Below are 113,804 nucleotides of genomic sequence, written 5' to 3' on the forward strand. Positions count from 1 at the left end.
GGACACCTCGCTGATGTCGTACGGACCGGCGAGGGCATCCGGTGCGTGGTCGAAGTTCCCGTAGATGCGCTCGTCGGTCGGGGCGTCGTCGAAATCGAGGCGGGCGAAGTCGGGGCGCACGAACTCGTCGGTGTCGTACTCGTCGGAGTCGGCGTCCAGGTCGTAGTCCGCCTCGTCGTAGGCCACCTCGTCGTATTCGACGTAGTCGGCGTCGTCGTCACGCGCGCGCTTCTTCTTACCGAACAGACCCATCACGCCTCCTTGCCGGCCAGGCTGGCATGCCCGCCGCTCGACCCGTACCCGCCGGTGCCGCGGGCGGTGTCGTCGAGATCGTCGACCTCGGCGAAATCGACCAACTCGACCCGCTGCACCAGCAACTGCGCGATGCGGTCACCGCGACGCAACTCGATGGCGGTGCGCGGGTCGTGGTTGATCAGGCACACCTTGATCTCACCGCGGTAGCCCGCGTCGACCGTGCCCGGCGTGTTGACCACCGACAGGCCGGCCTTCGCGGCCAAGCCGGACCGGGGGTGGATCAAGCCGACCGTGCCCATCGGCAGCGCGATCGCGATCCCGGTGCCGACCAGCACCCGCTCGCCCGGTTCGATGATCACATCCTCGGTGGTACAGAGGTCGACGCCCGCGTCACCCGGATGGGCACGCGTCGGCACAGGGAGGCCGGGATCGAGCCGCCGCAGCGGAATCGGTGCAAGTGCGTTCACATCGGTCGAGACTACGCGCTCGACCCCGGACCTTCTCGTCGCGACCCTGGCGCGGTGACCTAGTGTTGAGGGGTGCCCGACCAGCCCCATTCCTCGACGACCGATACCGCAGACACCGACCATCGCGCGCCGAGCGCGCAGGGTCCGTCGCCCTACTCCGAACGGCTCTGGGTGCCGCTGTGGTGGTGGCCGGTCGGCTTCGCGATCGCGGGACTACTGGCGGCCGAGATCCACATGGGCGCGCCGGGGTTGCGGGCCTGGCTGCCGTATGTGTTGCTGGCGCCGGTCCCGGTCTGGATTCTGTTGTGGATGAGCAGGCATCGCCTGGATGTCACGGTGGCCGACGACGGTACGGCGGAACTGCGCGTCGACCGCGCCCACCTGCCGGTGAGCTTCGTCGCGCGCGCCGCGGCCGTCGCGCCGACGGCCAAGAGTGCGGCGCTGGGCCGACAACTCGACCCCGCCGCCTATGTGCAGCACCGGGCCTGGATCCGCCCGATGGCATTGCTGGTTCTGGACGACCCGGACGACCCGACGCCGTACTGGTTGGTCAGTACGCGTAGGCCGGACCGGGTCTTGGCCGCGCTCGGACTCCCGAGCGCGGGCTGACCCTTCCTCGCTGATCCCTTCCCGGATCAGTTCGCGCAGTCCCCGCTGCTACAGGGCGCTGCGCACTGCCCTGCTTCTAGAGCGCGCAGTCCATGCAGATGAGCTGTCCACCCTTTTCGGTGGCCAGTCGGCTGCGATGATGCACGAGGAAACAGCTCGAGCAGGTGAACTCGTCCGCCTGCTTCGGGACCACCCGAACGCTGAGTACCTCGTCGGACAGGTCCGCGCCGGGAAGCTCGAACGATTCCGCTGTATCGGATTCGTCGATGTCCACGACGGCGGACTGCGCCTCGTTGCGGCGGGCCTTCAGCTCCTCGAGCGAATCCTCCGACACCTCGTCGGATTCGGTGCGCCGCGGTGCGTCATAGTCGGTTGCCATGTCGTCTTCCCCTCAGTCCTTACTCCGTATATCCCGGATCAGTCGATTGCCGTAACCCCGCAGGGGTCCGGCGTTCGTACCGCCCCGCCGGTGGTGCACCTCACACGTGCACCGGTCGTCTATCAGGTTCGATCGTCTGGCGATCAACTCCGACAGCGTTCGGTAAACGCAGGACATGCCCTTGTTGTTCCCGCGACCGACCACCGTTTCACCGGTAAATATTCGATCTGGGCGGCCAGACAATAGCGGACGAACGGGAGAAAGTCGCAATCAAACCCGCGCCGTGCCGAAACCGACGGCGAATCGTCACCTGCTGGGAAACTCGCCGAGACCTCCCCGACTCGCGCACGGCCGCGAGACTCGTAGAGTGAGCGCGTGGTTTCACTGATCACCGAAGGCAGCGCGACTGATCGCGACGGCAAACCCTTTCCGCGGCGGCGGCCCGAGCTCTGGCTCGCGCTCGTCCTCGTGCTGGCTCTGGTGAGCCTGTTCGTCTGGATCACGGCGTTCCGAACCCGTGACGACAGCAACGAACCGATGGCGTGCAACGCGCCGAGCACGCCGACGGCCACCAACGCGGCGCAACCCGCGGCGCTGGGCACCCGGGTGGGTCCGACGCGGCTCGAAGAGGTCGACCCGGCGGCCCTGTCGGAGTCCAAGGTGCGGGTGTTCAACGCCAACGGCAAGAGCGGACAGGCGGGCAACATCGCCTCGGCACTGGCCGACCTCGGCTTCGCCGGCGCGCCGGGGACACAGGTCGGTAACGATCCGGTCTATGTCAGCGGCGACCTCACCTGCACCGGGCAGATCCGCTTCGGCGTGAACGGCCGGCCGGCCGCCGCCTCGGTCCAGCTGGTCGCGCCGTGCGCCGAGCTGATCGAGGATCCGCGCACCGACGACACCGTCGACCTGGTCCTCGGGCAAGCGTTCGGCGAATCCCTTCGCCCCGGCGCCGACGCCGAGGCGGTGCTCCGGTCGCTGAAGAACCTGGCCCCCGGCGCCAGCTCGTCCTCGATCGACCCGGAACTCCTCGACGCCGCGCGCGAAGTGAAGTGCTGAGCTATCGGCGGCCGGCGCCGCGGGTTTTCGGCCTGTTCCCTTGATCTTCCCTCCCGGCGGGCACTCCTTCGTCGCACCCTCTGGTCAGTCCAGATCAAGGCGGCCGAAACCTGGAATCTCAGTCCGGCAAGGCTGTCGGCGCGCCGACGCGGTCGAGTAGGTCGTTGAGGTCCTTGGCGATGCCGGGGGCCGCGACGACCGTCAGTTCGCCCGCGGCGCCGCCGACGGTGACCGGCGGGACGTGGACGACCGCGCCCGCTTCGGCGGCGATGAGGGCGCCCGCGGCCCAGTCCCACGCGTTGAGGCCGTGCTCGTAGTACGCCTCCAGCCTGCCCGCGGCGACGTGGCACAGATCCATGGCGGCGGCGCCGAGGCGGCGGATGTCGCGGATCCGCGGAAGGATCTCGGTGAGCAGCTCGGCCTGCCGGGCCCGGCGCGCGCTGCCGTAGGCGAAACCGGTGGCTACCAGGGCCACCGAGAGCGCGTCCTCGCTGCTGCAGCGCAGTGGCACGCGGGTGCCGTCCGGGCGCACAGCGTGGGAACCAGCGCCCAGTGCGGCGCTGTAGGTGGTCGCGGCGGCCACGTCGACCACGGCGCCCGCCACCGGCTTGCCATCGATCACCGCGCCCACCGACACGGCGTAGCCGGGCAGCCCGTAGAGGAAATTCACCGTGCCGTCGATCGGGTCGACGACCCAGGTGACGGTGCCAGGGGTGGTGGCGCCGACATCGCCGCCACCCTCCTCGCCCAGGATGGCGTCGGCGGGCCTGCGCTCGGCGAGCAGCCCACGGATCAACTGTTCGGATTCGGTGTCGACGATGGTGACCGGATCGGTGACGTGCCCCTTGGTGGCCACGGCACCCTCGAGCGGTCCGTCGGCGGCGAACACCTCGGGCCTGCGGGCACGAACATGCGCGGCGGCCGCCTCGGCGAGCTCGACGGCCAGGCGCCGCAATTGCTCGTAATCGGCGGATGTGATGGGGGCGGTTGCGTTCTCGGGCTCGGTGTATTCGGGCACGTACCCATCGCATCACATGTCGTGGCGCCTCGCTCGAGGGGTGACTACCGCTACTCTGCTCCGTGGTGTCTGTCAGACACATCGACCGCGTCAGCAAGGGGTTGAACCATGTCCACTCGGGGGCACGCATTCGGGATCGATATCGGCGGTAGCGGAGTGAAGGGCGCCGAGGTCGATCTGGCCACCGGTCTGCTCACCCACGACCGCATCAAGATCGCGACGCCGCAGCCGTCAACGCCCGCCGCCGTCGCCGCGGCGGTGACCGAACTGGTGACACAGGCAGGCTGGGAGGGTCCGGTCGGCATCACGATGCCGTGCGTGGTGCTCGACGGTCACGCCAGAACCGCGGCCAACATCGACCAGGCCTGGATCGGCACCGACGCCCGCGCGTTGTTCGCGAAGGCGCTCGGCGGGCGGTCGGTCACGGTGCTCAACGACGCCGACGCCGCGGGCCTTGCCGAGGACTCCTACGGCACCGCGCGCGACCTCAACGGGCTGACGCTGCTGCTCACCTTCGGCACCGGCATCGGCTCCGCGCTGCTCTACAACGGCGTGCTGGTACCCAACTCCGAGCTCGGCCATCTCAAGATCGACGGCGTCGACGCCGAGGATCTGGCCGCGGCCTCGGTCAAGGACAACGAGGACCTCACCTACCCGGATTGGGCACAGCGGGTGAGTCGCGTGTTGCGTCACATGGAGGATCTGTTCTGGCCGCAGGTGATCGTGGCGGGTGGCGGGATCAGCCGTGATCACGAACAGTGGATTCCCTTGCTCACCAACCGAACTCCCGTGATTCCGGCCGTATTGAAGAACACCGCGGGTATCGTCGGCGCGGCGATGGCCATCGATGCGGGCATCGCGCCGTAGCCCCGCGCGGCGGGTGACGCAACGCCTGGGTGGCATCGTGCCATGAGTACCCTGGTTGGATCGTTACAATGGAACACGTCCGGCGGTGAGCCGGTGAAACCTTCCGGCCGCGGCCGGTCGCGAGAAGGTCGGTGAACGAGCGCCGACTTCCCCCGGCCGACGCATCGCCGGTGCAACCCGACCGACCGCTCCGCCGGAAAACCACTCTGGCGTGACGCCGCACGAGACCGTCACGAAAGGGCGTACGTGGTAGCCACGAATACCCGTCAGACCGCCGACTCGGCCTCCGACGCCGATGCCGACGACGCCGCGAATCCGGCCAAGAAGGCGCCGGCTAAAAAGGCCGCCGCCAAAAAGGCCCCGGCGAAGAAGGCCGTAGCCAAGAAGGCGCCGGCGAAGAAGGCTGCCGCCAAGAAGGCTCCGGCCAAGAAGACCGCCGCGAAGAAGGCGACCTCGGGCGAGGGCGGTGAAGAGCAGCTCGACGACGAGTCGGTCGAGGTCGACGATCTCGGTGATCTCGAAGTCGCCGAGGACGAACTCGTCGGCGAGGAAGTCGTCGTCGAAGACGTCGCCGAGGAGACCGCCGAGGTCGCCGAGACCGCGGAGCCGTCCGAGAAGGACAAGGCATCCGGCGATTTCGTCTGGGACGAGGAGGAGTCCGAAGCGCTGCGCCAAGCACGCAAGGACGCCGAACTCACCGCCTCCGCCGACTCGGTGCGCGCCTACCTCAAGCAGATCGGCAAGGTCGCGCTGCTCAACGCGGAGGAGGAGGTCGAACTCGCCAAGCGGATCGAGGCCGGCCTGTTCGCCGCGGAGAAGATGCGCGAGTTCGCCGAGGCGGGCGAGAAGCTCTCGGTCACCACGCGCCGCGATTTCAACTGGATCGTGCGCGACGGCAACCGGGCCAAGAACCACCTGCTCGAGGCCAACCTGCGACTGGTCGTCTCGCTGGCCAAGCGCTACACCGGCCGCGGCATGGCGTTCCTGGACCTCATCCAGGAAGGCAACCTGGGTCTGATCCGCGCGGTCGAGAAGTTCGACTACACCAAGGGTTACAAGTTCTCGACCTACGCCACGTGGTGGATCCGTCAGGCCATCACCCGCGCCATGGCCGACCAGGCCCGCACCATCCGTATCCCGGTGCACATGGTCGAAGTGATCAACAAGCTCGGCCGCATCCAGCGCGAGCTGCTCCAGGACCTGGGCCGCGAGCCCACGCCGGAGGAGCTCGCCAAGGAAATGGACATCACGCCGGAGAAGGTGCTGGAGATCCAGCAGTACGCGCGTGAGCCCATCTCCCTGGACCAGACCATCGGCGACGAGGGCGACAGCCAGCTCGGTGACTTCATCGAGGATTCCGAGGCGGTCGTCGCGGTCGACGCGGTGAGCTTCACCCTGCTGCAGGATCAGCTGCAGTCGGTGCTGGAGACGCTGTCCGAGCGTGAGGCGGGCGTGGTGCGGTTGCGCTTCGGCCTCACCGACGGTCAGCCGCGCACCCTCGACGAGATCGGCCAGGTCTACGGCGTCACGCGTGAGCGCATCCGCCAGATCGAGTCGAAGACGATGAGCAAGCTGCGCCACCCGAGCCGTTCGCAGGTTCTGCGCGACTACCTCGACTAGCGGTTACTCGACAACGAGGCCCGTACCACCCGATTCGGTGGTACGGGCCTCGTTGTCGTTTCGGCAACTACATTCCCAGCGGTCTGCTTTATCCATCAGTACGCCGGGGTAATCGTTTCGTGATCAACCCCACACTGTCGAATTGCACTGCGGAGGACCCGGATTGGCGATCTTCACCGTATTGTCACATCCAGTTTTTCGTTCTACCGCCTCAAGTCTGCGGTATCGGCATTGAGGGTTCTGCACGCGTGCTCGACATCTATCACTTCAGCTACGGCTGGATCACCCCTGTTCTCGCGTATTTCATGTCTGTCACCGGATGTCTGCTCGGGCTGCAGTGCGCGGCGCGCGGCCGTAACGCCACCGAGGGACGCGTCGGCTGGCTCATCGGTGCCGCGGTCGCGATCGGCGGAACCGGTATCTGGGTCATGCATTTCATCGCCATGCTCGGCTTCACCATCCGCGGCGCCGATATTCGCTACGACATCCCGTTGACGCTGTTCAGCGCGATCACGGCGATGGTGGTGGTCGGGATCGGGCTGTTCATGGTGAACAAGCCGCAGCCGACCCTGCGCTCGCTGCTCTCCGGTGGCGTGATCACCGGCCTCGGTGTCGGGACCATGCACTACACCGGCATGTACGCGATGCGCTCCAGCGCGATCGTGCGATACGACCCGGCGATCGTGACACTGTCGATGGTGATCGCGGTGGTGGCGTCGGTCGTGGCGCTGTGGTTCACGTTGCGCGTCAAGGGTTTTCTCGCCACCGTGGGCGCGGCGCTGATCATGGGCGTGGCCGTGTGCGGCATGCACTACACCGGGATGGCGGCGATGCACGCGCACAGCGGACATCAGATCGCGCCCGCGTCCGGTGCCGATGCGATGGAACTGCTGGCACCGCTGATCGGGGTGAGCAGCATCGTCACCATGCTCGTGTTGATCAGCGTGAGCCTGACCGAGATCGAGAACGAGGAGGCGCTGCCGCGCATGTGGCTGACCTCGCGGCATCGTCCGCGACCGCGACCGGCCGAGCCCCTACCGCCGGTCGCGCCGCCCGTGCAGCACGAGTACCGCACGGAGGAACTGAGTTACGACGGTGCGGGCGCCTGGCCGCGCCGGGTCGTGGACTGATCAGGTCGTCGCGACACCCGAACGGCGCCTGACGAATTCGACGACCGGCTCGACGACCCGCGCCGCGATCGGCCCGAGGATCGCCATCAGCAGGACATAGGCCGACGCGAGCGCGGCGAGTTTCGCGTCGGCTTTGCCGTAGGCGACCGCCAAACTGGCGATGACGATGGAGAATTCGCCGCGCGCCACCAGCGCCGCGCCCGCTCGCGCGCGACCCATCCGCCGGATGCCCTGGCGACTCGCCGCCCACCAGCCGACCGCGACCTTCGTGCCGGTGGTCACCACCGCCAGCGCGACCGCCCACCCGAACACCGGGGGGATCGCGGTCGGGTCGATCGACAGGCCGAACGCGACGAAGAAGATCGCGGCGAACAGATCACGCAGCGGTTCCAGGAGTTTCGCGGCTTCGTGCGCGGTGGAGCCCGAGATGGCGATACCGAGCAGGAACGCGCCGACCGCGGCCGAGACGTTGAGCGCCGAGGCCGCGCCTGCCACCAGCAGGGCGGCGCCGAGCAGTTGCAACAGGAACACTTCACGATCGGCACTGTCGAGCACCGCCGTGACGACCCGCCCGAAACGCAGCGCGACCACGAGCACCACCGTGACCGTCGCCAGCGCGATGGCCAGCGAGATCAGCCCGCTCAGCAGACTCAACCCCGCCAGCATCATGGTCAGGATCGGTAGGTACACCGCCATCGCGAGGTCTTCGAACACCAGGATCGACAGCACCACCGGGGTCTCGCGGTTACCGAGGCGGCCCAGATCGTCGAGCACCTTGGCCACGATCCCGGACGACGAGATGTAGGTGACCCCGCCCAGCACCACGGCGCCGAGCACGCCCCAGCCCAGGATCAGCGCGACCGCGACACCGGGGAGCGCGTTGGCCACCAGGTCGAGCACCCCGGCCCCCCAGGAGCGACGCAGCCCGGTCATCAGCTCGGGGGCGGTGTACTCGAGCCCGAGCAGCAACAGCAGCAGCACGACGCCGATCTCGCTCGCCATGTGCCCGAACTCGGTGGCGACGTCGAGCTCGATGAACCCGCCGCGCCCGAAGGCCAGTCCGCCCAGCAGGTACAGCGGAATCGGCGACATCCCGAACCGGCCTGCCACTCGCCCGCAGATCCCCAGTGCGAACAAGATCACGCCGAGCTCGAGCAGCGCCAAGGCCTGCGAGGTCACGGCGTCTCAGCCGTGCACGAGAATCTTCGCGGCCGCGTCGAGGCCGTCCGGGGTGCCGACGACCACGAGCAGATCGCCCTCGGTGAAGGTGAAGTCCGGGCCGGGTGAGGGGTGCAGCTGACCGGCGCGCATCACCGCGACGATCGAGGTCTTGGTGCGGGTGCGCATACCGGTCTCGCCGAGGGTGCGTCCCGCATAGGGTGATTCGTCGACGATGCCGAGCTGGCGGGTGGTGATACCCGGCAGGTCTCGGTGGTCGTCGTTGAGTTTGGCGACCAGTTGCGGCGCGCCGAGCAGGTTCGCCAGCACCGACGCCTCGTCGGTGGACAGCGGCACCTGGGCGGCGATCGCGTCGGGGTCGTCGGGTTTGGACACGATCAGGTCGATGTCGCCGTCGCGGTGGGCGACCACTCCGACGCGCCGGCCCGACCTGACTTCGAAATCCTTACGCACTCCGATGCCCGGTAGCGCTGTGACGTCGACGTTCACCTCATCAACAGTAGCCGCGCGCGGAGCCGATTGTGGTCTACGCCACTCCCTCCCGGCGCGGTGTGGTGAACACGCCGTCAGGACCGGGCAGGTACGGCTGCGCGGCCAGCACCGCGGCGACCGGCAGCGGGGCGTAGAGGTGCGGGAACAGCATCGACGACGGATCGCTCGGCACGCCCGGCTCCCACTTCACCGCACCGGTGAACGCCGTCGGGCCCAGCCACAGCACGACCAGGTCGACGCGCCCGGCGAAGAGCCGGTTGGCGGGCAGGTGGACCTGCTCCGGGGTGGACAGGTGCACGAAGCCGGCGTCGGCCAGCGACGGCGGCCTGCGTTCGCCCGCGCGGCGCGCGTCTTCCCATTCTTGGGAAGAACACAGGTGAACAAGCGTGTGAGTGTCGGATGTCACGGGTAATCTCCGGGTAGACAACAGGTTCGGACGGTCAAGACCCTGTCACAACTCGATGATGTTCGGCCCGGTTCGGTGGTTGCGCCCCGTGCGTAACGAGCAACACCGCAGCGAGCGACGTATCGGTGAGTATCAGGATCGAGTGGGAGGTGGCATCAGCGCTTCGCGGGTGATCGGTAGGTGCTCGAGAATGCCGGCCGGCGGGTGTTCGCTTTCAGCGAAACCGCAGGTCTGTTATCGAAAACACAAAGATTCACTTCCGGGAACAAAGCCTGAACCCCGAACGTCTGACAGAGTAGTCGTACCACTGCTGGGAAGTAGCGGATGCGAGCCTCGTGGAGTGACCACGGGGCCCACACCTAGGCGAACGGCCACGCAGTGCCGGGAGCCGGGACGGAGGAGTCATGCCAGGAACCCTGACCAGCACCCCACTGACCGCAGTTGATCGTTGCGATCGTTGCGGGGCGGCTGCCCGAGTGCGTGCAGTTCTTCCCGCGGGTGGCGAGTTGCTCTTCTGCCAGCACCACGCGAATGAACACATGGACCGTTTGCGCGAACTCGAAGCCGTCATAGACACCGACGCAGCGCCCGCGATCTGACTACTCCTCGCGTCCGAAACAACCACATCTGACAACAGAAAATCCCGGCAGCGGGCGACCTGGACAAGGTCGCCCGCTGTTGTCGTATCCGGGTCGCGCCCTCAGGCGTCGGCGAGGAGACCGTCGACGAGGGTGGCCACGCCGTAGTCGAAGGCGCCGTCCGGGTCAGCGGGGGCCTGGTAGTGCTCGCCGACCACGGTGCCGACCCGGCCGGCCAGGGGGAATTCGCCGGCGGGCATCACCTGGGCGAGCAACGGACCGTTCACCGCCCACCAGTCCGCGTCGCTCAGTTGAGCGGCGGCGCCCGCGGCGGCGACGGCGAGGCGGGCGTTGCCGGTCGCGAAGTCGGTGAGCACGGCGATCGCGCGATCCATGGCCAGATCGCTCAGGCCGACGCCCTCGATGGCGGTCAGTTGACGTTCGTAGCGGCGCATCCTGGCCGGACCGAGGACCTGGCGCCACGGGGAGACTTCGAGCAGCCAGGGATGTTCGATCAGTTCGGTCCTGATCTGGGTGGCGATGGCGATCATGCGTTCCCGGACGGGCAGGTCGGCCGGAATCGGGATGTCCGCGGCGACGGCGTCGACCATGAGCACGATCAGTGCGTCCTTGCTGGGGACATAGGTGTAGAGGCTCATCGCGCGCAGGCCGAGTTCCGTGGCGACCGCGCGGATCGTCAGCTTGTCGATGCCGTCCCGGTCGGCGAGGGTGATGCCCGCCGCGACCACGTCGTCGACGGTGAGGCCCGGTTTCGGGCCGCGCGTGCCCGGTTTGGCCGGGAGCGAGTGGCGCCACAGCAGTTCGAGGATCTGGGTGGCGTGCGCGGTCTTGTCGTCGGTCGGCACGGGTACCCCTGCCTTCTTTCTGGCACTCGGGAACAAACTCGGTACAGTGTACGTTATTCGTTTGCCCGCCGCCTCGATCGTCAGGAGAACGTTCTGCTCGCCATTCAGGCCACCTACCTGCCCGACCGTCACCTGTTCGCGCTGTGGACGTGGACCGGGCACGACGCCGGCCCCGCGCCGACGGGAATCGGCGATCCGGAACAGCTCGCCCTCGCGCTGCCCGTCGGCGAGCGTGGCGCGATCGAGCCCGTCGAGATAGCGACCGCCGTGGTGACAGCCGCCGAACTCGCGGACCTCACGATCGACGATCTCGCTCCGTCAGGCCTCGCCTGGCGGGCCCTGCTGGCCGCTCAGCCGACGCCCGGCGATATCGGCGCGCGTCAGCGGTCGAGCCGCCGGAGCGGGCAGGTCGAATCGCCCGGCGCGGCGACTGGACCACTGCCTGTCGCCGCGCATGCCGTGCCGGATGCGGTCGGGACCGCGATCGTGTCGGCCGAGCGGGCGGCGCGGGTGTTGCGCGAGACGCGGGCGCTCGATGGGGAGCTCGCGGGGGTTGTCGACGCCACCCTGCGGCCCTATCAGGTGCGTGGGGTGGGGTGGTTGCGCGAGACCGTTGCCGCGTACGGCGGGGCGGTGCTGGCCGACGAGATGGGTCTCGGGAAGACCGTGCAGACGATCGGGTTCCTGCAGGGGCGCGCGGACGGGCCACAGCTGGTGGTGTGTCCGACCTCGCTGGTGGGCAACTGGGTGCACGAGATCGAACGGTTCGCGCCGGGGTTGAAAGCGGTGTCGTGGCGTGGCGGCGCGGTGTCCGCGGGGGCCGGGACTGTGGTCGTCACCGGGTACCCGACGTTGCGGCTGCACGGGGCGGCGCTGACCGGTGAGCAGTGGGCGACCGTGGTGTTCGACGAGGCGCAGGCGCTGAAGAATCCGCGCACCCAGGTGTCGAAGGCGGCGCGCGCGTTGACCACCGACGCGAAGGTCGCGCTGACCGGAACGCCGGTGGAGAACCACCTCGACGAACTGTTCGCACTGCTCAATCTCACCGTGCCGCGACTGTTCGCGCATCGCACGCAGTTCCGGCGCCGGTTCGTCCGGCCGATCGAAGAGGGTTCGGCCACGGCGGCGGCCCGGCTGCGCGACGCGGTGGAGCCGGTTGTCCTGGGGCGCAAGAAACTTCAGGTGGCGGCGTCGCTGCCCGCGAAGATCCACAGTGATCTGCTGTGCGATCTGACCGCCGAGCAGGAGCGGGTGTACGACACGGTGCTCGCCGAGGCCCTCGACGAGGGCTTCGGTTCCGGCCTGCAACGACAGGGACGCGTGCTGGCCGCGCTGACCCACCTCAAGCAGGTGTGCAATCACCCCGGACTGGTCTCGGGTGACCTCGACGACATCGCGGGCCGCTCCGGCAAACTCGACCTCTGCACCGACATCGTGGCCACCAACCTCGACACCGGTGATCCCACGCTGATCTTCACCCAGTACCGCAAGACCGGCGACCTGCTGGCGCGGCACCTGACCGAACAGTTCGGGATCGAGGCGCCGTTCTTCCACGGCGGGCTCGACGCCACCCAGCGCGGCGACCTCGTCACCCGGTTCCAGGCGCCAGACGGCCCGCCGGTGCTGATCCTGAGCCTGCGCGCCGCGGGCACCGGCCTCACCCTCACCCGCGCGGCCGATGTGATCCACTTCGATCGCTGGTGGAATCCGGCCGTGGAGGCGCAGGCATCGGATCGGGCGCACCGGATCGGGCAGACCCGCACTGTCACCGTCACCACCTTGACCAGCGCCACCACGGTGGAGGAACACATCGCGGCGATGCACACCCGAAAGTCCGCCCTGACTGATCTGTCCGATGCCGCGGGCATCGCCGAACTGGCCCGCCTCGACGACGACGCCCTCGTCGACATCCTGCGCCGGAAGCGAGGGAACTGATGCCCGACAACGAATTCGGTTACACCCCATGGGGCATGGACTGGGTGCGCCTGGCCGAACCGCTGCGCCAGACCCGCCCGGAACCCCTGCTGCCCCGAGCCCGCAGCATCGCCCGCAACGACGGTGCGCGCCTCGAGATCGAGGGCCGAACTGTGCGCGCGCACCTGCATCGCGGCGGCCAGGCCTCGATCGCGCACGTCGAGGTGGCACCGCTGTCCCGGGCGGCGGTGACCGCGATCGGTCAGACGATCACCGACCCGACCGTGTTCACCGACGAGATGCACCGGGCACTGCTCGACGCCGGGCACTCCCCCGCGCCGACCCTGGTGAGCACCGATTGCTCCTGCTCGGCGCGGACCGCGCGCTGCGTGCACGTGTTCGCGACGCTGTACACGATCGCGCGCAGGGTCGACGAGAACCCGCGCGTCGCACTGGAATTGCAGGGGTACTTCGACACGACCGCCGAATCCGATGCGCCCGCGCCGGAGCAACGCTGGACTCCCCTGCACACCCTCGACCCGGCCGACTTCTTCGACGCCGTCCACTAGTCGACCGGCCGACGAGATGTGCTGCGCAAGGGACATCCGCGAGACCTGCCGTGCCGAAGCCGGCAGGTGCACAGAGATCGTGATGCGCCCGCCGCTCAGGCGTTGGTACCGCCGTCGACGGTGAGGATCGCGCCGGTGATCGACCGGCCCGACGGGCCCGCGAGGAAGGCGACCAGATCGGCCACATCGGCGGCGGCACCGAAACGGCCCAGCGCGTTGAACTCTCGTTGGGTCGGGGCGTGCCCGCTGTCGGCGGGGTTCATGTCGGTGTCGGTCGGGCCGGGCTGGACGAGGTTGACGGTGATGCCGCGCGGACCCAGTTCGCGCGCAAGGGCTTTGGTGAAACCATTGAGAGCCGACTTGCTCAGGTTGTACAGCGACAGTCCGCCGAAGAGCGCGCGTTCGGACAGGTTGGAGCCGATGGAGATGATCCGGCCACCGTCACCGAGATACGGCAGGGCGGCCTGGCCAGCGACGAAGGCGGCGCGGGCGTGGATGTTCAGCGCGCGGTCGATCTCGTCGAGGGTGAACTCCTCGTAGGGCTTGGCCGGGAAGATGCCCGCATTGTTCACGAGCACATCGAGACCGCCCAGTTCCCGCGCGGTCCGTTCCACGGCGGCGACGACCTGCGCGGCGTCGGCGCTGTCGGCCATGATCGGCAGCGCCCGCCTGCCCAGCGCCTCGATCTCGGACGCGACCGCCTTGGCGGCGACCTCGTCGCGCTGATAGGTGAACGCCACATCGGTGCCCGCGGCGGCCAGCGCGCGGGCGATGGCCGCGCCGATCCCGCGGCTCGCGCCGGTCACCATGGCCACGGTGTTGCTGCTCGTCATCAGGCTCGCTCCAATTTTGTAGTGGTCGATACATAAATAGACGAGCGCATGCGCGGCACTCCGTCAAGAGTTTCTTAACGATCGGTACAGAATTGGTCGGCGGCTGCCGCGACCATCGGCACACGCGGTATATTTACCGATCGGCACAGAAAGGTTTCCCGATGGCAGAACGCGGCCGCCCACGCGGTTTCGACCGTGACATCGCCCTGCGCCGCGCGATGGAAGTGTTCTGGGAACTCGGCTACGACAGCGCCTCGATGAGCGATCTCACCACCGCCATGGGCATCAACTCCCCCAGCCTCTACGCCGCGTTCGGCGACAAGGAGGCCCTGTTCCGCGCCGCCGTCGAGCTCTACGGCCGCAGCGAGGGTTCACACACGGCCAGGGCGCTACGCGAGCAACCCACCGCCTACGCCGCGGTCGAGGCCATGCTGCGCGACAATATCGCCACCTACACCGATCCCGGCGTGCCGAACGGCTGCATGGTGGTGCTCGCGGGCGCGACCTACGCCACCCGCACCGCGTCGGTCCGCGAATTCCTGGCCGAAGCCCGCCGCCGCACCACCGCCGACATCCGCGACCGCCTCGACCGTGGCGTCGTCGAGGGCGACCTCGCGCCCGGCACCGAAACAGCGTCGCTCGCAATGCTGTACAGCACTGTGCTGTACGGGCTGTCGATCCAGGCCAGAGACGGCGTCAGCCCCGACGAGCTGAGTGCCGCCGTCGACAGTGCCATGCAGACACTCGCCGCCGCGACACGCTAGGCGACGCAGCTTCGGTCGGATCTCTCAGAGTCGGCGCAGGGCGGCGATACGTTCGCCCAACTGGTCGACACTCGCCAAGGCCGTTGGCGGACCACCACACTCGCGGCGCAGCTCGCCGTGGATCACGCCGTGCGGCTTGCCGGTGCGGTGGTGGTGCATCGCGACGAGGCTGTTGAGTTCGCGGCGCAGCTCGCCCAGCTTGTCGGAGGTGGCGACGCGCTCGGCGACGGGCGCGACCTGCGGGGCGGACTCCTGGGCGGCGCTGCGGTCGGCGAGCTGGCGGGTCTGCCGGTCGCGCAGCAGCGCGCGCATCTGGTCGGCGTCGAGCAGACCGGGGATGCCCAGGTAGTCGGCTTCCTCGTCGCTGCCCGCGATGGTGGCGGTGCCGAAGGAGGAGCCGTCGTAGATCACCTGGTCGAGTTCGGCGTCGGCGGCCAGTGCCACGAAGGATTTCTCGTCCTCGCCGGGCTCGTCCTTGGCCTTGTTCGCGTCCATCAGGAGCTCGTCGTCGAGGCCGTCCTTCTCGCGATGCGGCTTGCCGATGACGTGATCGCGCTGCAATTCGAGCTGGGCGGCCAGATCCAGCAGCACCGGCACCGACGGCAGGAACACGCTCGCGGTCTCGCCCGGTTTGCGGGCACGCACGAAACGGCCGATGGCCTGCGCGAAGTACAACGGGGTCGACGCGCTGGTGGCGTAGACGCCCACGGCGAGGCGCGGCACGTCGACACCTTCGGACACCATGCGCACCGCCACCATCCACGGCTGGGTGCCCTTGCCGAACTCACCGATCCGCTGCGAGGACTGGGGGTCGTCGGACAGCACCACCGTTGGCCGCTCACCACAGATGTGTTCGAGCAGTTCGGCGTAGTCGCGGGCCCGTTCCTGGTCGGTGGCGATCACCAGCCCGCCCGCGTCGGGCATGCCGGAGGCGCGCAGCTGACGCAGCCGCATGTCCGCCGCGCGCAACACCGCCGAGATCCAGTCGCCCGCCGGGTCGAGAGCCGTGCGCCAGGCCCGTGCGGTGTGCTCGGCGCTGAGCGGCTCGCCGAGGCGGGCGGTGTGTTCCTCGCCCGCGCTGTCGCGCCAGTGCGCGTCACCGGAGTAGGCCAGGAACACCACCGGACGCACGACGCCGTCGGCGAGGGCGTCGGCGTAGCCGTAGGAGTGGTCGGCGCGCGAGCGCGGGAATCCACCTTCGTCGGGCTCGTAGGTGACGAACGGGATCTTCGAATCGTCACTGCGGAACGGGGTTCCGGTCAGCGCGAGCCGGCGCGTCGCGTCGCCGAACGCCTCCTCGGTGGCCTCGCCCCAGGTCTTGGCGTCACCCGCGTGGTGGATCTCGTCGAGAATCACCAGCGTGCGCCGGTTCTCGGTACGCACCCGGTGCCGAGTGGGGTGGGCGGCAACCTGCGCATAGGTCACCACGACGCCGTGATAATCGCCGGAGGTCGCGCCGGTGGAATTGGAGAAGCGCGAGTCGAGCTGGATGCCGGTGCGCGCGGCCGCGGCGGACCACTGGTGCTTGAGGTGTTCGGTCGGGGCGACGACGGTTATCTGGTCCACCGTCCGATCGGCCAGCAACTCCGCGGCAACCCGCAGCGCGAAGGTGGTCTTACCGGCGCCGGGCGTCGCGACCGCGAGGAAGTCGCGCGGCTTGGTGGCCAGGTACTTCGTCAACGCGCGACGCTGCCAGGCGCGCAAGGAACCCGACGGGGCACCTCCCGCGGCAGTCTCGCCCGGTGTCCCCGCTTGCTTCGCCGTAGCGGCGCCACCCGACCCAGTCACGCAGACGACCCTAGCCGCCCGATGCGGCGTGTCGCCAAACCGACGCGGGGTGGGCGACAGGCATCACAGCCGCACCCGTGGTCACCGGCCATTTACCTGTTACCCGCCGACACGATGCCCAGCCCGCACCACGCCGACCACCGTCGTGGGGGATGCTTGACCACGAGATGAGCAACGACCAGGTCCCGGCTGCCGACGCGACGCACCAACCGCAGGCGCTCGCGCCCGGCGACGCGCCCGCCTGCCCCACCAGCGGTGCGCACGCCGCCCCGCAACGTCACAGCGATCGACCGTGGTGGGCCCGGTGGCTGTCGACGGCATGGCGACTGGTGGCCCGGGTCGCGGTGAAGTGCTGGGACAACTCGATCTTCGACAAGTCCGCGGCCGCGGCGTTCTGGCAGACCCTGTCGCTGGCACCGCTGCTGCTCGGCCTGCTCGGCAGCCTCGGCTATGTGGGCGGGTTGTTCGGGCCCGACACCCTGCAGATCGTCGAGAGCAAGATCATCGCGTTCAGCCGCGAGTTCTTCAGCCCGTCGGTGGTCTCCGATCTGATCGAACCGACGGTCGACGACGTGCTCGGCAAGGGTCGCGGCGCGGTGGTGTCGGTGGGCTTCGTGCTGTCGCTGTGGGCCGGATCCTCGGCGATGGCCACCTTCGTCGACGCCATCGTGGCGGCGCACGGGCAGCAGGATGCCCGGCATCCGATCTGGCAGCGGATCTTCGCGCTGTTGCTGTACGTGCAGTTCCTGGTGGCCGCGGTGCTGATCCTGCCGGTGATCGCGCTGGGACCGACCCGGATCGGGCGGGTACTGCCCGACGCGTGGCGCGAGCCCGGCTTGCGGCTGATCGATGGGTTCTACTACCCGATCGTCGGTGTGCTGCTGATCGTCGGGCTGACCACGCTCTACAAGCTGGCCCTGCACAAATCGCTGCCGTGGCATCGGCTCTTCGGCGGCGCGCTGGTGGCCGGGGTGTTCTTCCTGGCGGCCAGCGACCTGCTGCGCCGGTATCTGTCCTGGATCTCCGAGACCGGGGTGAGTTACGGCGCGCTGGCCACCCCTATCGCGTTCCTGCTGTTCACGTACTTTCTCGGCTTCGCGGTGATCCTCGGTGCGGAGTTCAACGCCGCCGTGCAGGAGTTCTGGCCCGCCCGAGCCACCCGGATCGAGCAGGTCAAAGATTGGATCACCAGCCAGGTGCGCGGTGACGACGACGAGCACGACGACATCGCCGGGGCCTCACCCGAGACACCGGCGTCACCTACCGAGCGATCGGCTCAGTCGCCGTCTTTGCGCAAGCCCTCGTAGACCTTCTTGCAGTCCGGGCACACGGGCGAGCCGGGCTTGGCCGAACGCGTCACCGGGAAGACCTCGCCGCACAGGGCGACGACCATCGTGCCCATCACGGCACTCTCGGCGATCCGGTCCTTCTTCACGTAATGGAAGAATTTGGGGGTGTCGTCGCTGGTCGTCTCGTCGGTCGTGGTTTCCGGGCGTACCAGAGTGTCTGTACTCACGCCTTCCATGATGCCGCATCCCCCGCCCGGTCCGCTGACCAGCCGCGTGTGCGCTCGACGACGCCGGGTGGAAGACTTGCGGTATGCAGTCCTACGGCGATGCCTCCAGCGCCGACGAACCGAAGCCGGACCCGGACGTGACCATGCCCGCCGAGCCCACGCCCTCGCGTGGGTTCTTCCGGCCCGCCGCCGCCGAACACGCGGTGCTGATCACCGAGGCCGCGCCCTCGCTCGACGACCAGCATCGCGCCAGGGTGCGCCGCTACACGTTCATCATGGCCTTCCGGATCCCCTGCCTGATCCTGGCCGCGATCGCCTACAGCGCGTTCGAGAACCCGCTGCTCTCGATCCTGATCATCGCCGCCTCGGTGCCGCTGCCGTGGATCGCGGTGCTGATCGCCAACGACCGGCCGCCGCGCACCAAGGACGAACCCAGCCGCTGGGACGGCCGCGCGAACCAGATCGCGCTGGAATCCGGGCAGCACAAGACGCTCGAGTAGGCAGTCGGCGCCGCGGGTGCTGTCGCACCCTTCACGCGGTCCGGATCAAGGCGGCCGAGAACCGGCGGGATTCGTTCACACGGTGACTTTCGGTCTGCGGACCAGCATCGACATGACGGCGGCGATGCCGCAGAGGGCACCTGCCAGATACCAGGCGAGGTCGTAGGAACCCTGCAGGTCGCGGATGAAGCCGGCGCCGGTGGCGGCGATGGCGGCGCCGACCTGGTGGGCGGCGAAGACCCAGCCGAACGCGATCGGGCCGTCGGCGCCGAAGAGTTCGCGGCACAGCAACACGGTCGGCGGGACGGTCGCGATCCAGTCCAGGCCGTAGAACACGATGAACACCCACATGCTCGGCTCGGTGTGCGGGCCGAGCAGCGAGGGCAGGATCAGTAGCGAGAGCCCACGCAGCGAGTAGTAGCCGAGCAGCAGGTAGCGCGGATCGACGCGGTCGGAGAGCCAGCCGGAGGCGATGGTGCCCGCCACATCGAAGATCCCCACCAGCGCGAGGAGTCCGGCCGCGGTGGTCGGCGGCATGCCGTGGTCGTGCGCCGCGGTGACGAAATGGGTGCCGACCAAGCCGTTCGTCGAAGCACCACAGATCGCGAAACCGCCCGCCAGTAGCCAGAATCCGGGTCGGCGCGCGGCGGAGGCCAGCACCTTCAACGCCCGGTTGGCACCGCCCGCGATCGGGACTCGCGCGCCCGCGTCCGAACCGGCGGGCGCCCCGTAGGCGCGCACACCGACATCGCTGGGGTAGTCGCGCACGAACAGCCAGACCAGCGGCACCACCGACAGCGCCACCGCCGCCACGATCAAGGACGGCAGCCGCCAGCCGTGCTCGGTGGCCAGCATCGACACCAGCGGCAGGAACACCAGCTGGCCGGTGGCGCCCGCCGCGGTGAGCACTCCGGTGACCAGGCCACGACTCTGGACGAACCAGCGACCGGTGATGGTCGCGACGAACGGCATGGACATCGACCCGACGCCGACACCCACCAGCAGTCCCCACGTGGCCACCAGCTGCCACGCCTGGGTCATGAACACCGTCAGCCCGCTGCCCGCGGCGATCAGCACCAGCGCCGAACACACCACCTTGCGGATGCCGAATCGGTCCATCAGCGCAGCGGCGAACGGCGAGATCAGGCCGTAGAGCAGCATATTCAGCGAGATGGCGGTGGAGATCGTGGCGTGTGACCAACCGAATTCGGTGTGCAGCGGATCAATCAGGACGCTGGGGACCGAGCGGAAGGCGGCCGCGCCGAGCAGGGCCACGAAGCCGACACCCGCCACGATCCACGCGGGATGAAGCCGACGACGGTCGTCGGTGACCGATGCCGGTGCGGGAGTGAGGTTGTCGGCCGGGTCGTCGCCGGTGGGCGGCAGAGACGCACGTAAATCGGTCACTCGGCTAGCGTGCCGGATCGATGCCGGACGAACGAGTGGCCGGTGTGACATGTTTCGTCAACATCCTGCCAGCGATCGCCTTCAGGAGCACCGCGTCCTGTGCGGTGAGGCCGACTACGGGGTCGGACCGACGCGTGTCACCGACCATCGAAAGCGCTGCGCACGAAGCACCGTGACGGCGGAGCCCCACGTACCGCGCCGACAAGGCTGTCGACAGCGGCACCCGGGCCGCCTACCGTTCGGACAGGACCACCCGCGCTGTCCTGCAGGGCGGGCGTATCCGGCTGACAGCTCGCCGGTGCCCCATATCGGAAGGGAGACAGCATGATTCGCTGGACCTGGGCCTTTCTCGACCGTCCCGTCGATACATTCGCCGCCTGCGCGCGGTTCTGGGCGACGGTCACCGACTCCACCGTGTCGGCGCCGCGCGGCGACAACGATGAGTTCGTCACGCTGCTGCCCGCGAGCGGTCCCGCGTGGATCAAGATGCAAGCGGTCTGCGATGACGGTGGCATCCATCTCGACCTGGACGTCGACGACATCCCCGCGGCGGTAGCGACCGCGACCGGACTCGGCGCCCGCGTCGTCGCCGAGCCTGCTGCGTACACGATTATGGAATCGCCTGCGGGACAGACGTTCTGCTTCACTCCCGCGGCCGAGCAGGCGCGCCCGCACCCGGCACCGGTCACGGTCACCACCGCGCCCGACGGCACGGTCACCCGCCTCGACCAGATCTGCCTCGACCTCGCCCCCGCCGACATCGATGCCGACACCGCCTTCTGGCAAGCGCTCACCGAGTGGACACCCGGGCCGAGCAGCCGTCCGGAATACGCCCGCCTGCGTGGCCCCGATCAGCCACTGCACTTCCTGCTCCAACGCCTCGACGACCCCCGCCCCGCAGGCGCCCACGCCGACTTCGCCGCCTCGAACATCGCCGCCGCTGCCGCCTGGCACGAATCCCTCGGCGCCACCCGGGTCACCGACGCCGAACACTGGATCGTCCTGCGCGACCCCGGAAACGCCCTGTACTGCGTGACAGCGAGAGACCCCTACACCGGCTGAGCCACCGCTGCCCGGGCAGCGATCCACGGCGCTGCGCTCGGCGACACGCAGCGCAGCTGGTCGATCTCCGCACTCGCGGTCCTGGCAGAGTGAGCGGGTGCCTACGAACCCGACGATGACCGACTCCCTGCTCACCGCGCTGTGCCCGGACTTGCGCACCGCGCTGATCCGGGTCGGGTACGACGCCGACACGCTGGTGGAGGCGTTGGGGCCGGATGTGCATGCGGCACTGAGCCGTTCGGAGCCGGTGCCGGTGCGCCGGGCCGCGCGAGCGGCAGGTGAGCTCGGCACGCTGGTGCGGTTGTTGCTACTGGGCGACGTGTTGCCGGAGCGTGCGGTCGCGGCCGCGCTGGCGCCGGTGCGCATCGACGCGGCGGTGGCGGCTGGGCTGCTCACGCGCGAGGGTGACGAGGTCAGGGCGGCGCTGGATCTGCGACCGCTCGATGCCGGCGCGGGTACGCGGTGGATCCTGTCCGATCTCGACGATTCGATGCGGCGGCGCACGCTCACCGCCGACCACGTCCTCGGCGTCGGGCACGCGTCACTGTCCTTGCTGCGCGCGACGCCGACAGAACCTGTCGGCACCGTGCTGGATCTGGGCACCGGCTGCGGCGTGCAAGCCGTACACGCGGCCGGTTACGCGGGCCGGGTCACCGCGACCGACGTCAACGCACGGGCCCTGTGGCTCGCGCGGGCCACGGCCGCGCTCAACGAACTCGACATCGAGCTCGTCGAGGGGTCCTGGTTCGAGCCGGTGGCCGGGCGGCGTTTCGATCAGGTCGTGGCCAATCCGCCGTTCGTGGTTGGCCCGGGTCGCATCGAACACACCTACCGCGACTCCGGGCTCGCCCTTGACGGCGCCAGCGAACTGGTCATCGGGCAGGCGCCCGAGCTGCTTGCCCCCGGCGGCACCGCGGCCATGCTCGCCGCCTGGGTGCACGTGGACGGCGAGGACTGGCGCCACCGTGTGTCGAGCTGGTTGCCCGCGCACGGCGTCGACGCGTGGATCGTGCAGCGCGATGTCGCCGATCCCGCCCTCTATGTCGGCACCTGGCTGCGCGACGCGGGCCTCGACCCCCGTGATCCGGCCGCCCAGGAGCAGGCGGCGCGGTGGCTCGACGCTTTCGAGGCCGCCGACGTCGAGGGCGTGGGTTTCGGGTTCGTCTATCTGCGGGCGATCGACGGCCCCACCGAACTCCTCGCCGAGGACCTCACCCACGGTTTCGACGACCCCCTCGGCACGGAAGTGGCCGGCTACTTCGCGCGATCGGCGTGGCTGCGCGCGGTGGCCACCGACGAAAACCTCGCGTGGACATCCCGTTTCGCGCCGAGCCCGGCGACCGCACTGGAACGGGTGTTCCTGCCCGGCGAGTTCGGCTGGACCGAGCAGGTGGCCCGGCTGCATCGCGGCGACGGACCGCGCTGGCAGCACGAAGTCGATGAGACGACGGTCGCCCTGGTCGCGGGAATGCGGCCCGACGGGCTGCCGTTGTACGAACTGATCGAACTACTCGCGCTCGCCGACGGAGCCGAGCAGGTCACGCCGGAATTCGCCGCACAGGCACTCGGTGTGGTCGCCGGACTCGTCCGCCACGGACTCGTGCGGCCCGTCTGAGGCTCCCGTCGGTAGGGGTGAGTTCCGACCACGGCCCTCTTCTCAGGAACTTCTCAGCCGTTGGGGTGGGAACCAGCAGCTCAGAGCGGTTTATCGACCGCGGGATCGGGAACTTTCTCTAAGTCGGGTCCGTTGATCGGAGTAAGACACCACCGACAGGAGGCAAGTCATGACAAGCCCCGCCACCACTCGCTTGCGCCCCAGCGAGGCCGATATCGACGCCCAGAGCCCCGCAGCCGATCTGGTACGCGTGTACCTCAACGGAATCGGACGCACGGCACTGCTCACGGCGGCCGACGAGGTCGAATTGGCCAAGCGCATCGAGGCGGGCCTGTACGCCCAGAACCTGCTCGATACCGGTAAGCGGTTATCGCCGGCTCGCAAGCGTGATCTGCTGATCCTGGTCCGCGAGGGCAATGCCGCCCGCTCGCACCTGCTCGAGGCCAACCTGCGCCTGGTCGTCTCCCTGGCCAAGCGCTACACCGGCCGTGGCATGCCACTGCTCGACCTCATCCAGGAGGGCAACCTCGGACTCATCCGCGCGATGGAGAAGTTCGACTACGCCAAGGGCTTCAAGTTCTCCACGTACGCCACCTGGTGGATCCGGCAGGCCATCACCCGCGGCATGGCCGATCAGAGCCGCACCATCCGGCTGCCCGTGCACCTGGTCGAACAGGTGAACAAGCTCGCCAGGATCAAGCGTGAACTGCACCAGCAGCTGGGCCGTGAGGCCACCGACGCCGAACTCGCCAACGAATCGGGCATCCCGGAGGGCAAGATCGCCGATCTGCTCGACCACAGCCGCGACCCGGTGAGCCTGGACATGCCCGTCGGCAACGACGAGGAGGCCCCGCTCGGCGACTTCATCGAGGACTCCGAGGCCACCTCCGCCGAGAGCGCCGTGATCGCGGGCCTGCTGCACCACGACGTGCGCAGCGTCCTCGCCACCCTCGACGAGCGCGAGCAGCAGGTCATCCGCCTGCGCTTCGGCCTCGACGACGGCCAGCCGCGCACCCTCGACCAGATCGGCAAGCTGTTCGGCCTGTCCCGTGAGCGGGTCCGCCAGATCGAGCGCGAGGTCATGTCCAAGCTGCGCAAGGGCGACCGCGCCGACCGGCTGCGCGCCTACGCCAGCTGATCCTCCGAACTCGACGGCCCCGCGGGGTCGTCTGCCCAAACGCCGACCGGCGACCGCGCATCCCTCCCCCTCCGGGTCGCGAGCCGGTCGGCGTTGTTCGTTCCACCGGCCGCACGCACCATCTCGCAGTCACCTCGATCGGCCGATCACCGGTCGTGCAGGTCGGCACGTCAGTGCCCGGCACAAGCCGAGGCCACGCCGCTGGGCGGGTCGGTCGGTACCGCTTCAGGCCAAGCGGCGCGGGCCTGTGTCGAAGCGGCTGGGTTCGGGGCCGATGCGGGCTCGTGCGTAGATGATCTCGGCCGATGCCGGGGCGGCGAGGACGGGGTCGCAGGACAGTTCGCGCATCTGGGGGATGTCGTCGAACAGTGCCGAAATGCGTTGGGCCAGTTCGGCCAAGGCAGCTTTGTCGACACCTGTCCGGCCTGGTCCTTCCGACAGCAGGGGTGCCGCGCGCGGTGCGTCGATGAGCGCGGTCGCCTCCTCCTCGGTCAGCGGGAGTGCACGGTAGGCGCGGTCGCCGAGCAGGTCGATGATCATGCCGGACAGGCCGAATTGGATAACCGATCCGAACGAGGGGTCGTCGGTGACCCGCAGGACGCAACCGACACCCTTGGTCGCCATTTTCTGCACGTGCAACAGCGGATCTCCGCAGATCTCCACCAGATCCGTGTAGGCCTGGCGGACGGCGTCCGGTCCCCACAGATCCAGGCGAACGCCGATCAGATCCGGTCTGCGCCGCCACAGCTCCCCTGTGGCCTTGGCCGCGACCGGATATCCGAGCTCCGCGGCGGCGGCAACAGCCTGCTCGGCGTCGCGCACCGCCCGGAACTCCACCACGTCGATGCCGTAGCACCCCAGCAGCCGCGCCGCCTCCTCGTCGGTGAGCCACCGCCCGCCCGATTCCGCCAGCCAGCCCGCCACCAATTCCTCGGCGGCCGCGGTGTCGATCCCCTGCGGGCGAACCACCGGGGAGATCGGCCGGTCACGCCAGCGCGCGTATCGATCGACCCTGGCCAGCGCACGCGCGGCCCGCTCCGGGTCCGGGTAGGACGGGATGGATCCACGCGCCGGCGCCCCCGCGGTGGTCCGCACCGCCAGCTGGCGCGGAATCCCCGATTCCGCGACAAACGTGGTGAGCACCGGCTTGCCCGGCGCCGCCGCGGCGGCCGCCCGCAGCGCGTCCCCGAAACCCTCCATCGGTACCGGAACAGGCGGGGCGACCACCACGATCACCGCGTCGACCTCGTCGCTGCGCAGCGCGGCGAGCACCGCTTCCCTGAAGTCGGCCGGCGTCGCCTCCGGTCCGAGGTCGACCGGCCCGTCCACGACCGGGCTGTCCACACCCGGCTCGATGGGCCCAGCGGTGTCCAGATCCCGCTCGACGGGCTCGGCAGCGTCCGCACCACGGTCTGCCCGCCGGGCACTACGCACGCCCCACGAGGTCCGGCCGACGCGATCTGGTCCCCACCCCACCCCACCCCGTCCGGCCCGCCGGCCAACACGATCTGCACGACCGGAATCCCGCTCGGTCGGCTGGGCGCTGTCCGCGCCCCACCCGTCCGGCCCGTCACTCTGCGCATCCGTCGGCCGGGCACCTTGCGCTCCGTGCTCGGTCGGGCGGGCACCGGGACCCCGGTCGACGGCGGTGACGGGCCGATGCACTCTGAGCCCTTCGCTGCGGGCGGCGTCGATGGCCAGCCAGTTCAGCGCGGCACTGTTGCCGACCACCGCGACCCTTGGCCCCTTCGGCAGCGGCTGACAGGCCAGCAGGGCAGCGCAATCGAACAGTTCGGAGATGGAGTCGACCTGGATGATTCCGGCCTGACCGAAGAGATCACGGACCACAGTGCGGTCCATGTCGGCACCTGCCGCGAGACGGCCACTGCTCACCGCGACGATCGGTTTGCCGCGGGCGACGCGGCGTGCCAGCCGGGAGAACTTGCGCGGGTTACCGAAGCTCTCCAGATACAGCAGGATCACTTCGGTGTCGGCAGCGGTGTCCCAGTACTGGAGCAGGTCGTTGCCGGACACATCGGCTCGGTTGCCCGCCGAGACGAACGTCGACAGGCCCAGGTTGCGGGCCGCGGCCTCGCCGAGAATCGCCGCGCCGAGGGGACCGGACTGGCAGAAGAAGCCGATCCTTCCGCGCTGGGGAAGCACGGGGGCCAGGGTCGCGTTGAGGCCGACAGCCGGGTCGGTGTTGGCGATGCCGAGCGCGCTGGGGCCGACCACCCGCATACCGTGCCCGCGTGCCGCGGCGACCAGGTCGTGTTCGGCGGCCAACCCGGCTGCCCCGGTCTCGCCGAAGCCCGCGGTCAGCACGACCAGACCCTTGACGCCTTTGGCCATGCAATCGTCGAGAACGGCCCCGATCGCGGCGGGCGGCACCGCCACCACCGCCAGGTCCACCTCGTCGGGAATCTCGCGCACCGTGGCGTACGCGCGCACGCCACGCACCGAACGCCGGTGCAGATTCACCGGGAACACCGGCCCGCTGAAACCGCCGGCGAGCAGGTTCGCCAGCACGGCACCGCCGACGCGCGTCTGTTCCGGCGACGCACCGATCACCGCGACCGAACTGGGCGCGAGCAGGTTGCCGACGCTGCGCGCCTCTGAGGCCGCCTCGCGCGCGTCCCGCACGGTGCGCAACGCCTCGGTGGGGTCGATGGCGAATTCGAGGTGCACTTCGGAACCGTCGCGGCTGCGCTGCAGTTGATAACCCGCCTCACGGAAGACCGTGATCATGGCCTCGTTCTCGGCCAGCACCTCGGCGACGAACGCGACCACCTCGTTCTCGGCGGCGGCCCCGGCCAGGTGCTCGAGCAGCACCGAGCCGAGCCCGCGCCCCTGATGCTCGTCGGCGACCACGAAGGCCACCTCGGCCGCGCGTGGGCCCTGCCGGGCGAGCAGTTCGTAGCGGGCCACGCCGATGATGGCGGGGCCGAGCACCGCCACGAGTCCGACCCGATCGCGGTAGTCGACGTGGGTGGTGCGGTACATGTCCTTCGGCGAGATCTGCGGGTACGGACCGAAATAGCGCAGATACCGGGTGCGGTCGGACAGGCCGGTGTGAAAGGCAGCGAGTGCGTCGGCATCGGCGGGCATGATCGGGCGCACCCGGACGACACCACCGTCGGCGGCGAGTACATCGCCGTACCAATGCTGGGGTGGCGCAGGCGGATTCGCCGGTGTGTCGGCGGTATCGGGCAGCAGTGGCTCAGTCACGGGGGTCCTCCGGGTCGAGTCCGAGCAGGCCGAAACTCGCCCGCCGGGTGGCCGTGATGGCGGTGTCGACCGCGCGCTGCGCGCGGATCTGGCCCGCGACGCCGATCTCCGGTGTGCCGCCTGGTCCGTCCCAGGCGCGGTAGTCGGTGTCGCCGCCGTCGCCCATCGTGGTCGGTGGTTGTACGCGCGGCGCGGACGCACGCACCTGTTCGATCCAGTCGGCGGGCACCGGCGTTTCGGGGGCCAGGGGCCGGTCGAGTGCCGCGGCGAGCAGATGAGTCCAGGCTCGCGGTACCACCCGCACCACGCCGTATCCCCCGCCGCCGACGGCCAGCCACCGTCCCTCGGCGTACTCGTCGGCCAGGTCGCGCATCGCCAGGAAGGCCGCCCGCTGGCCGTCGACGGTGAGTTCCAGGTCGGCCAGTGGATCTTCGCGGTGGGTGTCGACACCGCATTGGCTGATGATGATCTGCGGCCGGAACGCGGCCACCGCACCGGGCACCACCGCGTGAAACCCTCTCAGCCACTGCGCATCCCGCGTGCCCGGCAGCAGCGGCAGGTTGATCGAGGTGCCTTCGGCCGCCCCGACGCCGGTCTCCTCCGGCCAGCCGGTATTGGGCCACAACGTCGCCGGATGCTGATGCATCGATACGGTGAGCACACGGGGATCGGCGTAGAACGCGCGCTGCACGCCGTCGCCGTGATGGACGTCGACATCGAGATAGGCGATGCGGTCGAAGCCGTGGTCGAGCAGCCAGGAGATGGCGATCGCGGCATCGTTGTAGACGCAGAACCCCGCCGCCGAATCCGGCATGGCGTGGTGCATTCCACCGCCGATGCTCACCGCCCGCCGGGTCCGGCCCGCCGCGATCTCCCGTGCGGCGGCGAGGGTGCCGCCGACGATCACCGACGCCGCCTCGTGCATGCGCGGAAACACCGGATTGTCGGCGGTTCCGAGCCCGTAGACGGCGTCCTCGGCCGTCGGCGGCCCCTGCCCTGCCCGGCGCACCGCCTCGATGTAGGAGCTGCTGTGGACCCGCATCAGGTCGGCCTCGGTCGCCGCATCGGGTGCCAGCGGCTCGACACCATCGAGAACACCTAAGCTTTCGGCCAGTGACATGGTGTACCGCAGGCGCGCCGGCTTCATCGGATGCTCCGGACTCCAGGTGTAGCCGAGGAATCGCTCGGTCCACACGACGGTCCCTGCGGGTTCGCTGCGCGGCGACGTGACCATGCTCGCCACGCTAGCCGGAAGCAGCAGCCCCCGTGTGGCGTTGACATGCAGTAGAAATAGGGCCGCTGGTCCGACGGGCGGACCGGCGTTCGCGCGTGGGTAGAATTCGTGCAGACGAAGGGGTATCAGGTGAAGGATCTGGTCGACACCACGGAGATGTATCTCCGTACCATCTACGACCTCGAGGAAGAGGGCGTGGTGCCCTTGCGGGCGCGGATCGCCGAACGCCTCGAGCAGAGTGGTCCGACGGTGAGCCAGACGGTCGCGCGGATGGAGCGCGACGGCCTGTTGCTCGTCGCCGGCGACCGCCATCTCGAGCTCACCGACAAAGGCAGGTCCATGGCCGTGTCGGTGATGCGCAAGCACCGGCTCGCCGAGCGGTTGCTGGTCGACATCATCGGTTTGGACTGGGAGAACGTGCACGCCGAGGCGTGTCGCTGGGAGCACGTGATGAGCGAGGAGGTGGAACGACGCCTGATCGAGGTGCTCAACCACCCGACCACCTCGCCCTACGGCAACCCCATTCCCGGTCTGGACGAACTCGGCCTCGCCGACGCGCCCGCCGCCGAGGAGAAGCTGATCCGGCTCTCCGATCTGCCCAACGGCGCGCTGCACGCGGTGGTCGTGCGCAGACTGGCCGAGCACATCCAGACCGACCCGGAGGTCATCGGTCGGTTGCGTGAGGCGGGCGTGGTGCCCGATGCCCGCGTTACCGTGGAGACCAAGCCGGGTGCGGTGCTGATCACGGTGCCGGGCCACAGCGGTTTCGAACTGTCCGAAGAGATGGCGCATGCCGTCCAGGTGAGGCTGGTCTGATACGTGAAACTTCTTGTCACCGGCGGCGCCGGCTACGTGGGCGGCGTCTGCGCCGCAGTGCTGCTCGAAGAGGGCCACGAGGTGGTCGTCGTCGACGACCTCTCGACCGGTAACGCCGACGGCGTCCCCGCCGGCGCCCGATTCGTCGACGGCGACATCGCCGTGGCGGCGCCCGACCTGCTGCGCGCCGAATCCTTCGACGGCGTCCTGCATTTCGCGGCGCAGTCGCTGGTCGGTGAGTCGGTGGAGCAACCGGAGAAGTACTGGCACGGCAATGTGGTGAAGACGCTGACGCTGCTCGAGGCGATCCGCGAGACCGGCACGCCGCGCCTGGTGTTCTCCTCCACCGCCGCGGTGTACGGCGAGCCCGAGCAGGTCCCGATCACCGAGGCCTCGCCCACTCGCCCCACCAACCCCTACGGTGCGAGCAAGCTGGCCATCGATCACGCCATCACCTCCTACGCGGCGGCGCACGACCTGGCCGCGACCAGCCTGCGCTATTTCAATGTGGCGGGCGCGTATGCCGGGCTCGGCGAGAACCGGGTCGTGGAAACGCATCTGATTCCCCTCGTGTTGCAGGTGGCGCTGGGTCACCGCAAGGCCATTTCGGTGTACGGCACCGACTGGCCGACGGCGGACGGTACGTGTGTGCGTGACTACATCCACATCCGCGATCTGGCGCAGGCACACCTGCTCGCGCTGTCGTCGTCGCAGCCGGGCACGCACCGGATCTGCAACCTCGGTTCGGGCACGGGTTTCTCGGTGCGCGAAGTGATCTCGGCGTGTGAGCGGGTCACCGGTCTGCCGATCGAGACGATCGACGCGCCGCGCCGCGCGGGCGATCCGGCTGTGCTGATCGCCTCCAGTGATCGCGCGGTCGCCGAACTGGGCTGGCGCCCCGAGCACAACGACCTCGACGAGATCGTCTCCGACGCCTGGGATTTCCTGCGTTCGCTCGGCACGAAAGCCCACAGCACCCGCTGAATCACACCAGCACCCGCTGAATCAATCAACGGCGGCCGCCGCACGTCGACAGCGGCCGCCGGATCGCCTGTCTCACAGGGCGATCGGGCCGATATCGACCCCGAGGTCGGCTGCGATCCGGTGACCGCAGTGTGCGAGTTTACGTAGCCGTTCAGGCCGCAAACCGGTCTGCAGCGAGGTCTCCAGCAGCACCGCCATCGAATGCTCGGCGTCGGCCTCCACCGCGGCGGCGATCGCCACGCCGGCGAACGGCCCGTCACCGCGCAGGTAGGCGCTGAAGCCGAGCAGGGCCGCGGCCTCGGCGCGATCGCGCCCCGGCGTCGCCCTGGCCAGCTGGGCCCACAGCAACTCGGCTGCTTCGGCGTGGTCGCCCAGCGCCAGCCCGTACATGGCGTCGCGGATCGGCCGGTCGCGCAGGGTCGCGGCCAACCGCGCGAGTTCGCGTTCGGCACGCGGGGCACCGGAGGCCGTGTCGGCGATCTGCCACAGCACCCATTCCAGTGCCCGTCGCTGGTAGGCCGACACGGTGCCGGCGCGCGTCGCCGCCGTGAGCCCACCCCGGTATCGCGCGTCCGCCTCCGCGAGCTGGGCACGCACCCGCGCGCTCAGCAGGTCATCGGGAATCATCAGCGCGGTCATCTCGTGGCGGGAACCGCGGATCTGTTTGCCGTCCAGGACATGTGAGACCGCGACGATCGAGGACGAAGGATCGGCGACAAGGCCGGTCCCGAACGTGCCGAACACGCTGCGATAGCGCTCGCCTGCCGCGATCGCGGGCACCGACCAGGCACCGCGAACATCGATGCCGTCATCGGCCAGCACCGCGACCAGATCCGCCGCACGCAAGACTTCCTCACCCTCGAACTCGGCGCGGTCCTCGACGAAGACGGCGAGTACCCCGGTGGCCTCTTCGCGCAGGCAGATCGAGCCGAGGCAGGCGATGAACTGGTCGAGAAGCCGCATGTCGGTGGTCACATCGAGGTCGAAACGCACTACCGCCTCGATCGCCTCGGCGGCCCCGCCCGCCACCTCGTGCAGCACGGCGACGACGAGGGATCGTTCCGGGACGAAGCCGAGCATCGCGGGCAGGGCCGCGATCAGTTCGCCGGGTTCGTCGACCCGCAGCGGTGGGCGCGGCAGCCCGCCTGGGTAGCGGGGCGTGGATTCGGCGCAGCCGAGCGCGCGGGGAAACGGTCCGGTGCGCTTGGCCCGGCGGGTGGAGTTCGTCGAAGGCGTCATGGCTCCACCGTGCCCGTTGCCTACCGCACCACCGGTGCGGCGACCTGGACTTTCATCCGCCCTGTGAGTAGCGCCGAAGCTGTGGAGTAATCCCGGTCCCGGCGATGCGCCGCGAACGAATCTGTCACCGCCTCGTGGTAGAGGCTTCAGCTACCGCGCACGGAGGCAACGGTTGTCGCGAACATTTCGTCGACGGCGGCCGTATCCGGTTGCCCCACACCGAAAGTCATCGATGTCACGGTGATCCGTACGTCGCCGATCTGCCCGATCGAGGTCTGCATAGTCTGGGTCAGCCCGGCCCCGCCGACATCGGGAACCACGGTGCGCCGCAACGCTATCGCGTCGTCGGCCCCTGGCGGCACGACTTGGTCGAGCACGGTGGTGACGGTCGAGCCCGCCCCTGCCCGGGAAACGTGGATCTGCCCGCATCTGCTGAGCTGCTCGCGCAAGCGAGAAATCAGCTCGGCACTGCGCGACAATTCGACCGTCAGCGTCGCACGGCTCACCTCGTCGGACCCGACGGCCACCGCCGCAGGCTCCCCACCTGGCTCGATTTCGGTCGGTGTGCACTCCGCCGGGCGCACAGTGGCGCCTGCCCCCACGCCGTCGAGATCACCCGCGGCGGCCGATGCGGCCTGCGCGGGCAGCACCACCGCCGGGTACCGCGCCGGAAACCGCGCCGGCGACGGCAGCAGGTCGGCCAGCGCACCGTCGACCTGTCGTACCGACACCGCGCTCTCGGCGACCGGCGTCCCGCTGACGCTGTCCCCACACCCCGTCAGCACGAACGACACCGCCGCCAACCCCAGCCACCAACGGCGCAGGCCAGGATCACCCGCGCGGATCGGTGTCGCCTGCGCCACGTTCACCCTGTCCACTGTGCCCCACCTCGTCGTTCGGCCCGCTGACGCCACGCCGGGTGGGAGCGCGCGCGACGCGTAGACCGCCGCCAGCAGCCCGGTCGCGACACCCAACGGGAATGCAGGCGACGTGCATGATGTTGTCTACCAGGACGAGCCGTCCCCGGCCGTGTGTGATGGCACTGCTCGCGTGGGGGACAATGGAGATCCGCTTCCCCACCCCCGCGAGCGATGGTGGACCGCGCAGGAAGGAGAAACGCGATGGATGACCAGTCGCATATGTACGAACTGGAGTTCCCGGCCCCGCAGTTGTCCGCGGACGACGGCGCGGGCCCCGTGCTGGTGCACGGCCTCGAAGGGTTCACCGATGCCGGGCACGCCGTGCGCTTGGCGACCACTCACCTGCGCGAGAGCCTCGAATCGGAGCTGGTGGCGTCCTTCGACGTCGACGAACTGCTCGATTACCGTTCCCGGCGCCCGCTGATGACGTTCAACACCGATCATTTCGCCGATTACGCCGAACCGGAACTGAACCTGTGGGCGCTGCGCGACACCGCGGGCACCCCGTTCCTGCTGCTCTCGGGCCTTGAACCGGATCTGCGCTGGGAGAAGTTCACCACCGCGGTGCGGCTGCTGGCCGAACAGCTCGGCGTGCGCCGCACGATCGGCCTTTCGGCGATCCCGATGGCGATTCCGCACACCCGTCCGCTCGGTGTCACCGCGCACTCCTCGGATCGTTCGCTGATCGGCGAGCACCAGCGCTGGCCGGGCGAGTTGCAGGTGCCGGGCAGCGCGTCGTCGCTGCTCGAGTACCGGATGGCACAGCACGGCCACGAATCGCTCGGGTTCTCGGTGCATGTGCCGCACTACCTAGCCCAGACCGATTACCCCGAGGCCGCGCAGACGCTGCTGGAGAATTTCGCCGACAACGCGGGCCTCGACCTGCCGCTCTCGGCGCTGGGTGAGGCGGCCGCGCGCGTGCGTGAGCAGGTCGCCGAGCACATCGCGGGCAACGAGGAGGTGGAGACGGTCGTCACGGCGCTGGAACGCCAGTACGACAGCTTCGTCACCGCTCAGGAGCAGCAGTCCAGCCTGTTGGCCGCCGACGGCGAACTGCCCAGTGGCGAGGAGCTCGGCGCCGAGTTCGAGCGCTTCCTGGCCGAGCAAGGTGGTTACGACGACACCTCCGGCAGCGGTAAGGACTGACCCGCCGCACCCACTAGGGTGGTCGGAGTGGATCTGACCGACCTGCTGGAAATTCCCGGAACCGACGCCGACGCACTCTACGAGTCGTTCGCGGCGTGGGCCGCCGAGCAGGGCACCACCCTGTATCCAGCGCAGGACGAGGCGCTGATGGAGTTGGCGTCGGGTTCGAACGTCATTCTGGCGACCCCGACCGGCTCCGGAAAGTCTCTGGTGGCGGTCGGCGCGCACCTGTTCGCCATGGCCAACGGACAGCGCAGCTACTACACCGCGCCGATCAAGGCCTTGGTCAGCGAGAAGTTCTTCGCGCTGTGTGAGGTGTTCGGCGCGGAGAACGTCGGCATGGTGACCGGTGACGCGGCGGTCAACGCCGACGCCCCGATCATCTGCGCCACCGCCGAGATCCTGGCGAACCTGGCCCTACGCGAGGGCGCGGCGGCCGAGGTCGGCCAGATCGTGATGGACGAGTTCCACTTCTACGCCGACCCGGACCGCGGCTGGGCGTGGCAGGTGCCGATCATCGAGCTCCCCCGCGCCCAGTTCCTGCTGATGTCGGCGACGCTGGGCGAGGTGGACTTCTTCGCCACCGATCTCGAGGCACGCACCGGCCGTTCGACCACGGTGGTCGCGGGCACCGAACGTCCTGTCCCCCTGACGTTCTCGTACGTGCGTACCCCCATCACCGAAACCCTCGAAGAGCTGGTGACCACCCACCAGGCGCCGGTCTACGTCGTGCACTTCACCCAGGCCGCCGCGCTCGAACGCGCGCAGGCGCTGACGAGCGTGAACTTCGCCTCCCGCGCCGAGAAGGACGCGATCGCCGCCGCCATCGGCGATTTCCGGTTCGCCTCTGGCTTCGGCAAGACCCTGTCACGCCTGATCCGCCACGGCATCGGCGTGCACCACGCGGGCATGCTGCCCAAATATCGCCGCCTGGTGGAGAAGCTCGCCCAGGACGGCCTGCTGAAAGTGGTGTGCGGCACCGACACCCTCGGCGTCGGCATCAACGTCCCGATTCGCACCGTGCTGCTCACCGGCCTCACCAAATACGACGGCGTGCGCACCCGCAGGCTCAAAGCCCGTGAGTTCCACCAGATCGCCGGGCGCGCGGGCCGCGCGGGCTACGACACCATGGGTACCGTGGTGGTGCAGGCGCCCGAACACGAGGTGGAGAACACCCGCCTCGTCGCCAAGGCGGGCGACGACCCGAAGAAGCAGCGAAAAGTGGTGCGCCGCAAGCCGCCCGAGGGTTTCGTCTCATGGAGCGAGGAGACCTTCGACCGTCTCATCGCCGCCCCGCCGGAGCCGATGGTGTCGCGCTTCGCGGTGACCAACTCGATGCTGCTCAACGTGATCGCCCGCCCCGGCAACTGCTTCTACGCCATGCGCCACCTGCTCGAGGACAATCACGAGCCGCGTCCCGCGCAACGCAAACACATCCTGCGCGCCCTGCGGCTCTACCGTTCGCTGCGCGACGCCGGTGTGGTGCAACAACTTTCCGAACCCGATGCGAAGGGCCGGATGGCACGGCTCACCGTCGACCTGCAACGCGATTTCGCGCTCGATCAGCCGCTGTCGCCGTTCGCGCTGGCCGCGTTCGACCTTCTCGATCGCGAAAGCCCTACCTACACAATCGATGTCGTCTCGCTGATCGAGGCCACCCTCGAGGACCCGCGCCAGCTGCTGATGGCCCAGCAGCACAAGGCCCGTGGCGTCGCCGTCAACGAAATGAAGGCCGACGGTATCGAGTACGAGGAGCGCATGGAACTCCTCGAGGAAGTCACCTGGCCCAAGCCCCTGGCCGAGCTGATCGATCCGATGTTCGAGACCTATCGTGCCGGTCACCCCTGGGTGTCGGAATTCGCGCCGTCACCGAAGTCGGTGGTGCGCGACATGGTCGAGCGCGCGATGACCTTCGCCGAACTGATCTCGCACTACGAACTGACCCGCTCCGAAGGCGTGGTGTTGCGCTACCTCGCCGACGCCTACCGCGCCCTGCGCCGCACCGTGCCCGACGCCGCCCGCACCGAAGACCTCGACGACCTCACCGAATGGCTCGGCGAACTGATCCGTCAGGTCGACTCGAGCCTCCTGGACGAATGGGAACAGCTCACCAACCCCGGCGCCGAGAACGACGCCCAGCAGATCGCGTTCGGCGCCGAAACGGTGCGCCCGATCACCGCCAACGAACGCGCCTTCCGGATCATGGTGCGCAACGCCATGTTCCGCCGGGTGGAGCTGGCGTCGCGCCGCCGCTGGTACGAACTGGACCAGCTCGGCACCGGCCCCGACTGGGCCGAGGACTTCGCGCCCTATTTCGACGAGTACGCCACGATCGGCACCGGTCCCGACGCGCGCGGCCCACAGCTGTTCCAGATCGAGCAGCGGCCCGGTTTCTGGCACGTGCGCCAGGTGATCGACGACCCGGCGGGCGATCACGGCTGGGCACTCACGGCGATCGTGGACCTCGAGGAATCCGACGCCGCGGGCGAGGTCGTGTTCGACGAGGTCACAGTCACCGCAGGCTGAGTAATACCAGTTGCCTATGACGAATATGACGAATGTTTGACGGATTCGTTGTTGGGTAGGCGCCGCTGATAGTCTCTCCCGGCCGCCGACCGAAAGTTCACCGTGCCCGAATCTCCGTACCTTGTCATCGACCCCGAGCGGGTACGTGCCAACTACCGAACCCTCGACGCCGCCGTCGCTGTCGGCACCAGGATCCGGTACGCGGTCAAGGCAGCGCCGGTGGCGGAACTGATCACCCTGCTCGACGACGAAGGCGCCGAATTCGACGTCGCCAGCATCGGCGAGATCGACCAGTGCCTCGAGCTGGGCGTCGCCCCCGAGCGCCTCTGCTACGGCAACCCGATCAAGAAGAGCGCCCACATCGCGCGCGCCTTCGCCCTCGGCGTGCGCCGCTACGCCTTCGACACCGAAGACGACCTCGACCGCATCGCCTCCCACGCCCCCGGCGCCGAGGTGGAATGCCGGTTCCTGTCGAGCGCCCCCGAGTCACGCACCCCGTTCGGCACCAAGTTCGGCTGCGCGCCCGCCGAGGCCCTTCGCCTGCTGGTGCGCGCCCGCGATCTGGGCCTGACGGTCGGCGGCCCGTACTTTCACGTCGGCTCCCAGCAGCTCGACCCCGCCGCCTGGCGGATCGGCATCGAGCAGGCCGGTGAGATCGTGAAAGCATTGGCGGACAAGGGCATTCATGTCGGCGCCGTGAACGTGGGCGGCGGGCTGCCGATCTCCTACGCCGACGCCGCCCCCGAGCTCGCCGCGATCGCGGCGGCCATCGGAGCTGCCGCCGCCGAGTTCCTGCCCGCGGCCACCGGCCTGATCGTGGAACCCGGCCGTGCGCTGGTGGGTAACGCGGGCACCATCCACGCCGAGGTCGTCGGCGTGCGTTTCGCGCCGGATGGCCGGCGCTGGGTGTATCTCGACATCGGCCGATACAACGGTATGGCCGAGACCGAGAACGAGTACATCGCTTACCGTTTCGTCACCGATCGCGACGGCGATCCGGTCGACGAGGCAGTTGTCGCGGGTCCGACCTGCGACGGCGACGATGTACTGTATCAACGCACGAAGGTCCTTCTGCCGACCACGTTGCGAGCCGGTGACCGGATTCAGATCCTGCACACCGGCGCCTATACCGCGAGTTATTCGTCGGTGTCCTTCAATGGTTTTCCGCCCTTGACCGTTCATGTCTCGGGCGCTGAGCGAGAGTGAGTTTGCCATGACGGCGGAATTCACCGGCTGGCACGTGCTGGCCGAGTTCGGTGGCGTCGACACAGATCTGTGTGACGATCTCGAACGACTCGAATCGGCGTTGCGTGAGTCTCTGCTCGCGGCGGGCGTCACCATCTGCGAAGTCGTCCATAAAAAGTTCGATCCGCAGGGGGTGACCGTCCTCGCGCTGTTGGCGGAGTCTCACGCCTCGATTCACACCTATCCGGAGTCCGGCGACATCTTCGTCGACGTCTTCACCTGCGGCAGCATCGGTGCGGGCGCGACGAAAGCAGTCGACTTGCTCCGAGACAAGTTGTCCCCCACCACAGTTCGGATGCAGACGGTCCAGCGTGGCCACGGCGCCGAGAAGATCTACGAACCGGTGGGCGACGGCCTGACCCGGATCTGGGATCTGCACGAGGTGATCGTCGATACGAACACCCCGTTCCAGCACATGGTGATCGCGCGGACTGACCAGGGCATCTCCCTGTTCTCCGACGACGACCGCCAGTCCACCGAGTTCTCCCAGATCACCTACCACGAGGCCATGATGGTCCCCGCGTTCGTGCTGGCGGAGAAGCTCGATCGGGTGCTGATCATCGGTTCCGGTGAGGGTGTGGCCTCGCAGATGTCGGTGGCGGCCGGGGCGACCCTGGTCGACCATGTCGACATCGATCAGCGCGAAGTGGAGCTGTGCGCCGAGCACCTGCCCTACGGCTACACCACCGCCGAGCTCACCGCCGCGGTGGCGCACGAGGGCCCGATCCACGTGCACTACGCCGACGGCTGGGACTTCCTGGCCAAGGCCCAGGAAGCGGGTACCCGCTACGACGTGATCGTCATCGATCTGCCCGACGAGCGCGTCGAAGACGCCCAGCACAATCGCCTCTACGAGTCGGAGTTCCTGTCCCGGTGTAAGGCGCTGCTGGCACCCGGCGGCGTGCTGACGGCCCAGGCCGGTTGCGCGACGATGTGGCGCAACGAAACGCTGAAGCGCTCGTGGGGCCGTTTCCAGGAGCAGTTCGCCACCGTGGTCCCCTACGGCAGCGATGAGCACGAGTGGACCTTCCTGTTCGGCCTGAACGAGAAGATCGACGACCCGGTCCGCGGCATGCGCGACCGTCTCGCCCTGCTCCCCTACCGCGCCGAGACCATCGACGCGCGGGCCTTGGAGCGCGGCGCGATCGAGCCGTACGCGCTGCGCGGCCAGTAGTAAACCGCGCCGCCAGCGGGCCGGGACGCGTGATGCGCCCCGGCCCGCTGTCATCTCCGTCGGCGAAACCGGCACGGGCAGGCACTGTTGCTTGGCACCATGCGAGGACCGAGTTTCGACAGAATCGAGTCCGCCCATGAAGCCGACACCGTTGTCCGCACCCGGTCTGATGCCGGTGCGCCGCCCGTCCGACCACCGCCCCCGCCTCGACGCGCTGTCCGCGGCGGGAACCACCGAATTCCGCGGGCTGTTCGCCGGAGCGCCCGACGTGACGGCGGCCGACTTCGCGCGGCTCGACGGTGACGTGACGATGCGTTCGTTCCCCGGTTCGGGCGAGCGACTACTCGGAACGGCGATGGCTCGGCCGTCGTACTTCTGGGTGGCCAAATCGTTTCGTCACGTGGACGAGATGGCGATCGGCCACAATGTCTTCCGCCTGCTGGGCGGCATGCGTGCGTTGAATTTCGTCGCCACGGTGGGTGATTCGGTGATCGACGGACGACCGGCAGTGCTGTTCGACTACGACGATCCTCGGGTGGGCTCCCGCAGACCCGCCCGGCGGATCTACGACGAACTGCGCGAGATCGAACCGGATCTGTGGCTGGGACCGAGCTACTTCTCGACGCGGAGCAAGCGAATCCCGATGGGCTGGTTCGCACTCGACGCCTCGGTGCCGTTCGACGGACTCGCCTGAGTTCGGTGAGCCGGGCGGTTGTCCCGGCTCACCGATCACTTCAGTCCTGCGTCGCGTGCTTGGCCCGGAACTCGGCGACGTTCAGCCCGCCCACACCCCAATCCGTCAGCGGCACTTCATCGATCACCACGAAGGTGAGGTTGGGGTCCTTCCCGAGCACATCGAAGAGCAGATCGGTGACGCCCTTGATGAGCTGCGCCTTCTGCTCGGTGGTGACCCCTTCATCGGTGACTTTGATGTTCACGTACGGCATGGCGTGTCCTTTCGATGGGTGCAGCTCTTCCAGGATGACCGCAGGACGAGCCGCTGCGCACCCGAATACGTTGTGCAGGAACCTTTTTCACTGACTCAGGCGGCCCGGCCGGAGCGGAAGCCGCCGTCGACGGGCAGGATGTGGCCGGTGACGAACTCGGCGTCGGTGAGATAGAGCACGGCCGCGGTGGTGTCGGCGACCTCACCGATCCGGTTCAGCAGTGCCAGTGCGCCCGAGGCGGTTTCGTCGCCGGCACCGAAGAGCGGGGTGCGGATGATGCCGGGCGCCACGGCGTTCACCCGGATGTTCGCGGGCGCGAGTTCGGCCGCGAGGCTGGTGGTGAGCGCGTGCACGCCACCCTTGCTGATGAGCGCGGCCGAGGCGGGCAAGCCGGTGATGGCATGGTCGATGAGGACCGTGCCGATATTGACGACACTGCCGCCGCCCCCTTGGGCGAGCAACTGCCGGACGACGGCCTGGGTGGTGAAGTAGGTGCCCTTGAGGTTGCCGCCGAGGTAGCGATCGAGTTCGGCCTCGGTGACCTCGACGAACGGCGTGGCTCCGAAGACACCCGCGCTGTTGACCAGGGCATCGACCCGATCGAACCGATCGAGTGCGGTCCGCACGTACGCGGAACCCGTGGCGGGCGAGCCGATGTCACCGATCACGGTTGCCACCTGGTCGGGTGCGGCGAGTTCGGCGGCGACCTCGGCGAGCTTGTCCGCGTCGCGCCCGCCGAGAACTACGTTGTCGCCACGGGCGACGAGAGCACGAGCGACATCACGCCCGATGCCGCTGGAACCACCGGTCACCACGACTGTCTTCGATGTGGACATGAACTGATCCTTTCGAGCAATATACGACCGGTCGTCTATGAATGGCGACCGAAGAACGGCAGGCCCGAAGGCCGACGATGATGGTCACGGCACCAGATGGGCGCCGACGGGAGTTACGGCCGGAAGTAGTCGTCGAGCAGGCGCCGCAAACACTTGTCGAGCGGTGCGATGGTGCGGTCGATCTTCATCCTGATGACCGCACCCTCCCAGGATTCGAGAAGAAGGTCCGCCAGGTCAACGGCGTCGATGTCGGCGCGCACGGTGCCCTGCGCCTGCGCCTCGCGCAGAGCACCGGCGATACCGTCGCGCCAGACCGCCCACGCGCTCGACAGCGACTGCCGCAGTAGCTCACTGCCTTCCAGCTCCCCGCCGAGGTTGGCGATCAGGCAGCCACCGGTGTACTCGGCGGCGACGAAATCTTCGGTCAGGGTCGCGAAGAAGGCCCGGATGCCACTGAGCGGGTCCGATGCCGCGGCGAAGGCGGCGGTGAGATTGCGCCGCACGCACTGCGAGTGATGCTCGATCACCGCCTGCGCGAAGCTCTCCTTGCTGTCGAAGTAGTTGTAGAACGAGCCTTTCGGCACCCCGACCTTGTCGAGCACCTGCTTGATGCCGGTGCCGTGATAGCCGTTGGACAGCAGGCCGACCGCGCCCTCCTCGATGAGAAGCGCCCTCGTGTCGTCACTGCGCCGTGGTCGTGCCATACGAAGGACTATACGACCGGTCGTCTATGAATGGCAAGGTGAATGTCCGCGACCTCAGTCGTCATCGACACCGCGTGCGGCCAGCGCTTCACCCATCGCGTCGGCGGTCCGCAGCGCCCGCACCAGCACGGGCGTGACCAGTGCGGTCGCCGACCACGACACCCCCCTGGCGCGCCGCGCCTCGCCGACATCGTGGACGATCTGCGCCAGCAACGGAACGCATCGAATGGCCAGCGCGAGAAGCAGACTCACCCGCTCCGGGTTCACTCCCACGCGACGCAGCGGGCCCAGCGCGCGAGTCAAGGCGTCCAACATGGCCGTTACCCGCGTGGTCACCGTGACCAGCGCGGCGAGCGCCACCGATACGAGCAGTACCCCGCACACCACCAGGGCCCGCCCCGGCGAGGTGGTGAGCAGCTGAAACGCCCCGATGATCGCCGTCATCCACAGCACCGGGCGCACCTGGGCGAAGGCCACCCGCCAGGAGATGCGCGCGAGCGCGAACAAGCCCGCCACCAGCGCCACCGCGATCAGCACACCGAGCGGACCGCGCACGAACACCGTCATCACGAGGATCGCGACCAGCAACAGCGCCAGTTTCACCCCCGCGGGCATCCGGTGCGGCAGCGAGTCGCCGGGGCAGTACAGACCGATCATTCGATCAGTTGCCGATATGCGTCGATCGCCGCCACCGGCGGACCGTCGAACACGACGGAACCGTTGTCCAGCACCACGACTCGATCGAATCCGTCGAGCAGCCCGAGCTGATGGGTCACCACGATCACCTGCTGATCGAGGGAGTTCAAGGCCTGCGATACCCGCCGCGCGTTGCGCAGATCGAGCAGCGTGGTCGGTTCGTCGGCGACGATCACCTCGGGCTCGCGAATCAGCGCGGAACCGATGGCCAGTAGCTGTTTCTGCCCGCCGGAGAGCAGGTGCGCCGGATGGTCGGTGTGCGCGGCGAGGCCGAATCGGTCGAGCATCCGCCGCACGCGGACCGCGATGTCGTCCTTGCTCAGGCCGCTGCGGCGCAGGGAGAACGCGAGGTCCTCGGCGACCGTCGGCATCACGATCTGGGTGTCGGGGTCGGTGAATACGAAGCCCACCTTGCGCCGCACCTGCGCACCCTTGCGGGCGACGTCGAGTCCGTCGACGGTGACGGTGCCGGTGGATGGCTTCAGCAGTCCGTTGAGCATCCGGGCCAGCGTCGATTTGCCGGACCCGTTGGCACCGATGAATCCGACCCGGCGTTCGGTGATCCGCAGGTCGATATCGCGCAGCACGGTGCGCTCACCGAAACGGTGCCCGACCGCGCTGACGACGATCTCGCTCACGCGGACCGGGGACCGATCAGCCCGGGATACGCGCGATGTACACCCTTCGCGACGACCGTGGCGATCACGACCTTGGCCAGGTCGCCGGGTATGAACGCGAAATTGGTCGACAAGGCCGCCCACGGGCCGAGATCGGTGCGCACCAGCAGTCCCGCGGTGCCGAACAGGTAGATGATCACGATGCCGCCGAGGGCGTTGATCAGCAGACCGAACACGAGCGGATACTTCGGCAGGATCATGGCGGTCAGCAGCCCGATGACCAGCGTCGCCGGAATCCAGCCGATCAGGTACCCGGCCGTCGGCGAAGCCAGCGCGGTGAGCCCGGTGCGACCACCGGACAGCAGTGGCAGCCCGATCATGGTCAGCGCGATGAACACCGCCACCGCGGCCGTGCCCTTGCGGGCGCCGAGGATGGCGCCGGTGAGGATCACTCCGAGGGTCTGCAGCGTGATCGGCACCCCGCTGAACCCGACGGTGATCGCACCGGGCAGGCCGAGGGCGGCGATCAGGGCCGCGAACACCGCGATCTGGGCCATGTCCCGTGCGGCGAACCCGGTCACCGGCTTCGCATTCTTCTCGACTTCAGGCACGGCAAGCATCCTTCACGGCAGAATTGAACAACGTTCAAAGTAACAGGTGATCAGGCAGGCGCCGCAACCGGACGACACAGTGGAGGATGTCGCCCCCGCGCTGGATCGACTACGCTCTACAGGTTGGAACAACTCGGATGGCACGCGCCGTACGACACCATCGTGCGCGCGATCGGTGCCCGAGGAAGGCCAGTCATGTCGATTGCGCTACAACGCTTTTCGAACTTGATCGCCGATATACACACCGCAGGCATCGAGCCGGACCGCTGGGATGGGGTGGTTCGCCAGCTCACCGATACCTTCGACGCGATGCACGGTTTTCTCGTGATCGCCGATCCGGCACGCGGCGACGTCGAGGTCAACTCCGCGGGCGCGATCACCGCCACCGAGGTGCACAGCCAGCTGGCCGCGGTCGCCGCCCGCATGCGCTGGCTACCGGTCGGTGCCTGCGCGACCGGCGAAGAACTGTTCGAGTACGGAAACGGTGGCAGCGGCAGGGCCGTGCGAGCGAACGGCCTGGCCAACAGCTTCATCGCCCGGCTCACCGGCGATCTGCCGTCGTCATGGCTGTCGCTGACCATGGCCGACCACCGTGCGGTCACCGACCAGCCGGGCGGCCCGGTTCTGCTGCGCGTGCTCGTCCCGCATCTGCGCAGCGCATTGCATACTCGCGCGAAGCTGGTCACGATGGCACGCGAACGCGCCTTCGCGCTCGCGGCCCTGGCGAAGGCTCATCACGGTGTCATGATCGTCACCGCCGATACGGCCCTGGTGTTCGCCAACGCGGCGGCCGAGCGCATCGCGCGGGAATGCGACGGGCTGACGGTGGATTCGTTCGGACATGTGCGGGCCGGCTCGGCACGCCTGCAGGACCAGCTGCGGCAGCTGATCGACGAGGCCGCCGGGTCGGCGTCCGGCGGCGGGAACGTGGCGGTGGCCCGGCCGTCGGGCAAGCGGTCGCTGATCCTGCGGATCTCCCCGCTGGATACCCACTCCGGCAACGGGCAGTGGCCGGGGGCCGCGCTCGTGGTGATCACCGATCCGGATCACGAACCGACACCGGATCCGGGCGTGCTGCACGAGCTGTACGGGTTGACCGAGGCGGAGGTATCGGTGGCACTCGGTGTGCTGCGCGGCGACGGACTCCCCGCCGTCGCCGCGCAACTCTCCGTTTCGGTATTCACCGCCCGGACACATTTGCAGCACATTTTCGCCAAGACGAAAACACACCGGCAGGCCGAATTGGTCCGGTTGTTATCGACCACCGCGATTTCGGCGCAGTGACTTTTGTCCGTTTAAATCGGGTGGAATCCCACCCCCACGCCGCCGCGGGCATTCACATCATCGAGAATTCGGGTGAAATTGGCGCCCACTTGCGGGCCGAGGCACGGCACCGCGATATAGCCGTTGACAATGGCGACAAGGGTATTTCCGACCACCACGGGCGCACCGGAATCACCGACGATCACGCAGATCTGCGTCAGCGTCCAGCTGGCGCCGCCGAAGACATCGCCATAGACCAGACCGCAGGTCTGTCCGGTGGTTCGTCCCTCCTTGCACGCCACGGCCGGGAACTGCGCGGGCAGTCCGACACCGGTGATCGCCGTGGCACCGACCTGGTTCACGGGATTCACCAGGCCCGCGTCGAAGGTGATGACCGCGTAGTCGTAGTCAGGATTGGTGAACGCGACGGTGCCGACGGGTCCGGCACCGGGATCGGCCTCCGCGGAGACTCCCGCGCCTTCGGCCGCACAGTGTGCCGCGGTGAAACCGACCAGCTGACCTGCGCCGTCGTAACCGATGGTGGTGAGTGTGCAGGTCGAGCCCTCGTCGAAGACGATGCCCGATCCACCACCGAGGGTCACCGGCGCTTGGGCCTGCGCGGATCCGAGAGTCGCCCACATCAGCAGCAGCGTGGCAGCGACAATGGTCCATCGACCCGAAACGGTCGAGACACTCCCGTACCGGAGTACGGGAGTGTCTCGGTCGATCCTCTTGTTCAGCATGTATCTCCTCAGACCACGCACAGTGGGTAGAGAATGGGCAGGGTTACGAGCAACGGAACACACGTCACCAGCGCGCCGGGAATCGTGATGAACGGCGACAAGACGACGGGCTCGACCTGAACAGGCACCGGTGCGACGGGGACGGGGGCCGGCGCGGGTGCTGCGCCGGCTACGCCGGCACCTAGGGCGATCAGCGGCGCACAAGCGAGCACCGCGACGGTTGAACGAATCTTGTACATGACGCATTCCTTCGACTGTCGAGACTTCGAGTTGTGTCGGTCCCGAATCGGGATCGTCACCGCTATCAAGAACAGCACCGGCGGTCGGGAATTACGTCGTTCGAACGAATGAAATCAGAAAGGACGCTTGGACCGGATGACCGCTGCCAGGTATTCGTAATCCGCGGCCCGCGCGGATGACCCTCGATATGCGAGCCCGATCGTGCGACCCGGCGCGGGGTCGGCGAAGCGGGCGGTGTCCAGACTCGCGCGCGCGGTTTCGGCCGCCACGGCCATCTCCGGGATCAGCGTGACGCCGAGCCCGCCCGCCACGCATTGCACCACCGTGGTCAGCGAAGCGGCGCGGGTGTCGCCGACCGTGCCGGGCTGTACGTCTGCCGAGCGGCACAGATCGAGGGTCTGATCGCGCAGGCAGTGGCCCTCGTCGAGCAACAGCAGCGGCAGGTCGGCCAGCGCGGGCGCGGCGAGGTCGGTGCGGCCGGCGAGCTCGTGTCCGCGCGGGGTGACCAGGACGAATTCCTCACTGTAGAGCGGGATCTCGACCAGACCGCTCGCCTCGGTCGGCAGCGCGAGCACCGCCACATCGAGCACGCCGGTGCGCAGCCCGTCGAGCAGCCGCGCGGTCTGGTCCTCGACCACCTGGGGCAGCACCCCGGGCAGTTTGCGGCGTAACTCGGGCAGCAGCTCGGGCAGGACATAGGGCGCCACGGTCGGAATGATGCCCACGCGCAACGTGCCACCGAGCGTGTCGCCGGTCGCCGAGGCGACGAATCGATCGGCCGCTTCCAACGTCGCCATGGCCTGGGGCAGCAGCCGCATCCCGGCCGCGGTGACGAGCACCCGGCGGGTGCTGCGCTCGATCAACTGGAGCCCGAGACCGTTTTCCAGTGATGCCAGTGCCTGCGATAACGTGGGTTGACTCACAGTCAAACGCGCTGCGGCGGTGCCGAAATGCCGGTATTCGGCGACGGCGACGAACGCACGCAGCTGCGACAGGGTTGGCTGATAAGTCTGATCACTCACACCTATCAGTATACGGGCAGCAATCGGCTTTACCTTTCAGTACGCTGACATCAACCACACCACGAATGAGGAGACGAAGCATGGCTCTGCTGACCATCGGCGACCAGTTCCCGGCATACAACCTCAAGGCCGTCATCGGAGGCGATCTCTCCAAGGTCGACGCGCAGCAGCCCGACGATTACTTCACCCAGATCACCAGCGACGACCACGCGGGCAAGTGGCGCATCGTGTTCTTCTGGCCCAAGGACTTCACCTTCGTGTGCCCCACCGAGATCGCCGCGTTCGGCAAGCTGAACGACGAGTTCGCCGACCGCGACACCCAGGTCCTCGGCGCCTCGGTGGACAACGAGTTCGTGCACTTCCAGTGGCGCGCCCAGCACGAGGATCTCAAGACCCTGCCCTTCCCGATGCTGTCGGACCTCAAGCGTGAACTGGCCACCGCCACCGGCGTTCTCAACGCCGACGGGGTCGCCGATCGCGCCACCTTCATCGTCGATCCGAACAACGAGGTGCAGTTCGTCTCGGTGACCGCCGGTTCGGTCGGCCGCAATGTCGACGAGGTGCTGCGCGTGCTCGACGCCCTGCAGTCCGACGAGCTGTGCGCCTGCAACTGGAAGAAGGGCGACCCGACCATCGACGCGGGCGAACTCCTTTCGGCCAGAGTCTGATTCACCCCTTCCCCACCGAAACATCCCAGAGGAGCCCCACTGTCATGAGCATCGAGAACCTGAAGAACTCTCTTCCCGAGTACGCCAAGGACCTCAAGCTCAATCTGTCCTCGCTGGCACGCACCACGGTGCTCAACGAGCAGCAACTGTGGGGCACCCTGCTGGCGTCGGCCGCCGCCACCCGTTCGGCGACCACCTTGCGCGAGATCGCCGAAGAGGCCGCCGACGTGCTCTCGGCCGAGGCGTACGACGCCGCGCTGGGTGCCGCGTCGATCATGGGCATGAACAATGTGTTCTACCGCGGTAAGGCGTTCCTCGAGGGTCGCTACGACGATCTGCGCGCCGGTCTGCGGATGAACATCATCGGCAACCCCGGCGTCGACAAGGCCGACTTCGAGCTGTGGTCGTTCGCGGTGTCGTCGATCAACGGCTGCGCGCACTGCCTCGAGGCGCACGAGAAGACGCTGCGCGAGGCCGGTGTGTCGCGCGAGGTGATCTTCGAGTCGCTGCGGGCGGCGGCGATCGTGGCCGGTGTCGGCCAGGCGGTGGCCTCGACCGAGGCGCTGGCAACGGCCGCGGTCTGATTCGGCTGCATTTTCAGGCACTGCTTTTTTCCAGGCACTGCGCGGCCCCGATCCGGATTCCGGGTCGGGGCCGCTGCCGTCGGTAGTGGACACGGTCGCCGGTCTCGCGGTGCGGTCGGCGCAGATGAACGGCCCGGTAGGCTCGCGATCATGAATGCACACGATGTGCCCGATGCCCCGGACATCCAGGTCGAGGTCGTCCGAGTGTTCACCGATCCGGCCGGAAATCTCGGCAACGCGCTGGGTATCGCCCGCGCGGGGGATGTCGTCGCCCTCGACAAGCAGGAGCTGGCGGCCCGGCTGGGGTTCAGCGAGACCACGGTGGTGTCCGACCCTGTCGACGGCGTCGCCGACGTCCGCATCTACACACCCGCCATCGAGTTGCCCTTCGCCGGGCATCCCACCGTCGGCACCGCGTGGTGGCTGGATGTGCAGCGCACGCCGGTGCACACCTTGCGCGTGCAGGCGGGGCCGGTGGCCGTCACCCAGACCGACGGGCTGACCTGGATCACCGCGCGTGCCGAGTGGGCGCCGAAATTCGACTTCCAGCAGGTGAATTCGGCCGAGGACCTGGCGGCGTTGTCGCCCGTCGACTTCACCGAGGGCCAGCACTACTTCTGGGCCTGGACCGACGAGGCACGCGGGGCGGTGCGGTCCAGGATGTTCGCCCCCGCGATGGGCATCGCCGAGGACGAGGCAACGGGGGCGGCCGCGGTCGCGCTGACCGGGCAATTGCGGCGCGGACTGATCATCACGCAGGGGCAGGGCTCCCAGCTTTACACCGAATGGGACTCCGACGGGTGGGTTCGCCTTGGTGGCCGGGTCGCCGAAGACCACGTGGTGGTGCTCTGACGAGCACGGGGGACGCCTAAGCCTCCGGTGGACCGCCGAAGCGGCGCAGCCAGGGCGGTCTGGTCGTCCAGTGGCCGCGCCGCTGCGGTGCGCTGGTGCCCAGATCGGCGAGGATGCGGGTTTCGAGGTTGCGGGGCGGGGTGTGCTGGTCGTCGGCGGCCAGCTGGGCGAGCACTTCGTGGACGCCGCGCACGCGGGCGGCGAACTGCGACAGGCTGTTCGGGGTGGTGGCGGTGAGTTTGCTCTCGATGTGGTGGTGTTCGATCTCGGCGACCGCGTCGAGCGCGTAGGCGTCGGCCAGGGACAGCACCGAACCGGGTGGGCACCACGACTGCCTGGCCGTCCACCGGTCGATCCGCTGGTCGGCGAGTCTTTCGATGCTCTCGGCCAGCAGTCTCGTGACCATCGGTACGCGCAGGCCGAGCTCGCGGCCGATGGCACGGTAGGTGCGACCGCCGTAGTAGGCGAGGACGAAGATTTCGCAGCGGCTGTCGAGTGGGTCGTCGAAGCCGAGTCTGGCGGCGGCCGCCAGCCACGGCATGTCGTCGCCGCGTCGGTCCACGCGCAGTCGCTGGACCGCAAGGCGATGGATCTGGGCCAGTAACCAGGTCTGGTCGTGGGTGAACGCCGAGGTGCCGTTGGCGTTGCCGGTGGGCGCTCGGTCCATCCCGAGATGTTCGGTATCGATGCCGAGGTGCGCGCCTGATCGCTGTGGATCGAGGTGGCCCGAGCCCGGTTGCGCCGTACCGAGAAGGTCCGGACCGGCATGGCCTGTGCCAGGGTCGGCATGGGCTCCGTGGTCCGCGGTACGACCGGGGTAGCCGCGGCCTTCGTCATCGGTGCCCTCGTCGCCAGACTTCGGATAGCCGGCGCCGAGGTGATCCGGTGCCGCGGCCCGAGAGCCCGCGTCCGCGCGGTCGGGCAGGCGGGAACCGTCGTGGGTGTAGACGACGCCGCGACCGAACGTCACGTCCATCGAACCGTAGGTGTGGGGGGTCAGATCGGATCGCTGTTCGGTCGCGACGAACGCCGAACGGCCCCATGGTGTCCCGAGATCCGGCCCGGGACGCGTCGGCGCGGTGTCGGCGCCGGATTCCGTGGAGCTGGACTCGGATTCGTTGTCCGCGCCGTCATCGTCGACGATCCATTGGGCCGCCCTCGCACGCCGATAGCCCTCGCGGACAACATCTTCGGCGGCACCGCGACGGTGCAGCACCCGCAGGGCCAATCCGAACGCGGCGGCGCCGGTGGCGCGATAGAGCGCACGCATCTCCTCGCGATCGTCGGCGCCGGCCACGATCGCGGGTGTCCGCGGACCGCCGCCGCGCGACCCCGGCGGCGGTTGGGGACCGCGCTGCCCACTCATCGTCGAATTCCTGCCCGCACTAAGGCAATTCGCAGCGCGGGCGGTTGTGGATCGGTATTCACCGGCCGATCGCGGCGATCAGCATGAACGCGGTGCCGATATCCATCACCACATGGGGCACCAGCGCCGAGGTCAGCGGGTGCGCGCCGGCCGGATGAACGAAGCGGTGCCAGCGCGATCGGTGACCGACGGTACCGAGCGCGAGCAGCGCGTCCAGCCCGAACAGCACCGCCAGCGCGACGGCGGGCCAGCTCGCGCCCGCTGCCGTGTGCATCGCCCCGTGCCCGGCCATCGCGTAGAGCATCGCCGCGGCGGCGACGGTGTGATAACCCAGTGCCAGCACGCCGTCGGGGGCCGATCCGGCGCGCCATTGCGCGGTGCGTTCGGCGAGCAGGATCGCGAAAGCGACCGTCAGGGCGGTGAGCAGCCCGCGCATCGCGTGCGGGTCGGTGGCGGCGGGGAACACCAGCATGGCCAGCATCACCAGGCACATGAGCAGGTGCGCGCTGTCCGACGCGGTGTCCACCCGGTGCGCCGGTGGCGGTCGCCTGGTCAACCGGGTCGCCACGATCAGCGACGCCAGGACGAACGCGGCGACCACCGGCCACCGCACGTACGCATACTGCTCCACGAAATCGGCCACACCCCACCACTTTCGAGTCGACACCCGCACCACCATGCTCGCACCACAGCGGTGCCCTCGGGCCGTTTTCCGCGGTCAGGGGATCGCATCGCGCCGCCGCACGGCGGCCGCGGCAACCGGAGTCCGCCGCCGCACCCCGTGCGCTGAGCACGGCGAGATCACTTCATCAGAGGCCGACCCGAGTCGATAGACGTGAGCATCGACCGCCAAACTGGACACATGACAGACAACCCGACTGCTGAGGTCGACCAGCTCCGCGTCGTGGCCGATGATCTCGCCGGCGCGGACATCAGAGCCCTGCTGGCCGCTCACCACGCGGAAATGGCGGACACCACTCCCGCCTGCAGCATGCACGCCCTCGACCTCACCGCCCTGCGCGATCCCGCGGTCACCGTGTGGAGCGCGTGGGCCGGTGCCGACCTCGTCGGGTGCGGCGCATTGAAGGAACTCGACGCCGAACACGCCGAGATCAAGTCCATGCGCACCGCTGACGGCTACACCGGCCGTGGTGTAGCCGCCGCAGTGCTCGCCCACCTGGTCGCGGTAGCCGGAGAACGCGGGTACCGGCGGCTGAGCCTGGAAACCGGCGCCGAAGACTTCTTCGCTCCCGCGCGCCGCCTCTACCTGCGCCACGGGTTCGTCGAATGCGGCCCGTTCGGCACCTACTCCACCGACCCGCTGAGCCGATACTTCACCCTGCCGCTGGATCCGTCCTGATCCCGCTGATGTCGACACAGCGTGGTCGGCTCCGACGTTTCCGGTGAGGATGGGTCATCGGGACGCATCCGCGAGCGCGAAGGAGCCACGATGAAGTACGTGATCTTGATCCACTCCAACCCCCAGCCGTGGGGCCACCCGACCGGCGACTACCTGCCCGAATTCCAGGCGCTGCCCGCGGCAGAACGCGACCGGATCACCGCGGATTTCGAGGCGTTGCTCGGCGAGATGAGCGCGCGGGGCGAACTGGTGGGCGGCGAGGCGCTCGGTGCGCCGCAATCCTCGCGACTGTATCGCTGGGACGACGGCAAGCCGCTGGTCACCGACGGTCCCTACTCCGAAGCCAAGGAGCATCTGGCCGGGTTCTTCCTGATCGATGTCGAGGATCACGCGCGGGCCGAGGAGATCGCCGCGCAGTTCGCCGGCCCGGGCGAGACCGTCGAACTGCGCCCGGCCATGAGCTGAGCCGATGGACGCGAGCGCGGTCGAACACGTGTGGCGACAGGAGGCGCCGCACATTCTGGCCGCGCTGCTGCGCAGGCACGGCGACCTAGGCAGTGTCTCGAAGTCGTGAGGGCGGCCCGCAGGCCCGCTCTCACGAGTGCCTGAGCCACTGGTTGATCACCGCGATATGGATCGTGGCCTGGTAGCGGACAGCGAGTTTGTCGAACCTGGTAGCCACCGCACGATGCTGTTTGAGCTGATTGATACCCCGCTCGACAGCGTTGCGGTCACGGTAGAGCACCGCATCGAACGCCGGGGGCCGACCACCGGCTCTGCCACGACGGCGACGGTGCGCAACCTGATCGGCAGGGACCGGGATCGTTGCCCTGATCCCGTGACGGCGCAACCATTCCCGGTTACCTCGACTGGAATAGGCCTTGTCGGCCAACACCCGCTCAGGGCGGACTCGTGCCCGCCCGCCACCGAGTTTCGGCACCTCGATGCCATCGAGCACTGCGGTGAACTGCGGACTGTCACCGGCTTGACCTGCGGTGACCAGTACCGACAGCACACGGCAGCCCTGGTCACACGCCAGATGCAGTTTGCTGGTCCACCCGCCCCGCGAACGCCCCAGCCCGTGATCGGCCGGCTCGGATTCCCCTGGACCGGCCGGTGGTTCGGATTGCCCGCCGCTGTCGCGGCGGGCGCCAGCAGCATGCGGGTGAGCCCGCGCGATCGTGGAATCCACACTGATCTGCCAGTCGATCACTCCAGCTGCGTCGGCCTGGACCTGCAGCGATCGCATGATCGCGGCCCATGACCCGGCCCGCTGCCACCGGCGGAACAGTCCATACACCGCTTGCCAGGACCCGTATTCGGCCGGAACGTCTCGCCACGGCGACCCGACACGACACCGCCACCGGATCCCGTCGATGAGCTGGCGTTTCGTCCATTTCGGCGGGCGTCCCGCCTTCTTACCGCGGGGCAGCAACGGCTCCAGCCTCGCCCACTGGGCATCGGTCAGGTCCGCTCGCCCCGCCACCGCTAGGCTGGCCACGAGGTCTCCGGTGCTATTCAGATTTGCTTGGTCGCTAATCCGAATACCGGAGGCCTCACCTATATGCCAACGCGGGCAACAGCTTCGGTCGAACATGCTGATGGGGTGGCGCCGCTGCGCGGTGCCACCCCATCACTCATTTCGAGACAGAACCTAGGTGACTGCGAGGACGCCGCCCAGGAAGCGGCCGCCGCGGCGACCACCCAGTGGCCCCGCGAGGGTGTGCCGGCCAACCCGCGCGGCTGGCTCATCAGGGTCGCGTCGCGACGACTGATCGAGCCGTCCTCGACGTGTGCCACCTGCTGTTCGCCGAGGGACACACCCGCTCGGCCGGTGGCACGCTCGTCGACCCGACGATGGCCGCCGAAGCCATCCGCCTGACCCGCCAGCTCCACGCGGCGATCCCCGACCACGACGAAGTCACCGGCGCGCTGGCCCTGATGCTGCTCACCCACGCCCGGTCAGCGACCAGGATGCGCGACGGCGAGCTGGTGCCGTTGTCCGAGCAGGACCGGACACAGTGGGATCCATCGATGATCGCGGAGGGTGTCGCGCTCCTGGAGCGGATACTGCCACGCGGTCACGTCGGCCGATTCCAGCTCCAGGCGGCGATCGCGGCGGTCCACGCGGAGGCTCCGACCTGGGCGAGCACCGACTGGCGCCAGATCACCGTCCTGTACGCCATGCTCGACCGCGTCGCCCCCAGCCCGATCGTCACGCTCAACCGCGCGGTCGCCGTCGGTACGGCCTTCGGCCCGAAAGAAGGCCTGGCACTGGTGGATTCCCTACTCGACGACCCGGTGATGGCCCGCCACCACCGCACCCACGCGGTCCGCGCCCACCTGCTCGAACTGATCGGCGACCACCCCGCTGCCCTCGACAGCTACCGCCGCGCGGCACAACTCACCGCCGGCATCCCCGAACAGCGCTACCTCAACACCCGCATCATTCGGCTCACCGGCATCACCGCCGACGACGCGCGGGATGTCGGCTCAGCGCAGGCGTAAGACCGTTGCCGGTGATGCGATTGCCCGCGCCGATCACCACCGAACCGGTGGGCAGAGCGGGCCGGCCCGCACGACGCCGGGCCCGCCGGCGAGTTTCGCCGACGGGCCCGGTGTCGATCCGAATCAGCCGAGGGCGCGGGCGAATCCCGCGGCCAGGTCGGCGACCTGGGCGTCGGTCATGACGAACGACGGGGAGATCTGCATGGCGCCCGCACCGGCGGCACGACCCGAGATTCCGTGTTCGCGCAGGGTTTTCACCAGGGCAGGGCCCTCGGACGGATCGGCGAGCTGCACGGCCGCCACCGCGCCGAGACCGCTGCGCACCTCGGCGACGCGAGGATGATCGGCCAGCGGGGCCAGGGCGGTGTGCAGGGTGGACTCGAGGCGGGCGGCCTCCTCGAGGAGGCCCTCGCGTTCGACGATGGCGAGATTGGCCAGGGCCGCGGCGGCCGCACCGGCGTGGCCGCCGTAGGTGTAGCCGTGGCGGAACCAGGTGCCGCCTGCGTAGAAGGGCTCGGCCAGGTGGGGAGCGATGAAGACAGCACCCATGGGGAGATAGCCGGAGGTGAGGCCCTTGGCGGTGGTCATCAGGTCGGGTCGCAGGTCGAAGCGGGTGGAGGCGAACCAGGAGCCGCCGATGCGGCCGAAACCGGTGACGACCTCGTCGGCGACGAACAGGATGTCGTGGTCACGACAGATCTGGCGGACCTCGGCCAGGTAGCCCTCGGGCGGCAGGTACACCCCGCCCGCGCCGATGATCGGTTCGCAGAAGAACGCGGCGATCCGCTCGGCGCCGACCTCTTCGATCAGGGCGAGCAGGGACTTCGCGTCGTCCCACTCGACGGTGCGGGTGTCGTCCACCAGCACGCCGTAGCCCTCCTTGTTCGGCGTCAGACCGCCGAGCGCGGTGCTCGCGTAGTGCATGCCGTGGTAGGCCAGCCGGCGCCCGACCAGGATCTTCTTGTCGGTGCGGCCCTGCTCGTGCCAGTAGCGGCGGGCCAGCTTGGCCGCGGTCTCCACCGAGTCGGACCCGCCGGAGGTGAAGAAGATCTTGCTGCCGGGAACGGGAGCGATCGACGACAGTTTCTCGGCGAGTTCCTGGGTGGGCGCTTCGGTGAGGTCGCCGAAGTTGGAGTAGTGCGCGATGGTGCGCAACTGGTCGGCGACGGCGTCGGCGATCTCGCCGCGACCGTGCCCGACATTGGCGAACCACAGCCCGGCGGTGGCATCGAGGTACCGCTTACCCGCGCTGTCGAAGACGTAAGCGCCCTCGCCGCGAGCGACAACGAACGCGCCGTCACGATTGACGGCACCCATATCGGCGAATCCATGCCAGAGCGCATTCATAGGTCCACATCTACCCCACCCGGCCGGCGCGCGCGCACCGGGCCCACCGCTGTCTCAGTCCGCGGACTTACGTTCGCGCCACCGGGCAGGCAGGTCCCCCAGCGATGCCATGGCTACCGCGAGCACGACGAACACCACCAGCAACACCACCAGCCCGATCGTCAGCGACACATAGCCCTGGCTCCGAGGGTCGATGAACGGGTACGGGTACCAGTCGACGATCGGGCCACGGATCAGGCTGTAGACGCCATAGGCGACCGGGAAGATCAACCACAGGCCGACCAGTTCGGGAGTGGCCCGCAGGCGTTTCGCCATCGGGACGAACAGCCAGTCCAGTAGCAGGACCAGCGGGACGATGCGGTGCAGGACGTCGTTGATCCATTTGTCGGTGAGCATCACGTCGACATCGGCCAGCAGGATGGCGTAGACGACCATCGTGATCAGCATGTACAGGGTGACGGCACCGCGGAAGGTCTGCCAGCGTTGGCTTTGTGGGGCCAGGGTGCCGCCGACGAGCAGCACGATCACCGACAGCACGTTGGATTCGATGGTGAAGTAGCTCAGGTAGTTGGTGAGTGAGAAGGTCGCCGAGTCGATATTGCGGATCGGAATCCACAGCAGGGCGAGCATGCCGAGCAGCCCGAACCCGATCCGGTACGCCCTGATCCACCACGCCGTATTCACCGATGCGCTCATGCTGTCTCCTCCGGAACTGCGGGGCGCCCACGTGGATACGAGAGCTGCCGCGCCCTGGCGCTGATGCTGTTTCCTCAGTGGGTGCTCGGATCTACCTCGTGACGCGAGCCGCCTCCCCGCCGCGCATCGACCCGCTCATGCCCGCTTCATTCGGCATGCTCAGACGCCGTGCGTCGCTACATCCGTACCTGACCGCTCATGCCGGGATCTTCGCACGATCGGCCGAGCTCGAGCGGGAGTTCGGTGGTCGCGTCGCGATCGGACGTCGGACTCGCGGAAAAATCCGGTGGCGGGCTTCGCTAGGCTGGTAAGCGCAATGACCAGGACAGCTAGCACCGGAACCCGCGCGCTGCGCACCCGCCTGGCGGAGGTCTCGCTGCGCGATGAACACCGGATCCGGCGCAAGCTCGACCGTGCGCGCCCCGACGACCTGCCCGCCATCGAGGCCGAGGTCGCCACCGCCGAGACCCGCGTGGCCAATCGCCGCGCGGCGCTTCCGCAGATCACCTACCCCGAGCAACTTCCCGTTTCCGCGCGCCGCGACGACATCGCCGCCGCCATCGCCGCGAACCAGGTCGTGATCGTGGCCGGCGAGACCGGGTCGGGCAAGACCACCCAGATCCCGAAGATCTGCCTCGAACTCGGTCGGGGAATCCGCGGCACCATCGGGCATACCCAGCCGCGCAGGCTCGCCGCGCGCACTGTGGCCGAACGCATCGCCGAGGAACTGCGCACCGAACTCGGTGACGTGGTCGGCTATACCGTCCGCTTCACCGATCAGGCGTCGGATCGCACGCTGGTCAAACTCATGACCGACGGCATCCTGCTCGCCGAGATCCAGCGCGACCGGATGCTGCGCCGCTACGACACGATCATCATCGACGAGGCCCACGAACGCAGCCTCAATATCGACTTCCTGCTCGGGTATCTGAAACAGTTGCTGCCGCGGCGGCCCGATCTCAAGGTGATCATCACCTCGGCGACGATCGATCCCGAACTGTTCGCCCGCCACTTCGCCGATGCGCAGGGCACGCCCGCGCCGATCGTCGAAGTGTCGGGTCGGTCGTATCCGGTGGAATTGCGGTATCGCCCGCTGTCGCTGGAACTGCCCGCCGATGACGACGACGAGGACACCCGCGTCGTCGACCGCGATCCCACCGATGCCATCGCCGACGGGGTCGTCGAACTGTTCGCCGAGGGCGACGGTGACGTGCTGGTGTTCCTGTCGGGCGAACGCGAGATCCGCGACACCGCCGACGCCCTGCGCGACCTGAAACTCCCCCGCACCGAGATCGTGCCGCTGTACGCGCGATTGTCGGCCGCCGACCAGCACAAGGTGTTCGCCCCGCATACCGGTCGCCGGGTGGTGCTGGCCACCAATGTCGCCGAGACCTCACTGACCGTGCCGGGCATCCGCTACGTCATCGACCCCGGTACGGCCCGTATCTCGCGCTATTCGATGCGCACCAAGGTGCAGCGGCTGCCGATCGAAGAGGTCTCGCAGGCCTCGGCGCGCCAGCGCTCGGGTCGCTGTGGTCGCGTCGCCGACGGCATCTGTATCCGGCTGTACTCCGAGGACGATTTCGAGGCGCGGCCCGCGTTCACCGAGCCGGAGATCCTGCGCACCAACCTCGCCGCGGTCATCCTGCAGATGACGGCGCTCGGCCTGGGCGATATCGAGAGCTTCCCGTTCGTGGAGGCCCCGGATCGCCGGGCCATTCGCGACGGCATCGCCCTGCTGGAGGAACTCGGGGCGCTGGCGCACGGGAGTTCGAAAACCATTGATGGCGAAGCCGATTCGGGCGGGCACCTCACGCTCACGCCGATCGGACGGGAGATGGCGCAGCTGCCGGTGGATCCGCGAATGGCGCGGATGCTCGTCGAAGCCCAGCGCAACGGTTGTCTCGACGAGGTGCTGATCATCGTCGCGGCGCTGTCGATTCAGGATGTCCGCGAACGTCCCGTCGAGCATCAGCAGGCTGCCGACACCCAGCACGCGCGTTTCGTTGTCGAGGGCTCGGACTTCCTGGCCTATCTGCGACTGTGGGATTACCTCACCGAGCAGCGGAAGTCGCTCTCGTCCAACCAGTTCCGGCGGATGTGTCGCGACGAGTTCCTGCATTACCTGCGGATCAGGGAGTGGCAGGACCTGCACGGTCAGTTGCGCACCATCGCCCGCGGCATGGGCTGGAACGATGCGGGCGGCAACCGCGGGAACTCCGACACCACAACGACTGGCGAGTCAGCCGACGATCGGCGCACCGCACCCGCCGAAGGCGGCGGCAATCGTGGACGCCGTGGTCGCGGCCGCGGGAATTCCCCACGGGCGGTGGCGGACTCGACCGCCGGTTCCGGAACGAACGCCACCCCCGACCGTGCGGACATCCAGGGGGACGGCACGCGCCAGGCGGGTGGACGATCTCGGCGGGGCGGCGACGGTGCCCCGCGTGCGGCCTCCGCGAAAGCCGTTGGTGGTTCCGATGACGACGCGATGCCGTGGCCGAGTGCGCAGATCCACCAGTCACTGCTGGCGGGCATGCTCTCGCATATCGGTGTGCGCGAGGCGGAGTCGCGGGAGTTCCTCGGGGCGCGCAACGCGAAGTTCATGATCTTCCCCGGGTCGTCGCTGGCCAAGAAGGCGCCGCGCTGGGTGATGGCAGCCGAGCTGGTGGAGACCTCGCGGCTGTGGGGCCGGATCGCGGCGAAGGTGGAGCCGGAGTGGGCCGAACGGCTCGCTGGCGATCTGGTGAAACGCACCTACTCCGAACCGCATTGGTCGGCTAAGCGCGGTTCGGCGCGGGCCTACGAGCGCGCGACGCTGTACGGCGTGCCGTTGGTGACCGGGCGACCCGTCGACTTCGGGCGCATCGACCCGGAACTGTCGCGCGAGCTGTTCCTCCGCCACGCCCTGGTGCAGGGCGAATGGCAGACGCGGCACGGGTTCTTCGCCCGCAATCGCGCGCTGATCGACGATGTGGCCGACCTCGAACATCGGGCGCGTAGGCGCGACATCCTCGTCGACGACGAAGTGCTGTTCGAGTTCTACGACCAGCGCATCCCCGCCGACATCGTGTCGGTGCGCCATTTCGACAGCTGGTGGCGCAAGACCGAACGCGAAGACCCCGCGCTACTGGACTTCTCGACCGACACCGTGGTCAATGCCGGTGTCGCCACGCTCGACCCGACCGACTTCCCCGATGCCTGGCGCCAAGGCGAACTCAGCTTCCCGCTGACCTACCAATTCGAACCGGGCCAAGACGACGACGGCGTGACCGCGCGAATCCCGGTGGAGCAGCTCGCGCACGTGCGCGCGGTCGGCTTCGACTGGCTGGTGCCCGGCATGCGCGAAGAACTCGCTGCCGCGTTCATCAAGACTCTCCCGAAAACGTTGCGGCGCGCGGTGGTTCCCGCGCCCGACTTCGCCGCCGCGGCGTTGCGCGCGCTGACACCGCGCGCCGAACCGCTGCGCACCGGGCTGTCACGGGAACTGTCCCGACTGGGTTCGGTCACCATCGCCGCCGACGACCTCTCCCCCGCCGCACTGCCCGATCATCTGCGGATGACCTTCGCCGCAGTCGATCAGGCCGGCAAGGTGCTCGCCAAGAACAAGAGCCTCCAGCAGCTCAAAGCACAACTGGCCGACCAGGTTTCGGCGTCGGTAGCGCGTGCGACCGCAGGTGCGGAACGCGCACCCGCGACAGTGTGGACTACGGAATCGCTTGGCTCGGTCGCGCCGACCGTGAGCCGCGAAGTCGCGGGTCAGACGGTGACCGGATACCCGGCGCTCGTCCCCGAGGGCGAGGGTGTGGCGGTGCGCGTGCTCAGCTCACCCAGCGAGCAGGCCGCCGCGATGCGCGCGGGTGTGCGTACGCTGCTGCTCGCCGCGATTCCCACCTCGACGCGCGCGGTCACCGCCGGGCTGCCTGCCCGCGATCGGCTGGCGCTGAGCCAGAATCCCGACGGTTCCCTGGACAAGCTGGTCGAGGACTGCCGCGTCGCCGCCGCCGACGAACTGATCGCCAAGGCGGGCGGCCCGGTTCGCTCGCCCGCGGAGTTCGACAAGCTGGTGGCGGCCGTGCGCCCACAACTGTCCACGGCGGTCGTCGCGCTGATCCGCACCGTCGTGCCGGTACTGGCCGCCGCCCAGCAGGCGCGTGCCGCGCTCGCCGACACCCTCGAAACCGATATCGCCGACGACGTGCGTCAGCAACTCGACGACCTGCTGTTCCCCGGTTTCGTCGCCGAGTGGGGCCGGGTGCGGCTGCGCGAACTCCCGCGCTACCTCCTCGCCGCGGCCCAGCGGCTGGAATCACTGCCGGGTTCGGCGGTGCGCGACCGGCAGGCGATGGTCGAGGTGGACCGGATGCTCGCCGCGTACGACAAGCTTGTCCGCGCGCTGCCCCCGGCCCGCAAGAACGCGCGCGAGGTGACCGAGATCTGGTGGATGATCGAGGAACTGCGCGTCAGCCTGTTCGCCCAGAAGCTGGGCACGCCCTATCCGGTGTCAGCCAAGCGCATCGAGAAGGCGATCAGCTCGATCCGCCGCTGAATCCGCTGCGGGCGTGGGGGTTTCGCCGCTCGAACATGTCGGCCGAGGGATCGCGCGGCGGGCCGAGAAGCGTCCGAATACGCGGCGGCGGGCCGATGTCGCGCCGGAGCTCAGTCGGTCGCGGCGACAGCCGCAGCCGCGCGGGCCGCGCGCATCTCGGTGATCTCACGTTCGAAATCAGCTGCGCTGGTGAAGGATCGGTAGACCGAGGCGAAGCGCAGATAGGCCACTTCGTCGAGGTCGCGCAGCGGGCCGAGGATGGCGAGGCCGACCTCATGGCTCGGTACCTCGGGAGAACCCTTGGCACGCACCGCGTCTTCGACCTGCTGGGCGAGCAGGTTCAGGGCGTCGTCGTCGACTTCACGGCCCTGGCAGGCCCGGCGGACACCGACAATCACCTTCTCGCGACTGAACGGCTCGGTCACGCCACTGCGCTTGACCACCGACAAGATCGCGGTCTCGACCGTGGTGAACCGGCGCCCACAGCTCGGGCAGGAACGACGGCGACGGATCGCGGTGCCCTCCTCGGCTTCCCGCGAGTCGACGACGCGCGAGTCGGGGTGTCGGCAGTACGGGCAATGCATCCGAGGGTTCCTTCGTCGATGCGCATTTCTATTCCATGGCTCTTGACAGGATACCGCTCAGGATGGCACAACCTGCCACTGCGTGGTCAGGTCCGTGATGATGTCAGGTAAGCGGGCAAGCATCCGGCCACGGTCGAGCTTGGCGGCGAACGGCTCGCGATACACCGCCGATGCACGGGCCGTGGCGGTGGCGAGCTCGAGATGACGCGGCAGCAGGTCGGCGGCGATGTAGTCCCAGCGGGTGTCGCGGTCGGCCCAGTTGAACGCGGGCAGCGGCATCCGCAACCCCAGCGGGCTCCCGGCGGCGATCGGCGACCACACCGTGACCGGGGCATACACACCGGGCGCGCGCGTGCCGGGGACGGCGGGCTTGCCCGCGACCGTCGTCACGTAGGTGAGCACCCTGCCCATCCCGTCGCGGCCACTCGCCGTCACATCCCACTGGTCGGCGATGATCTCGTTCTGTTCCCGATCGGCCATGGCGGTCAGCGCGTCGGCGCGACCCGCTTCGGTGCCGCCGTCGATCCCCCGCCACGCCGCCAGCATGCCGTCGCCGATCAGGCCTGCCGCGTGCAGTTCGTCGATGCCTGCCATTCCGTGCGCGAGATAGGCCTCGTGCATCGGAACCAGGTCGATGAAGATGTGCTTCTGCATGATCATCAGTCGCGTCTGGTACCAGACCAGATCGGCGGCGGTCAGGCGTGGACCGAGGGTGGCCAGGCCGGTGATATCGGACGGGACGCCGGTGAGCAGTTCCGGCGGGGTGGCGCGAAGCAGGTCGGCGACGGTATTGCCGAGCTGGTGGATGCCACCGAGGGAGACAACGGAGCCGACATCGCCGACGTCGAAGAAGCCCGCGGCGAAGGAGGCACCGGCGATGCCCGCCATGCCTGCCCAGTAGAGATCGGCGCGGGCGGCGGCGAGCCGGAAATAGTTCACGTACACCAGGCTGAAGGTGGCGGAGTTGGCCGCGACGCCACGCTCGGGCGCCCAGGTCTCGAGGTCGATCGCGGCGTTCCCGGTGGCGACGACGAGCCAATACTGGTGCAGCAGCGTCGCATACCGCGCCGGGTCGATGCCGTCGGCCCGCGCCTGGGTGAGTGCGTCGCGCAGGGGTGGCTCGGCCAGCGGCAGCATCGGGTGCAAGCCGCCACCGTATTCGCCGTCACCGTTGAGCGAAGGCAGATCGAGGTATTCGGTGTAAGTCGGAACCGCGTGCGCGGCGGGCGCCAGCAAGGCACTGAGCACCACACTGAGCAGTAGAGCGAACGAGCAGCGCCGCACCGAGACCTCGCATCCGGGTTCGACCAGGGCCCCCGCCCCGATTCAGGATGGTCGCCACCGTAGCAACGTGTTCTAGTTCAGGGGTGTGATTCGTCGATACCGACGATCTTGCACGCTGCCGAATCCTCCCCGAAGACCTATCCGCGCAGCTGTTTTCGACTCATCGACCCGACGTGAACCGCGCGTCGGACGGCACCCCCGCCTGCTCCGAAATCCCGGGCACCGTCGAGTCGACGTGGTCGACGAAACTTCCCGCGCGCACGTGCGCCAGCCCGAGGAAGGCGACGACGATCAGCGCGGTCACCAGCGCCGTCACGGCCAGCGCGGCGAACCCGGCCTTGGCCTGTTCGACTCGGCGCAGCGGATGCGCACCCTCGGCACGGCCGGTGCGCACGGGACCGCGCGCGTAGAGCGAGAGTTCGCTGCGCGGCGCGCGGTGCTGTGGGCTGCGATCCGCCGACGGGCGGGCGATCTCGCGGGTGCGACGCGCCGGTTCGCTGCGCGGCACGGTGGCGAAGGCGAGATCGAGTTCGGCGTCGGTGAGTTCGATGCGGCGCGGTGCCCACACGAGATCGGTGGACGGGTTGTTCACGGGCGCACTCAACACGCCGGATCGGACGGTACTGCGGGTGACATCCGCGGGCGGCGTGGCGACCGGACGTGGCGGGGCAGAGTGCGCGGCCGACGACGTGTCGACCGTCCGTGATTCGTCGCTCGCGGGAGGGGATGCAGTCGGCCGGACCAAGGCGAAAGGTCGTGGGGCGCGGGCGGTCCGGCGCCGGCGGAGCGGCGGCTCCGTGGCCGCGGTGGGGTCGAAGGAACGCAGGGCGCTGGTTGCTGTGCTCATCGGAAGAACCTCCGGGGGTGGTGTGCTCCGCTGCTGAGAGAAAGTACTGGTGAGGCGGCGATGCCTCCCGCTGTTCGAACACCTGTGCGACGAACTGATGTTCGATTTCTACCAGATCCCGGCGCCGCTGTCAGCACGAAACGCCCGACATGCTCGAACAGATGTTTGATAGTTCGGCGTGGCACGACTAGCCTCGAGAGAGCGAATTCGACAACTCAGAAGGGCGGGACACGGTGACCCACACAGACGACACGGGTGACGAAAGCGGCACCGGCACCGTCACATCGGGATCCGGAACGGATCTCACCGTGCGTCAGCGCACGGTCCTCGATGTCATCCGGTCCTCGGTGACCGAACGGGGCTATCCGCCCAGCATCCGTGAGATCGGCGACGCGGTCGGTCTCACCTCCACCTCCTCGGTGGCTCACCAACTGCGCGCCCTCGAACGCAAGGGCTATCTACGCCGCGATCCGAATCGGCCGCGCGCGGTGAATGTCCGCGGGCTCGACGAGGCGGTCCGCTCGGTCACCACGCTGCCCCAGCAGACCGATGAGGTCGACCCGAGCCGCCCGACACCGACGTTCGTCCCGGTCCTCGGCCGGATCGCCGCCGGTGGGCCGATTCTGGCCGAGCAGGCCGTGGAAGACGTGTTCCCACTGCCGCGCGAGCTCGTCGGCGAGGGTTCACTGTTCCTGCTCAAGGTGGTCGGCCAGTCGATGGTCGACGCGGCCATCTGCGACGGCGACTTCGTCGTGGTCCGTCAGCAGAACGTCGCCGAGGGTGGCGACATCGTCGCCGCGATGATCGACGGCGAGGCCACCGTGAAGACCTTCAAGCGCAGCGGCAAGGACGTGTGGCTGATGCCGCACAACCCGCACTTCGAGCCGATCCCTGGCAACGACGCGCAAATCCTGGGCAAGGTCGTCACCGTCATCCGCAAGGTCTAGCGGCGCGCGGTCGCGGTCATCTCCCAGATCAGCAGCTCGGCGGCGGTCACCGCGATCATGCGGTGACCGCCCGTCGCTGTCAGGCGCACGGCATCGCCCTGCTCCAGGGTGCCCAAGCCCTCGTAGTCGACGGTGCCACGGGCGAGGAAAACGTGACCGTAGGGCGCGTCGGGGACGGTGATCGCCTGACCCGGATCCAGTCGCGCGACGTGAAATGCCGCGTCGCGGTTGCCGATGCCGATCGCCGCCTCGCCCCGATGGCGCGGCATGCCCGATGCCACCGGTACCAGCGTGTTGCGGGCGAGTTCACCCTCGATGTCGAGTTCCTGGTAGCTCGGGGCGAGGCCCGTGATGTCCGGCGGGATCCACATCTGCACGACGTGCAGGCGCTGCTTCTCCCGGTACCCGGCGCCGTTGCGCTCCGAATGCAGGATCCCCGTACCGGCGCTCATCCGCTGCGCGAGGCCTGGATGGATCAGACCCGCGTTGCCGGTCGAATCCTGGTGCACCACAGTGCCTTCCAGAACCCAGGTGAGGATCTCGGTGTCGCGGTGCTGATGGGTGTCGAAACCCTCGCCGGGGTCGACGATGTCCTCGTTGTGCACGAGCAGCAGTCCGTGCGCGTAGTCCTCGAGCACGAAGTTGCCGGTGGCGGGGAACGACTGTCGTGAATCGAGCCATTCGTTGCGCCAGCGCCTGCGGTCGGTGCCGCGAACAACCTGCAGCTGCTCCGTCACGGTCATCGTCACCCTCTCATTATCCGGACCCTAGTCCGTATAACTGGGTAACGAGATCGGCGCCGCGGGCATTCCGTGCGTGCCCCGGCGCCGATCAGCCGATCAGCGGGTTCCGGTCACCAGGGCAGCACGGTGCGCAGGCGGCCGACCAGGGTGCGCCCGGTATCGCGTTCGCGTTCGTTGAACAGGAACTGCAGTTCTTCCTCGAGACCCTTGCGCACCACATCGCGCAGATCGGCGGACGCACCGTCGATGTCGTCGGCGTCCATCCACGGCGCGGGGTCGATCGGCGCGCCCGCCGAGAAGTAGAAGCGTTCCGGGCGGGGCAACGGGGTCGGACCGACGCCCTTGACCAGCGGCGGACTGAGCTCGGGATTGATCCCGAGCAGTCGGCACGTCCAGCGCAGCGGGGACATCACCGGGTGCTGACCGTCGAAGACGATGTCGTAGGCATCGTCGATGCCGATCATCGCCAGCGGCACGATCGGCACGCCCGCCTGGATCGCCATCCGCGCGAAACCGGTGCGGCCGTCCCACTTGAGCTCGTACTTCTCGCCCTTGCGGCGGATCGCCTCACGGCCACCACCGGGGAACACCACCACCGCTTCCCCGCGCTCGAGCAACGCCAGGCAGTTCGATCGCGTCCCACGCACCGCACCGAAGTGATGCAGGAAATCCCGCACGCCGGGCACCATCAGCACATGCTCGGCCAGGCCGCGCACCAGCCTGCCGCGCTCGCGCAGGATCGCCGGCATGATCAACGGTGCGTCGATCCCGCCGAGCAGATTGTGGTTGGCCACGATCAGCACCGGCCCTTCGGCCGGAATGTTGTCCAGGCCGTAGAACTTCGGGCTGGTCCACATCCGCACCGGCGCGAACAGCGCCTCGAACGCGCGGATATCCCATTCACTCGGCGCCGGGTTCAACGGCGCGCCATCCGAAAGAACAGGGGCGCCCTCCGCGCCCTTGTTCTTCCTCACAATTTCCGTACCTTGATGGTCGTTCGACATAACACCCTCCTGCTGTCGATATTCGACCATAGCGTTCGAAAATCCCTGTGTCGCATCGACATTTGTCCGCAACCGGCGGGCAAATCAGCGAAAAAGATCAGCTGACCGCCGGCTCGGCCGGACCGGAGTGGGCGTACTCGGACAGTGCCGCCGCCAAGGCGTGCGGCACGCGCGCGCGAACCCGGGTGCCACCCTCCTCGTGGTCGGCGGTGACGATCCGGCCGTCGGCGTGGATCCGGGCCAGCAGGTCGCCGCGGCTGTAGGGCAGCAGCACGCTGATGTCGACATCGAGTCCGCCGAGCACCTCGGAGAGCCGCTCGCGCAACTCCTCCACGCCGGCACCGGTCTGCGCGGAGACGAAGGCCGCGTTCGGCAGCATGCCGCGCAACCGGGTGAGCTCGTTCGGGTCGGCGGCGTCGATCTTGTTGACCACCAGCAGTTCCGGCGGCGCCTGCGTGCCCTGCTCCTTGATCACATCGGTGATCACCTCGCGCACCGCCCTGATCTGTTCGAGCGGCAGCGGGTCGGCGCCGTCGACGACGTGCAGCAGCAGGTCGGCGCCGGTGACCTCTTCGAGGGTGGAGCGGAAGGCCTCGACCAGCTGGGTCGGCAGGTGCCGGACGAAGCCGACGGTGTCGGTGAACACCATCTCGCGGCCGTCGTCGAGCGCGGCCCGCCGGGTGGTCGGGTCGAGGGTGGCGAACAGCGCGTCCTGCACGAGCAGGCCCGCGCCGGTGAGCGAGTTCATCAGGCTGGACTTGCCCGCGTTGGTGTAGCCGACGATCGCGATCGACGGCACGCCGCTCTCGCTGCGGCGGGCGCGCATGGTGTCGCGCGCGGTCTTCATCTCACGGATCTCGCGGCGGAGTTTGGCCATCCGCTCGCGGATCCGACGGCGGTCGGTTTCGATCTTGGTCTCACCGGGACCACGGGTGCCGACGCCACCGCTGGCGCCACCCGCCCGGCCACCGGCCTGACGTGACATCGACTCACCCCAACCGCGCAGGCGGGGCAGCATGTACTCCATCTGCGCCAGCGCGACCTGGGCCTTGCCCTCGCGGGAGGTGGCGTGCTGGGCGAAGATATCGAGGATCAGCGCGGTGCGGTCGATGACCTTCACCTTCACGACCTTCTCCAGCGCGGTGAGCTGCGCGGGGGTGAGTTCACCGTCGCAGATCACGGTGTCGGCGCCGGTATCGAGGACGACCGTGCGCAGCTCTTCGGCCTTGCCGGAACCGATATAGGTGGCCGGGTCTGGCTTGTCGCGGCGCTGGATCAGCGCTTCGAGGACCTCCGAGCCCGCGGTTTCGGCGAGCGCGGCCAGTTCGACCATGCTCGCGTCGGCCTGGGTGGAACTGCCGGTGGTCCAGACACCGACCAGCACCACGCGCTCGAGGCGCAGCTGGCGGTATTCGACCTCGGTGATGTCGGTGAGCTCGGTGGACAACCCGGCGACGCGGCGCAGCGAGGAGCGCTCGTCGAGCTGCATCTCACCCCTGGTCGGTTCGGCCGCCCAACCAGGCTGTTTCATGCGGGCCGCGTGGCGGGCCAGCGCATCGTCGACGTCACCGCGCTCGGCGGCGACGTCGGGATCGGCCGCACTGGTGTGCTCGGCCGATGTGGATTCTGTGGGCTCTACTGGTTTCGTCATACGTTCTCCATGCTGCCACGTCCGGGTGACAGCGTGCACGCGGTTATCGGTGCTACTGGGCGTCCCACCACTGCCGCGTCAGAATTCCCGAGGCCAGGAGCACCGACGGACCGCGCAACCAGGCGCGTCCGCCGGCGAAGGTCACCCGTACCTGCCCGCCGGGCACCCGCACCGTCACCTCGCCGGATTCGGTGCTGACCGCCACGCCCGCCGCGGTCAACGCGGCGGCCGCCGCGGCGACGGTTCCGGTTCCGCAGGAACGGGTTTCGCCGACACCACGTTCGTACACGCGCATGTCGACGGCGTTGTCGGCGTCGAGTGCGGTGAGGATCTCGACGTTCACACCGTGCGGGAAGAGGTCGGGGTCGAAACCGGGCGACACGCTCAGGTCCAGCTTGGCGAGCGCGTCGACGGTCAGGCCCTCGTCGACGCAGGCCAGGTGCGGATTGCCGACATCGATGCCGACTCCGGCCAGCGCCCAGCCGGCCAGCGTGGCGGTGGAGGGGCCGAGTTCGCGCACGACTCCCATGTCCACGGTGACTTCGCCCTCGGTGGGGCCTGCCGAGTGCACGACCACCGGACGGGCGCCCGCACGACTGCCGACGACGTACTCGGTGCGGGTTTCCAGGCCCGTGGAGTTGAGGTAGTGGGCGAAGACCCTGGTCCCGTTGCCGCACATCTCCGCGATCGAACCGTCGGCATTGCGGTAGTCCATGAACCAGTCGTCCGCACCGACACCTGCCGGTAGCGCGTCCAGCACACCGGTGCCGAGCAGCGCACCGGCCTTCGCCACGCGCAGCACACCGTCGGCGCCGAGCCCTCGCTGCCGGTCACACAGCGCGGCGACGCGGTCGGCGGTCAGATCGAGGCGCACCTCGAGGTCGGGCAGCACCACGAAGTCGTTCTGGGTGCCGTGGCCCTTGCTGAATTCGATGTCGGACACGTCCGCCATTCTCCTCTGCGCCGCGATCGGGTGTACTACCGGGCGAACGTGCGACGCTGCCTGGCGATCTCGTAGAGGCTGATCGCGCCCGCCGACGGTGCGCCGAGCGAACTCGCGGTGCCGCCCATCGGGATGGTGACCAGGTCGTCGCAGGCGTCGGCCCAGGCCGAGCTCATCCCGGTGGTCTCGTTGCCGACGACCAGGATCGTGGCCTCGGTGAAGTCGTGGTCGTAGATGGTGCCCGGCGCGTGTTCGTCGGTGCCGACGACGCGGGTGGGGATGCCGCGAGCCACCTGGCGGTCCCGGAATTCGAGCACCTGGCCGGGGCCCGCCGCGCGCAGGACCGGCAGGGCGAACAGGGATCCGGTCGAGGCGCGCACGGCCTGCGGGTCGAACTGGTCGGCGCCGTGGCCGGTGACGATCACCCCGGACGCGCCGAAGGCGTCGGCCGAGCGGATCAGGGTGCCGAGATTGCCGGGTGAGTTCGGACGGTCGAACACGACGACGATCGGCGCGTCCTCCCCTGGTTCGCCGGGCTCGTAGTCGGCCAGGTCGGGCTGCTGCGATACCGCGACCGCCACGATCTCCGGCGCGCTCGCCGTCTTCTCGCCCAGCTCGGCCATGAGCTCGGGGACCAGGCCGACCTGCGGCACGTCGGCGGTGTCGAGGACCTCGCGCGCCCAACTCGACAGTTCTGGGCCGCCGAGCCGGTAGAGCAGCGTTTCCAGGGGCCAGTCGTTGGCCAGCGCCTGGGTGATCGGGCGCACGCCCTGCACGAGGAACCGGCCGTCACGGGACCGTTTGCTCCGGTTGTTGAGGTACGCCTCCCACACCTGTACCGAGGCGTTGCGGGTACTCACTCGTCGCGTCACTGCGCTGTTCGTCCTGTCTGTTCGGTGTTCGCTGCGCGGAGCTTGCCCAGCGCGGTCGCGGCGAGCTCGGGATCGGCGCCGTCGACCCAGGACACCCTGGGGTCGCGGCGGAACCACGACCGCTGTCTTCGCACGTATCGGCGGGTGCCGATCAGGGTGCGTTCGCGGGCGTGGTCGAGGTCGTACTCGCCGTCGAGGTAGGCCAGCACCTGGGCGTAGCCGATGGCGCGGCGGGCGGTCTGGCCCTCACGCAGGCCGACGTCGCGGAGGCCGCGGACCTCGTCGACCAGACCGGTGTCGAACATCAGGGCGGTGCGCGTTTCGATGCGGGCGTCCAGGGCGGCGGTCTCGCGGTCGACGCCGAGGATCGCGGTGTTCCAGCGTGGGGTGCCGATGGTCGGAGCCGAGGCGGCGAACGGGCGGCCGGTCAGTTCGACCACCTCGAGCGCGCGCACCATGCGTCGGCCGTCGGTGGCCAGGATGGTGGCTGCGGCGACCGGGTCGGCCTGCCGCAGGGCGGCGTGCAGCGCCACCACACCACCCTCGGCGAGCACTGCTTCCCAGCGAGCGCGCACCGCGGGGTCGGTGGCGGGAAAATCCCACTCGTCGAGCAGGGCCTGCACGTACATCATCGAGCCGCCCACGATGACCGGGGTTTTCCCGCGCGCCATGATGTCGTCGACGAGGGCGCAGGCCGAGCTCTGGTAGGCGGCGACGCTCGCGGTCTCGGTGACATCCAGGACGTCGAGAAGATGGTGCGCGATGCCCCGGCGCTGGTCGGGCGGCAGTTTCGCGGTGCCGACATCCATCCCGCGATAGAGCTGCATCGCGTCGATATTGACGATCTCGCCGTCGAGTTCCTGTGCCAGGTCGAGTGCGAGGTCGGACTTGCCGGTGGCGGTGGGACCGACGACCGCGATCGGTCTAGTCGACACTGGTCACCTTCCTGTCCCTGGTTGCCACACGCTCACGTCGTAGCCGACGCCGAAAGGTGCGTCTTGGTACAGCGTACGTACCTGCGGATCGACCGGATCAGCAGCGAACAGACCGCCGAGCACCTGGTAGGCGGCCCGCCCGTCGACGAGCAGCGCGGCGCACAGGTCCGGCTCCAGCGCGGCCAACCCGGCCCGCGAACCCGAGCGCAAGGCGGCGTCGAGATCGTGCTGAACCATGGGGGCCCGTTCGTCGAGATAGCCCGGCGCCTTGACCGTAAGGGTTGCGGCACCGTCCGCCACGACAAGCACCCCGTACGGCTCCCGCTCGCTGTCGAGCTCGGCGCGCAATGCCCGTCCTGCCTCGGAGCAAGCGGCGGCCGTGGCGTCGGCGGCGAACAGCCGTGCCCGCACCGAGATCCCCGGCGCGACCTGCTCCCGCAACCATCCGGCGATCAGCACCGGGAGGGGAAGCTGGGCGTCTGCTGGACCGGGCTCCGCACCTGCCGGACCGAGCCCGACGACGACATCGGCACCGAACCCACGAAACGTCCCCCTGGTCGCGCAACCGTAGATCCGGTCATGGCTGCCGACCCCGACGACGATCCATCGATCGGCGGTCGCGGCGAGGGTGGCCGCGGCGGCGAGGGCGGCGGTACGCAGCACCACGATCGGATCGTCGGGATCGCTGCCGGACACCGGGACTCGCCCACACAGTTCGGGCACCAGCATCGGCGGCGACGGGACCAGGGCCGCAATCGAGAACACGCGGTAACCGTAGCCGCAGCGCGCACGCGAGCCCGCATCCGGCGCGGCACAGGCGTGCGGCGGTCTGCGAGTGTCCGGCGTCGGGATGCTCGCCGAGATTGCTAGTGTTTTCAGGTGCGACTACCCACGTCGTCCGGGACGAAATCCCAGGAAATCCGCTTTTCGATCCTCCGGATCGATAGTTTCCGCGGCTCGAACCGGGTTCAATGGGATGTGCTAGGGCGTAACCAGGCAGCCGTGACGCGCGGCAGGGACGGAGAGCAATGACCGACAGCAACGGAACCGCGAAGCCCACCCCAGGTCCGGCCCCGCGACCCTCCGGTACCCCCAAGCCCGGCGGGAATGCTCCGCGTCCGCCGAAACCGCATGCCGTGAAACCGGCGCCGGGCCCCGACCAGCCGCATCCGCACGCCGTGATCGTGCCGAGCGCCACCGACCCGGGCAAGTGGGGTCGCGTCGACGAGGACGGCACGGCCTGGGTGCGAACCTCCGAGGGCGAACGGATCGTCGGCTCCTGGCAGGCGGGCGACGCCGCCGAGGGCCTCGAACACTTCGGCCGCCGCTTCGACGATCTCGCGACCGAGGTCGCCCTGCTCGAGGCCAGGCTGGCCGCGGGCGCCGATGCCCGCAAGACCAAGGCCGCCGCGCTGGCACTGGCCGAGACGCTGCCGACCGCGGCTGTGATCGGCGATCTGGACGGCCTCGCGGCCCGGCTGCAGGCGATCACCGAACACTCCGAGGAAGCCGCCGCGCACGCCAAGGAGGAGAAGGACCGCGCCCGCCACGAGCACACCGAGCGCAAGGAAGCCCTCGCCGCCGAGGCCGAGCAGATCGCCGCCGAGTCCACCCAGTGGAAGGCCGCGGGCGACCGGCTGCGCGAGATCCTCGACGAGTGGAAGTCGATCCGCGGTGTCGATCGCAAGGTCGACGACGCGCTGTGGAAGCGCTACTCCAAGGCCCGCGAGGCGTTCAACCGCCGTCGCGGCGCCCACTTCGCCGACCTCGACCGCGAGCGCGCCACCGCCAAGACGCGCAAGGAAGAGCTGTGCGTGCGCGCCGAGGAACTGGCCGACTCGACGGACTGGACCGGCACGGCCGCGGTGTTCCGCGACCTGCTCTCGGAGTGGAAGGCCGCGGGCCGCGCACCGCGCGAGGCCGACGAGTCGCTGTGGCGACGGTTCAAGAGCGCCCAGGACGTGTTCTTCGCCGCGCGCAACGCCGCCGTCTCCGAGCGCGACGCCGAGTTCGACCACAACGCCACCGCCAAGCTGGAACTCCTCGCTGCCTACGAGCACATCGACCCGGCCAACGGCGTCGACGCCGCCCGCAACGCGCTGCGCGAGCTGCAGGACAAGTGGGACGCCATCGGCAAGGTCCCGCGCGAACGCATGCAGGAACTGGAAGCCAAGCTGCGCGCCATCGAGAAGCGGGTCCGCGACGCCGCCGATCAGCAGTGGCGCCGCTCCGACCCCGAGGCTGTCGCGCGGGCCGCGCAGTTCCGCGAGCGGGTCGCCCAGTTCGAGGAGCAGGCCGCCAAGGCCACCGCGGCGGGCAAGAAGCGCGACGCGGAGAAGGCACTCGAGCAGGCCAAGCAGTGGCGCGAATGGGCCGAGGCGGCAGAAGGCGCCGTCAGCAATTTGTGAGTGAGAAGCGAACGAAACCCCCGACCGCTACGGTCGGGGGTTTCGTTGTCTCCCAAGACTATTCGCCGGTGAGGCGCTTGCGGTCGCGGTCTTCGGCTTCGCGGGCCGCAGTGCGACGCTGCTCTTCGGCGGCGAGTTGCACGGCGGTCCGGCTCCAGACGACGCGGACCCAGTGGAAGGTGAGGACCATGATCGCGAGGGTGCCGAGGATCAGGCCGATCCCGGGGCCTGCGCCCTGGTAGTTGCCGAGGCCGGGGGTCTGGCGGTGCCAGATCGAGAGGACGCCGAACACCGAGCCGACGGCCGAGCCCGCGCAGGCGATCCAGGCCAGCACCCAGCGACGGGTGGTCAGCGCCAGCAGCGAGAAGCCGACACCGAAGACGATGACCAGCCACACGAAGATGCGCGAGGGCAGGCCGATGTGTTCGACGCCCGCGGCGTCGGTGTTGAGCAGGATGTCGAAGCCGCGCGCGGTGCCCGCGGTCGGCAGGACCAGCGAGATCAGCAGTGCGAAGACCGCACCCGCTACCACCAGCGCCCGCGCGCCGGGGTCGATCTCACCGGCGATGCGGCGTTCGACGGCGTCGAGTTCACCGCGGAATTGTTCGAAGTCCTGGTCGTTGCGCGCCGGGTTCACCGCGTGTCCGCTCCTGTCCACAGGCTGATCGTTGGCGGGTCCCACTGTGCCATCACCGGAATCGTCGTTCGCATCCGACCCACTACGACCAGTAGTAGAGCCGCTCACGACGAGCAGCCCGTCGAACAGCCGCTCTCGACCGTCTCGACCACCGGTGCGCCGATCCGGGGCAGCCCGAGTCCCACCCCGATCGGCGCGGTCTTGGGCGTGATGCCACGTTCGTGTGCGTCACCGGCGGCGGTGCGCCGATGCGACTTCACCGCGCTGTCGGCGATCAGGTGGTGCGGGGCCGCCTCGGTGATGTCGACGGTGACGACATCACCAGGACGGATACCGGTCACGTCACCGGGACGGAAATGCACCAGCCGACCGTCGCGCGCGCGTCCGCTCATCCGCGCGGTCACCGCGTTCTTCTTGCCCGCGCCCTCGGCGACGAGCAGTTCCACCTCGGTACCGATGAGTGCCTTGTTGTTCTCCCAGGAGATCTGGTCCTGCAGCGCGATCAGCCGCTCGAAACGTTCCTGCACGACCGCCTTCGGCAGCTGATCGGGCAGCTCGGCGGCCGGGGTGCCGGGACGCTTGGAGTACTGGAAGGTGTACGCGCTGGTGAAGCGGGCGCGGCGAACCACGTCGAGGGTCTCGAGGAAATCATCCTCGGTCTCGCCGGGGAAGCCCACGATGATGTCGGTGGTGATCGACGCGTGCGGCATCGCGGCGCGCACCTTGTCGATGATGCCGAGGAAACGCTCCTTGCGGTAGGAGCGGCGCATCGCCTTGAGCACCCGATCCGAACCCGATTGCAGCGGCATGTGCAGCTGCGGGCAGACGTTCGGGGTGGCCGCCATCGCCTCGATGACGTCGTCGGTGAACTCCGCGGGATGCGGTGAGGTGAACCGGACGCGTTCGAGGCCCTCGATCTGTCCGGTCGCGCGCAGCAGCTGCGCGAAGGCGCCCCGGTCGCGCGGCTGCTCGGGGTCGACGAAGTTCACGCCGTAGGAGTTCACGTTCTGACCGAGCAGCGTCACTTCCAGGACTCCCTGGTCGACCAGTGCCTGCACCTCGGCGAGCACATCGCCGGGGCGGCGGTCCACTTCCTTGCCGCGCAGCGAGGGCACGATGCAGAACGTGCAGGTGTTGTTGCAGCCCACCGAGATCGACACCCAGCCCGCGTACGCCGACTCGCGCTTGGCGGGCAGGGTCGAGGGGAACGCCTCGAGTGATTCGAGGATCTCCACCTGGGCTTCGTCGTTGTGGCGGGCCCGCTCGAGCAGCACCGGCAGCGAGCCGATGTTGTGGGTGCCGAACACGACGTCGACCCAGGGCGCCTTGCGTACGACGGTCTCGCGGTCCTTCTGCGCCAGACAGCCGCCGACGGCGATCTGCATGCCCGGGCGACCCTGCTTGACCGGGACCAGCTGACCGAGCGTGCCGTAGAGCTTGTTGTCCGCGTTCTCGCGCACCGCGCAGGTGTTGAACACCATCAGATCGGGCGTCTCCCCGGTGGCGGCCTTGGTATAGCCCGCGTCCTCGAGCAGCCCGGACAGGCGTTCGGAGTCGTGCACGTTCATCTGGCAGCCGAATGTGCGAACCTCATAGCTGCGTTGCGTCACGGAGCTGCGCTGCGTCGCGCCCTCAGTCGCGTCCTGAACTGTCGAATCCACCCGTCCAGGGTACGGGCAGCCCTGACTGTGACGCGCGTCACGGTTGCGTTCGCGTGATAATACGCAAAGGTAACGGGCAGCCGCCGGGTTACCAGCAGGTGTCGTTTCGGCGTGCCGTCACGGCATGTCTTCGAAAGCCGGGCAATTCTCCAGATTGGACATAAGGTTTCTCACCATGACCGACGACGCCGCACCCGCGACCGGGACCGCCGACGCCGCAGCCGCTGTCGCTGCTCCGCCGATGATCTCGATGCGCAGCGTGGAAAAACACTTCGGTGATCTCCATGTCCTGCGCGATATCCACCTCGAAGTGCCCCGTGGGCAGGTCGTGATCGTCCTGGGCCCGTCGGGTTCGGGGAAATCGACCTTGTGCCGCACCATCAATCGCCTCGAACCGATCGACTCCGGTGACATCGCCATCGACGGCATCGCACTGCCCGCCGAGGGCAAGGCGCTGGCCGCGCTTCGCGCCGATGTCGGCATGGTATTCCAGTCGTTCAATCTGTTCGCGCACAAGACCATCCTCGAGAACGTCATGCTGGCGCCGACGAAGGTGCGCGGAAAGAAGAAGGACGAGGCGCGCAAGCACGCCATGTCCCTGCTCGAGCGGGTCGGCATCGCCAACCAGGCCGACAAGTACCCGGCTCAGCTCTCGGGTGGTCAGCAGCAGCGAGTGGCCATCGCGCGCTCGCTGGCGATGGACCCCAAGGTGATGCTGTTCGACGAGCCGACCTCGGCCCTGGACCCCGAGATGGTCAACGAGGTGCTCGACGTGATGGTGGCACTGGCCAAGGAAGGCATGACCATGCTCGTGGTCACCCACGAGATGGGCTTCGCGCGCCGGGCGGGCGACCGCGTGCTGTTCATGGCCGACGGCGAGATCGTCGAAGACTCCGCGCCCGAAACATTCTTCACCGCACCGAAATCCGACCGCGCCCGGGACTTCCTCGGCAAGATTCTCAGTCACTGACTCGCAGCACCATTTGTCACAAGGAGAAGGAAACCCATGAGGATCAATCGTGCGATGCGCGTCGGAATCGGCGCAGCGGCACTGGCATTGGCAGTCACCGTCACCGCGGGTTGTGGTGGCGGTAGCGACAAGTCGGCTCTGGAGAACGCCAAGGACGGCAAGCTGACCGTCGGCATCAAGTTCGACCAGCCTGGTCTCGGCCTGCGCAATACCGACGGCACCTACAGCGGCCTCGATGTCGACGTCGCCAAGTACGTCGCCGACAAGCTCGGGGTGAAGCCGGAGAACGTCACCTTCAAGGAAGCGCCGTCGGCGCAGCGCGAGACGCTGATCGAGAACGGCCAGGTCGACCTCGTCGTGGCCACCTACTCGATCAACGACAAGCGCAAGGAGAAGGTCGATTTCGCCGGCCCGTACTACATCGCGGGCCAGGATCTGCTGGTGCCCGCCGCCAACACCGACATCACCGGCCCCGATTCGCTGGCGGGCAAGAAGGTCTGCTCGGTGAAGGGCTCCACCCCGGCCCAGAACATCGAGAAGAACTACCCGCAGGCGCAGCTGCAGACCTACGACACCTACTCGCTGTGCATCGAGGCGATGCGCAGTGGCGCGATCGACGCGGTCACCACCGACAACGTGATCCTCGCCGGCTACGCGGCGCAGTCGCCGGGCACCTTCAAGCTGGTGAACAAGACCTTCACCACCGAGAAGTACGGCGTCGGCCTGAAGAAGGGCGATACCGAGCTTCGGGGCAAGGTCAACGACGCCATCCAGGCGATGATCGATGACGGTTCGTGGAAGGCCGCGCAGGAGAAGAACTTCGCGGGAACCGGTTTCGCGGTTCCCGCGCCGCCGACCGTCGACCGCTACTGATCGACCACCGCGTCGGTGACCTGGTCTTCCTGGTCACCGACGCGGTGTTGCCCTGCTGGCCTTCACACCGATCGGAGGACGCGCGTCCGTGTTCGACCTGATCTCGACGTATCAATCCCGAATCTTCGATGCGTTCTGGGTAACAATCAAACTCACCTTCTTCTCGGCGATCGGTTCGCTCATCATCGGTACCGTCGTCGCCGGCATGCGCGTGTCGCCGATCCCGGTCGCGCGATGGGTCGGCGCGGCGTATGTGTCCGTATTCCGCAACACCCCGCTCACGCTGATCCTGGTGTTCACCTCGATCGGTCTCTATACCACCCTGGGGTGGACACTGGGCAGCGGTGACATCAAGGTCATCAACTACCGGTGGGCCATCATCGGCCTCAGCATCTACACCGCGGCCTTCGTGTGCGAATCGCTGCGCTCGGGCATCAACACTGTCGCGCTCGGCCAGTCCGAAGCAGGGCGATCACTGGGCTTCGGGTTCGCACAGAACCTCCGGTTGATCGTGCTGCCCCAGGCGTTTCGCGCCGTGATCGCGCCCCTGGGCAGTGTGCTGATCGCGCTGACCAAGAACTCCACCGTCGCCTCGGTCATCGGCGTGGTCGAAGCGGCGTACCTGATGAACGACATGATCGAGAGCGAGGCCGCGCTGCTCACCATCGGGGCGATCTTCGCGCTCGGCTTCGTCATCCTCACCCTGCCCACCGGCCTGTTCTTCGGCTGGCTGGCCAAGCGTTACGAGGTGGCACGATGAGCAGCGCTTCGGTTCTCTTCGACGCTCCCGGGCCCCGCGCGCGGCTGCGTCACAACCTGTACTCGGTCCTTGTCGTGGTCGCGCTGGTCGGCGGTGGCTGGTGGCTCTACGACGCGTTCGCCGAGAAAGACCAGTTCACGGCGGCCAAGTGGGAACCGTTCCTCGAGTCCGAGGTCTGGGAAACCTATATCCTGCCCGGCTTGGAAGGCACGCTCACCGCTGCCGTCATCTCGATCATCGGCTCGGTGATCTTCGGCATGATCTTCGGGATCCTGCGCCTGTCCGATCACGCGTGGGTGCGCGGTGTCGCGGGCACGATCGTGGAGCTCGCCCGGGCGATCCCCGTGCTGATCTTGATGATCTTCCTGTTCGCGATCTTCGCCGACTACGACCTGTTCCCGTCCGATCAGCTCGCGCTGGCCGCGGTAGTCATCGCGCTGATCATCTACAACTCCGCGGTCATCGCCGAGATCGTGCGAGCAGGCATCAAGTCGCTGCCCAAAGGCCAGACCGAAGCCGCCGTCGCACTCGGTCTGCGCAAGAACCAGCTGATGCGGCTGATCCTGCTGCCGCAAGCCGTGACCGCGATGCTGCCTGCGCTGGTGTCGCAGATGGTCGTTGTCCTCAAGGACACCGCGCTGGGCTACCAGATCACCTTTGTGGAGCTGGTGCGGTCCGGTGCGCAGATCGGCGCATCGTTCTCGAACCCGATCCCCGCGCTGATCGTCGTCGCGGTGATCATGATCTCGCTCAACATGGCGCTGAGTTTCCTGGCCACCACCCTCGAAAAGCGGCTGCGGTCGCGGAAGAAGAGCGGTGGCGCGGTGCTGGCCGCCGATTCGATCCTCACCGACGCCGCGCCGGGCGTCGACATCACCAAGAAGTAGGCGCGCACACGACGAGCGGGGCCCGGTCCGATCGGATCGGGCCCCGCTCGTTGTCTCCCTAGTCGCCGATGAGGCCGAATTCGCGCAGCAGCGGCCCGATCTCGGTGTCGTCCAGCTTCTTCAGCAGGCGATCACGGACGAATTCCGGGCCGGGCAGGCTCACCTCCTCGCCGTCGCGCAATCGGCTCGTCGCCGCCAGGAGCGCCCGGATGTCGTAGGTCGAGCCGAAGACCTCCGGCACTCCCCGCTCGACACCGAGCAGCGTGTAGGCCGCCTCCATGCCGGTGCGCACCGAGTACTCGGTGGTGAAGATACAGTCGCGGGTGGTCTCCGCGAACTGGCCGATGAAGGCGAAGTTCACCGCGCCCGCGGGCACCACGTCCGGCCGGTCGCCGGCCTGACGTGGCATGAAGAACGCGGTCACGTACGGCATCATCACCGGCACGCACGTCGCCGCGTCGGCAGCCATCTCCGGGATCTCGGCCTCGGGCACCCCGAGGTGGTACAGCCATTCCTGGGTGATCTCCGCGCCGGTGCAGTCCTGCATCGACTTCTTCACGAAATCGCCGGGACGGTCGACGAACAGCGCGTACACCCACACCACGATCTGGTCGGCGGGCTGCTGCTTGAAGTGCGGCTGCCGGTTCACCGTCCAGCTCATCAGCCAGGACGAGTCCTTCGCCGTCACGATGCCGCCGGTGACCACTTTGCCGCTGAACGGGTCACGCTTACAGATCTTCTGGATGTAGCGGGGAATCCGCTCGTCGAGAGTGGTGACCGTGGCCGACTCCCACTTGGTCTGCTGAATGTGACCACCGAAGACCTCGGGATGACCGAACGCGGGGTCCTTGGCGGCGATCCGCCGCCACAGATCCCAGGCCGGCGCCGGGCCCTCGTCGAGCACGGCCGGGGTGTGCTGGTCGCCCTCGTTCGAGTTCTCGGTGAGCGAACCGATGGTGACGAACAGCAGATCGCCGGCGGTCAGGTCGACCCCGCCGTCGACGCCCTCGGACACCCAGTGCAGCCGGGTGGCCTGCTTGCGCGGCCCGCTGATGTCGAAGTCGACATCGGTGACCTCGGTGTCGAACCGGAACCGCACGCCCTGGTCGAGCAACCACCGATACAGCGGCAGCACCAGCGACTCGTACTGGTTGTACTTGGTGAACTTCAACGCGGAGAAGTCGGGCAGGCCACCGATGTGATGGATGAAACGGTGCAGGTACAGCTTCATCTCGAGCGCACTGTGCCACTGTTCGAACGCGAACATGGTGCGCCAGTACAGCCAGAAGTTGCTCGCCAGGAAATCCGGGCCGAACACCTCGTCGATGCGCTTGTTCTCCATGTGCTCGCGGGTGGCGAGGAACACCTTCACGATGTCTTTCTGCGCGCGATCGGTGAGGGTGAACAGGCCGTCGGTATGCGCGTCCTGACCGCGTTTCACCGTCGCCCGCTGCAAGGAGAAGTTCGGGTCGTCCTTGTTGAGCCAGTAGAACTCGTCGAGCACACTGGCACCCTCGATCTCCATCGACGGCACCGAACGGTAGAGATCCCACAGACATTCGAAGTGGTTCTCCATCTCGCGCCCGCCGCGGATGACGAAACCCTTCTTCGGTTCCTTGATCCCGTCGAGCGCGCCGCCCGGCAGCTTCAGCCGCTCCAGGACGGTGATCTTGTCCCCGGACATCTGCCCGTCCCTGATGAGGAACGCCGCACCCGAGAGGGAGGCAAGCCCGGCCCCCACGAACCAGGCCGATTTGCCTTCTACCCCTTCGGGTTTGCGTGGACGGGCGAACGCTTCGTAATTGCCACTGCTGTAGTACATCCGACTCCTCTGTCCGATCCAGCAAGGTCGAGCGGGACTAAGCGGTGTAGCGGTAGAACCCCTCTCCCGTGGCGGCGCCGAGCTTGCCCTTGTCGATGTAGTTCTCCTTCAGCCAGGCCGCGAGCTTCTTGTGGTCGTCGCTGCCGTTGACCAGGATGTTGTACGGGGTGGTCAGGCCGACGATGTCCAGGATCTGGAATGGGCCCATGGGCGCGCCGGTCGCGATGCGCCAGGTCTCGTCGACGGCGGCCGGTTCGGCGTATCCGCCCGCCGCGAGCTCGATTCCGGAGTTCAGGAACGGCACCAGCAGCGAGTTGAGGACGTAGCCCGCCTTCTCCTTGTGCAATTCGATCGGCACCATGCCGATCGCCTTCGCGAACTCGACCACCGCACCGAATACCGCCGGATCGGTCTGCTCGGTGCCCATCACCTCGGCGGTGTTGAACTTCCACACGTGGTTGGCGAAGTGCAGTGCCAGGAAACGATCGGGGCGCCCGGTGTAGTCGACGATGTCGCTGGGCAGCAGCGTCGAGGAGTTCGTCGCGAACACAGTGCGTTCGGGCGCGAGCGCACCGAGCTTGCCGTACAGGTCGCGCTTGATCGCGAGCACCTCCGGCACCGCCTCGATGACGAGATCCGCCTCGGCCGCCGCGGTGGCCAGGTCGGCGGTCAAGGTGATGCCCGCCGCGGTCGCCGCGGTGTTGCTCGCGTCGGCGCCTGCCACGTCCTGCTGGTACACGGTGGCGAGTCCGTCGAATCGGGTGCGCGCGGCGGTGAGCGCCGCGTCATCGATGTCGTAGGCGGTGACGTCGAACCCGTGGAACGCGGTCTGGAAGGCGATCTGGGATCCGAGCACCCCCGTTCCGAGGAGGGTCACCTTGCGGAATTCGATGGTCATGGGTCGGCCTCCCAGTCTGGACGCGGCCCCCACCGCTGCGCGTCGCGGTTTCCGGTTGTCTCTACCGCCGTCCATCATGGCCCGAGAAGCTGAGGCAGTGGTGTGAGCGACCCGCGCGTTCCGGACATCTCAGACAAGTCGCCGGTAACAGTTCGGCAAACCGCCGCGGTGGATCAGCCGGTGGTGACGAGGCCCTCCGCGACCATCCAGTCACGGGCGACGTCGGCGGGTTCGCGGCCGTCGATGTCGACCTGCCGGTTGAGTTCGGTGATCACCTCGTTGGTGAGGCGGGCCGAGATCGGGGCCATCACCTCCGTGACCTTCGGGTTGGCGTCGGCGAAGGCGCGGTGCATGACCAGGGAGGCGTTGTACTTCGGGAAGAACGCTTTGTCGTCTTCGAGGAGTACCAGTTCGAGGGCGGGGATGCGGCCGTCGGTGGCGGCGACCGAGCCGAAGCGGCACTGTTTCGCGTCGGCGGTGGCCTGGTAGACCAGGGCGTCCTGGACGATCTGGCGCTGCGCCTTGCCGAGGTCGATGCCGTAGGCGCCTGCCAGGCCGGGGTAGCCGTCCGGGCGCACGTTGAATTCCGTGCCGACGCAGGTGGCAGCCGCGCCGGGATCTTTCGCGAGGAGTTCCGCGTAGTCCGACAGCGTGCGTACCCCGGTCTCCTCGGCGGTGCCCTTGCTCGTGACGAGAGCGTAGGTGTTGTTCATCGGCGCCATCGCCGCCCAGACCATGTCGTGTTCGGCGAGGTCGGCGTCGCGGACCGCCTCGAACTGGGCGGCCTCGGTCGGGATCGGCTTCTCCTTGCCGAGGTAGTTGATCCAGCCGGTGCCGGTGTAGTCGTAGGCGATATCGATCTGGCCGTTCAGTTGCGCGTCCCGCAGGCTGTTGGAGCCCTGGATATTGGTCAGGTCACGCACCTGCGCACCCGCGGCGGTGAGTGCGAATTCGATCATGTAGCCGAGGATGTTGGCCTCGGTGAAGTCCTTGGAGCCCACTGTCACCGCGACGCCGTCGAGCTCGGGCACCGGTTGGATACTGCCCGGCCCCACGGGAAGTGGCACCGAACCACCCGACTGCAGACCGCAGCTCGCGAGTACCAGCACGCTCAGAACGGGGGCGAGCCCGCGCAGCAGTCCGATGCACCTCACCGCAACCCCCTCGGGCCGAGGAACTGTTCGGCCAGTGCGCCCAGCCAGTCGACGAACAGTGCCAGCGCCACCGCGAGGACCGCGCCGAGCGTCAGGGTCACGGTGTCGCGCAGTTTGTAGCCGGTGTCGATGAGAATGCCGAGTCCACCCGCGCTCACCATGAACGACAGGGTCGCCGTGCCGACGGCCAGCACCAGGGAGGTTCGCAAGCCCGCCAGAATGTAGGGCACGGCGAGCGGGAACTCGATGCGGCGCAGGACGAGTCCGGCCGACATGCCCTGTCCCCGGCCCGCGTCGATCAGGTCGGGGTCGACCTGCTGGTAGCCCAGGATGGTGTTGCGCAGCACCGGCAGCAGCGCGGTGACCGCGATCGGTGCGACACCCACCCAGAACCCGGTGGTGCGAGTGACCAGATAGCACAGCACGATCAGGCCGATCGCGGGCGCCGACGCCCCGATATTGGCGATGCCGACGAAAAGCGGTGCGAGACGGCGGAATCGGTGCCGGGTGAGCAAGGTGCCGAGCGGCACCGCCACCGCGACGACGATGAGCACCACGGCTGCCGTGATCAGGATGTGCTGCCAGGTCACCTGGGCGACATTGCTCACGCTGATACTGGCCTGCTGCGTGACGGTGAGATCGCGCCGGAACGCCCAGACGAGCACCCCGACGGTGAGGATCAGCACGATCACCGGCTGGGCCAGCAGGCGGAGGTATTCGGCACGCCGCTGGGCCGCGGGGGCAGCGGTGACTGCGGGGACGTCGACGATCGAACGCGAGGTAACCGAAACAGTATTCGTCACTGTGGAGCCCTCCGCCCCTGCTGAAGCCCTGCTGCCGAGGCAGGATCTCGAACTGCTCCGCCGCGGGGCATCGCGAGTTCGGGCGTGCTCGCGCCGCGATGCCGCTCGGTCATCATGCCGACGCCGATTCGGTTGCGGCGAGGTGGTTCACGAGGGTGTCGACGGTCACTGTTCCGGCGTAGGTGCCGGTGTTGTCGACGACGACCGCGGAGGCGGTGCGTTCGGTGAGCAGCGCGGCCAGTGCGTCTTGGAGGGTGGCGTCGGCGGGAAGGGTGGTGCCGATCGGGGTGCCGAGGTCACGCAGTGAATCCGCGTGGGCGAGTTCGTCTGTCGTCACTCGCCGGAGTGGGCGTCGTCGCGGGTCGAGCACGATGCCCCAGGTGCGATCCGCGTCGCGCAGGGCGGTGGTGAAGGCGGTGGGGGTGCTGTCGTCGGTGACGGTGACGCCGTGGTCCAGGTCGAGGTCGGCGAGGACGGCGAGGCCGAGGCGGTCGATGGTGGCGGTGGCGCCGACGAACCCGGCGACCGTCTCGTCGGCGGGGGCGGCCAGGATCGCGGCGGGGGTGTCGTACTGCAGGATGCGCGAGCGGTCCCCGAGGACGGCGATGCGGTCGCCCAGCTTCACGGCCTCACCGAAATCGTGGGTGACGAAGACGATGGTCTTGCCGAGTTCAGCTTGCAGGCGGAGCAATTCGTCCTGCAGGAGGGCACGGGTGATCGGGTCGACCGCGCCGAAGGGTTCGTCCATGAGCAGGACCGGCGGGTCGGCCGCCAGCGCCCTGGCCACACCGATGCGCTGCTGCTGTCCGCCGGAGAGTTGGCGCGGGTAGCGGTTGCGGTAGGTGTCGGGGTCGAGGCCGACGAGGGTGAGCATCTCGTCGGTGCGCTCGGCGGTGCGGCGGCGGTCCCAGCCGAGCAGGCCGGGCACCGTGGCGATGTTCTTGGCGACGGTCATGTGTGGGAACAGGCCGGCCTGCTGGATCGAATAGCCGATGCCGCGGCGCAATTCGTCGGCGTCGATCGCACTCGCGTCGCGGCCGCCGATGGTGACGGTGCCCGAGGTGGGTTCGATCAGCCGGTTGATCATCCGCATGGTGGTGGTCTTGCCGCAGCCGGACGGGCCGACCAGCACCACGATCTCCCCGGCCGGGATGGTCATGGAGACCTCGTCGACCGCGGGTTCGGGCTGTTCGGGATAGCGTTTGGTGACCCGGTCGAGGACGATCTCGACCCCGGAGACCGCGGCAGCGCCTGGCGCCTCGGTGGTTGCGATGTCAGTCACGAATTCCCCTCGGAATAGTGAGCCGTCCGAGCAGAACAAGGACGCCGTCGAGTGCGAGTGCGAGCACGACGATGAGGACGGTGCCGGTGAGCGCCTGCGGCACCGCGTTCGGGCTGCCGAGGCGGGAGAGCCCGGAGAAGATCACGTTGCCGAGGCCGGGGCCCTTCGCATAGGCCGCCAGCGCCAGGATGCCCATGATCATCTGGGTACTGACCCGCATGCCGGTGAGAATGGACGGCCAGGCAAGGGGCAGCTCGATCTTGGTCAGCAGCCGCAACCGGTTCATCCCGACACCGCGCGCGGCGTCGGTCACCGCCGGATCCACCGACGACAACCCGAGCACCGTATTCCGCAGAATCGGCAGCAGCGCGTACAGCACCAGGGCCACGATCGTCGGCCCGACACCGAGCCCGAGGAACGGAATCAGCAATCCGAGCAACGCGAACGAGGGCACCGTCAGAATCGCCCCCGCTGTCGCGGTCGCGGCCGCGGACCCGAGCGGACTCCGGTACACCAGCACCCCGAGCGCCACCGCGATCAGCGTTGCCAGCACCAACGATTGCACCACCGCCGACACATGCAGATACGAATCGACCAGCAACTGCTCCCGCCGGTTCACCACGAACGACCACAACGCGTCCAGGGTCCACCTCCCCGTCGTTCGGCGGCCGCCTACGGCCCTGCTCCCCGGATTTCCCACCCGAATCGGGGTGAAACATCCCGTCCCCACACCGCATGATTCGGCGATGCGGCGAATCAACTTGCGCGAAACCAGGTTTCGCCGAGCGAGATCATCCTACGCGCCGCGTACAGCTCTTGCGGCAGTTCGGCGCCGGTCTCCGCAGCCGAAACCTGTCGCACCACCGATCCGGCAAGAGCCGCCGCCCGGACCGGTCGTATCCGGGCGAAGCTCACCGATCCGCCTGCGACAGCTCCGCTTTCACCACGGCGAAAGCCGTGGATGGGCTGTATCCGCGGCGGGCGAGCATGTCGACCAAGCGGCGAGTGGCCTTGGTGCGGTCCAGGTCTGCGGGCATGGAACGGAGCTTGCGACGGACCAGGTCGATCGCATCTTGTTCGTCGCCAGGAGTCGGGCGCCCGGTCGAACGGCGGGCGGTATCCGATTCGGCTGTATCACTGAGGGTTGCACCGGCGTCCGCCGAACCAGCACCGCGCGACAGCGAGCGGCGTGTCCGCCACGGGCCGCCTGCCTCGTCGGGATGGGCCGCCTGCTCGCTCTCGGAGGCAGCGCGAGCGGGGCGAGGCGGGGTGCGTTCGAACCCCGCTTCGTCCAGTTCCGCGGTGGCGACAGCGAAGGCGGTGGACTGGTCGTAGCCGCGGCGGGCGAGCATGCCGACGAGGCGTCGGACTGCCTTGTCGCGGTCGAGGTCCGAGGGGAGGGTGCGGAGTTTGCGGCGGACCAGGTCGGCGGCGCGGGCATGTTCGGCATCGTCGGTGACCATCGACAGCGCCTGTTCGGCGTCGCCGGGGGCGACGCCCTTCTCGCGCAGCTCACGCTGGAGCGCCCGCTTGCCACGGCCGGAGTAGGTGTGGCGTTCGTGCACCCACTGTTCGGCGAAAGAGGCGTCGTTGATCAGGCCGACTTCGGTGAACCGTTCGAGGGCGGCCGCTGTCACCTCGAGGCGGAAGCCCTTCTCGCCGAGGCGTTTCTCCAGTTCGGCGCGGCTGCGAGCACGCACCGAGAGCAATCGCAGGCACACATCTTTGGCCTGTTCCAGGGTCGCATCGGGACGGTCGCCCGGGGCGAGCCGGCGTGCGCCGGCCCGCCTGTCGGGCTCTCCCGGCTGGGATCCGGCCGCCACCGGATCCGCCTGCCGTCCGTCGTCACCACCGACGACGGTCGACAGGGAGACTTCGTCGCGCCGCGCGGACTTGCGTTCGCGTCGTGCGCCGCGGGGCCGTCGCCGGCCCTCGCTCCCCCACTCTTCATGATCATCACCAACCCGCGCAGCGAAATGCGGTGGTTTGTCACCATCGGTGAATCCGGTCGGGTGCGCGCGCTGCGGATCGCCCGCACCCGACCGAATCCTCTCCGCGTCCTGGTCGGCTCGCTTGTCACGAGCCGACCGGACGAGTCCATCGGCCGTGCCCCTGCCGCGGCCCCTCGCGGGCGCTGTCACCGGCTCGGGCTCGACCTCGATACCGAGGCGAGCCAGCTGCCTGCGCATCTGTTCGACCGGGTCGGCCGGATCGCGGTGGCCGCCGGGGCTCGGCGTGGTCATCGGCTCAGAAGTCGGCGGGCGCGTCGGCCTCGGCGGTCAGTACGGCGCCGATGCCCAGCTTCTCCTTGATCTTCTTCTCGACCTCGTCGCATACATCCTTGTTCTCCAGCAGGAACTTGCGGGCGTTCTCCTTGCCCTGGCCCAGCTGGTCGCCCTCGTAGGTGTACCAGGAGCCGGACTTGCGGACGAAGCCGTGCTCGACACCCATGTCGATGAGCGAGCCCTCCCTGGAGATGCCCTGGCCGTAGAGGATGTCGAACTCGGCCTGCTTGAACGGCGGGGCGACCTTGTTCTTGACCACCTTCACGCGGGTACGGTTGCCGACCGCGTCGCTGCCGTCCTTGAGGGTCTCGATGCGGCGCACGTCCAGGCGGACCGAGGCGTAGAACTTCAGCGCCTTACCACCGGTGGTGGTCTCCGGCGAGCCGAACATGACGCCGATCTTCTCGCGCAGCTGGTTGATGAAGATGGCGGTGGTGCCGGAGTTGCTGAGCGCACCGGTCATCTTGCGCAGCGCCTGGCTCATGAGGCGGGCCTGCAGACCCACGTGGCTGTCGCCCATCTCGCCTTCGATTTCCGCGCGCGGCACCAGGGCGGCGACGGAGTCGATGACGAGGATGTCGATGGCGCCGGAGCGCACCAGCATGTCGGCGATCTCCAGCGCCTGCTCACCGGTATCGGGCTGGGAGACCAGCAGCGCGTCGGTGTCGACGCCCAGCTTGCGGGCATAGTCGGGGTCAAGCGCGTGCTCGGCGTCGATGAAGGCGGCGACACCACCCGCGGCCTGGGCGTTGGCTACCGCGTGGAGCGCGACGGTGGTCTTACCCGAGGATTCCGGGCCGTAGATCTCCACGACGCGACCGCGCGGCAACCCGCCGATGCCGAGCGCGACGTCGAGCGCGATGGAGCCGGTGGGGATGACGGCGATCGGCTGACGGGTCTCCTCGCCGAGGCGCATGACCGCGCCCTTACCGAAGCTCTTCTCCACCTGCGCCAGTGCCAGTTCCAGCGCTTTGTCGCGATCGTAGGCCTGCGGTGCCATGATGTGTGCCCCTTCTCGAGGTGAGTGTCTCTCTGGTTGGCGCCCACAGTAGAGGCCGGCACCGACAAGTTCTGGCGCCCAGGTTAGTCGAACACCCATTCGAGTCAAGCGACGCGCCCGGCAACACGCGAAGCGGCCGCTCAGACCGGCAATCCGGCAGCGAAACGGCGCGTCAGTGCTGCGGCAGCACCGAGTCGTCGCCCTCGGCGCGCGGCCCTAGGATCCGCCGCTGCGATTCCTCGATGCGCACATCGTTGATGCTGGCCTCTCGCCGCGCCATCCGCCCGTCCGCCGCGAACTCCCACTGCTCGTTGCCGTAGCTACGCCACCACTGCCCCGACTCGTCGTGCCATTCGTACTGGAAACGCACGGCGATCCGGTTGTCGTGGAAGGCCCACAGATCCTTGCGCAGGACATAGCCGTTCTCGGTCGCCCACTTGCGGGTCAGGAAGTCGACGATCGCGGCGTGACCGGTGAAGAACTCGTCGCGGTTACGCCATGCCGAATCCTCGGTGTACGCGGCGGCGACCCGCTCGGGATCCCTGGTGTTCCAGGCATTTTCGGCGGCGAGCACCTTCGCGCGCGCGGATTCGAGATCGAAGGGTGGCAGCGGAGGTCGCATGGGACAGGCCTTTCGGGGAGATCAGGGATTGTTCGGGGAGAGTTCGGGCAGACCCCACCGCACAGCGAGCGCGCCGGGGCGTTCGATCACCTGCTCGATGGTGAAGTCGACGGCACACTGCGCACCAGCGGTGAATGCCGCCGCGTCCCAGACCAGCTCGGCCCGGCCGGTGAGCTGGAGCAGCGCACCGGAGGACCAGTCGGCGACGAGCAGCCCGCAGCGCGGTTGCACCACGAGGTTACCCAGTGTCATGAACATCGAATTACCGCGATAGTCCGGCCAGCGCAAACGGTTCGGTGAAAGCACCTGCAGGAAACCGGGATTGCCGCCGCGATGGGAGGCGTCGGCATGCCCGTCGGCATCGGCGGTGGCGATGAAGAAGGTGTCGGCGGCGGCGATCATCTCGGCCGCGGCGGTGCTCAGTGCCGTGCCGCGGCGCACCGGCCCGGGTGACCCGGGCGCCTGCACTTCCCGAATCTGCCTGCGCGAGATGTACTTCGGGCAGTTCGCGTAGACCTGTTCGGTGGTGATCCGCACCCCACCCTCGCGCACCGCCGACCTGCCGTTGACGCGCATCCGCCGTCGGCGCTGCGGTTGCAGGGCGATCAACCCGACCTCGGCCTCGCCGGTCAGCGCCACCGAGAGCGGGTCGGCGTCCTCGGGTCGCGTGTCGATGTCGATGGTCGCGTCACCGACAGCGCGCACGAACCCGGCGGGACCGGTGAGCGGGCTCGCCCACAGGTGCCCCGCCGGATCGGCGGCGCCGAGCACCACCATCGACTGGTCGGCCAGGAAGGACGCGGCGACCGCCGGGATCTCGGCGCGAATCGAACGGCCGACGCGGGCGGCCACTTCGGCCTGTCCCATCCGTTGCTGCACGGCCTGCTCTCCGGCATGGAACATGAGATCCCCATCCTTACTGGTCGATGACGTGAAAGGGCGTGCGAATCAGAAGAACCCGCACGTCGGGGCAGGCCCGGCCGGGGCAGGTGCGGTGTCGGCACCCAGCGGGGCGAAGACTTCCAGGCGGATGCCGTCGGGGTCGGCGAAGAAGATGCCGCCGGAGGACGCGCCCTCGCCGTGCGCGACCACACCGTCATGGAAGAACTCCGCATCGAGCGCGCGCAGCGCCGCTTCGACGACGCGCACCGTCTCGACACCGTCGACCTGGAACGACAGGTGATGCAAACCCGGTGTGCTGGTGGAGAATTCGCCGCTGCTCTGCTGCCACAGCGTGAGTACCAGCGCACCGTCGCGGCCCAGGAAGGCCCAGCGGCGATCGCCCTCGGCGCCACTGCCGAGCTGTTCGAAGCCGAGGCCTCGGCGGTAGAAGTCGACGGAGCGGTCGAGGTCGGCGACGTTGAGTCCGATGTGACCGGTGGTGAGCACAGGTGCGGCGACGGTGGTCATGGTTTCCTCCTGGAATGAATAACTGTCTATCGATGTTTTAACAGTTAGAACATAGAATGAGGGCACCCCCTTCGTCAACCCTTGAATTACTTTTAGACAGTTAGGAGGGTCGTGTTGGTAACCTCTGGCATGCGCGATCCCCGTCCGCACACCGGCGAACCCCCCGCTCTCGACCTGCTCAACACCCGGTGGGCGGGCGCCGAACCCGGCGATCTGCTCGCCGACCTCGACGGGCTGCGCACCTGGCTGGAACTCCTCGGACTCGCCGATCGCGTGCCCGTCGACGAGCGCACCCTCACCGCACTGCACACCGCACGTGATGCCGTGCACGACGCCGTCACCCGCGCCGATCACCTCGCCCTGAATCGGGTCCTCGACCACGGCCGCATCCGCCGCGAACTCACCGACGCGGGCCCGCGCGACCTCCCCGAGGTCGCCGACCCGGCGTGGTTACCCGGCTGGCTCGCCGCCGACAATCTGCTGTACCTGATCGCCGAGGCACCGCACCGGATCCGTCAGTGCGCGCACCCCGACTGTGTGCTGTTCTTCTACGACACGTCCAAGAACGGCACCCGGCGCTGGCATTCGATGGCCACCTGCGGCAATCGCACCAAGGCCGCGCGGCACTACGCCAAGACCACCTGAGCGGGCGTCAGAACAATTCGTCGAGCAGCCGGTAGTAGTCGAGCTTCACCCGGTCCGGTTCGGTCAGGCCGTAGGCGGCATAGAAGGCCGAGACCGCCTCGATGCCGAAGTCGCCGGTCAGGTCGCGCTCGGCCAGCGCCAGGTCGCGATAGCGGTCGCCGGGCCCGAGTGCGGCGACATCGATCAGCAAGCCACCGGTGAGCACATTGCCCGGCGTGAAATCGCCGTGGGTGACGACCAGATCCTCGGCGGCCGGGCGCTGATCGCGTAGCTGCTCGAGGATCGCGGCAGGTGACAGGTCACGGTGATCGTCATCGAAATCCGCGGTGTCGACGAAACCTTCGACCACGTTGCGATGCGCCCGCTCCAGCGTGTCGTCGAGACCACCGCCGAAGGGGCAGTCCGCCACCGGAAGATCGTGCAGCGCGCGCAGCGCCCGGCCCATCTGCGCACCGGTCTCGGTCGAATCAGTCTGTGCGGCAAGAGCTCCGCCGGCATCGGCGAGCACGAGGACGTCCTCCGCGAAGGCGACCACCGCGGGCACCGCGATGGCGTTGTCGCGCAACCAGGTCAGCCGCGCGTGCTCGGCCACCGCGCGCGGGCCACGTTTGATCCAGTACCCGCCCGACCGCACCAGATTCCCGTCGCGGCCCTCGTGCTCATCCGACCACGCGGGCACCGGTCCGAGCAGCTCCTCGATCACCGGCGGCAGCGGCAGCGCCAATTCGTCGAGGTGATCCAGCGCCGCGCGGGTGGATTCGATGAGTTCGGATTCGCCGTCGGCCACCCGCAGCCGCATGGCCTCGTTGAGCAGTTGGCGCGCCTCGGCCGGGCGGTGTTGTTCGGCAAGGGATTTGCCCAGGTGATGGGCAGCGAAGGAGACGAGATCGGGATCGAGCGCGCGGCTGGCCTCCAGAGCCCGGCGGTAGAGGATCTCCGCGCGCGCCGGTTCGCCCTGGTACCGGTAGACATCGGCGATATTGATCCAGACGGTGATCCGGCGCCGCTCGGTATCGGCCAGTTCGAGGGCCTGATCGAGCCGGTCGAGAGCCTCGTCGTGGCGTCCGAGCAGCATCAACGCGATGCCGAGCCTGCGAAAGCCGGGGAAATCGCCGGGGGCGGCGAGGGCCACCCTGACCGCGAGGGTCTCGGGGTCGACCGGGACCATCCGCAGCCGCTCGTCGAACCGATACGGTCGCGTGTCCGAGTTCTCCGCTGTCACGGCCATGGCCTGGTCACCACCGATTCGGGGGTACGTCGAAGTCGGCACACAATGCTCGCCACACGTCGCGCGGGTCGACACCGCTGTCGATCGCGACCGCGCCTGTACGCCCCAGTTGGGGTATCACGTGATCGGTCAGCATGGCGTCGGCGCGCGCCACGCCGAACTCGGTGTGCATCAGCTCCTGGAATTCGGTCAATCGCACGTTGCCCAAGATACTCGCGCTGAGTAACAGCCGACAGTGCCCCGCTCGCGGCCCCTTCTCCACCGCACCCGGCAACACCCAGGATCGTTTCCTCCGCAGGTGCTCGAGGGCCGTGATGGGTCCGAGTGAGCCCGCCGGAGCAACACTCAGAGCGCGGTGGCGGACCACCGCTTGGCGGCATGCCAGACCTGGACGAGGTCCGCTCCTCCGCCGGACCGGCGGCGTGGCCGACCCGCGCGTGCCCGCTGATCCGCGAGCGGCCGACGAGAGCAAACGTCCGACAGGACGTTTACTGTTTGGCGGCGTCGTGACAGACCTGGACCGGGTCATCGACCTCCGCCAGACCGGCGGCGGCGTGACGAGCCGCTTCGGCATAGGCGGGGTCGTCGAGTACCTGCCGCACCGCGGCACCGACCGCCTCGGGAGTGAGTGGTCGCACCAGCACCGAACTACCCTGCCGCACCGCACGATTGGCCAGCTCCCACTGGTCACCGCCACCGGGGACGGTCACCACCGGCACGCCCGCCGCCAGGGATTTGGCGAGCAGGCCGTGTCCGCCGCCGCCGACGACGACCGCGGCGTGGGTGAGCAGTTCGTCCTGGCGGCCGAGGCCCGCGGTGGCCCAATCCGGTAGGTCCGCGGGTGGGGTGTCCAGGGTCGAGATGGCCGCGCGCACACCGAGTCCGGTCAGGCCCGACACGACGATGTCGACCATGTCGGCCACACCGGTGTGCGCGGTCGACGGCGCCACCATCACCAGCGGGGCAGCGCCGGGAGGCAGCGGAAGTACGGCGTCGGTGGGTTCCCACAGCAGCGGTCCTACGACGTGAGTGTCGTCGGGCCAGTCGGGGCGGTCCATCTCCAGCGCGGGCAAGGTGGCGACCAGGCGCGCGGTCGGGCCGGGATCCTCGGCGGGCAGGCCGATGGTTTCGCGGGCCGCGGAACGCTGACGGTGGCCGTTGCGGACCGCGCGCGCGGTCATCGTGCGCAACACCCCGTCGCGCATGCGACCGCGCACGCCCTCCCCCGGCGCCAGGCCACTGCCGATCGGCGGCAACGCTTTCGAGGGCAGATAGAGCGGGTGCGGTGACAGTTCGACCCACGGCAGCCCCAGCCGTTCGGCGGCCATGCCGCCGCCCGCGGTCAGGACGTCCGACACGACCAGGTCGGGCAGCATCGCGCTCAGTTCGGGCAGGTTCTCGGTGGCGATGTGGGCGGCGCGATCGTGGATCCGGGCACCCGCGTCGGTGTCGTCGTCGGTCGGGCGCGGCGCGAGGCCCTTGAGCTTGCGCACGTTGATCCCCGCGGCGCGTGCTTGATCGAGCCATCTCGGTCCGGTGAACAACACGGGCTCGTCGCCCGCGGCCAGCAATCGCAGACACAACGCGATCGCGGGAAACGCATGCCCTGGATCGGGCCCGGCCACCACAGCTATTCGCATCCGCCCACCCTGCCATATCCCCAGGCCCCAGCCACCTCGAACAGCCGAACCGCGGTTTCTGCGCTACCTTGACCGCCGCACCACTACGTCGAGCGAAACCGGCAGGAGCGATCACGTGCTACCCGACAGCCCCCACTCCACCGGACCGGGCGAGCCCGGCTGCCCAGACCCCCTCACGCCCAGCGGCTCCGGCAGCAGTGATCCGGTGCGGTCCTTCCCGGTCGCCTGTGCGATCGAGGGAGCCGGTACCGCGCGGTCGGCTCCGATCGACACTGTCGACGACCTGTTCGTACTGCTCGAGCAGTGCGCCGATGCCTGGGACACCGCCGACCGTACCGGCGACCCCGTCGACATCCTCGATCACGATCGACAGTGCGCGCAGTTGCTGCGCCGCGACTTCCCCGATGACGAACAGCTCCAGGTCGCGGGCCTGCTGCACGACATCGGCCACGTCCTGGTCCCCGGCGACGACGCGGGCCACGGCACGCACGGCGCCCAAGCGGTGCGCGGGTTGCTCGGCGCCCGAGTGGCTCGCCTGATGGAACTCCACGTGACCGCGAAACGCTTTCTGGTAGCGACGGATTCGAGACATGCCGCCGCCCTGTCGGCGTCGAGTCGGCGCACGCTCATCGCACAGGGCGGCCCGATGACGCCCGCCGAGGCCGAAATGTTTCGCCTCGACACCGATTTCACCGCCGCCCTGGCGCTCCGCAAGGCCGATGACGCGGGCAAGGTAGTAGGCCTGCGCGTTGCGCCCCTGCAGGCCTGGCGACCTGTTGTCGAACGCGTCGCGGCCCGCGCGCGCTGACCGACGCCCGTTCAGCCGGCGAAGGTGAACAATTCGAAGCCGACCGCGTGCGCGGCGGGAAACCCTTCCTTGGGACCCGTTGCGAACGTGACGATCTCGCGCACCTGCTCTGCCACCGGCACCGGGCTCAGCACCTGCAGATAGCGCCGATGCGCCGACAACGACGCGCGCGCCTGCTCCAGATGAGCGCTCACATCGACAGCGTGGGTGGCGGCCGGGCCGACGACGGCCGCCCAGCGCGCCGACCACGGTGCCAGATCGGCGAGTTCGGGGAAGATCCACTCGTTGCCCGCGTCGGAGATCGCGTCCATCGCCGATCGGCCGACAGCCCGGTGATCGGCACTGTTGACCATTCCCGGCGCCCAGGTGTCGCCGAAGTTGAACAGCACCACCATCTCCGGGCGGTGCCTGCGCAGCGCGGCCGCCAGTTCGCGGCGCAGGGTGAGGCCTTCCTCGATGCGGCCGTCGGGATGGTCGAGGAATTCGACGGTGTGCACGCCGACTTCGCGCGCTCCCGAGATCTCCTCGATCTCCCGCAACGGCGCGGCCTGCGCGGGCGGCATCCCGGCGATCCCGGCCTCACCGCGTGTGACGAGGAGATAGCGAATGTCTTTGCCCTGCCCCGTCCATCGCGCGACCGCCGCCGCGGCGCCGTATTCGATGTCGTCGGGGTGCGCGACGATCACCAGACCGCGCTGCCAGTCCTCGGGTACCTGTTCCACCCCGCCATGCTAACCACTGCGCGACTAACTGATCGGGGTCTTGTCGCTCCCCGACACCGCCTTGTACAGCAGGTACACGCCGGTGCCGATCGCCCCGATCACGAGAATGGGCATCAATGCCTCGAGCAGGGCACCGAGAATCCAGAACGCGATCACCGCGACAACCACGATGCCGATGACTTTCAAGACCATGACGACTCCTTCACCTCTACGACCGCCATCCAGCGATCCGACACCGTCGATCCTCCCACCGATCGACCGATAGACCACCAGGTCAGCGCCGATATCCGGGTGTAGATCAGGGTTCACCCCGAGACCGGCTGCGCATCCGGGCTACCGTGATCGGCATGGACTACCTGGCGTTGCTGTGCGCGAAGCTCACCACCTTCGGAGAGCTGATCACCCCCGATGTCGATCTCGCCGCACCGGTGCCGTCCTGCGGGGACTGGACGGTCTACGACCTCGTCGACCATGTCGGGCGCGGGAATCTGTGGGTGGTCACCGCGGTGGCCGAGTTGCGCGGCGATTTCGAGGGCGAGCCCGCGCCGAAAGATCCGGTGGCCCTGCGGGAGTGGTACGAGACGACCGCCGACGCGATGGCGACCGCGCTGTCCGCGGACGAAGACCAGCAGGCGTGGACCTTCACCCGGACCATGCCGCGCACCGTCGGCTTCTGGCGGCGGCGCCGCGCCCACGAGACGCTCATGCACCTGTGGGACGGCCAGAACGCCCTCGGCACGGCCGATCCGTTCGACGCCGATCTCGCCGTCGACGGCATCGACGAGGTGTTCGAACTGTTCGCACCCCGGATGATCCACCGCGGCCTCGCGGTCGAACCCGAGGTGGCGCTGCGGCTGCGTGCCACTGACACCGGCGGTACCTGGACGTACGGTCCCAGCGAGCCCGTCGCCGAGCTCGCGGGCACCGCATCGGACCTGCTCCTGGCCCTGTGGGCGCGCACATCCGCCGATGGTTCCGAGTTCACCTGGGACGGCGACCGCGCCGCGGGCGAACGCGTGCTGGCCGGACCACTCGTTCCGTAGGCAAACGACCGACGGCGACCCGGACAAACGTCCATAATCGGGGCTCACTGCGCGTAGGAGGATTTTCATGGAACCGATCGTCACGATCACGAGCGGCGCGATCCGGGGCCGGACCGAGGCCGGGGTCACGCGATTCCTCGGCGTGCCGTACGCGGCGGCACCGGTCGGGCCGAAGCGTTTCCAGCTGCCCGAACCCGCCCCCGCCTGGGCAGGGGTGCGCGAGGCCACCGAGATGGGCGCCACATGCGCGCAGACGCCGTATCCCGCGTATGCCGAGGCGCTGATCGGCAGCGACGGCATTCCCGGCGACGAGTACCTCAACGTGAACGTCTGGACGCCCGATCCCGGCGCCACCGGTCTGCCGGTGCTGGTGTGGATCCACGGTGGCGCGTTCACCCGCGGGTGCAACGCGAAGCCGATCTACGACGGGACGGCGTTCGCCCGCGACGGTGTCATCATGGTCGGGATCAACTACCGCCTCGGGGTGTCGGGATTCGCCGAGATCGCCGGCGCTCCGTCGAATCGCGGTCTGCACGACCAGATCTTCGCCTTGCGCTGGGTGCGCGAGAACATCGCCGCCTTCGGTGGTGACCCCGGCAATGTCACGATCTTCGGTGAGTCCGCCGGCGCGATGAGCGTGGCGGCGTTGATCGCCGCACCGCAGACGGCCGGCCTGTTCCGCCGGGCGATCATGCAGAGCGGCAACGGTGTGGTCGCCGCTGATCCCGAGGACGCGCGTAAGGTGTCCGCGGCGCTGGCCGCCGAACTCGGAATCTCGCCTACCGCAGCGGATTTCGGAAAGCTGGGACCGGCTGAGTTGTGCGCCGCGCAGAACGCCGTCGGGCTCGCCCTGATGACCGATCCCGATCCAGAGCGGTGGGGTACATCGGTGATCCGATTGGGCGGCGGCATCATGAGCCTGTTCCCGGTGACCGACAACGACATCGTCGAAGGCCCACCGACCGAGGTGCTGCGCGCGCACCCGGACCGCGCGGTCCCCCTCATCGCGGGTACCACCGCCGACGAGTTCCGCTTCTTCACCGTCCCCGCCGGCCTCGCCGCCGCTGTCACCGCCGACGCGCTCCCCTTCGTCCTCACCCGCTACGGCATCGATCCCGCAGTCGCCCAGGCGTATTCGGCCGAGCGCCCCGATGCCACCCCCGCCGAGATCTTCAACGCGGTCCTCACCGACCTGACCTTCCGCGCGGGCACCTACGACTTCGCCGAGGCCAACGCCGCCACCGCCCCCACCAGCGTCTACGAATTCGGCTGGCCCACCGCCCTTCCCGGCCTCGGCGCCTGCCACGTCCTGGAAATCCCCTTCGTCTTCGACACCGTCAAAGACGCCCATTCCCTCACCGGCACCACTCCGCCGCAATCCCTGGCCGACGAAATGCACGCCGCCTGGGTCTCTTTCGCGACCGACGGCACCACCGGATGGGCGCCGTTCACCACTGACGAGAAGAACGTCCGCGTCTTCGACATCCCCGAATCCACCACCGTCACCGACCCACGCCCCACCGAACTCGCGGCACTGCGCCAGTCGATCGCCTGACCTCCGGTCGGCACGCCACGTTCCGAACCAGCGTGCCGACCGGGCTGGTGGGTTGGAACTGCGGTGGTCCGATGATGTGCATCGCCGGAGTACGGGCGCCTGGGCGTTACGCCTCGAGGGCTTCGTGCCGACTGTGGAATCGCTGACGGCTGGAGCGGCGGCTCAGCGGTGGGCTAGCGGGTGGAATCCGTTCCGCTGGTGAACAAGTCGGGGCCCTGGTCGGCCATTTCGGTGAGCGCCTGGGCCCAGCCGTCGAGCCGGTCGGCGGCTTCGCGCAGGTCGGCGACGATGCCGTTGAACTGGTAGGCCAGCACCGAGTCCTCTGGGACCGCGAGGATGCGGGCCGCGGCGGCGACGAGCTGTTCGTATTCGACGACGCCGGTTTCCAGGCGGGTGAGCACGCCGACGACGGTGGTTTTCAGTGCGGCGACGGTGTCGGGGTTGGCGCGGCCGACGGTGTCGGCGGCCTGTTCCATGGCGACCACGTCGGCGGCCAGCGCGTGCAGGGCGGCCGCGCCGGAGCGGGCTGTTTCGAGGAGGTCGCGCAGTTCGTCTTCCGGGAGGCGGCGGGTGCGCTGGATCTGGGCACCGAGGTCGTAGAGTGCCCGTTCGGCGCGGATCAGCCGCTGGATGGGTGCGCGGGCGGCCGAACGGAGGCCGGGCGATTTGCGGGCGACGAAAGCCGCCTGGGGCAGTGGCTTTCCGCGTAGTTCCAGGTAGCGGCGGGCGGTGAGCGCGGTACCGGTGACGAACGCGATCGCGCCACCACCGATCACCACGACCGCCCAGGCGGGCGCCGAGATCACGGCCAAGCCGACCGCACCGACCGTGGTGATGCCGGACGCTGTACCGAGCTGAAAACTGCGCCTGCGCACCCGGCGTCGACGCCGCAGTTCACGTTCGCGTGGGTCGGCCCAGCGCCGCACCGCGACCAGTGCCTGCTCACCGACCCCACGCAGAGTCGCGGGCACCGACCCGACCTGCGCGATCGTCGCCGGATCAACGATCTCGACACGGTCGCGCCGCGTATTGCCCTTCATCCCCTCATCCTTCCACCGCACGAGCACACCCCGGGTATCGATGCTGGACTTCCCAGCCCCGTACGACCCGACCTCGAGGAGGGTCCGCCGCGAAGCGGCGGTTCGCGGCCGTCCCGTCGATCAGGTGCCGTTGCGTAGGCGACGAAGGAGCAAGCAACGGTGCCTGATCGACGGGACACAAGGGGCCGCGAACTCGAGCGCGCCAGCGCTCCAATATTACAGCGCTTGGCCCTTGTCGATGTTCGGCGCCGGTGCGGCCTGGGGCTGCGCCGGGTTGATCGCCGAGTTGGCGTTGCCGGTGGGCAACGCGTCACCACGCATGGAGGCGCGGATCTGCTCGAGCTTGCTGTGCCCGGCCATCTGGACGCTGGCCTGCTGCACCTCCATCATGCGGCCCTGCACCGTGTTCTGCGCCAGCTCGGCCGAACCGAGCGCGTTGGCGTAGCGGCGCTCGATCTTGTCGCGCACGGCGTCCAGGCTGGGCGTGGAGCCCGGCGCGGACAGGGTGGAATCCATCTGCTGCAGCGACGCCGAGACCTGCTCCTGCATCTTGGCCTGCTCGAGCTGGCTGAGCAGCTTGGTGCGCTCGGCGACCTTCTGCTGCAACATCATCGCGTTCTGCTCGACCGCCTTCTTGGCCTGTGCGGCGGCCTGCAGGGACTGATCGTGCAACACCTTGAGGTCTTCCACCGACTGCTCGGCGGTGACCAGCTGGGCGGCGAACGCCTCGGCGGCGTTGGTGTACTGGATCGCCTTCTCGGTGTCGCCCGCGGCCTGCGCCTGATCGGCCAGGGTGACGGCCTGACGGGCGTTGGCGTTGAGCTTCTCGACCTCGTCGAGCTGGCGGTTCAGCTTCATCTCCAGCTGACGCTGGTTCCCGATCACCGATGCCGCCTGCTGCGACAGCGCCTGATGCTGACGCTGCGCCTCCTCGATAGCCTGCTGAATCTGGACCTTCGGATCCGCATGCTCTTCGATCTTGGAGTCGAAGAGGGCCATCATGTACTTCCAGGCCTTCACGAACGGATTAGCCATCGATTGATCCCGCCTCCATCTGTGCGTCGCTCGTGCGACTGGTGGTACGCGACCGTCACGCACCAGATACGTGCTTATCCTTCACCATGCGGCACCCGGACCGGCGGTAAGCCGGACCGATCGACGCCTGATGAGAATCTATCCGTTCTCACCAGCGGTGTGCAGCGTCTCGCGCGGCATGCGCGGGGTTCGCCGCGTCACATTCCCTTCACCAGTACCAGCATCTCGGCCCTCGGGGCCGGGATGACGATGCGAGTGTCTTCGGCGATGCCGATCCGCGGGCCCTGTTCGGCGGAGGCGGTTGCCTCGCCCGCGGCGGGTTCGGCAGCGGCGATGGGCTCGGCCGCGGCGGGCTCGCGCTCGGCGGCGGGGCCGGTCAGCGCGGGTTCGCGCGGCGCGGAGCCGTCGGCGCCCGCCATCAGGGTGCTCACGTCCCACAGCACGCGCGAGAGCGGCACGTCGAGTGCCTCGCAGATGCTGGCGAGCAGTTCACTGGAGGCTTCCTTGCGGCCGCGCTCCACTTCCGACAGATAGCCGAGGCTCACGCGCGCCGAGGTAGACACCTCGCGCAGCGTTCGATGCTGGGCGAGACGCGCACGCCGCAGACTGTCCCCGATTGCCTCCCGCAGCAGCGTCATCTCGTTCTCCTCCACCTCGTGTCACCGCCGTAGCGGTGCTCACCTCTTTCTGGCACAACGTCGAGCATGGACCGGTGGTTCCCGAACCGGGCTACTTCACACTCACCGAGCCGGACTGCACACAACGCAGCAACTCCCGCACCGCACTGTGCACCGCACCGAGTCTGATCGTCCACCGGTCTCCGTGCAGTTTCAACCGGACCACTTCGCTGTGCTGTGGACCGGCTAACCCGAGGTATACCGTGCCGACGGGATGCCCGTCCTGGGAATCGGGTCCGGCGACCCCGGTCAATCCGACACCCCAGTCCGCGCCACACTGCTCGCGAGCCCCCACGGCGAGCTGTTCGGCGGTCGAGGCGGCGACCGGTCCCTCGGTGCGAAGCAGGTTGTCGTCGACGCAGGCCAGACGGCTTTTGAGGTCGGTGGCGTAGACGATCAAACCGCCTCGCAGCACCGCGCTCGCACCGGGAACGCCCGCCACTGTGGCGGCCAGCAGACCGGCCGTGAGCGATTCGGCGGTGGCCACGGTCTGACCCGCGCTGTTCAGCGCCGTGACAAGTTCGGCGACCGGCGCTCCGTCGACGAGCGGGTCGCTCACGCGCGCGACCGTCCACCCGCCAGCCATACTCTGGCCGCCTGCCCCACGTAATCCAGGCCGGTGACCACCGTGAGCGCCACAGCCAGGTACATCAGCCACATGCCCGCGGTGGCGTAGATGCCGGACAGCGGCAAGACCAGCAGCGCGATCGCCACCGACTGCACCAGCGTCTTGAGCTTGCCGCCGCGTCCCGCCGGGATCACGCCGCGCCGCACTACCACCAGCCGCAGCAGGGTGATGCCGACTTCGCGGCCGCAGATGACCAGGGTGATCCACCAGGGCAGATCGCCGAGAACCGAGAGCCCGATCAGAGCCGCCCCGATCAGCGCCTTGTCCGCGATGGGGTCGGCGAGCTTCCCGAAATCGGTGACCAATCCGTATTTGCGGGCCAGTTGCCCGTCGAAGCGGTCGGTGATCGCGGCCAGGCCGAAAACCGCCGCGGCGATGACGCGCCAGCGGGTGTCGTGCCCGCCCTCGGCGAACAGCGCCAGCACGAACAACGGCACCAGCACGATGCGCGCGATGGTCAGCACATTGGCGATATTGAGCAGCGGAACCGGGGTCTCCGCCACCCCGTGCATCGGTGTCACCGCACTCGACCCACGATCGATCTCTTCGGGTCGCACGCTCATGCCCTGTCCTCTTGGCATGACCGGGCGCCTTCCGTGGCCACGCGAGCTACCGCCTCCAGGCGCTGACCGTTCATGTGCTGCCCTCTCGGCACTCACCGGCACTGCGCCGAAATCCAACGGTTTCGCGAGCTGTTTGCTCGCACGATCGGTGCCACGCGATCCGGTCGCGGAGCCCGGCGCGATGCGAAGAGCGGAACGACAGGATGTGCGGCACATGTTCAGACTATCGGTAACCCGGCCGACTACTGTGCACCCATGACCTCACGGGGACCCTCGAGTAGTCCGACCAGCGACGCGCATCCTGTCGCGCCCACTGTGGCGCCTGTTTCCGGCGTGGTCGTCCGACGAGCGCGAACCTCCGATGTCCCCGAGATCAAGCGCCTGGTCGACGAGTACGCGGGCCGCATCCTGCTGGAGAAGAACCTGGTCACGCTGTACGAATCGGTGCAGGAATTCTGGGTCGCCGAGCTCGACGGACAGGTCGTCGGCTGCGGCGCGTTGCACGTACTGTGGGCCGATCTGGGCGAAGTGCGCACTGTCGCAGTCGATCCCGTCGTCAAGGGCCGCGGTGTCGGCGGCGCGGTGGTGGAGCACCTGGTGACCGTCGCCCGTGAACTGCAGTTGCAGCGTGTGTTCGTGCTCACTTTCGAGGTGGACTTCTTCGGCAGGCACGGGTTCGTCGAGATCGACGGCACGCCGGTTACCGCCGAGGTGTACGCGGAGATGTGCCGTTCCTACGACACCGGTGTCGCCGAGTTCCTCGACCTCAGCTTCGTCAAACCCAACACCCTCGGCAACACCCGCATGCTGCTCACCCTGTAGAAAACCCTCGCGAGAAAGTGATCGACTGTGCCGATCTTCGCTGTCCACTACACCTATTCCGAGTCCACCGCGGCCGACCGCGCGACCAACCGGCCCGAGCACCGCGGCTGGTTGAACGCGCTCGTCGACGCGGGCACGGTACTCACCAGCGGCCCCTACCCCGACGGTTCGGGCGCGCTGCTGCTGTTCCGCGCCGAGGACGCGCACTCGCTGACCGAGCTGCTGAGCAATGATCCGTTCGCGAAGCTGGGCCTGATCGACGCCGTCCGCGTGGTCGAGTGGCTGCCGGTGATGGGCGCCTTCGCCGAATAACCGGCCATGAACACAGCACTGCCCGGAACCGCAGCGGTTCCGGGCAGTGGCGTTTTCAGGCGCTGGTGCGGCGGGTGCGCAGCAGGCTCGCCACCGTCGCGATGACCAGAATGCCGATGATCACGCTCAGCGAGAACGCCGTGGAGATCTCCGGCACGCTCACGTGTTCACCACCGTTGACGAACGACAGCGTGTTCTCGTGCAGCGCGTGCAGCACCAGCTTGACGCCGATGAACGCCAGAATCGCGGCCAGACCGTAGGACAGGTACACCAGGCGGTCGAGCAGCCCGCCGATGAGGAAGTACAGCTGACGCAGACCCATCAACGCGAAGGCGTTCGCCGTGAAGACCAGGTACGGCTCCTCGGTGAGACCGTAGATCGCCGGAATCGAGTCCAGCGCGAACAGCAGGTCGGCGAAACCGATGGCCAGCAGCGCGAGCAGCAACGGGGTCACCACCCGTTTGCCGTTGATCCGGGTGACGAGCTTGTCGCCGTCGTACTCGTCGGTGGTGGGCAGGACCCGTTTGGCCAGCGAGACGATGTAGCTGTCGCGTTTCTGCTCGTGCTCGGCCTCGTGCCCGCTCTCACGCAGCAGTTTGATCGCGGTGTAGATCAAGAACGCGCCGAACAGGTAGAACACCCAGCTGTACGCGCTGATCGCGGCCGCGCCGACCGCGATGAACACACCACGCATCACCAGCGCCAGCACGATGCCGATCAGCAGTACCTTCTGCTGGTAGATCCGTGGCACGGCGAAGGTGCTCATGATGATGAGGAAGATGAACAGGTTGTCGACCGAGAGCGCTTTCTCGGTGACGAAGCCCGCGTAGTACTCCCCCGAGAACGTGCCGCCCCACTTCCAGGCGACGAACAGGCCGAACAGCAGCGCCAAACTGATGTAGACCGCCGACCAGATGCCCGATTCCTTGAAGGTGGGCTCGTGCGGGGTGCGCACGTGGGCGTAGAAGTCGAAGACGAACAGGCCGAGGATCACCAGTCCGGTGATCACCCACTCGAGCGTGGTCACCTGCATGTGGTGGTCCGATCGATAAAGTTCATGTCGCCCATCATGCCCGAATTGTCCGTTTCAGTCGTCTTTGCCGAGTCTTTACCCGCCATGATTCCACACACATCCGGCCTGCCCTGCGCATCGCCCGGGCGGCGCGTCGGATGCATCCGTTCGCCGCGCGACCCCGATACTCCCCTCGGTCACCGAAATCGACTGCGGGAGTTCACACCTCCCTGGTGCGGTGCAGCAGCCACACCATGTACGGCGCGCCGACCAGCGCGGTGACGATGCCCACCGGAATCTCGGTCGGGGCGAGCAGCCGGCGACCGAGGGCGTCCGAGCAGACGACGAGCACCGCGCCGAGCACCGCGGCCATCGGCATCATGCGCGCGGTGTTGTTGCCCACGATGCGGCGGGCGAGGTGCGGTGCGACCAGGCCGACGAAGCCGACCGCGCCGACGGCGGCGGCCGTGCCCGCGGCCAGCACAGCGCCCGCACCGAGGACGAGCAGCCGGGCGCGTCCCAGATCGAGCCCGAGCGCGGGCGGCAGTTCCTCGCCGAGGGCGAGCAGGTTCACCGGCCGAGCGACGACCACGAGCAGCACCGCGACCAGGGCGGGCAGGACGAGCCAGCTCAGCGCCGAGAAGTCACGACCGTAGGTGCTGCCTGCGAGCCAGCCCAGTGCTGCCGCGAGGTTCATCTGCGCGCCGACCACGATGATGTTCACCAGGGCCATGGAGGTGGCGGCCGCGCCGAGGCCGACCAGGACCACCCGGGTCGGATCGAGGCCGGTCCGGCTGCCGCTGCCGCCGGCCACCAGCAGGACGAGTGCCAGCATCAGCACGCCACCGATGCCCGCCGCGGCGGGCAGGGCGGCCAGTGGCGCCGACGGGACCAACAGGATGACGGTGATCGCGCCGAGCGACGCCCCGCCGGTCACGCCGACGAGCCCCGGTTCGGCCAGCGGGTTGCGCACGACCGCCTGCACCGCCGCTCCGGCCACCGCCAAGCAGGCCCCCGCCAGCGCCGCCACCAGAATGCGCGGCAGCCGGAAGGACACCACCGCTTCGGTGATCTGCTCGGCGGAACCGAATACCCACGCGCCGATCTGGCTCCAGCTGATCTGGACGTCGCCCACCCGCAACGAAACGGCCATCGCGACGGCCAGGACGATCAGCCCGCCACCGAGCGCGACGGCGTACCGGGGAGCGCGACGCCGGTCGGACACCACGACGGCCGCACCGGTGTCGGCGTCGCCGGTACTCACCCGGCGGGCCAGTGCCATGAAGACCGGGCCACCGATCAGCGCCGTGACCACGCCCACCGGGATCTCGGAGGGCTGCGCGGCGGCGGGCGCCGCGATGAGCTGCGCGGCCGCGTCCGCGCCGAGCACCAGCACGGCCGACACCAGCGCCGCCATCGGAATGAGCAGCGCGTGCGCGCGGATGCCCAACTGCCGCACGATGACCGGGCCGATCAGTCCGACGAAGCCGATCGGGCCCGCGAGGGACACGGCCGACGCCGACAGCAGCACAGCGAGGAGGAACGCCGCGGGACGAATCCGTTCGACCCGGACGCCCATCGCCTGGGCCGTCTCGTCGCCGAGGGTCAGCAGGTCGAGCGGGCGCGCCAGGAACGGGGCAATCAGAGCACCGGCGACGACCACCGCGCCGAGCGTGAGCGGCCGTTCCAGACCGGACTGCAGCAGGGAACCGTTGCCCCAGAAGAACAGTCCACGGGTGGCCTGTGAGTCTAGTATCTGGAGGAACTCCGCCGCCGAGGTGGCGGCCATGGCGATGGTCGCCCCGGCCAGCAGCACCCGTCCCGGCGTCATGACGCCCCCACTGGTGAGCAGGTAGACCAGGGCCACCGCGACGAGGCCGCCGAGAAAAGCCGCGCCCCCGGCGGGGAGCGGACCCAGACTCACGCCGGTGAAGGCGACGAGCACCACCGCGAAGTACGCTCCGGCGTTCACGCCGAGCGTGTCGGGGGCCGCCAGTGGGTTGCGGGTCGCTCCCTGGACGAGCGCCCCGGAGACGCCGAGCGCGATGCCGACGACGAGCCCGGTCAGCGTACGCGGCAGACGGCTGCCGAGCAGGACGTCCTCGGTGCGGTCGTCGCCGTGGCCGAGGAGCAGGTCCACGATGTCGCCGAGCCCCACCCCGGACGCGCCGAGCCCGAGGTGAACCACACCGACCAGGCACAGGACGAGGGACAGGGCGCCGCCCATGAGCACAGCTCGTGGGCGGCGACCGAACGGACGGGCCACCGCGGCCGCCAGTGCTGCCGAGGACATCAGACCTTCAGTGCCTTGCCGGTCTCGTCCAGGATGTGCATGGCCGACAGCGGGCCGCCGAAGAGCCAGGTGCCCGGGTCGAGCGGCAGCGTCTTGCCGTTCTTGACGTACTCCAGGCCTGTCCACACCGCGTTGTCGGCGAGATCGCCGGTGAAGGGGTTGTCCTTGTCGGCCGCGACATAGAGGAAGGTGGCGTCCGTCTCGACCTGGGTGAGCCCCTCGACGCCGACCGTGGTCATCCCCCACGAGTCCGGCTTGCCCTTCCAGCCGTTCTTCAGCCCGGCGAGGTTCAGCAGCTGGGGCGCGATGGCATCGTCGGTGAGCATCCGGATCGATGCGACACCGTTGGCGGTGAATGCCTGTGCGAGCGCGTACTTCTGGCCGCCCTTGCCCGCCTTGCCCATCCGGGCCGCGAGGTCGGCGGCCTTGGCGTCGATCTGGCTGTTCACCTCGGCGGCCTTGTCCTGCTTGCCGACCGCCTTCGCCAGCTCGGTGAAGTTCTTCTTCATCGTGTCGAGCTGGGGGTTGGTGGTGTAGGTGAACGCCATGACCGGCGCGATGCCCTGGAGCTGAGCCAGGTTGGCCTTCGCCCGGTCGTTGTCGACGACGATGAGGTCCGGCTGCAGCGCCTTGATCTTCTCCAGGCTCGGCTCGCTGCGGGAGCCGACATCGGTGACCTCCGCGGGCAGGGCCGCCCCCTTCGCGGTGACCCAGGTGCCGTAGCCCTTGTTGTCGGCGTTGCCCGTCGGGGTGACACCAAGGGCGACGAGCTCCTCGGCGTAGGTCCATTCGAGTGTCACCACCTTCACCGCGGGCTTGTCCAGGGTGACCTGGCCCTGCGCGGTTTCGACCGTGATCGCGCCGCTCGCGGCCTTGTCCCCGCCCGACGGGTCGCCCCCGGCCCCACCGACCGTCCCTGACCCGCAGCCGACAGCGGCCAGCGCGAGTACTACGACGGAACTACCCGTCGCCAGGGCGCGCAGCATTCTCTGCATGGTGAATCTCTCCTTGTACTGGTGAAAAGCGGCGAACCTGGGTAAGCCGAGGATTCAGGAAGCGTCGGGGGCACCGGCCCGCTGCGGGAAACAGGCGAGATATCCGGTCGCCGGATCACGGACGACGCTCACGCGCAGGCCGAACGCACGCTCGATGACGTCGGGAGTGAGGACGTTGTCCGGGGTGCCCGCGGCCGCGATCGCGCCGTCGGCGACCACCACGACCTCATCGGCGTAGGCCGCGGCCTGCATCAGGTCGTGCAGCACCACGCCGCAGGCGATGCCGTGCTCCATGGCCAGCCGCCGCACGAGGTCGAGCACGTCGAACTGATGGCGCAGGTCGAGGTAGGTGGTGGGTTCGTCCAGCAGGAGCACGCCTGCCCGTTGCGCCAGCACCATGGCCAGCCAGGCTCGTTGGCGCTCGCCTCCCGACAACTCGTCGAGGCGACGCTCGACCAGCGGCGCCGCGTCGGCGACGTCGAGCGCCCAGTCGATCGCCTCCGTGTCCTCGTCGGTGTGCCGGGCGAGGGCGCCGCGATGGGCGTACCGGCCGTGCCGGACCAGCTCACGAACTGTCACCCCGGCGGGCGCCTGCGACGACTGGGGAAGAAACGCCAGGCGCTGCGAAAGAGCGCGGCGGCCGAGCGAACCGAGCGGCGCGTCATCGATGCGTACCGCACCACCGAGCGGCGGCAGGAGACCGGCGAGCGTGCGCAGCAGCGTGGACTTTCCGCAGCCGTTGGGGCCGACCAGCACCGTGATCTCCCCGGCCCGCAGCGACAGGTCCACCTGTTTCAGCACCGGCCTGCCCGCGTGCCCGACGTCCAGGTCCTTCGCTGCCAGGCGGACCTCACCCACGGACACCACGTTCGAACTCCCTCTGTCGGACCTACCGCGCAACCTTACAACTAAGGTGAGCCACACCTTAGTAGTACGTCAGTTCCGCGTGGGGCCCCAGGGGCGCAGGCCTACCTATTCGTCGTCGGCGGCGGCGGGGTCCCCGCCCCGAATCGACCAGAGCAACCCGTCGAGCTCGTCCGGCTTGATCAGCACATCGCGCGCCTTCGACCCCTCACTCGGCCCGACCACGCCGCGCGTCTCCATCAGGTCCATCAACCGGCCCGCCTTGGCGAAGCCGACGCGCAGCTTGCGCTGCAGCATCGAGGTCGACCCGAACTGCGAGGTGACCACCAGCTCCACGGCCTGCAGCAGCACGTCCATGTCGTCGCCGATATCGGGGTCGACGTCCTTGACCTCGCCGGCCTTGGCCGCGGTGACGCCCTCCTGGTATTCGGGTTCTGCCTGGGTCTTGCTGAACTCGACGACGGCCTGGATCTCCTCGTCGGAGATGAACGCGCCCTGCAGCCGGGTCGGCTTGCCCTGACCCATCGGCAGGAACAGACCGTCGCCCATGCCGATCAGTTTCTCCGCGCCCGGCTGATCCAGGATGACGCGCGAGTCGGTGAGCGAGGAGGTGGCGAACGCCAGCCGCGAGGGCACATTGGTCTTGATCAGACCGGTCACCACGTCCACCGACGGCCGCTGGGTGGCCAGCACCAGGTGGATACCGGCGGCACGCGCCTTCTGGGTGATCCGCACGATCGCGTCCTCGACGTCGCGCGGGGCGGTCATCATCAGGTCGGCGAGCTCGTCGACGATGGCCAGGATGTACGGGTAGGGCCGGTAGACACGTTCGCTGCCCAGCGGGGCGGTGATCTTGCCCGACCGCACATTCTTGTTGAAGTCGTCGATGTGGCGGACTTTGTTGGCCTGCATGTCCTGGTAGCGCTGTTCCATCTCCTCGACCAGCCAGGCCAGCGCGGCGGCGGCCTTCTTCGGCTGGGTGATGATGGGCGTGATCAGGTGCGGAATGCCCTCGTACGGCGTGAGTTCCACCATCTTCGGGTCGATCAGGATCATCCTGACCTCCTCGGGCGTGGCTCGGTGCAGCAGCGAGATCAGCATCGAGTTCACGAAGCTCGACTTACCCGAGCCGGTGGAACCGGCCACCAGCAGGTGCGGCATCTTGGCCAGGTTCGCCGAGACGAACTCGCCCTCGATGTTCTTGCCGAGGCCGATGACAAGGGGATGGTGGTCGTTGCGGGTGTGCGGCGACTTCAGGACGTCGGCCAGGCGCACCAATTCGCGGTCGGCATTGGGCACTTCGATACCGACGGCCGATTTTCCGGGGATGGGCGCGAGCAGGCGCACGTTCTCGGTGGCGACCGCGTAGGCGAGGTTGCGGGCCAGCGCGGTGATCTTCTCGACCTTGACGCCGGGGCCGAGCTCCACCTCGTAGCGGGTGACGGTCGGGCCGCGCACGAAACCGGTGACGGCGGCATCGATCTTGAACTGCACCAAGACCTCGGTGATCGCCTCGATCATCGATTCGTTGGCCGCGGAACGCTTCTTGGGCGGGTCGCCGTCGAGCAGCAGCGTGAGCGGCGGCAGCGTGTAGTCGCCGTCGACGACGCGGTCGGTGACGAATTCCGGTTCCGGTGGCGGCGGCGGGGTCTGGTCGACCGGCTTGGCCACCGGTCGCTTGCGCGCCGGTTTCGGTGCGGGGGCTGACGCATTCTGCGCGGACGCCCCCGGTTCCTCGATCGGCTTGGCATCGCGCAGGGGCGGCTCGCCCAGCGACTCGGTGACCGCGTCGGAGCCGCCGAACTCGTCGGGCGGGTAGTTGTCGTCGGGGTTGCGGCCGCGGCGACGGGTTCGGTTGCGGTGCACCGGGAATCCGTCGGCGTCGTAGTTGGCCGGATCGTAAGGGTCGGCGCCGTCGGCATATTCGCCGAGACCGAAGTACTCGCGCAGCCTGGTCGGCACCTCGCGCACCGTGGTGCCGGTGAGCAGCAACACACCGAACATCATGGCCAGCAACAGGATCGGTAGTGCGAGCCATGGTGTCAGGCCCTGCCCGAGCGGACCCCCGATCGCATAGCCCAGCGCGCCGGCCGCCGTGGCGCGCCCCTCCGCATCGGTCGGGGAACCGGCCGCCAGATGCCATATCCCCAGCGCGGGGAGCACTACGAGCAGCCCACCGAGGACCAACCTCGGCCGGATCTCCGGATGCGGTTCGGTGCGCATCAGCACCACCGCGAGCGCGACCAGCAGAATCGGCGCCAGCGCGGCCGCGGATCCGGCGATCGCGCGGACGACGTCCTCGAGGAAGCGCCCGACCGGCCCGCCCGCCGAGAGCCACATCGCGGCGGCGATGATCGCGCTCAACGCGATGAGCGCCAACCCGATTCCGTCGCGACGGTGCCCGTGCTCCAGTTCACCGGCCCGGCTCAACGTGCGGGTGGTGGCGCCGACACCGCGCGCCAACATGGTCCAGCTACTGCCGATACCGCGGCCGATCACCGCGAGCGGTGCGGTGTTGGACGCGCGTTTGACCGGCCTGCGGACGGGCGTGGTGCGTCCACGTGGGGCCGGCGTCGCGCGCGGTGTCGCCGAACGAGACCGCGCCGCAGGCGTGCGCCCCCTGGTCGATCCCGCCCGCGCACGAGAGGTCGTGGTGCTGCGGGACTTACCTGCCATGACCTCAGGCTAGCCGCTCGAGCACCTCCGAGACCATCCGCAACACTGGTCCCACCCCGCCTGCCGGGGTTATCCGGCCTGGATGCGCAGGTCGCGGCGCCCCGGTCAGCGCGGGGAAATCTCGCCGGGAACCGCGTTTCGCGGACCCGAACTTATCGAATCCTTGCCGATCTCCTCTATTTCGGCCGTTCTGGGCCCGCAACAGTGGCGCGAGCAGCACACCGGTCGGTACCTTGACAGCGCTCTATCGGGTCGTCGACCCGTGCTTATGAAGGGGAAGCTACAAGTGAAGAGATTGCTCACCAGCGCGGTCGTGCTGGGTGCCGCCACCGTCGCCATGTTCGCGGGGCACATCGCACCGGCGCACGCGCAGGCCGACAACTACGGCGCGCTCGCGCTGTCGCGCAACGGCGCATCCAGTATCAGCGCCAACTACGACAGCTACGCCGAGGCCGAGTCGGCGGCGATCAACGGCTGCCAGCGCAGCGGCGGGGGCGCCGGTTGCGACGTGAAGGTGTCGTGGCGCAACGGATGTGGCGCGCTCGCCGAATCGCGTCGCTCCTACAGCTGGGCGTCGGCACCGTCGCTGCGTGAGGCCAAGCGCAACGCGATCAACGCGAACCGTGGCGGCGCCGCCAACATCATCAACTGGAACTGCACCTCGGGCTACGGGGTCTAGTCGCCACTCGCCGGAGAATCACTCCGGCGACACCTTTTCATTTTTTGGGGAGATCAGTGAACAACCGCATGTTCAGAACGGCGGCCGCCCTGACGGTGGCCGCCGCCGCGTTCGGCCTGACCGCGTGCAGCAGCAGCGACGAGCCCGCCACCGCCGCGCCGACGACGACCGCCGGTGCCGGGTTCGAGGACGGCAAGAAGGTCGACGGCACCCAGGACGGTGACGCGCCGATGACCACCACCGTGCCGAACCTGCCCGCGCCGACCGTCGAGGAGCTCAACGCCCGCCTCGACAAGGCGCTGGCCGGTCAGCTGACCGACGACGAGAAGGCCGCCTTCATCGAGGATGCCGAGCGCGACCCGTACCTGGTCGACAAGTTCGTCGAGGCCGCGAAGAAGAACAATGTCACGGCCAAGATCACCAGCGTCGGCGCGCCTGCCGACGGCAAGGTGACCGCACCGGCAGACGTCACCATCGACGGCAGCCCGGTCAAGGGCGCGACGGTGGAATTCGTAGCGGCCGAAGGCGGCTGGCGGGTGTCCCACGAGTTCACCTGCAACATCGTGAAGTCGGCCAAGCTCGACTCCGCGGCCTGCCAGGCCTGAACGAACGAAAACCGCCGAGCGACGTTGTCGCCCGGCGGTTTTCGGCTATCAGCGGATCAGACGGCGACGACTGTCGGCACAATCATCGGGCGACGACGGTAGACGTCGGCGACCCAGCGACCCACCACCCGGCGCACGCCCTGGGCGATGCGATGGGTGTCGGTGATGCCCTCACCGGCCAGGCGCAGCAGCTCCGCCTCGACCAGTTCGTTGGCGCCGTCGAGCGCGGTGCGGTCGTCGGAGAAGCCGCGCCCGTTGAGCTCGGGCGTGCTCACCGCCTTGCCGGTGGTCGAGTCGATGACGATGGTGATCGAGATGAAACCACCCTCGCCGAGGACAAGGCGGTCCGACAGGGTCGACTCGCCGACGTCACCGACGGACAGGCCGTCGACGTAGACGTGCCCGACCGGCACCCGGCCGACGATGGAGGCGATGCCGTCGACCAGGTCGACCACCACGCCGTCCTCGGCCAGCATCACCCGCTCCTCGGGCACACCGGTCGCGATGGCCAGCGCGGCGTTGGCGCGCAGGTGCCGCCATTCGCCGTGCACCGGCATCGCATTGGTCGGGCGCACCGCGTTGTACAGGTACAGCAGCTCACCGGCGGAGGCGTGTCCGGAGACATGCACCTTCGCGCTCTGCTGGGTGATCACGGTCGCACCGAGCCGGGCCAGGCCGTTGACCACCGCGAACACCGAGTTCTCGTTACCGGGGATCAGCGACGATGCCAGCACCACCAGGTCGTCGGCCCGGATGTTGATCTGGCGGTGCTCGCCACGCGCCATCCGCGACAGCGCCGAGAGCGGCTCGCCCTGGGATCCGGTGGAGATCAGCACCATCCGGTTGCCGGGCAGGTTCGCGGCCTGGTCGAGGGTGACCACGACATTGTCGGGCACCGTCAGGTAGCCGAGGTCCTGCGCGATCTCCATGTTGCGGACCATCGAGCGACCGACGAAGCAGACCTTGCGGTTGTGCTTCTGCGCGACGTCGACCACCTGCTGGATGCGGTGCACGTGGCTGGCGAACGAGGCCACGATGACGCGGTTGGTGGCCTTGCCGATGACATTGTCGAGCACGCCACCGATCTCGCGCTCGGGGGTGACGAAGCCGGGGACCTCGGCGTTGGTCGAGTCGACCAGGAACAGGTCGACGCCCTCGTCGCCGAGACGCGAGAAGCCGGCCAGGTCGGTCAGGCGGCCGTCGAGCGGCAGCTGGTCGAGCTTGATGTCACCGGTGTGCAGCACCACGCCCGCGGGGGTGCGGATCGCGACGGCGAGCGCGTCGGGGATCGAGTGATTGACCGCGAAGTACTCGAGCTCGAACGGGCCGTGCACCGTGGTCTCACCCTCGGCGACCTCGCGCAGCTTGGGCTGCAGGCGGTGTTCGCGCGCCTTGGCCGCGACCAGCGCGAGGGTGAACCTGGCGCCGATCACCGGGATGTCCTGGCGCAGGCGCAGCAGGAACGGCACGGCGCCGATGTGGTCCTCGTGGCCGTGCGTGAGCACGACGGCCTCGACGTCGTCCATCCGGTGCTCGATGGGCCCGAAGTCCGGCAGGATCAGGTCGACACCGGGCTGCTGGTCCTCGGGGAACAGCACACCGCAGTCGACGATCAGCAGCTTGCCGCCGTATTCGAACACGGTCATGTTGCGACCGATTTCGCCGATGCCGCCCAGTGCGAACAGGCGAAGGCCGTTCTTCACCAGCTTCGGCGGCGCGCCCAGCTTGTCGTGGGCGGCCTTCTCGCGCGGCTCGGCCACCGGCGCGGAACCGCGACCGCGACCGCCACCCTGCCTGCCACGGCCACCGCCGCGGGACTGCTCGGCGGCGGGCTTGGCCTTGGCCTCGACCTTGCCCTTGGCCTCGGTGGCCTGCTTGGTCCTGGCACGGCGCGGCGCCGTCTTCTTCGCGGTGACGCGTTCCTCGGCGGCGTTCACCACGTCGGTGCCCGCTTCAGCGGCACCGACCAGGTCGGCCTCCGCGGTGATCTCGGCGATCGGTTCGGCGATCGCCTGCTCCTGCGCGGGAGCGGCCTTCGCCGGCGCCACCTTTTTCACCGCGGCCTGCACACTCTCCACAGGTGTCGGCTCGGGCGCACCGGCGGCACGTGATGCCGCACGGCGACGGGGCTTACGGGCTACGGGTTCGGTCATGCCGACACCCCCGCGGCCTGCAGGTCGAGCGCTAGCTCCTCCAGCTGTGCCTGCGTCGGCATCAGCTGGGGCAACCGGGGCTCACCTACGTCGATGCCGAGCAATCGGAGTCCTCCCTTACACATCGCCACACCTCCCAGGCGGGTCATGGCCGCGTACAGCGGCAGTAGTGTCGCGTTGATCTCTCGCGCCCTCGCCACGTCACCGGTGGTGTAGGCGTCGTGGATCTCGCGCAGTCGTTCCGGCACGAGATGTCCGATGACGCTGATGAACCCGACCGCCCCGACCGAGAGCCAGGGCAGGTTCAGTCCGTCGTCACCGGAGTAGAAATCCAGGTCGGTGGTCGCGATGAGATCGGCTCCGGAGACGAGATCG

General features: G+C 68.6%; 113 protein-coding genes and 1 pseudogene (2 of these 114 running past the window's edge). 43 read left to right on the plus strand and 71 right to left on the minus strand.

The genetic code is table 11. From position 1 onward, the window contains the following. Positions 1–246, minus strand: partial view of a DUF3710 domain-containing protein gene (locus tag ACWZHB_RS18095; protein WP_427909201.1) — the beginning only. Its footprint begins 684 nt before the window's first position; only the first 246 of its 930 coding nucleotides appear in the window; it begins with the start codon at positions 244–246; the stop codon falls past the left edge of the window. A 5-nt stretch (positions 247–251) separates the two neighbouring features. Next, positions 252–722, minus strand: coding sequence for a dUTP diphosphatase (dut, locus tag ACWZHB_RS18100; protein WP_427903057.1), 471 nt, complete (start codon positions 720–722; stop codon positions 252–254). A gap of 72 nt (positions 723–794) precedes the next feature. Here dut and ACWZHB_RS18105 point away from each other — a divergent pair, with 72 nt between their 5' ends. Next, on the plus strand, positions 795–1,331 hold the full coding sequence (locus tag ACWZHB_RS18105; RefSeq protein WP_427903058.1) for a DUF3093 domain-containing protein: 537 nt from the start codon (positions 795–797) through the stop codon (positions 1,329–1,331). Positions 1,332–1,407: 76 nt separating this feature from the next. Here the strand turns inward: ACWZHB_RS18105 and ACWZHB_RS18110 are convergent, their stop codons facing one another. Continuing rightward, a complete protein-coding gene (locus tag ACWZHB_RS18110; RefSeq protein WP_056811237.1) occupies positions 1,408–1,710 on the minus strand; it encodes a DUF4193 domain-containing protein in 303 nt (100 codons plus the stop codon). Positions 1,711–2,085: 375 nt separating this feature from the next. Between ACWZHB_RS18110 and cei the strand changes: the two genes are divergently transcribed. Further along, positions 2,086–2,769, plus strand: a complete 684-nt coding sequence (gene cei / locus ACWZHB_RS18115; RefSeq protein WP_427903059.1) for an envelope integrity protein Cei — start codon at positions 2,086–2,088, stop codon at positions 2,767–2,769. A gap of 118 nt (positions 2,770–2,887) precedes the next feature. Here the strand turns inward: cei and ACWZHB_RS18120 are convergent, their stop codons facing one another. Then, positions 2,888–3,787, minus strand: coding sequence for an inositol monophosphatase family protein (locus tag ACWZHB_RS18120; protein ID WP_427903060.1), 900 nt, complete (start codon positions 3,785–3,787; stop codon positions 2,888–2,890). A 108-nt stretch (positions 3,788–3,895) separates the two neighbouring features. Between ACWZHB_RS18120 and ppgK the strand changes: the two genes are divergently transcribed. From ppgK to ACWZHB_RS18135, 3 genes are all read left to right on the plus strand, one after another. Further along, entirely contained in the window at positions 3,896–4,654 is a 759-nt protein-coding gene (gene ppgK / locus ACWZHB_RS18125; protein WP_427903061.1) for a polyphosphate--glucose phosphotransferase, read from the plus strand. Between the two features lie 246 nt (positions 4,655–4,900). After that, positions 4,901–6,274, plus strand: a complete 1,374-nt coding sequence (locus tag ACWZHB_RS18130) for an RNA polymerase sigma factor (protein ID WP_427903062.1) — start codon at positions 4,901–4,903, stop codon at positions 6,272–6,274. A gap of 248 nt (positions 6,275–6,522) precedes the next feature. After that, the gene (locus tag ACWZHB_RS18135) at positions 6,523–7,404 is read left to right on the plus strand and encodes an MHYT domain-containing protein (protein ID WP_427903063.1); all 882 of its coding nucleotides are present in this window, start codon (positions 6,523–6,525) and stop codon (positions 7,402–7,404) included. Here ACWZHB_RS18135 and ACWZHB_RS18140 read toward each other — a convergent pair whose 3' ends face one another. From ACWZHB_RS18140 to ACWZHB_RS18150, 3 genes are read right to left on the minus strand one after another with little or no spacing between them, the layout of a single operon-like run. Continuing rightward, complete coding sequence (locus ACWZHB_RS18140; RefSeq protein WP_427903064.1) at positions 7,405–8,583, minus strand: cation:proton antiporter; 1,179 nt, start codon at positions 8,581–8,583, stop codon at positions 7,405–7,407. Positions 8,584–8,589: 6 nt separating this feature from the next. Then, entirely contained in the window at positions 8,590–9,072 is a 483-nt protein-coding gene (locus ACWZHB_RS18145; protein ID WP_266291003.1) for a cation:proton antiporter regulatory subunit, read from the minus strand. A 37-nt stretch (positions 9,073–9,109) separates the two neighbouring features. Continuing rightward, positions 9,110–9,481, minus strand: a complete 372-nt coding sequence (locus tag ACWZHB_RS18150; RefSeq protein ID WP_427903065.1) for a DUF952 domain-containing protein — start codon at positions 9,479–9,481, stop codon at positions 9,110–9,112. Positions 9,482–9,885: 404 nt separating this feature from the next. Between ACWZHB_RS18150 and ACWZHB_RS18155 the strand changes: the two genes are divergently transcribed. Continuing rightward, positions 9,886–10,080 carry a DUF7455 domain-containing protein gene (locus ACWZHB_RS18155; RefSeq protein ID WP_266291007.1) on the plus strand — a complete coding sequence of 65 codons (195 nt, stop codon included), beginning with the start codon at positions 9,886–9,888 and terminating at the stop codon, positions 10,078–10,080. Positions 10,081–10,181: 101 nt separating this feature from the next. On the opposite strand, the gene ACWZHB_RS18160 is transcribed toward ACWZHB_RS18155, so the two are convergent. Further along, a complete protein-coding gene (locus tag ACWZHB_RS18160; RefSeq protein WP_427903066.1) occupies positions 10,182–10,925 on the minus strand; it encodes a TetR/AcrR family transcriptional regulator in 744 nt (247 codons plus the stop codon). Positions 10,926–11,057: 132 nt separating this feature from the next. Between ACWZHB_RS18160 and ACWZHB_RS18165 the strand changes: the two genes are divergently transcribed. Both ACWZHB_RS18165 and ACWZHB_RS18170 read left to right on the plus strand, forming a co-directional pair. Then, positions 11,058–12,860: a DEAD/DEAH box helicase gene (locus ACWZHB_RS18165; RefSeq protein ID WP_427909202.1), complete on the plus strand. Its 1,803-nt coding sequence runs from the start codon at positions 11,058–11,060 to the stop codon at positions 12,858–12,860. After that, a complete protein-coding gene (locus ACWZHB_RS18170; protein ID WP_427903067.1) occupies positions 12,860–13,408 on the plus strand; it encodes a hypothetical protein in 549 nt (182 codons plus the stop codon). The genes ACWZHB_RS18165 and ACWZHB_RS18170 overlap by 1 nt, the downstream gene beginning before the upstream one ends. Positions 13,409–13,503: 95 nt before the next feature. Here ACWZHB_RS18170 and ACWZHB_RS18175 read toward each other — a convergent pair whose 3' ends face one another. Next, positions 13,504–14,241 (minus strand): SDR family NAD(P)-dependent oxidoreductase, encoded by a 738-nt coding sequence (locus ACWZHB_RS18175; RefSeq protein WP_427903068.1) that lies wholly within the window; start codon positions 14,239–14,241, stop codon positions 13,504–13,506. A gap of 161 nt (positions 14,242–14,402) precedes the next feature. Here ACWZHB_RS18175 and ACWZHB_RS18180 point away from each other — a divergent pair, with 161 nt between their 5' ends. Beyond that, a complete protein-coding gene (locus ACWZHB_RS18180) occupies positions 14,403–15,005 on the plus strand; it encodes a TetR/AcrR family transcriptional regulator (RefSeq protein WP_427903069.1) in 603 nt (200 codons plus the stop codon). A gap of 24 nt (positions 15,006–15,029) precedes the next feature. Here ACWZHB_RS18180 and ACWZHB_RS18185 read toward each other — a convergent pair whose 3' ends face one another. After that, the gene (locus tag ACWZHB_RS18185; RefSeq protein ID WP_427909203.1) at positions 15,030–16,709 is read right to left on the minus strand and encodes a DEAD/DEAH box helicase; all 1,680 of its coding nucleotides are present in this window, start codon (positions 16,707–16,709) and stop codon (positions 15,030–15,032) included. A gap of 236 nt (positions 16,710–16,945) precedes the next feature. On the opposite strand from ACWZHB_RS18185, the gene ACWZHB_RS18190 reads away from it, so the two are divergent. After that, positions 16,946–18,100: a YihY/virulence factor BrkB family protein gene (locus ACWZHB_RS18190; RefSeq protein WP_427903070.1), complete on the plus strand. Its 1,155-nt coding sequence runs from the start codon at positions 16,946–16,948 to the stop codon at positions 18,098–18,100. On the opposite strand, the gene ACWZHB_RS18195 is transcribed toward ACWZHB_RS18190, so the two are convergent. Further along, positions 18,070–18,309, minus strand: coding sequence for a DUF3039 domain-containing protein (locus tag ACWZHB_RS18195; RefSeq protein WP_056815556.1), 240 nt, complete (start codon positions 18,307–18,309; stop codon positions 18,070–18,072). The genes ACWZHB_RS18190 and ACWZHB_RS18195 overlap by 31 nt on opposite strands. A 143-nt stretch (positions 18,310–18,452) precedes the next feature. On the opposite strand from ACWZHB_RS18195, the gene ACWZHB_RS18200 reads away from it, so the two are divergent. Further along, the gene (locus ACWZHB_RS18200) at positions 18,453–18,809 is read left to right on the plus strand and encodes a DUF3099 domain-containing protein (RefSeq protein WP_427909204.1); all 357 of its coding nucleotides are present in this window, start codon (positions 18,453–18,455) and stop codon (positions 18,807–18,809) included. 75 nt (positions 18,810–18,884) lie between these two features. Here ACWZHB_RS18200 and ACWZHB_RS18205 read toward each other — a convergent pair whose 3' ends face one another. Continuing rightward, on the minus strand, positions 18,885–20,216 hold the full coding sequence (locus ACWZHB_RS18205; protein ID WP_427903071.1) for an MFS transporter: 1,332 nt from the start codon (positions 20,214–20,216) through the stop codon (positions 18,885–18,887). 324 nt (positions 20,217–20,540) lie between these two features. On the opposite strand from ACWZHB_RS18205, the gene ACWZHB_RS18210 reads away from it, so the two are divergent. From ACWZHB_RS18210 to ACWZHB_RS18220, 3 genes are all read left to right on the plus strand, one after another. Continuing rightward, a complete protein-coding gene (locus ACWZHB_RS18210; protein ID WP_427903072.1) occupies positions 20,541–21,278 on the plus strand; it encodes a VOC family protein in 738 nt (245 codons plus the stop codon). A 115-nt stretch (positions 21,279–21,393) separates the two neighbouring features. Next, positions 21,394–22,893 (plus strand): DUF7782 domain-containing protein, encoded by a 1,500-nt coding sequence (locus tag ACWZHB_RS18215; protein ID WP_427903073.1) that lies wholly within the window; start codon positions 21,394–21,396, stop codon positions 22,891–22,893. 169 nt (positions 22,894–23,062) lie between these two features. Beyond that, a complete protein-coding gene (locus ACWZHB_RS18220) occupies positions 23,063–24,031 on the plus strand; it encodes a sigma-70 family RNA polymerase sigma factor (protein WP_266291027.1) in 969 nt (322 codons plus the stop codon). A 225-nt stretch (positions 24,032–24,256) separates the two neighbouring features. Here ACWZHB_RS18220 and ACWZHB_RS18225 read toward each other — a convergent pair whose 3' ends face one another. Then, positions 24,257–27,259: a bifunctional acetate--CoA ligase family protein/GNAT family N-acetyltransferase gene (locus tag ACWZHB_RS18225; RefSeq protein ID WP_427903074.1), complete on the minus strand. Its 3,003-nt coding sequence runs from the start codon at positions 27,257–27,259 to the stop codon at positions 24,257–24,259. Further along, positions 27,252–28,493 (minus strand): acetoin utilization protein AcuC, encoded by a 1,242-nt coding sequence (locus ACWZHB_RS18230; protein WP_427903075.1) that lies wholly within the window; start codon positions 28,491–28,493, stop codon positions 27,252–27,254. Before ACWZHB_RS18230 ends, ACWZHB_RS18225 begins: the two co-directional genes overlap by 8 nt. A 129-nt stretch (positions 28,494–28,622) precedes the next feature. Between ACWZHB_RS18230 and ACWZHB_RS18235 the strand changes: the two genes are divergently transcribed. Beyond that, positions 28,623–29,309, plus strand: a complete 687-nt coding sequence (locus tag ACWZHB_RS18235; protein ID WP_427909205.1) for a metal-dependent transcriptional regulator — start codon at positions 28,623–28,625, stop codon at positions 29,307–29,309. Between the two features lie 3 nt (positions 29,310–29,312). Beyond that, positions 29,313–30,293, plus strand: coding sequence for a UDP-glucose 4-epimerase GalE (gene galE, locus ACWZHB_RS18240; protein WP_427903076.1), 981 nt, complete (start codon positions 29,313–29,315; stop codon positions 30,291–30,293). A 72-nt stretch (positions 30,294–30,365) separates the two neighbouring features. Here the strand turns inward: galE and ACWZHB_RS18245 are convergent, their stop codons facing one another. After that, positions 30,366–31,532 (minus strand): DUF4192 domain-containing protein, encoded by a 1,167-nt coding sequence (locus ACWZHB_RS18245; RefSeq protein WP_427903077.1) that lies wholly within the window; start codon positions 31,530–31,532, stop codon positions 30,366–30,368. A 146-nt stretch (positions 31,533–31,678) separates the two neighbouring features. After that, positions 31,679–32,401: a sensor domain-containing protein gene (locus ACWZHB_RS18250; protein WP_427903078.1), complete on the minus strand. Its 723-nt coding sequence runs from the start codon at positions 32,399–32,401 to the stop codon at positions 31,679–31,681. 252 nt (positions 32,402–32,653) lie between these two features. Between ACWZHB_RS18250 and ACWZHB_RS18255 the strand changes: the two genes are divergently transcribed. From ACWZHB_RS18255 to ACWZHB_RS18275, 5 genes are all read left to right on the plus strand, one after another. Then, positions 32,654–33,598, plus strand: coding sequence for a PAC2 family protein (locus ACWZHB_RS18255; RefSeq protein WP_427903079.1), 945 nt, complete (start codon positions 32,654–32,656; stop codon positions 33,596–33,598). A gap of 27 nt (positions 33,599–33,625) precedes the next feature. After that, positions 33,626–36,124, plus strand: a complete 2,499-nt coding sequence (locus tag ACWZHB_RS18260) for a DEAD/DEAH box helicase (RefSeq protein WP_427903080.1) — start codon at positions 33,626–33,628, stop codon at positions 36,122–36,124. A gap of 102 nt (positions 36,125–36,226) precedes the next feature. Further along, positions 36,227–37,330, plus strand: a complete 1,104-nt coding sequence (locus ACWZHB_RS18265) for a type III PLP-dependent enzyme (protein WP_427903081.1) — start codon at positions 36,227–36,229, stop codon at positions 37,328–37,330. Positions 37,331–37,337: 7 nt separating this feature from the next. Further along, complete coding sequence (gene speD / locus ACWZHB_RS18270) at positions 37,338–38,543, plus strand: adenosylmethionine decarboxylase (protein ID WP_427903082.1); 1,206 nt, start codon at positions 37,338–37,340, stop codon at positions 38,541–38,543. Positions 38,544–38,679: 136 nt separating this feature from the next. Then, positions 38,680–39,237 carry a hypothetical protein gene (locus ACWZHB_RS18275; protein WP_427903083.1) on the plus strand — a complete coding sequence of 186 codons (558 nt, stop codon included), beginning with the start codon at positions 38,680–38,682 and terminating at the stop codon, positions 39,235–39,237. Positions 39,238–39,277: 40 nt separating this feature from the next. Here ACWZHB_RS18275 and ACWZHB_RS18280 read toward each other — a convergent pair whose 3' ends face one another. The 6 genes from ACWZHB_RS18280 to ACWZHB_RS18305 all read right to left on the minus strand — a co-directional run bounded on the left by ACWZHB_RS18280 (position 39,278) and on the right by ACWZHB_RS18305 (position 42,963). After that, positions 39,278–39,490 carry a tautomerase family protein gene (locus tag ACWZHB_RS18280; RefSeq protein ID WP_427903084.1) on the minus strand — a complete coding sequence of 71 codons (213 nt, stop codon included), beginning with the start codon at positions 39,488–39,490 and terminating at the stop codon, positions 39,278–39,280. A gap of 95 nt (positions 39,491–39,585) precedes the next feature. Further along, positions 39,586–40,326, minus strand: a complete 741-nt coding sequence (locus ACWZHB_RS18285) for an SDR family NAD(P)-dependent oxidoreductase (protein WP_427903085.1) — start codon at positions 40,324–40,326, stop codon at positions 39,586–39,588. Between the two features lie 113 nt (positions 40,327–40,439). After that, complete coding sequence (locus ACWZHB_RS18290; protein ID WP_427903086.1) at positions 40,440–41,030, minus strand: TetR/AcrR family transcriptional regulator; 591 nt, start codon at positions 41,028–41,030, stop codon at positions 40,440–40,442. A gap of 54 nt (positions 41,031–41,084) precedes the next feature. Continuing rightward, a complete protein-coding gene (locus tag ACWZHB_RS18295) occupies positions 41,085–41,687 on the minus strand; it encodes an energy-coupling factor transporter transmembrane component T family protein (protein ID WP_427903087.1) in 603 nt (200 codons plus the stop codon). After that, entirely contained in the window at positions 41,684–42,364 is a 681-nt protein-coding gene (locus ACWZHB_RS18300) for an energy-coupling factor ABC transporter ATP-binding protein (protein ID WP_427903088.1), read from the minus strand. The genes ACWZHB_RS18295 and ACWZHB_RS18300 overlap by 4 nt, the downstream gene beginning before the upstream one ends. Then, entirely contained in the window at positions 42,361–42,963 is a 603-nt protein-coding gene (locus ACWZHB_RS18305; RefSeq protein WP_427903089.1) for a biotin transporter BioY, read from the minus strand. Before ACWZHB_RS18305 ends, ACWZHB_RS18300 begins: the two co-directional genes overlap by 4 nt. Positions 42,964–43,149: 186 nt before the next feature. On the opposite strand from ACWZHB_RS18305, the gene ACWZHB_RS18310 reads away from it, so the two are divergent. Beyond that, on the plus strand, positions 43,150–44,238 hold the full coding sequence (locus tag ACWZHB_RS18310; protein WP_427903090.1) for a helix-turn-helix transcriptional regulator: 1,089 nt from the start codon (positions 43,150–43,152) through the stop codon (positions 44,236–44,238). An 11-nt stretch (positions 44,239–44,249) separates the two neighbouring features. On the opposite strand, the gene ACWZHB_RS18315 is transcribed toward ACWZHB_RS18310, so the two are convergent. The 3 genes from ACWZHB_RS18315 to ACWZHB_RS18325 all read right to left on the minus strand — a co-directional run bounded on the left by ACWZHB_RS18315 (position 44,250) and on the right by ACWZHB_RS18325 (position 46,222). Then, positions 44,250–44,858, minus strand: coding sequence for a chymotrypsin family serine protease (locus ACWZHB_RS18315; protein ID WP_427909206.1), 609 nt, complete (start codon positions 44,856–44,858; stop codon positions 44,250–44,252). Positions 44,859–44,968: 110 nt separating this feature from the next. Then, a complete protein-coding gene (locus ACWZHB_RS18320) occupies positions 44,969–45,199 on the minus strand; it encodes a hypothetical protein (protein WP_427903091.1) in 231 nt (76 codons plus the stop codon). A 114-nt stretch (positions 45,200–45,313) separates the two neighbouring features. Next, complete coding sequence (locus tag ACWZHB_RS18325; protein ID WP_427903092.1) at positions 45,314–46,222, minus strand: hydrogen peroxide-inducible genes activator; 909 nt, start codon at positions 46,220–46,222, stop codon at positions 45,314–45,316. Between the two features lie 80 nt (positions 46,223–46,302). Between ACWZHB_RS18325 and ACWZHB_RS18330 the strand changes: the two genes are divergently transcribed. From ACWZHB_RS18330 to ACWZHB_RS18340, 3 genes are all read left to right on the plus strand, one after another. Continuing rightward, on the plus strand, positions 46,303–46,890 hold the full coding sequence (locus ACWZHB_RS18330) for a peroxiredoxin (protein ID WP_427903093.1): 588 nt from the start codon (positions 46,303–46,305) through the stop codon (positions 46,888–46,890). A 44-nt stretch (positions 46,891–46,934) separates the two neighbouring features. Beyond that, positions 46,935–47,474 (plus strand): carboxymuconolactone decarboxylase family protein, encoded by a 540-nt coding sequence (locus tag ACWZHB_RS18335; protein WP_427903094.1) that lies wholly within the window; start codon positions 46,935–46,937, stop codon positions 47,472–47,474. Positions 47,475–47,624: 150 nt separating this feature from the next. Further along, complete coding sequence (locus ACWZHB_RS18340) at positions 47,625–48,326, plus strand: PhzF family phenazine biosynthesis protein (protein WP_427903095.1); 702 nt, start codon at positions 47,625–47,627, stop codon at positions 48,324–48,326. A 16-nt stretch (positions 48,327–48,342) separates the two neighbouring features. On the opposite strand, the gene ACWZHB_RS18345 is transcribed toward ACWZHB_RS18340, so the two are convergent. Both ACWZHB_RS18345 and ACWZHB_RS18350 read right to left on the minus strand, forming a co-directional pair. Beyond that, a complete protein-coding gene (locus ACWZHB_RS18345; RefSeq protein ID WP_427903096.1) occupies positions 48,343–49,692 on the minus strand; it encodes an RskA family anti-sigma factor in 1,350 nt (449 codons plus the stop codon). 58 nt (positions 49,693–49,750) lie between these two features. Then, on the minus strand, positions 49,751–50,359 hold the full coding sequence (locus ACWZHB_RS18350) for a DUF5134 domain-containing protein (RefSeq protein WP_427903097.1): 609 nt from the start codon (positions 50,357–50,359) through the stop codon (positions 49,751–49,753). 195 nt (positions 50,360–50,554) lie between these two features. Here ACWZHB_RS18350 and ACWZHB_RS18355 point away from each other — a divergent pair, with 195 nt between their 5' ends. Together ACWZHB_RS18355 and ACWZHB_RS18360 are read left to right on the plus strand one after the other, a co-directional pair. Next, entirely contained in the window at positions 50,555–51,052 is a 498-nt protein-coding gene (locus tag ACWZHB_RS18355) for a GNAT family N-acetyltransferase (protein ID WP_427903098.1), read from the plus strand. Positions 51,053–51,142: 90 nt separating this feature from the next. After that, positions 51,143–51,517, plus strand: a complete 375-nt coding sequence (locus tag ACWZHB_RS18360; RefSeq protein WP_427903099.1) for a YciI family protein — start codon at positions 51,143–51,145, stop codon at positions 51,515–51,517. Positions 51,518–51,647: 130 nt separating this feature from the next. On the opposite strand, the gene ACWZHB_RS18365 is transcribed toward ACWZHB_RS18360, so the two are convergent. Next, positions 51,648–52,553, minus strand: coding sequence for an IS5 family transposase (locus ACWZHB_RS18365; RefSeq protein WP_427903100.1), 906 nt, complete (start codon positions 52,551–52,553; stop codon positions 51,648–51,650). 290 nt (positions 52,554–52,843) lie between these two features. Between ACWZHB_RS18365 and ACWZHB_RS18370 the strand changes: the two genes are divergently transcribed. Beyond that, positions 52,844–53,560: an RNA polymerase sigma factor gene (locus tag ACWZHB_RS18370; protein ID WP_427903101.1), complete on the plus strand. Its 717-nt coding sequence runs from the start codon at positions 52,844–52,846 to the stop codon at positions 53,558–53,560. Positions 53,561–53,683: 123 nt separating this feature from the next. Here the strand turns inward: ACWZHB_RS18370 and ACWZHB_RS18375 are convergent, their stop codons facing one another. Together ACWZHB_RS18375 and ACWZHB_RS18380 are read right to left on the minus strand one after the other, a co-directional pair. Next, positions 53,684–54,907, minus strand: a complete 1,224-nt coding sequence (locus tag ACWZHB_RS18375) for an aminotransferase family protein (RefSeq protein WP_427903102.1) — start codon at positions 54,905–54,907, stop codon at positions 53,684–53,686. A gap of 54 nt (positions 54,908–54,961) precedes the next feature. Beyond that, positions 54,962–55,603 (minus strand): Pr6Pr family membrane protein, encoded by a 642-nt coding sequence (locus ACWZHB_RS18380; RefSeq protein ID WP_427903103.1) that lies wholly within the window; start codon positions 55,601–55,603, stop codon positions 54,962–54,964. Between the two features lie 316 nt (positions 55,604–55,919). On the opposite strand from ACWZHB_RS18380, the gene hrpA reads away from it, so the two are divergent. Next, complete coding sequence (gene hrpA / locus ACWZHB_RS18385) at positions 55,920–60,152, plus strand: ATP-dependent RNA helicase HrpA (RefSeq protein ID WP_427903104.1); 4,233 nt, start codon at positions 55,920–55,922, stop codon at positions 60,150–60,152. Between the two features lie 110 nt (positions 60,153–60,262). Here the strand turns inward: hrpA and nrdR are convergent, their stop codons facing one another. From nrdR to ACWZHB_RS18400, 3 genes are all read right to left on the minus strand, one after another. Continuing rightward, entirely contained in the window at positions 60,263–60,736 is a 474-nt protein-coding gene (gene nrdR / locus ACWZHB_RS18390) for a transcriptional regulator NrdR (RefSeq protein ID WP_101466624.1), read from the minus strand. Between the two features lie 57 nt (positions 60,737–60,793). Next, positions 60,794–61,987, minus strand: a complete 1,194-nt coding sequence (locus tag ACWZHB_RS18395) for a hypothetical protein (protein WP_427903105.1) — start codon at positions 61,985–61,987, stop codon at positions 60,794–60,796. 193 nt (positions 61,988–62,180) lie between these two features. Then, entirely contained in the window at positions 62,181–62,867 is a 687-nt protein-coding gene (locus ACWZHB_RS18400) for a hypothetical protein (RefSeq protein ID WP_427903106.1), read from the minus strand. 308 nt (positions 62,868–63,175) lie between these two features. On the opposite strand from ACWZHB_RS18400, the gene lexA reads away from it, so the two are divergent. Continuing rightward, positions 63,176–63,814 carry a transcriptional repressor LexA gene (lexA, locus tag ACWZHB_RS18405; protein ID WP_266295581.1) on the plus strand — a complete coding sequence of 213 codons (639 nt, stop codon included), beginning with the start codon at positions 63,176–63,178 and terminating at the stop codon, positions 63,812–63,814. Here the strand turns inward: lexA and ACWZHB_RS18410 are convergent. The 7 genes from ACWZHB_RS18410 to ACWZHB_RS18440 form a co-directional block, all read right to left on the minus strand. Further along, positions 63,811–64,557 carry a pirin family protein gene (locus tag ACWZHB_RS18410; protein ID WP_427903107.1) on the minus strand — a complete coding sequence of 249 codons (747 nt, stop codon included), beginning with the start codon at positions 64,555–64,557 and terminating at the stop codon, positions 63,811–63,813. The two genes, lexA and ACWZHB_RS18410, sit on opposite strands and share 4 nt — an antisense overlap. Before the next feature lie 110 nt (positions 64,558–64,667). Beyond that, the gene (locus tag ACWZHB_RS18415; RefSeq protein WP_427903108.1) at positions 64,668–65,531 is read right to left on the minus strand and encodes a lysophospholipid acyltransferase family protein; all 864 of its coding nucleotides are present in this window, start codon (positions 65,529–65,531) and stop codon (positions 64,668–64,670) included. 127 nt (positions 65,532–65,658) lie between these two features. Beyond that, positions 65,659–67,092: a GTPase HflX gene (gene hflX, locus ACWZHB_RS18420; RefSeq protein WP_427909207.1), complete on the minus strand. Its 1,434-nt coding sequence runs from the start codon at positions 67,090–67,092 to the stop codon at positions 65,659–65,661. A 172-nt stretch (positions 67,093–67,264) separates the two neighbouring features. After that, on the minus strand, positions 67,265–68,146 hold the full coding sequence (dapF, locus tag ACWZHB_RS18425) for a diaminopimelate epimerase (RefSeq protein ID WP_427909208.1): 882 nt from the start codon (positions 68,144–68,146) through the stop codon (positions 67,265–67,267). Positions 68,147–68,190: 44 nt separating this feature from the next. After that, entirely contained in the window at positions 68,191–69,027 is an 837-nt protein-coding gene (locus ACWZHB_RS18430; protein ID WP_427903109.1) for a TrmH family RNA methyltransferase, read from the minus strand. Beyond that, positions 69,024–69,962, minus strand: a complete 939-nt coding sequence (gene miaA, locus ACWZHB_RS18435; protein WP_427903110.1) for a tRNA (adenosine(37)-N6)-dimethylallyltransferase MiaA — start codon at positions 69,960–69,962, stop codon at positions 69,024–69,026. Before miaA ends, ACWZHB_RS18430 begins: the two co-directional genes overlap by 4 nt. A 3-nt stretch (positions 69,963–69,965) precedes the next feature. Then, positions 69,966–70,727: a class III extradiol ring-cleavage dioxygenase family protein gene (locus ACWZHB_RS18440; RefSeq protein ID WP_427903111.1), complete on the minus strand. Its 762-nt coding sequence runs from the start codon at positions 70,725–70,727 to the stop codon at positions 69,966–69,968. Positions 70,728–70,990: 263 nt separating this feature from the next. On the opposite strand from ACWZHB_RS18440, the gene ACWZHB_RS18445 reads away from it, so the two are divergent. Then, entirely contained in the window at positions 70,991–72,370 is a 1,380-nt protein-coding gene (locus ACWZHB_RS18445) for a DUF349 domain-containing protein (protein WP_427903112.1), read from the plus strand. Positions 72,371–72,428: 58 nt separating this feature from the next. Here the strand turns inward: ACWZHB_RS18445 and ACWZHB_RS18450 are convergent, their stop codons facing one another. Together ACWZHB_RS18450 and miaB are read right to left on the minus strand one after the other, a co-directional pair. After that, positions 72,429–73,028, minus strand: a complete 600-nt coding sequence (locus tag ACWZHB_RS18450; protein WP_427903113.1) for an Rv2732c family membrane protein — start codon at positions 73,026–73,028, stop codon at positions 72,429–72,431. 83 nt (positions 73,029–73,111) lie between these two features. Beyond that, positions 73,112–74,617, minus strand: coding sequence for a tRNA (N6-isopentenyl adenosine(37)-C2)-methylthiotransferase MiaB (miaB, locus tag ACWZHB_RS18455; RefSeq protein ID WP_427909209.1), 1,506 nt, complete (start codon positions 74,615–74,617; stop codon positions 73,112–73,114). Between the two features lie 292 nt (positions 74,618–74,909). Here miaB and ACWZHB_RS18460 point away from each other — a divergent pair, with 292 nt between their 5' ends. The 4 genes from ACWZHB_RS18460 (at position 74,910) to ACWZHB_RS18475 (ending at position 78,158) form a co-directional block, all read left to right on the plus strand. Continuing rightward, positions 74,910–75,638 (plus strand): amino acid ABC transporter ATP-binding protein, encoded by a 729-nt coding sequence (locus ACWZHB_RS18460; protein ID WP_427909210.1) that lies wholly within the window; start codon positions 74,910–74,912, stop codon positions 75,636–75,638. Between the two features lie 36 nt (positions 75,639–75,674). After that, a complete protein-coding gene (locus ACWZHB_RS18465) occupies positions 75,675–76,511 on the plus strand; it encodes a glutamate ABC transporter substrate-binding protein (protein ID WP_427903114.1) in 837 nt (278 codons plus the stop codon). Positions 76,512–76,599: 88 nt separating this feature from the next. Further along, entirely contained in the window at positions 76,600–77,271 is a 672-nt protein-coding gene (locus tag ACWZHB_RS18470) for an amino acid ABC transporter permease (protein ID WP_427903115.1), read from the plus strand. Further along, positions 77,268–78,158 carry an amino acid ABC transporter permease gene (locus ACWZHB_RS18475; RefSeq protein WP_427903116.1) on the plus strand — a complete coding sequence of 297 codons (891 nt, stop codon included), beginning with the start codon at positions 77,268–77,270 and terminating at the stop codon, positions 78,156–78,158. The genes ACWZHB_RS18470 and ACWZHB_RS18475 overlap by 4 nt, the downstream gene beginning before the upstream one ends. Positions 78,159–78,216: 58 nt before the next feature. Here the strand turns inward: ACWZHB_RS18475 and ACWZHB_RS18480 are convergent, their stop codons facing one another. The 12 genes and pseudogenes from ACWZHB_RS18480 to ACWZHB_RS18535 form a co-directional block, all read right to left on the minus strand. After that, complete coding sequence (locus ACWZHB_RS18480) at positions 78,217–79,980, minus strand: oleate hydratase (RefSeq protein WP_427903117.1); 1,764 nt, start codon at positions 79,978–79,980, stop codon at positions 78,217–78,219. Positions 79,981–80,017: 37 nt separating this feature from the next. Continuing rightward, the gene (locus ACWZHB_RS18485; protein WP_427903118.1) at positions 80,018–80,878 is read right to left on the minus strand and encodes a 3-hydroxyacyl-CoA dehydrogenase; all 861 of its coding nucleotides are present in this window, start codon (positions 80,876–80,878) and stop codon (positions 80,018–80,020) included. A 173-nt stretch (positions 80,879–81,051) separates the two neighbouring features. Next, complete coding sequence (locus ACWZHB_RS18490) at positions 81,052–82,032, minus strand: glycine betaine ABC transporter substrate-binding protein (protein ID WP_427903119.1); 981 nt, start codon at positions 82,030–82,032, stop codon at positions 81,052–81,054. Further along, complete coding sequence (locus ACWZHB_RS18495; RefSeq protein ID WP_427909211.1) at positions 82,029–82,802, minus strand: ABC transporter permease; 774 nt, start codon at positions 82,800–82,802, stop codon at positions 82,029–82,031. The genes ACWZHB_RS18490 and ACWZHB_RS18495 overlap by 4 nt, the downstream gene beginning before the upstream one ends. 145 nt (positions 82,803–82,947) lie before the next feature. Next, positions 82,948–84,117: an ABC transporter ATP-binding protein gene (locus ACWZHB_RS18500; protein ID WP_427903120.1), complete on the minus strand. Its 1,170-nt coding sequence runs from the start codon at positions 84,115–84,117 to the stop codon at positions 82,948–82,950. Further along, positions 84,110–84,760, minus strand: a complete 651-nt coding sequence (locus ACWZHB_RS18505; RefSeq protein WP_427909212.1) for an ABC transporter permease — start codon at positions 84,758–84,760, stop codon at positions 84,110–84,112. Before ACWZHB_RS18505 ends, ACWZHB_RS18500 begins: the two co-directional genes overlap by 8 nt. 268 nt (positions 84,761–85,028) lie before the next feature. Next, entirely contained in the window at positions 85,029–85,412 is a 384-nt protein-coding gene (locus tag ACWZHB_RS18510) for a hypothetical protein (protein ID WP_427909213.1), read from the minus strand. Further along, positions 85,392–85,940: pseudogene (locus tag ACWZHB_RS18515) on the minus strand (regulatory protein RecX); the annotation flags it as partial. The pseudogene ACWZHB_RS18515 and the gene ACWZHB_RS18510, both read right to left, overlap by 21 nt. A gap of 424 nt (positions 85,941–86,364) precedes the next feature. Further along, positions 86,365–87,402 (minus strand): recombinase RecA, encoded by a 1,038-nt coding sequence (gene recA / locus ACWZHB_RS18520; RefSeq protein ID WP_427903121.1) that lies wholly within the window; start codon positions 87,400–87,402, stop codon positions 86,365–86,367. Positions 87,403–87,574: 172 nt separating this feature from the next. Continuing rightward, positions 87,575–88,024: a nuclear transport factor 2 family protein gene (locus ACWZHB_RS18525; protein ID WP_427903122.1), complete on the minus strand. Its 450-nt coding sequence runs from the start codon at positions 88,022–88,024 to the stop codon at positions 87,575–87,577. A 21-nt stretch (positions 88,025–88,045) separates the two neighbouring features. After that, positions 88,046–88,927: a pyridoxamine 5'-phosphate oxidase family protein gene (locus tag ACWZHB_RS18530; protein ID WP_427903123.1), complete on the minus strand. Its 882-nt coding sequence runs from the start codon at positions 88,925–88,927 to the stop codon at positions 88,046–88,048. Between the two features lie 45 nt (positions 88,928–88,972). After that, entirely contained in the window at positions 88,973–89,434 is a 462-nt protein-coding gene (locus tag ACWZHB_RS18535; RefSeq protein ID WP_427903124.1) for a VOC family protein, read from the minus strand. 129 nt (positions 89,435–89,563) lie between these two features. Here ACWZHB_RS18535 and ACWZHB_RS18540 point away from each other — a divergent pair, with 129 nt between their 5' ends. Next, a complete protein-coding gene (locus ACWZHB_RS18540) occupies positions 89,564–90,079 on the plus strand; it encodes a CGNR zinc finger domain-containing protein (RefSeq protein ID WP_427909214.1) in 516 nt (171 codons plus the stop codon). 7 nt (positions 90,080–90,086) lie between these two features. Here ACWZHB_RS18540 and ACWZHB_RS18545 read toward each other — a convergent pair whose 3' ends face one another. From ACWZHB_RS18545 to ACWZHB_RS18555, 3 genes are all read right to left on the minus strand, one after another. Continuing rightward, positions 90,087–91,307: a tetratricopeptide repeat protein gene (locus tag ACWZHB_RS18545; protein WP_427903125.1), complete on the minus strand. Its 1,221-nt coding sequence runs from the start codon at positions 91,305–91,307 to the stop codon at positions 90,087–90,089. Between the two features lie 7 nt (positions 91,308–91,314). Further along, on the minus strand, positions 91,315–91,506 hold the full coding sequence (locus ACWZHB_RS18550; protein ID WP_378920194.1) for a DUF3046 domain-containing protein: 192 nt from the start codon (positions 91,504–91,506) through the stop codon (positions 91,315–91,317). 289 nt (positions 91,507–91,795) lie between these two features. Beyond that, positions 91,796–92,947, minus strand: coding sequence for a glycosyltransferase (locus ACWZHB_RS18555; protein WP_427903126.1), 1,152 nt, complete (start codon positions 92,945–92,947; stop codon positions 91,796–91,798). 115 nt (positions 92,948–93,062) lie between these two features. Here ACWZHB_RS18555 and ACWZHB_RS18560 point away from each other — a divergent pair, with 115 nt between their 5' ends. Continuing rightward, entirely contained in the window at positions 93,063–93,755 is a 693-nt protein-coding gene (locus tag ACWZHB_RS18560) for an HD domain-containing protein (protein WP_427903127.1), read from the plus strand. An 11-nt stretch (positions 93,756–93,766) separates the two neighbouring features. Here the strand turns inward: ACWZHB_RS18560 and ACWZHB_RS18565 are convergent, their stop codons facing one another. Next, entirely contained in the window at positions 93,767–94,477 is a 711-nt protein-coding gene (locus ACWZHB_RS18565) for a PIG-L deacetylase family protein (protein ID WP_427903128.1), read from the minus strand. Between the two features lie 24 nt (positions 94,478–94,501). Beyond that, positions 94,502–94,669, minus strand: a complete 168-nt coding sequence (locus tag ACWZHB_RS18570) for a hypothetical protein (protein ID WP_427903129.1) — start codon at positions 94,667–94,669, stop codon at positions 94,502–94,504. 155 nt (positions 94,670–94,824) lie between these two features. Between ACWZHB_RS18570 and ACWZHB_RS18575 the strand changes: the two genes are divergently transcribed. After that, positions 94,825–95,520, plus strand: coding sequence for a maleylpyruvate isomerase family mycothiol-dependent enzyme (locus ACWZHB_RS18575; protein ID WP_427903130.1), 696 nt, complete (start codon positions 94,825–94,827; stop codon positions 95,518–95,520). A 67-nt stretch (positions 95,521–95,587) separates the two neighbouring features. Continuing rightward, positions 95,588–97,075, plus strand: a complete 1,488-nt coding sequence (locus ACWZHB_RS18580) for a carboxylesterase/lipase family protein (protein ID WP_427903131.1) — start codon at positions 95,588–95,590, stop codon at positions 97,073–97,075. A gap of 173 nt (positions 97,076–97,248) precedes the next feature. Here the strand turns inward: ACWZHB_RS18580 and pspM are convergent, their stop codons facing one another. The 5 genes from pspM to pgsA form a co-directional block, all read right to left on the minus strand. Next, complete coding sequence (pspM, locus tag ACWZHB_RS18585; protein WP_427903132.1) at positions 97,249–98,115, minus strand: phage shock envelope stress response protein PspM; 867 nt, start codon at positions 98,113–98,115, stop codon at positions 97,249–97,251. Positions 98,116–98,331: 216 nt separating this feature from the next. Beyond that, on the minus strand, positions 98,332–99,150 hold the full coding sequence (gene pspA, locus ACWZHB_RS18590) for a phage shock protein PspA (protein WP_427903133.1): 819 nt from the start codon (positions 99,148–99,150) through the stop codon (positions 98,332–98,334). Between the two features lie 197 nt (positions 99,151–99,347). Next, positions 99,348–99,788, minus strand: coding sequence for a helix-turn-helix domain-containing protein (locus tag ACWZHB_RS18595; protein WP_427903134.1), 441 nt, complete (start codon positions 99,786–99,788; stop codon positions 99,348–99,350). 91 nt (positions 99,789–99,879) lie between these two features. Next, positions 99,880–100,386 carry a CinA family protein gene (locus tag ACWZHB_RS18600; RefSeq protein WP_427903135.1) on the minus strand — a complete coding sequence of 169 codons (507 nt, stop codon included), beginning with the start codon at positions 100,384–100,386 and terminating at the stop codon, positions 99,880–99,882. Then, on the minus strand, positions 100,383–101,018 hold the full coding sequence (pgsA, locus tag ACWZHB_RS18605) for a CDP-diacylglycerol--glycerol-3-phosphate 3-phosphatidyltransferase (protein ID WP_427903136.1): 636 nt from the start codon (positions 101,016–101,018) through the stop codon (positions 100,383–100,385). The genes ACWZHB_RS18600 and pgsA overlap by 4 nt, the downstream gene beginning before the upstream one ends. Before the next feature lie 255 nt (positions 101,019–101,273). Here pgsA and ACWZHB_RS18610 point away from each other — a divergent pair, with 255 nt between their 5' ends. Then, on the plus strand, positions 101,274–101,840 hold the full coding sequence (locus ACWZHB_RS18610) for an amino-acid N-acetyltransferase (RefSeq protein ID WP_427903137.1): 567 nt from the start codon (positions 101,274–101,276) through the stop codon (positions 101,838–101,840). A 27-nt stretch (positions 101,841–101,867) separates the two neighbouring features. After that, complete coding sequence (locus ACWZHB_RS18615; RefSeq protein ID WP_427903138.1) at positions 101,868–102,152, plus strand: YciI family protein; 285 nt, start codon at positions 101,868–101,870, stop codon at positions 102,150–102,152. Between the two features lie 55 nt (positions 102,153–102,207). Here ACWZHB_RS18615 and ACWZHB_RS18620 read toward each other — a convergent pair whose 3' ends face one another. The 5 genes from ACWZHB_RS18620 to ACWZHB_RS18640 form a co-directional block, all read right to left on the minus strand. Next, positions 102,208–103,185, minus strand: a complete 978-nt coding sequence (locus ACWZHB_RS18620) for a TerC family protein (protein WP_427903139.1) — start codon at positions 103,183–103,185, stop codon at positions 102,208–102,210. A gap of 199 nt (positions 103,186–103,384) precedes the next feature. After that, on the minus strand, positions 103,385–105,457 hold the full coding sequence (locus tag ACWZHB_RS18625; protein WP_427903140.1) for an iron ABC transporter permease: 2,073 nt from the start codon (positions 105,455–105,457) through the stop codon (positions 103,385–103,387). Next, a complete protein-coding gene (locus tag ACWZHB_RS18630; RefSeq protein ID WP_427903141.1) occupies positions 105,457–106,452 on the minus strand; it encodes an ABC transporter substrate-binding protein in 996 nt (331 codons plus the stop codon). The genes ACWZHB_RS18625 and ACWZHB_RS18630 overlap by 1 nt, the downstream gene beginning before the upstream one ends. Positions 106,453–106,506: 54 nt before the next feature. After that, a complete protein-coding gene (locus ACWZHB_RS18635; RefSeq protein ID WP_427903142.1) occupies positions 106,507–107,319 on the minus strand; it encodes an ABC transporter ATP-binding protein in 813 nt (270 codons plus the stop codon). A 105-nt stretch (positions 107,320–107,424) separates the two neighbouring features. Then, positions 107,425–109,992 (minus strand): DNA translocase FtsK, encoded by a 2,568-nt coding sequence (locus ACWZHB_RS18640; protein ID WP_427903143.1) that lies wholly within the window; start codon positions 109,990–109,992, stop codon positions 107,425–107,427. A gap of 286 nt (positions 109,993–110,278) precedes the next feature. Between ACWZHB_RS18640 and ACWZHB_RS18645 the strand changes: the two genes are divergently transcribed. Both ACWZHB_RS18645 and ACWZHB_RS18650 read left to right on the plus strand, forming a co-directional pair. Beyond that, a complete protein-coding gene (locus tag ACWZHB_RS18645) occupies positions 110,279–110,671 on the plus strand; it encodes a DUF4189 domain-containing protein (protein ID WP_427903144.1) in 393 nt (130 codons plus the stop codon). 68 nt (positions 110,672–110,739) lie between these two features. Then, on the plus strand, positions 110,740–111,276 hold the full coding sequence (locus ACWZHB_RS18650; protein WP_427903145.1) for a hypothetical protein: 537 nt from the start codon (positions 110,740–110,742) through the stop codon (positions 111,274–111,276). A 56-nt stretch (positions 111,277–111,332) separates the two neighbouring features. Here the strand turns inward: ACWZHB_RS18650 and ACWZHB_RS18655 are convergent, their stop codons facing one another. Together ACWZHB_RS18655 and dapA are read right to left on the minus strand one after the other, a co-directional pair. Continuing rightward, complete coding sequence (locus ACWZHB_RS18655) at positions 111,333–113,429, minus strand: ribonuclease J (RefSeq protein WP_427903146.1); 2,097 nt, start codon at positions 113,427–113,429, stop codon at positions 111,333–111,335. Next, positions 113,426–113,804, minus strand: the final stretch of a protein-coding gene (gene dapA, locus ACWZHB_RS18660) for a 4-hydroxy-tetrahydrodipicolinate synthase (RefSeq protein WP_427903147.1). The gene runs 530 nt beyond the window's last position; 379 of the gene's 909 nt are visible here — the last part of the coding sequence; the start codon falls outside the window, past its right edge — the gene reads right to left on this strand; the stop codon is at positions 113,426–113,428. Before dapA ends, ACWZHB_RS18655 begins: the two co-directional genes overlap by 4 nt.

Source organism: Nocardia sp. FBN12 (genome assembly GCF_054031145.1).

Coding starts and splice junctions, on each gene's coding strand:
- ACWZHB_RS18110 (WP_056811237.1), bottom strand. CDS start 1,710: ATGGCAACCGACTATGACGCACCGCGGCGCACCGAATCCGACGAGGTG.
- ppgK (WP_427903061.1), top strand. CDS start 3,896: ATGTCCACTCGGGGGCACGCATTCGGGATCGATATCGGCGGTAGCGGA.
- ACWZHB_RS18155 (WP_266291007.1), top strand. CDS start 9,886: ATGCCAGGAACCCTGACCAGCACCCCACTGACCGCAGTTGATCGTTGC.
- ACWZHB_RS18170 (WP_427903067.1), top strand. CDS start 12,860: ATGCCCGACAACGAATTCGGTTACACCCCATGGGGCATGGACTGGGTG.
- ACWZHB_RS18175 (WP_427903068.1), bottom strand. CDS start 14,241: ATGACGAGCAGCAACACCGTGGCCATGGTGACCGGCGCGAGCCGCGGG.
- ACWZHB_RS18180 (WP_427903069.1), top strand. CDS start 14,403: ATGGCAGAACGCGGCCGCCCACGCGGTTTCGACCGTGACATCGCCCTG.
- ACWZHB_RS18190 (WP_427903070.1), top strand. CDS start 16,946: ATGCTTGACCACGAGATGAGCAACGACCAGGTCCCGGCTGCCGACGCG.
- ACWZHB_RS18200 (WP_427909204.1), top strand. CDS start 18,453: ATGCCCGCCGAGCCCACGCCCTCGCGTGGGTTCTTCCGGCCCGCCGCC.
- ACWZHB_RS18210 (WP_427903072.1), top strand. CDS start 20,541: ATGATTCGCTGGACCTGGGCCTTTCTCGACCGTCCCGTCGATACATTC.
- ACWZHB_RS18215 (WP_427903073.1), top strand. CDS start 21,394: ATGACCGACTCCCTGCTCACCGCGCTGTGCCCGGACTTGCGCACCGCG.
- ACWZHB_RS18220 (WP_266291027.1), top strand. CDS start 23,063: ATGACAAGCCCCGCCACCACTCGCTTGCGCCCCAGCGAGGCCGATATC.
- ACWZHB_RS18230 (WP_427903075.1), bottom strand. CDS start 28,493: ATGGTCACGTCGCCGCGCAGCGAACCCGCAGGGACCGTCGTGTGGACC.
- ACWZHB_RS18245 (WP_427903077.1), bottom strand. CDS start 31,532: ATGACGCCTTCGACGAACTCCACCCGCCGGGCCAAGCGCACCGGACCG.
- ACWZHB_RS18255 (WP_427903079.1), top strand. CDS start 32,654: ATGGATGACCAGTCGCATATGTACGAACTGGAGTTCCCGGCCCCGCAG.
- speD (WP_427903082.1), top strand. CDS start 37,338: ATGACGGCGGAATTCACCGGCTGGCACGTGCTGGCCGAGTTCGGTGGC.
- ACWZHB_RS18275 (WP_427903083.1), top strand. CDS start 38,680: ATGAAGCCGACACCGTTGTCCGCACCCGGTCTGATGCCGGTGCGCCGC.
- ACWZHB_RS18280 (WP_427903084.1), bottom strand. CDS start 39,490: ATGCCGTACGTGAACATCAAAGTCACCGATGAAGGGGTCACCACCGAG.
- ACWZHB_RS18285 (WP_427903085.1), bottom strand. CDS start 40,326: ATGTCCACATCGAAGACAGTCGTGGTGACCGGTGGTTCCAGCGGCATC.
- ACWZHB_RS18290 (WP_427903086.1), bottom strand. CDS start 41,030: ATGGCACGACCACGGCGCAGTGACGACACGAGGGCGCTTCTCATCGAG.
- ACWZHB_RS18295 (WP_427903087.1), bottom strand. CDS start 41,687: ATGATCGGTCTGTACTGCCCCGGCGACTCGCTGCCGCACCGGATGCCC.
- ACWZHB_RS18305 (WP_427903089.1), bottom strand. CDS start 42,963: ATGCTTGCCGTGCCTGAAGTCGAGAAGAATGCGAAGCCGGTGACCGGG.
- ACWZHB_RS18310 (WP_427903090.1), top strand. CDS start 43,150: ATGTCGATTGCGCTACAACGCTTTTCGAACTTGATCGCCGATATACAC.
- ACWZHB_RS18315 (WP_427909206.1), bottom strand. CDS start 44,858: ATGTGGGCGACTCTCGGATCCGCGCAGGCCCAAGCGCCGGTGACCCTC.
- ACWZHB_RS18320 (WP_427903091.1), bottom strand. CDS start 45,199: ATGTACAAGATTCGTTCAACCGTCGCGGTGCTCGCTTGTGCGCCGCTG.
- ACWZHB_RS18330 (WP_427903093.1), top strand. CDS start 46,303: ATGGCTCTGCTGACCATCGGCGACCAGTTCCCGGCATACAACCTCAAG.
- ACWZHB_RS18335 (WP_427903094.1), top strand. CDS start 46,935: ATGAGCATCGAGAACCTGAAGAACTCTCTTCCCGAGTACGCCAAGGAC.
- ACWZHB_RS18340 (WP_427903095.1), top strand. CDS start 47,625: ATGAATGCACACGATGTGCCCGATGCCCCGGACATCCAGGTCGAGGTC.
- ACWZHB_RS18345 (WP_427903096.1), bottom strand. CDS start 49,692: ATGAGTGGGCAGCGCGGTCCCCAACCGCCGCCGGGGTCGCGCGGCGGC.
- ACWZHB_RS18355 (WP_427903098.1), top strand. CDS start 50,555: ATGACAGACAACCCGACTGCTGAGGTCGACCAGCTCCGCGTCGTGGCC.
- ACWZHB_RS18360 (WP_427903099.1), top strand. CDS start 51,143: ATGAAGTACGTGATCTTGATCCACTCCAACCCCCAGCCGTGGGGCCAC.
- ACWZHB_RS18375 (WP_427903102.1), bottom strand. CDS start 54,907: ATGAATGCGCTCTGGCATGGATTCGCCGATATGGGTGCCGTCAATCGT.
- ACWZHB_RS18380 (WP_427903103.1), bottom strand. CDS start 55,603: ATGAGCGCATCGGTGAATACGGCGTGGTGGATCAGGGCGTACCGGATC.
- hrpA (WP_427903104.1), top strand. CDS start 55,920: ATGACCAGGACAGCTAGCACCGGAACCCGCGCGCTGCGCACCCGCCTG.
- nrdR (WP_101466624.1), bottom strand. CDS start 60,736: ATGCATTGCCCGTACTGCCGACACCCCGACTCGCGCGTCGTCGACTCG.
- ACWZHB_RS18400 (WP_427903106.1), bottom strand. CDS start 62,867: ATGAGCACAGCAACCAGCGCCCTGCGTTCCTTCGACCCCACCGCGGCC.
- ACWZHB_RS18410 (WP_427903107.1), bottom strand. CDS start 64,557: ATGACCGTGACGGAGCAGCTGCAGGTTGTTCGCGGCACCGACCGCAGG.
- hflX (WP_427909207.1), bottom strand. CDS start 67,092: ATGAAACAGCCTGGTTGGGCGGCCGAACCGACCAGGGGTGAGATGCAG.
- ACWZHB_RS18445 (WP_427903112.1), top strand. CDS start 70,991: ATGACCGACAGCAACGGAACCGCGAAGCCCACCCCAGGTCCGGCCCCG.
- ACWZHB_RS18460 (WP_427909210.1), top strand. CDS start 74,910: ATGATCTCGATGCGCAGCGTGGAAAAACACTTCGGTGATCTCCATGTC.
- ACWZHB_RS18465 (WP_427903114.1), top strand. CDS start 75,675: ATGAGGATCAATCGTGCGATGCGCGTCGGAATCGGCGCAGCGGCACTG.
- ACWZHB_RS18475 (WP_427903116.1), top strand. CDS start 77,268: ATGAGCAGCGCTTCGGTTCTCTTCGACGCTCCCGGGCCCCGCGCGCGG.
- ACWZHB_RS18480 (WP_427903117.1), bottom strand. CDS start 79,980: ATGTACTACAGCAGTGGCAATTACGAAGCGTTCGCCCGTCCACGCAAA.
- ACWZHB_RS18485 (WP_427903118.1), bottom strand. CDS start 80,878: ATGACCATCGAATTCCGCAAGGTGACCCTCCTCGGAACGGGGGTGCTC.
- recA (WP_427903121.1), bottom strand. CDS start 87,402: ATGGCACCGCAGGCCTACGATCGCGACAAAGCGCTGGAACTGGCACTG.
- ACWZHB_RS18525 (WP_427903122.1), bottom strand. CDS start 88,024: ATGCGACCTCCGCTGCCACCCTTCGATCTCGAATCCGCGCGCGCGAAG.
- ACWZHB_RS18530 (WP_427903123.1), bottom strand. CDS start 88,927: ATGTTCCATGCCGGAGAGCAGGCCGTGCAGCAACGGATGGGACAGGCC.
- ACWZHB_RS18535 (WP_427903124.1), bottom strand. CDS start 89,434: ATGACCACCGTCGCCGCACCTGTGCTCACCACCGGTCACATCGGACTC.
- ACWZHB_RS18540 (WP_427909214.1), top strand. CDS start 89,564: ATGCGCGATCCCCGTCCGCACACCGGCGAACCCCCCGCTCTCGACCTG.
- ACWZHB_RS18545 (WP_427903125.1), bottom strand. CDS start 91,307: ATGGCCGTGACAGCGGAGAACTCGGACACGCGACCGTATCGGTTCGAC.
- ACWZHB_RS18555 (WP_427903126.1), bottom strand. CDS start 92,947: ATGCGAATAGCTGTGGTGGCCGGGCCCGATCCAGGGCATGCGTTTCCC.
- ACWZHB_RS18570 (WP_427903129.1), bottom strand. CDS start 94,669: ATGGTCTTGAAAGTCATCGGCATCGTGGTTGTCGCGGTGATCGCGTTC.
- ACWZHB_RS18575 (WP_427903130.1), top strand. CDS start 94,825: ATGGACTACCTGGCGTTGCTGTGCGCGAAGCTCACCACCTTCGGAGAG.
- ACWZHB_RS18580 (WP_427903131.1), top strand. CDS start 95,588: ATGGAACCGATCGTCACGATCACGAGCGGCGCGATCCGGGGCCGGACC.
- pspM (WP_427903132.1), bottom strand. CDS start 98,115: ATGAAGGGCAATACGCGGCGCGACCGTGTCGAGATCGTTGATCCGGCG.
- pspA (WP_427903133.1), bottom strand. CDS start 99,150: ATGGCTAATCCGTTCGTGAAGGCCTGGAAGTACATGATGGCCCTCTTC.
- ACWZHB_RS18595 (WP_427903134.1), bottom strand. CDS start 99,788: ATGACGCTGCTGCGGGAGGCAATCGGGGACAGTCTGCGGCGTGCGCGT.
- pgsA (WP_427903136.1), bottom strand. CDS start 101,018: ATGAGCGTGCGACCCGAAGAGATCGATCGTGGGTCGAGTGCGGTGACA.
- ACWZHB_RS18610 (WP_427903137.1), top strand. CDS start 101,274: ATGACCTCACGGGGACCCTCGAGTAGTCCGACCAGCGACGCGCATCCT.
- ACWZHB_RS18620 (WP_427903139.1), bottom strand. CDS start 103,185: ATGCAGGTGACCACGCTCGAGTGGGTGATCACCGGACTGGTGATCCTC.
- ACWZHB_RS18625 (WP_427903140.1), bottom strand. CDS start 105,457: ATGTCCTCGGCAGCACTGGCGGCCGCGGTGGCCCGTCCGTTCGGTCGC.
- ACWZHB_RS18630 (WP_427903141.1), bottom strand. CDS start 106,452: ATGCAGAGAATGCTGCGCGCCCTGGCGACGGGTAGTTCCGTCGTAGTA.
- ACWZHB_RS18640 (WP_427903143.1), bottom strand. CDS start 109,992: ATGGCAGGTAAGTCCCGCAGCACCACGACCTCTCGTGCGCGGGCGGGA.
- ACWZHB_RS18650 (WP_427903145.1), top strand. CDS start 110,740: ATGTTCAGAACGGCGGCCGCCCTGACGGTGGCCGCCGCCGCGTTCGGC.
- ACWZHB_RS18655 (WP_427903146.1), bottom strand. CDS start 113,429: ATGACCGAACCCGTAGCCCGTAAGCCCCGTCGCCGTGCGGCATCACGT.